The sequence below is a fragment of the Nakamurella antarctica genome (genome assembly GCF_003860405.1).
Classification (GTDB): Bacteria; Actinomycetota; Actinomycetes; order Mycobacteriales; family Nakamurellaceae; genus Nakamurella; species Nakamurella antarctica.
In genome coordinates, this window is record NZ_CP034170.1 from 1,495,987 (window position 1) to 1,611,329 (window position 115,343).

A 115,343-nucleotide genomic window follows, 5' to 3' on the forward strand; every position below is an offset into this window, starting at 1 on the left:
GGTGTCCGCGGTGTTGAGGTTCCGCACAGCTTGCTTGTGTGTGGGGCGTTGCTCGGCGGGGATAGCCACGTTGCGGTGTTGGCTTGTGAGTTGGGCTAGTTCCCTCGCGGCGTCAATGTAGATGAGCTTGGTTCCTGCGAGTTCAGCGGCTTCCTTCGCGGCTTTCACTGCTGGTTGCCTCCCCACAAAGTCGTTAAGTAACTGCTGGTGGTCACCTTTAGCTTCGGGGTCGCCTAAGGGCCCGAACTGGGTGACTGAAGCGCCCTGGGTCTGATGGAGACTCGCGCTATTTGATTCCCACCGGCTGAGGGCTGGTGGTTTGGCCAGCATAGAGTGTGCTCTCGAACTCGGCGGGCGGGACGTCGCCGAGGTAGCCGTGGGACTGCCCCGAGTTTGGTTGACCTTTTACGCTGCGAGGATCTGATCTTGGTGGAAGGTTGGTTGTTATGCCAAAGCCGCACCATGGAGAGTTTCGTGATGATGTTGTCGTGTTGGCCCGGAAGCGGGAGGTCCCGTGGACGCAGGTCGCGAAGGATTTCGGTATTTTTCGAGGCTTCGGTGCATAACTGGGTGAAGAAAGCTGAAATCGCCGACGGCTTGGCCGCACCGGCGGTGTCGGGGTCCGTTGAGCTGCGGGAAGCGCGTAAGCGGATTCGCTTGTTGGAGCAGGAAGCGGAGGTGATGCGCCGGGCTGTTGCCTATTTGTCCCGGGACACTCTCCCAAAATGATGTTCCCCGCGAGCGGGAGGTGCCCCCACCGCTGGTCCTTGACCTTGCCGCGAAGACCGCCCCGGTGCGGGTGCCAGTCGCGGTGACCCCGGGGTACCTCCCGTTGTAGCGAAGCGGCGGGGGAACGGGAGCTGGGAGTTTCTAAGCAGGCGTTCTATAAGTGGCGCAAAGATCCTGTTACGCAACGGGACTGGGATGATGCGGCGTTGATCAACGCTGCCTTGGATGTGCACCGGGATGATCCGGAGTTCGGGTACCGGCTTATCACCGACGAGCTTCGCAATTTGGGACATACGGCGAGTGAGAACCGCGTTGGCCGGCTGTGCAGCCAGCAACGGATCTTCTCTGTGTTCGCGAAGAAGAAGGGCCTACGGGGTAGGCCGGGGCCGGCGGTGCACGATGATCGGGTGAAACGGAAGTTCACCGCGCCGGCACCCCAAATACGTTGTGGCTGGGCGACATTACCGAGCACCGCACCGATGAAGGCAAGCTGTACCTCTGCGCGATCAAGGACGTATGGTCCAACCGCATCGTCGGGTACTCCATCGACTCGAACATGAAAGCCACCCTCGCCGTTCGGGCGTTACACGCAGCGATCGGCGCCCGGGACCACCAAGGTTGCGTGTTGCATTCCGACCGTGGGTCGCAATTTCGGTCGAAGAAATTCGTTCGCACACTGAAGAACAACGGCCTTCTCGGCTCAATGGGCAGGGTAGGTGCGTGCGCCGACAACGCCGCGATGGAGAGCTTCTTCGCCTTACCGCAGAAGAATGTGCTGGACCGGCAGCGGTGGCGGACACGGGCAGAACTACGCCTGGCGATCGTCACGTGGATCGAACGGACCTATCACCGTAAAAGACGCCAACGCAGGCTGGGAACACTGACACCCATCGAGTTTGAGACAATCAACAAGGCCGCAACCGCTGCCTGAAAAACCAGTCAACCAAACCCTGGGCAATCCCACGGATCTCAAGGGCGTTTCTGTAGGCGTGTGTGACCGAGGCCTTCCCGAGTGTGGGTCCGCGCCGCGAAATCGCAACCTCCCACGCCACAACCGCCCGGAGCCCTCGGTAGGCTTGATGGAGATCAACAGGGTGCGGCGGTTGCAGGTGCAGGGGCAGCGTGGGACAGAATGGAGGGGTGACTTCTATTTCACCGCCCGTAGCCGACATCCCCGTTCGCGCCACCTCCGGCGTTTCCGTTGTTCCGAGCCCGGATTCGGTGGTGCACCTGAACGAGGTGACCGTTCGGCGGGGCAGTACTGTGCTGCTCGACCGCGTGAGCGTTGATATCCGGTCCCGCGAACGCTGGGTAGTTCTCGGACCTAACGGTGCGGGCAAAACGACGCTGCTGCAGATCGCCGCGGCACAGATGCACCCGACATCCGGCCGTGCACATGTGCTCGGCGCGCGACTCGGCGCCGTCGACCTTTCCCAGGTGCGGCCGCTGATCGGAATTTCTTCTGCGGCGCTTGCCGCCCGGGTCCCCTCCGGCGAAACGGTACTGAATGTGGTGGTCTCGGCGGGGTATGGCGTCATAGGTAGGTGGCGTGAGGACTACGAAGAACTCGACTTCGCTCGGGCCCGAGAACTTCTTGCCGCGATGGGCATAGAGCGTTTCGCGGACCGCATGTACGGGACGTTGTCGGAAGGGGAGCGAAAGCGGACGCTGGCCGCCCGGGCGTTGATGACCGACCCAGAGCTGCTTTTGCTCGATGAGCCCGCTGCAGGGCTTGACCTCGGAGGCCGAGAGGATCTCTTGCGCCGACTGGACGTTCTGGCACTGGATCCGGCATCGCCTGCGACCATTTTGGTGACGCACCACGTCGAAGAAATTCCGATCGCTTTCACGCACCTCCTGCTACTTCGGGAGGGCAGGGTTGTTGCGGCGGGCCCACTTGCAAATGTGCTCAACCAGGGCAACCTCTCCACCACCTTCGGTATGGAGTTGCAGCTCGATACGCGGGATGGCAGGTATTTCGCTCACGCCCGCTAAGGCACGCCGAGTCAACGAGAACGCCCTGAAAAAGCGAACGCCCTGAAACAAGGAGAAACCATGACTGGATTTGTTCGCCTCGAGATCTTGGACGCTGTCGGCATCATTCGGTTGGATCGGCCCCCGGTTAACGCCATCAATTCCGCCATGCACGGCGAGCTATCCGCCGCCGTCAGAGCAGCCGCGCAGAATCCGGAAGTGCGGGCGGTGGTGGTGTACGGCGGTGAACGGGCGTTCGCGGCCGGCGCCGACATCAAGGAGATGGCGAGCAAGTCTGCCGCCGAGATGTCGCTGTACGGAGGCGATCTCACCGGCGCTGTTGACGCCCTGGCCAGGCTGGCCAAGCCCGTAATCGCGGCCGTTACCGGGTATGCGCTGGGCGGCGGGTGCGAGATTGCATTGGCCGCCGACTTCAGGGTTGTGGCGCAGGATTCGGTGCTGGGTCTGCCAGAAATTACTCTCGGTGTCATCCCTGGCGCCGGCGGGACCCAGCGCCTCCCGCGCATCGTGGGCGTTACCAAGGCGAAGGAGATGATCTTTGGCGGGCGGCCCGTCACAGGCGTGGAGGCTGTGGCAATTGGTCTTGCCTCCCGCGCGGTCCCTGCCGATCAGGTCTATTCCGAGGCGTTGTCGTGGGCGCAGCAGCTAGCTCGCGGCGCCACGGCAGCAATTGCTGCCGCAAAGCTGGCCATCGACAGCGGACTGGACGGCGATATTGCCACCGGTTTGCGGATCGAGGCCGCAGTATTTGCGGGCCTGTTTGCCACGGAGGATCAGAAAACGGGGATGCGGTCCTTCATCGAGAGCGGGCCCGGCAAAGCAACGTTCAGTGGTCGCTGACCGCACACGGTGAGCTATCGATTCACCCAGACAGATCTGGACTATCTTCGCAGCGACGTCGGGAAGCACGCCCTCGCCCAGTTCACGGGCCTTGCCATTGACGACCGCTCGATGCTCGCGGACCTGACGAAAGTGCGCAAACATACCGCCGATCACGGCACTGCGGTGGTGGAAACCATTCGGCTGCGACGGCGCGCGATAGCCAAGCTGGGAGCGCGGTCGGCGACATGGCTGCTGACGGACGAAGCACTGCAGCAGGCCTCCCCGGAACCGGTTGCGGCGCACCGAGCCCGCCGGCTAACCGGGTTGGCCATCCACGATGTGACCTGCTCGATCGGGGCAGACCTCGTGCACCTGAGCCGCACCGCTTCGGTGGCCATTGGTTCGGACTTGCACCCCATCCGGGCGCAGATGGCTGCATTCAATATGGCGACAACGGGGGAGCGCGCTGAGATTGTGGTGGCAGACGCGCTGGTACCCGTCTCACGTGGGCTGTTGCCCTATGCCGATCCAGCTCGGCGGGACGGAGCGGGCCGCAGAATCTTGTCGGCCGACACGGTTCCGCGGGTGGCAGATCTTGACGAGGTCTGGGCGCACCGCCCACCCGTGCTGCGAGTGCCGCCCGGCATCGACTACGAGGCGCTGGCTCGGCCCGGTGAAGTAGAAATTGTGTCCCTCGATGGCTCGGCGCGCGAGGCGGTGCTGTGGCCACAGGAGCTTGCGCGCGTGGCCCGACGGGCGACGGTGCTGCTTTCGGGAGGCGAAGGGTACGAGTTGACCTCCGACGACAGCGACGACATCCCCGTCGCACCCGTCGGAGCCTGGATTGTGGATCCGGATGCAGCCGTCGTCAGGTCGCATCTGGTGCGTCATTTTGCGGCCCGCCATGGCCTGTGGCAGCTTGACCCACACCTGGCCTACTTGACCGGTAACCTCCCGCCCAGGGTGGGAAGAGCATTTAAAGTGCTGGACAGTGCGCCGTACAGCGAGCGCACCGTCGGTGAATGGCTCCAAAAAGACGGGGCCGGGACTGTGGAAATCAAGGTGCGCGGTGTGGACATCGAGCCGGATGCGTTACGGGTTCGACTGCGCAAATATCTCACCGGCCCGAAATCCGTGGACAGAACGATTGTGTTGGCCAGGGTGGGGCGAAACTCGATGGCCTACCTGACGCTCGCAGCGCTAGCCCCCTGACTGCCTGACTCAGCTGCTATTCATCAGCGCCAGAGTCAGCACTGCGCTCCCTGCAGCCGCTGCCACGTTGCAGCATCCACCTGGCCGCTGGCGGGGAGGCCCTCATCCGTTTGGAACCTCGTCACAGCCTCCCGCGTACTGGCGCTGTAGGTGCCCCAGACGGCGTTGACATCGGGAATCTTATAGTTCAGTTTGTTCGCCAAGACCCGCTGCAGTTCCCCCACCCAGGCTCCGGTCGACCCGTCGGTGATGACCGGAAGCGTGTCAATGCCAGCGGGACAGAGGCACGAGACGTATTCCCTGGCTGTTTCCGGTGTCGTGCCCCTAATGAACGAGTCCGGTGCAGCCGCCAGTCGCGCCGCACACGCGGCGTACTTGTCCGGGAAAGGCCCCGCGTAGGCAACGATCGTGTTGGTCTGAGAGGAGAAGATCTGGCACGACCCCCCAGTGCTCGCGACCGAGATGTTGGCGGGCAGTTCGTTCGCCGCGCGGAGTTGGGCGACCAACGCCTCGAAGTCGGCATCGGAGACAGCCGACGCGACTTGGACGATATAGCCGCTGTTGCAAGCGATCTCGCGGTCTGGACCGCCCCGGCCGTAATTCAGCGGAGCATCCATGCTGATGGGCGCCGTTGTCTCTGCGCTCGAGGTGAGGCTCGCAGCGGAAGTGGCCGCGTCAGCGCTGGGCACGCTGGCCTGCGCTTCGACCGTGACGGTGATTTCGGTGGTGGCGATCGGAGCTGCGGACTGCGGCGGTGCGATCGCATTCGCCGACGTCGCCGAAGGAGCCGAACGCGAGGTCGGCGTGGTCTGAACTGTCGAGGTAGATGAGGTACGGGAGGGTGGCGCGTCAGGCAGCGCCACCGACTTGGCGCTCTTGTTATCGACGACGACGAAAACAATGGCAACAAGGACGGCGACTACCGCAAGAGCTGCGAGGGCGCCCACGATCCACCCCGCGGTGTTCGTTGGTGTGGTGCGTTCGGGCTCCCAGTTGGCTACATCCATGAACGCTTCGCCGTTCCCGGTTTCCATGCCTGCCGCTGTGGAGCCGGCCAGCAAATCTGGGGATTGAGCGGACTGGGCGGGGACCTCTGGCAGATTCGGCACGCCGCGGATACCTGGATCCGAGATCCAACTCGGCGATTCATAAGGGTGCCAGGCGACTTGTCCGGGAAGGGGTGCAGCGGCCGAAGCAGACGGTTGATCCTCAAGGATTCCGCTCGGGGATCCGCCCAGCGATTGATTAACGATCTGAGCGGCGCCGCAGTGGGAGCAGACGGAATCAGAGACGGGGTGAGCGCACATCATGCAGTGCCATGTCGCCATAAGGCTCCTGATCCGCCTTTCCTCAGTGAAGTGGTGTCCCGGCTTGTACCGTGCCTAGTCCATTGTCCCTGACGGATACCGAGGTTGGGGGATTTTCGCGTCGTGCAGAACGCGTTGTTGGCTGATGGCCTTCCCAAATCCCATTTGTGTCGATATTGTGACGATAGTCGAAAAATGACACCAACGCGGACGTACTCTGGTGCGGACCTGCGGGCCCGATTTTCTGCGCATGGGCGATACCGACACGATCGAGGGAGCGTCATGACCGCAGACAACACGAGGGCGATTGAAGAGGGCGTGGTGCAGGACTTCCGCCAAAACCTTTCCTACAGCCAGTATTTGCACTTGGACGAGCTTTTGGCATCCCAGCACCTGATCTCACGCCCTGAACACCACGACGAATTACTTTTCATCATCCAGCACCAGACGTCAGAGCTCTGGCTCAAACTGGTGCTTCACGAATTGAGATCGGTCCGCGACTGCCTCGCCGTCGACGAACTTCGTCCGGCGCTCAAACAGCTGGCTAGGGTGAAGCATATTCAGCGGACGCTCACAGAACAGTGGTCGGTTCTAGCGACGTTGACCCCCACGGAATATTCTCAATTTCGCGGTTTTCTGGGAACCTCATCCGGCTTTCAGTCGCATCAGTACCGCGCCGTGGAGTTCCTACTCGGTAACAAGAATGCACCGATGCTGAAGGTCTTCGAACACGACCCGGCAGTGCACCGGATGCTGGCGGAATTGTTGGAACAACCCAGTATTTACGACGAGTTTCTCCGCTACCTCCATCGGCACGGTCATGATATTCCCGAGTCCATTTTGACCAGGGACTTGACGACGGCGCACGTGTTCACCCCCGAGTTGGTCACGGTCTTCCGCAAGATTTATGAAAACGCCACGGACCAGTGGGAGGCGTACGAGGCCTGCGAAGAGTTGGTGGACTTGGAGGAGAATTTCCAGCTTTGGCGGTTCCGTCATATGAAGACGGTGGAACGAACAATCGGTTTCAAACGCGGCACCGGCGGCTCCAGTGGTGTTGATTTTTTGCGAAAAGCCCTGGATCTCACGTTCTTTCCGGAGCTGTACGCAGTCCGCACCGAAGTCGGTATGTAGGGGATGGTCGCCACGGCCGGTTCACTGCTGCGTACTTTCATCGGAGTACACCTACGGGATCTCGGTGGCTGGATAGCCGCGGCCGATCTGGGTGTCCTTTTGGCCCAGGTAGGCTCCACCGCTACCGCGACCCGGTCGGCAATTGCGCGCGCCAAAACCACAGGTCTGCTGGAATCGGCCAAACGGGATGACCGAGTGGGTTATCGGCTCACCGACGGCGCGGCTGTGATGCTGGCTCGGGGGATAGGCGTATTTACGGCTACCGGCAAATGGACTCGCGGGATCCGTGGATGTTGGTGGTGTTCTCGGTACCGGAGCAGCATCGGCAGCTGCGCCATCAAATCCGCACCGAGCTGACGTGGCTGGGTTGTGGCCTGCTCGCTCCGGGTGTGTGGGTGGGGCCGGGACATCTTGCGGGCGAAACCCGGGAGGTCCTGAAGGAGAAAGGACTTTCCGAGCACGTGACGATCATGCTCGGCGACGCCCCAGACCCTGCCATGCCACTGCGTGAGGCAGTTCTACAGTGGTGGGATTTCGAAGAATTGAGTCAGCGGTATGACGATTTCCTCAACGAATTTTCCCCGCTCTCCGTCCACTTCGGCCAGCGAGCTGACGAAGTCTTTGCCCAGCACCTGCTAGTCGTCCACGCCTGGCACGGGATTCCCTACCTCGACCCGGCGCTACCTTCGGAGCTGCTGCCAGCTTCCTACCGCGGGGCGGCTGGGGTCGCGTTGTTTGCCCGCTTACAAGAACTGCTCGGTGCCACCGCCCGAGAGCACGTCCACGCCGTCGTCGGTTCGGCGGCGCAGATCGAAACCCACCATGCAGCAACGACAATGGAGCCACAATGACGGCAGTAAGTGTGATGGACACGAGCGAGGCCTACGCCCGCAAGCTTGATGCAACTGACGAATTTCCGACTCGCCGCTCTGAGTTCACGATTCCAGCTGCAACCGGGGGGCTTACCCCGAAACCTCCTATATGGCAGGCAATTCGCTGGGTGTTCAGCCGTTACGGGCACGCGATCGGGTGCTCACAGAATTGGACGACTGGGCGCGGCTCGGAGTGGAGGGGCACCTCGAGGCAACTCGCCCGTGGATCCCTTCCCACCAGTTGATGCGTGGCCCTACCTCTCGCCTCGTGGGGGCGCGTGAATCGGAGGTCACCGTGATGAACACGCTCACCGTGAACCTGCACCTCATGATGATCAGCTTCTACCGGCCGACAGCGGAGCGGTACGCGATCGTCATTGAGGATTCGGCGTTTCCCTCCGATAGTTACGCGGCACGCAGCCAGGCGTCCTTCCACGGCTTCGATCCTGACGTGGCCGTCATCCGACTGAAGCCGCGGGCTGGCGAAGACTGCTTGCGTACCGATGACGTTCTCGACTTTCTTGCCCAGGAGGGGCACACGGTGGCGATGTTGATGTTTGGCGGTATCAACTACCTCTCCGGCGAACTGATGGAGATCGAAAAGATCACCGCGGCTGGCCACGCGGCAGGAGCGGTCGTCGGTTGGGATCTGGCGCATGCCGCCGGCAACGTCGAGCTTAAATTGCACGACTGGGACGTCGATTGGGCGGCTTGGTGCAACTACAAATACATCAACTCCGGGCCGGGCGCGATCGCCGCGTGCTTCGTGCACGAAAAGCATCTTGCAGATTCCTCGCTGCCGAAGTTGCAAGGGTGGTGGGGTAACCGAGATGAAACCCGCTTTGCCATGGAAGCAGAAATTGACGCCCCGGACACCGCCGATTCGTGGCAGCTTTCCTGTCAGCCGATTCTTGCTTTGGTGCCGGTGCTCGCATCGCTGGAGATGTTTGACGAAGCAGGCTTCGATCGGCTGCGCGCGAAAAGTGTTCGCCTGACCGCATATTTAGAATCGTTGCTGGACGCCATCGGTCAGGACGCTCCGATCAAGATCATCACTCCGCGGGACCCGGAGCGACGTGGCTCCCAGCTCTCAATCCGGGTGTCGGGGTTGGATGCGGGCGACGTATCCAGCTGGCTCCGGCATGAGCACGGCGTGATCGCGGATGCCCGAAAGCCCGACGTTATTCGTTTCGCACCTGCGCCGTTCTACTGCACTTTCCACGATGCGTGGCGCGCTGCTCAAGCCCTGCTGGCGGTGGTGCGGGACCACGGACAGGCCTGATTAGCAGAGCTTGCCAGGCCAGCTCCCGTCCGGGCCGCAATCGCGGCCCTGACGGGAGTTGGCTCGGACCGTGCCGGGGGCAAAGTAGTCTAAGGCGCGTGCGATTCGAACTCCTGCCCGCAGTTGACGTGGCCGATGCCCAAGCTGTTCGCCTGGTCCAAGGCCGAGCCGGAACGGAGACCTCCTACGGCTCGCCGCTGGAAGCTGCTCTGGCGTGGCAGCAGGACGGCGCCGAATGGGTCCACCTGGTTGATCTAGATGCCGCATTTGGCCGTGGTACCAACGCGGATCTGCTCGCCGAGGTCGTCGGCAGGCTCGATATTAAGGTCGAGATGAGCGGCGGCATCAGGGATGACGAGTCCTTGGCGGCGGCGTTGGCCACCGGCTGCACGCGCGTCAATATTGGCACCGCAGCCTTGGAAAACCCCGAATGGTGCGCCAAGATTATTAGCGAATTCGGGGACAAGATTGCAATTGGGCTCGACGTTCGGGGATCCACCCTGGCCGCGCGTGGTTGGACCCAGGACGGCGGCGACATCTGGGAAACCATTACCCGCCTGGAATCTCAGGGCTGTGCGCGCTATGTGGTCACTGATGTGACCAAGGACGGGACACTCCTCGGCCCCAATATTGAGCTGCTGCAAAAAGTGTGTGCGGTAACCAAGGCTCCGGTTGTAGCTTCTGGCGGAATCTCGAGCCTGGACGACCTTCGTGCCCTGGCAACGCTGCGGTCGCTGGGGATCGAGGGCAGCATCGTGGGGAAAGCGCTGTATGCGGGCAACTTCACCCTGCCCGAGGCGCTGCAAGCCGTCGCCGGGTACTGACTCTTGTCCCGGTCGCGCGCCTGCACCGCCCGCCTGGAGCTACGGGTGCAGGGTTGCGCGAATAGCGTCGAGTGCTGTCTGCGCCGCCTGCTGGGCCTGTACCTTTTTCTCCTCGTAGTCCTGCGCGGACGTAGCTTCCCCCGCGAGCTCGGCCGCTCCGAGCGCGCGAGAATATCGAGCCTGTATTCGTTCCTGAACCTCATCCAGCGTGGGAATACCGGTGACGGCTGACCCCACGAGCTCTACGGGGTCAAAACCTTGAGTGCGCGGCGCGGCCACCGGCGCAGCGGTGACCGGGGATGGCGGCGGGCTGAGCGGGGTTGGCGTCAGGTTCGGTGGTGAGGATTCACCAGGTGAATCTGGAGGTGGCGCAGGTACTTGAGGGATATCCGGGGTTACGGGCACCGAGTGAAGCAGGGCGCCGACGCGGACTGCCACACCGGAGTATGCAGGGCGAATCGTCAAGGCAGCGACAACAGCCTGGACGAATTCGGCGTCGGAGAGCTCCGCCAGGCCGAGGACGGCGGGACCCGAGAAGGGGGTGTTCATGATGAATGCACCTTCCATAACGTTGCACAGCAGCATTTTTTGGTGCTCGTCTCCCACAGGATGCTTCATCAGTAGGAGGGGGGCAAGAGTCGGCTGGCGGCCAAGACTGCGAAGACGCCGAATTCTGTTACCGGAAGCAGATAACCTAGACGGATGGCTGTGGCGATCCGCGTGATTCCGTGTCTTGACGTCGACAATGGACGGGTGGTCAAGGGCGTCAACTTCGTCGACCTCGTTGACGCGGGGGACCCGGTGGAAATGGCCCGGTTCTATGACGCCGAGGGCGCTGATGAGTTGACGTTTCTCGACATCACCGCCACCAGCGACAATCGCGACTCAGCTTACGAGATGATCCGGCGCACCGCCGAACAGGTATTTATCCCATTAACGGTCGGCGGCGGCGTGCGCGAGGTTGCCGATATCGACGCGTTGCTCCGCGCTGGCGCGGACAAAGTGTCCATTAACTCAGCCGCTGTGGCGCGTCCGGAATTTATCGCCGAGGCCGCGAGGCAATTCGGCTCGCAGTGCGTGGTCCTCGCCGTGGACGCACGTAGGGTGCCCGCCGATTCGCGCATCGATCTCGCCTCGGGTTTCGAGGTCACCACCCACGGCGGTCGCCGCGGCACCGGAATCGATGCCATTGAGTGGATGGCTCGCGCAGAAGAGGCCGGGGCGGGGGAGATCCTGTTGACGTCGATGGATGCGGACGGTACCAAGGCCGGCTTCGACACCGCCATGTTGGCAGCTGCCCGAGCTGCTGTGCGGGTTCCCCTGATCGCTTCCGGTGGCGCGGGGGAGCTGGATCATTTTTGCGGCGCGGTTGACGCCGGCGCGGATGCGGTGCTGGCCGCATCGGTGTTCCACTTCGGTAAATTCAGAATTCACCAGGTCAAGGACAGTCTCGATGCGCACGGCCTGACGGTGCGCCACACGCCGGTACCCGCACGATGATGCCCGTCCACGACCAGGCGGCGCCTACTGAAGAGCCCCTCGATATCAGTGAGATCTCCTTCAACGAAGCGGGTCTGGTGTGCGCTGTGGCCCAACAGTTCGACACCCTCGAGGTACTGATGGTGGCGTGGATGGACGAAACCGCACTACGGGCAACGCTGACAACCGGGACAGCCACCTACTTTTCACGCTCCCGTCAGCGGCAATGGGTCAAGGGAGAGACCTCCGGACATACCCAGCGAGTGCTGCAAGTTCGCTACGACTGCGACGGTGACACCGTGCTGATGCTGGTGGATCAGCAGGGCGCGGCCTGCCACACCGGCAGCCGAACGTGTTTCGACGGCAGGGTTCTCGCTGCGCCGAGCTACACGCTTGAGCCAGACTTTCGGTAGTACTCGTACTGGTGTTGCACGACGAATCCGGCGCCGCGGTAGAGGGCCAGCGCGGCGGCATTGCCTGCATCCACCTGTAAGTACACCGAGTGCGCGCCCCGCTGGCGCGCCCACCCGGCGAGTTCGGTCAGAACGTGACTGGCAATGCCGCGCCTTCGGTGCTGCGCCGCAACAGTAACGGCGGTGATACCAAGCCAGCCGTCAGTGACGATTCCGCGCGCTACAGCGAGCAGGCTGTCCGTGACGGTGTCTGTGAGGGTGAGGAACACGGGCGAATCTGCCCGGGTCAGTACGGCCAGTGCGCCCGGCGGCAATGGAGCACCGCGATAGAGGTATCCGCTGAGCCAGCGGTGGTTGGGCGCGGCGGCAAATTGGGCGGGGGGCAGTGGGCGACCGCTGACAGCGGGCAGACCCGCTATCGAGGTAGTCAGGACGTTCGTCAAATCCTCTGCGCGCCAGCCTCTTTCGATCAAAGAGGGAGCCAGCGGGTGGGGCGTTGCAGCGGTGAAAGGCAGCTGGAATTGCGGTGGTAGCTGAGCTCGCGAATAGAACTCATCAACAACCTCGAGGGCGTCATCGAGGGGTCTATCGGCCGCGCCGAGGGGGAGTACCGAGTTAGCGCGTCCGGTGAAGCCGGAACCTGCTCGAAGGAGCCACTTGCCAACATGCGCGGTGTGGGTTCCCTGCCAGCCACATGCAGCGATGGCCTCGAGGTCCAGCATCGAGATCTCGACAATTTTCACACCGAGATCGTACGGTCGCTGCGGATGGGTCAGCGGCCGCTGCGAGCAGGGGACAATAAAGCTATGCACGTAGAAGGAGCACCCGGACAGCCAGTGATCGAGAAAGACACCCCCCGCAAACACCCGGGTCAGACCCCGCGCACGCTAGGGGAAATTCGCCCCACCCGGGAGGAGTTTCGTCAGTTGGCCCGAGACCGGCGGGTGATCCCGGTAACGCGCGTTTTGCTCGCCGATTCGCTCACGCCGGTGGGCCTCTATGCAACACTGGCCCGCGAGCGCCCCGGTACCTTCCTGCTGGAGTCGGCTGAAACCGGTAAGTCATGGGCGCGTTTTTCCTTCGTGGGAGTTAACTCCGCTGCGGTACTGACTGAGAAAGACGGTCAGGCACAGTGGCTCGGCCGGATGCCCGCGGGTCTCCCCTCGGGAGGCGATCCTCTGACGGCTTTGGCCGAATCGTTGCGCCTGTTGCACACGGAACCGCTGGCTGGGCTGCCCCGCTGACAGGCGGGTTGGTGGGGTACCTCGGCTACGACATCGTGCGCAGACTCGAGAAGATCAACGGCGGCTCGGTAGACGAATTGCACATTCCCGAACTGGCGATGATGCTCACCACCGACCTCGCGGCGCTTGACCATCACGAGGGCACGGTCACTCTCATCAGTAACGCTATTAACTTTGACGCCAGCGACGCCCGCGTGGATGAGGCATACGACACCGCGATCTCTCGACTGGACGCAATGACGGAGCAACTTGGCGAGCAAGTCCCGCTCCCCGTCATGGTGTTTTCCCGCCCGGTGCCGGTCATCACCAAACGAACCACGTCTTCGGAGTATTTCGAGATGGTGGAAGCCGCCAAGGAACACATCAGGGCGGGCGACGCATTCCAGATCGTGCTATCGCAACGCTTCGATATGGATACGAGCGCGAGCCCGCTCGACATCTACCGGACGCTGCGCGCTACCAATCCGAGTCCTTACATGTACCTGCTGCAGGTACCGAGCGAGGATGAGAGCGCGCCGCCCGTGGCCATCGTGGGCTCGTCGCCAGAGGCTCTCGTGACAGTGCGGGATGGTCAGGTGACCATGCACCCCATCGCCGGTACCAGAGGGCGGGGCGCCACGGACGAGGATGACGCGCTGCTGGCCAAGGACCTGCTGTCCGATGCCAAGGAACGCAGCGAGCACGTCATGCTGGTGGATTTGGGGCGTAACGACCTCGGTCGGGTGTGCAGCCCCGGTAGCGTCCGGGTGGTGGACTTCTTCACGGTGGAGCGATACAGCCATGTCATGCACATCGTATCGACGGTGACGGGACGGCTCGCCGCTGGCCGAAATGCCTTTGACGCCTTGAAAGCCTGCTTCCCGGCCGGCACGTTGTCCGGCGCGCCCAAGCCGCGGGCCATGCAAATTATCGACCAGCTGGAGCCCGCAAGGCGTGGTAGCTACGGCGGCATCGTTGGCTACTTCGATTTTCACGGTGACGCAGACACCGCAATTACAATCCGCACCGCGTTGGTTCGGGGCAACAAAGTGCATGTCCAGGCGGGCGCGGGAATTGTGGCAGATTCAGTGGCGGCCAGCGAGGATGCCGAATGCCAGAACAAAGCCGCCGCGGTTACTTTCGCGGTGGCCGCTGCCAACACCTTGCGTCCAGCAGCGAGTATCACCGGGCAGCCGGAATGACGCCGCAGCTGCCGCATCCGGCCGACTCTGGCAAGCCTGCACCGGGCGAAGCCACCTCCGGCGCCCCGAAGCGTGCAAAGCCATCCTCTGTTGCTCTGGCAATCACAGCCCTCGTCGTAGGCGCTGCGCTGAGTGCCGGTTCTGCCGCTGTGAGCTGGGTGTCGGCCACGTTTGCCGACGAGCTGCAGGGCAAATTGGACGTCACCAGCAAAGGGCCTACGGCGTTGCTGCCCCTCTCGCTGGCAGCACTTGCGTCGTTGGGAGCGGTGTTGGCCAGCCGCGGCTGGCTTCGCCGGGTAATCGGTGGAGTCATCGTGGTGGCCGGATTGATTCTCCTCTGGCTCGGAGGGCGCGGCCTCATCGATCCCGCGTCCGCGCTGCGCACCGATTTTGCTCGGCCGGTGGAGGCGGTCGGCTCGCCAGTGTCTTTCATCCTCGGCCCCATGATGGCGGTCATCGGAGGGCTGCTGGTGGCGGTTGCAGGTTTACTGGTGGTGACCGGCCCGGCAAAGAAATCGGCGATTGGCTCGCGGTACGAACGCAGATCTGGCACTGCCAAGGATGTGACTATGGACCAAGATTTGGACGGAGTGGCAATCTGGAAGGCGCTCGATGCGCATCAAGATCCCACCGCCGATGTCGCAGGGCTACCTCAAGGTGACGGCGACATCCCATCCGGTGGTCGGTAGGCCGTACAGGGTGTGCGCAACGGTGCGAGCTCATCGTGTTGTTCGGTGGCGACCCTACTGATGGCGGTGGCAATGGCGCCCCCGCAGGCGCGCTAGCATGACGTGAAACGGGTGTCGCCCTGCGTCATCAACATGAATAACCGGTGGTACCGAGCAACGGATGACGCGGTCCTAAGCGTTGCCCAAGGATTTGTACAAGTTGCGCGAAAAACAACCTTTGATCTACCCAAGGAGACGAGCCCGTGAGCGTGCTGCAGTCAATCCTCGAGGGAGTGCGGGCCGATTTGGCGGTCCGAGAATCCGCACTCCCCCTGTCAGATGTCAAACTTGCTGCCGCTCGGATGGCCCCTCCCAGGGACGCAATTTCGGTGTTGCGTGAGCCGGGAGTCGGCGTCATTGCCGAGGTCAAGCGTGCCAGCCCGTCCAAGGGGTCGCTTGCCCAGATAGCTGACCCCGCAGCTCTTGCTGCGATTTACGAGGACGGCGGAGCGCGGGTGATATCGGTGCTCACCGAGCAACGCCGATTTGGCGGTTCGCTCGCGGACTTGGACGCTGTCCGCGCGGCCGTCACGATTCCGATCCTGCGCAAAGACTTTGTGGTCAGCCCCTACCAAGTGCATGAGGCGCGCGCCCATGGCGCCGATCTGGTGTTGCTGATTGTGGCCGCTCTGGACCAGAACGTGTTGCACGGTCTGCTCGATCGAGTGGAATCGTTGGGCATGACCGCGCTCGTGGAAGTGCACACCGAGTCCGAGGCCGACCGCGCGTTGGAGGCTGGTGCCAAAGTGATCGGTGTCAACGCCCGCAACTTGAAGACCCTGACGATCGACCGGGACGTCTTCGCCCGGATTGCACCGGGACTTCCGAATGACGTGATTAAGATCGCCGAGTCCGGAGTCCGTGGGCCCGCGGATCTTCTGGCCTACGCCGGAGTCGGCGCTGATGCCGTGTTGGTCGGTGAGGGTCTTGTGACCAGTGCAGATCCACGTGCGGCCGTCGCCGACCTGGTGACAGCGGGGTCACACCCTTCTTGCCCCCGACCCACTCGCTGACGCGAACACGGTAGTTTGAGGTATCAGTCCTGACCGCCCTGGCCCGGAATCATTTTCAGCAACCGCGGAGCGTATCTCGCATGAGCACAGCAGTGCCCACTTCCTCCCCGAACACCCCAGCACACAGACTGTGCCCGCACTCAACTTCAGTGCGCCGCGCGCTGATGGGTTGCCCAGACCCTCCGATGGGATAACCGGCACCAGCCACGACCCGGATAGCCGAGGGTATTTCGGAAGCTTTGGTGGCCGCTGGTTGCCGGAGGCCCTGGTCGACGTCATCGATGAGGTCGCCGAGTCCTACCGCAAGGCCAGACGCGACCCGGAGTTTTTGGCCGAACTGGATCGCCTCGCGGAGACGTACGCGGGACGCCCCAGTCCGATCACCGACGCGATCCGGTTGACGGAATTGGTGGGCGGGGCCCGGATTTTGCTGAAGCGCGAAGACCTGAACCACACCGGCTCCCACAAGATCAACAATGTCCTGGGCCAGGCTCTCCTTGCTAAGCGGATGGGCAAAACCCGGGTCATCGCCGAGACAGGTGCTGGTCAGCACGGGGTCGCGACCGCTACCGCCTGCGCGCTGTTTGGGCTGGAATGCGTGGTGTACATGGGCCGCGTCGACACCGAGCGGCAAGCGCTCAACGTTGCGCGAATGCGGCTGCTCGGGCGGAAGTTGTTGCAGTGGAGTCGGGTTCGGCCACGTTGAAGGACGCCATCAACGAAGCCTTCCGGGATTGGGTCGCGCACGCGGACAACACCTTCTATATTTTCGGCACCGTAGCCGGCCCGCACCCGTTCCCCGTGATGGTGCGCGACTTCCAGCGCATCATCGGCCTAGAGGCTCGCATGCAGGTTCAACAACTCACCGGTAGGTTGCCGGACGCGATTGCGGCCTGTGTCGGTGGCGGCTCCAACGCTATCGGGATCTTTCACGCATTCCTCGATGATCCGCAGGTGCGGCTAGTCGGCATGGAGGCCGGTGGTGACGGCGTCGAAACCGGTCGGCACGCGGCGACCATCACAGGCGGCCAGATCGGCGTACTGCATGGCGCCCGCTCCTATCTCATGCAGGACGATGAGGGTCAGATTATCGAGTCCCACTCAATTTCGGCCGGTCTTGACTACCCGGGCGTGGGGCCGGAGCATTCGCACCTGGCTGAGATTGGCCGCGCCGAATATCGGCCGGTAACCGACGCTCAAGCGATGGAGGCATTCAAGCTGCTCTCTCGCACCGAGGGCATCATTCCGGCAATCGAAACTGCCCATGCGGTGGCGGGCGCTCTTGATTTGGCGCGCGAAATCGGCCCGGATGGAATCGTGTTGATCAACGTGTCGGGCCGCGGCGATAAGGACATGGAGACAGCGATGAAGTATTTCGAACTGACCAAGGCGCAGGGGGCGAGCTGATGTCTGCTCCGGCTTCTTCGCTCGATCCAGCGCGCGATGCCGCGCCCGCCCGGGTGTCACGACTGCAAGAAATGTTCGACGCGACGAAGGCTGAGAACAGGGCGGCGCTGGTCGGATATCTCCCCGCGGGATATCCGAATCTGTCCACGTCCATCGATCACTTCGCGGCGCTGATCGACGGTGGTTGTGATCTTGTTGAGGTGGGGCTGCCGTTCTCTGACCCGGTGATGGACGGCGGGGTTATTCAAGCTGCCGCAGAAGCGTCGCGACGCAACGGTTTCCGGATTGCCGATATTTTCACGATCGTGGAAAGCGTGGCACGACGGGGAGGTCGCGCCGTGGTCATGACCTATTTCAACCCCGTCCTTGCCTACGGCGAACAGGCCTTCGCGCGCGATCTTGCTGCCGCTGGAGGGCTCGGCGTCATCACCCCCGACCTGATCGTTGACGAGGCTCCGCAGTGGCTTCGGGCATGCACCGAACACCAGATCGATCCGATTTTCCTCGTCGCACCGTCCTCGCCCAATGAGCGGATCGCGTTGACGGCCGAGGCGGCGCGCGGCTTTTTGTATGCGGCTTCCACCATGGGAGTTACCGGGGCAAGGGATACCGTGTCTTCCGCGGCTCCTGAACTCGTCAGCAGGTGCAGGGCCCTGACCAACATGCCCATCGGAGTGGGGCTGGGCGTTCGGACTCCCGACCAGGCAGCTGAGATTGGCGCCTTCGCAGATGCCGTCATCGTCGGGTCTGCGTTCACCAGCGCCGCCGAGCAGGGCTCCGCAGCGGTGGCGGTGTTGGCGTCCGAGCTCGCCGCGGGTGTGCGGCGGTCCCAGCGACCGACAGCTTCATGAACCACGTTCTGATGGCGACCGCCGATAGTTTCCACCTTGCTTCGTTTCCGAGCCCCAGCAGGGGCGTCATCCAGCTCGGCCCCGTCCCGCTGCGGGCCTACGCGGTGTTCATCATCATCGGTATTGTGGTGGCGATCCTGTGGGGTAACCGTCGGTTCGTTGCCCGCGGCGGTCGCCCAGGCACCATCACCGATGTATCGGTGTTCGCGGTGCCGTTCGGCATTGTGGGTGGACGGCTCTATCACGTCATCACCGATAACCAACTCTATTTTCGGCCCGGCCGAAATCCCTGGCGCGCCTTCGCAATTTGGGAGGGGGGACTTGGAATCTGGGGAGCCGTCGCACTGGGTGCGGTGGGTGCCTGGCTCGGTTGCCGCCGGTATGGAATACCGCTGGGTTCCTACGCTGACTCGATTGCGCCCGGCCTCGTACTCGCGCAGGCGATTGGGCGCGTCGGAAACTATTTCAACCAGGAACTCTTCGGCTCACCGACCACGATGCCCTGGGGACTCGACATCTTTGTTCGCACTCCCGGCGGAGTTGCAGGGGGTATCGGGGGCAATACTGGCTGTGAGTTCCCACCCGATTACGTCAAAGCGGTGCCTGAGGTGTTGTGTGGCACGTTTCAGCCAACATTCCTTTACGAATTGCTGTGGTGCCTCGGTGTTGCTGCGCTGGTGGTGTGGGCCGATCGCAAGTTCCAGCTCGGAGGAGGGCGGGCGTTCGCGCTCTATGTTGCGGGCTACACACTAGGGCGCGGCTGGATTGAAACGCTACGTTCAGACCCGGCGAACCATTTCCTTGGCTTACGCATCAACGTGGTGACGTCAATTGTGGTTTTCCTTGCCGCCGTAGTGTTCTTGGTCCTTCGCCGTACGCCGCGCGAGGACCCCGCGACTTTGCAGAAGGGCGAGGCCGGCCCATCCACTGCTCCAGCGGACGGGAAGAGCACTGCCGAGGATGCCGAGTTTGCCGCCGACTCAGCGCCAACTGAGTTCGCCGAACCCGCGTCCGTATCCCCCGGAGCGGTGAAAACTGCATCCTCTGGTGCAGTAAAAACCGTCCCCCCCGGTGCAGTAAAAACTGACGAAACGTCGGCTGCTACCACAGATCTTGCGGCTCCCCAGGGCGACGAAGTTGTGATCCTGTCGAAGACACCATCAGGCCGGGACACGGATAAGAGTTAGCCAGCGCGCCTTGCCGGCACTCCCTGTGGCCACGTCGTGTCATAGTGGGAAATCCCTGTGTATCTCGTGTTCTGAACATGTGTGTCTACTACCGGGGTGCTGGTAATCTTTGAGGGAGTGAGGCCACCGTCGTCCTGATTGATTTGCTGCATAAGAATTTACTGCTGCCCAAGGACGACGCACAGCTGATCCTGTCGCGCTCGACCTCGATGGTGTGCCAATGGCGTCGGCGAGAAACTCATCCTTGTCGTGGTCTTGGCCAATGCCGCCGTTGCTGAATTCTGCGGGTGACCTAGCGGTCAACGTATTTTTCAGTAGCGCCCACTGCACTGTGCGCTGTTGATGGCTCTTCCGGTTTCGACCGCCAGATCCTTGAGCGGAAGGCGAGTGCCGACGACGACGGGAGGTGCGCCGTGCTTTTCTCGGCAATCCCCGGCCCCCAGGGCCTGTACGACCCAACACTGGAACAAGACTCCTGCGGAGTCGCGGCGGTCGCGGATATCAAGGGTCGCCGCAGTCATCGCATAGTGGCTGACGGCATTACCGCTCTGATCAACTTGGACCACCGCGGCGCGGCGGGTGCCGATCCGGCGGTCGGCGACGGAGCCGGCATCCTCATTCAGATACCCGAAGAACTGTTCCGTGCGGTAGTCGACTTCGACCTTCCGGTCGCAGCCGCGGGGAGCCAGGGCTGTGCGTTCGCCGCCGGTATCGCCTTCCTGCCCCGCGAGACCGGGGCGAAAGCGGCGGCCAAGCAAATCGTCGCCGAGGTGCTTGCAGACGAAGGTTTGGATCTATTGGGCTGGCGCCTGGTCCCGACGGTTCCCAAATCGGCCGGCGTGGGGCAAATGGCGCTTGACGTCATGCCAGCGTTTGAGCAGTTATTTATCGCGGCGCCGCAGCGCGCGGACGGCACCCGCCCCACCGGTATTGACCTTGACCGATTGGTCTTTCCCGCCCGTAAGCGAATTGAGCACCTCAGCGAGGCCGCTGGTGCGGGCATCTATTTCCCGTCACTTTCCAGCCGCACCATCACCTATAAAGGCATGTTGACGACCGAGCAGTTGCCGGCGTTTTTCCCCGATATCACCGACGTACGGATGGAGAGCGCGATTGCCATTGTGCATTCGCGCTTCTCCACCAACACATTCCCGGCCTGGCCTCTGGCGCACCCGTTCCGCTACATCGCGCATAACGGTGAGATCAACACCGTCCGTGGAAACCGCAACTGGATGCGGGCCAGGGAGGCGCTGCTGGAAACCGACCTCATTCCCGGCGACCTCAGCCGTATCTACCCCATTTGTACCGACGGTGGTTCGGATTCGGCCTCCTTCGACGAGGTTCTGGAGTTACTGCACCTGGCTGGTCGCTCGCTGCCCCACGCGGTGCTGATGATGGTGCCCGAGGCGTGGGAGAACAACCCTTATCTGGATAGCGACGTCAAAGGTTTTGCGGAGTTTCACGCGTGCATGATGGAGCCGTGGGATGGCCCCGCCTGCGTCACGTTTACTGACGGCACCCTGCTCGGCGCCGTACTCGACCGTAACGGCCTTCGTCCGGGACGGTGGTGGCTCACCGATGACGACACGGTGGTGCTGGCTTCGGAAGCGGGCGTGCTGCCGATTGACCCGGAGCGGGTGATTGAGCGTGGGCGTTTGCAGCCCGGCCGGATGTTCTTAATCGACACTGTCGCAGGGCGAATCTTGGACGATGCCGAAGTTAAGGGCTCACTGGCTAAAGAACACCCGTATCGCGAATGGGTGCATGCGGGCATCATCGACCTTCACGATCTGCCGCAGCGCGAGCGTGATGCACCGGCCCACGAGGCGGTGCTGCGGCGCCAGCAAATATTTGGTTATACCGAAGAAGATCTTCGCGTACTGATCACGCCGATGGCAGCCAGCGGCGCCGAAGCTATCGGCTCGATGGGGACGGACACCCCCGAAGCGGTGCTGTCCACCCGGCACCGTTTAATTTTCGATTATTTCTCCCAGTTGTTTGCACAGGTCACCAACCCGCCTCTGGACGCGGTTCGGGAACAGGTGGTGACCTCGATGGGTGCCATGTTGGGGCCTGAGGGCAATTTGTTGGACCCCGGTCCAGCTTCCGCCCGGCAGGTCACCCTTCCGTATCCGGTGATTAGCAACGCCGAGCTTGGCAAAATTATCGGCATTAACTCCGAGGGGAACTTGCCCGGATTGGCCTCGAGCGTTATCTCCGGCCTGTACGCGGTAGATGGCGGTGGGCAGGCTCTGGCGGCTGCATTGGAGAATTGCCGCAACGATGCCGACGCCGCGGTGGCTAATGGAGCGCGAATCCTGGTGCTGTCCGACCGAGACGCTGACGCTTCGCACGCACCGATCCCTTCGTTGCTCCTGACCTCTGCAATCCATCAGCACCTCGTCCGCGGCAAGACCAGGACGAAGGTCGGGTTGGTCGTGGAGAGCGGAGACGCGCGCGAGGTACACCATGTGGCGCTGCTGATCGGTTTCGGCGCCGCCGCGGTCAACCCTTACCTGACGCTGGAAACAGCGGAAGATCTTGCGCGGCAGGGTCTTTTGGGCGGGGTCACGCCCTCGAAAGCGATTAAGAACACCGTGTATGCGCTTTCCAAAGGTGTCCTCAAAGTGATGTCCAAGATGGGGATTTCTACGGTCGCGTCCTACACGGGCGCTCAGGTATTTGCCGCATTCGGCCTGGACAAAGAGGTACTGGACGACTATTTCACCGGCACTTCGTCGCCGACCGGTGGGTCGGGACTTGCGGTGCTGGCCGAAGATGTAGCGTCCCGCCATCGCATCGCCTTCGAGGCCAACGAGGCCTCCAGGGAGCACCGCGGCCTGGCAGTGGGCGGCGACTACCAGTGGCGTCGCGAAGGCGAACTACACCTGTTCAACCCGGAGACGGTCTACCTGCTTCAGCACGCGACGCGGTCCAAGCAAGAATCGATCTTCCGTCGCTATACCGATGCTGTGGACAAACTCTCCGTCGAAGGCGGCACGCTTCGCGGAATGTTCTCGCTCAAAACCGAAGCGGTGCAGGCTGTTCCGCTGGAAGAGGTGGAGTCGGCCGCAGAAATCGTGAAACGGTTTGTCACCGGCGCCATGTCGTACGGTTCGATCTCAGCAGAAGCCCACGAGACCCTCGCTATTGCGATGAACCGCCTCGGCGGCAAGTCCAACACCGGCGAGGGCGGCGAGGATGTAGCCCGTCTGCTCGACCCCGAGAGGCGCTCTGCCATCAAGCAGGTGGCGTCCGGCAGATTCGGCGTGACGAGCGCCTACCTCGTCAACGCAGAGGAGATTCAACTCAAGATGGCTCAGGGCGCAAAGCCGGGGGAGGGCGGTCAGCTTCCGGGCCATAAGGTCTACCCCTGGATTGCCGCGACGAGGCACGCCACCACCGGTGTCGGACTAATCTCGCCGCCGCCGCACCACGATATTTATTCCATCGAGGATCTCAAGCAGCTCATCCACGATGTGCGCAATGCCAATCCTGCAGCCCGGGTGTCGGTCAAGCTTGTCTCCGAGCCAGGGGTTGGCACCGTGGCAGCGGGGGTCACCAAGGCACATGCCGACGCGGTGATCGTGGCTGGTTACGACGGGGGAACCGGCGCCGCACCGTTAACCTCGCTCAAACACACTGGTCAGCCGTGGGAGCTGGGCCTGGCCGAGACCCAACAGACCCTGCGGCTCAACAAGCTCCGGGCGCAGGTACGGGTGCAGGTGGACGGCGGTCTTAAAACAGGCCGCGATGTGGTCGTGGCAATGCTGTTGGGCGCCGAGGAGTTCGGATTCTCGACGGCGCCGCTTGTGGTGGCCGGCTGCGTGATGATGCGGGTCTGCCACCTCGACACGTGTCCTGTCGGTGTGGCAACCCAGAACCCGGTGCTGCGGCAGCGATACACGGGCACTCCTGAATTCGTCGAAACATTCTTCCTCTACCTCGCCGAACAGGTCCGAGAGTACCTGGCGGCCTTGGGTTTCCGCAGCATCGACGAAGCAGTGGGGCACGCTGAACTGCTCGATACCAGCACTGCTGTGGCGCATCATCGAGCCGGCGGCCTCGACCTCACGCCGTTGCTGCACATCCCGCAGGTCGATAGCCCACTGTCAGCGACGAACCCTGCGCAGCACGACCTGTCCCACTCCCTCGACGCCACGCTCATTGAACTGGCGGCGCAGGCATTGGAGGATGGAAGCCCGGTTCGCATCGACCTCCCGATCCGCAACATCAACAGAACCGCTGGCACCATGCTCGGATCGGAAGTGACGAAGCGTTGGATAGACGGCCTTCCTGACCACACGATCAACGTCAAGTTCACGGGCACCGCAGGGCAATCCCTGGGTGCGTTTTTGCCAGCCGGAATCACGATCACCCTGGTAGGTGATGCAAATGACTATGTGGGTAAAGGGCTTTCCGGGGGCCGCATCGTGGTCAGGCCCCACCCGAACGCGCCGCGGACCGGAACGGATGCCCGACATGTGATCGGCGGCAACACCATTGCCTACGGGGCGACCTCCGGCGAGCTGTACATGCGGGGTTTGGTCGGCGAGAGGTTTGGCGTTCGAAACTCCGGCGCTCTACTGGTGGTCGAAGGCACCGGCGATCATGCTTGCGAATACATGACGGGTGGTCGCGCGGTGATTTTGGGCCCAACCGGCAGAAATGTTGCTGCCGGAATGAGCGGTGGTATTGCCTATCTGTTGGATCCGGATATGCACAAGATCAACCGGGAACTGGTAGCAACGGAGCCGTTGGAGGCCGACGAAATAGTGTGGCTGGGTGACGTTCTCAGCACACATATCGCGCTGACCGGCTCCCGGGTCGCTGCTGAGATCCTGGATTTTTGGCCCGATTCCGCGGAGCGGTTCTGCCGGGTGATGCCTCGGGATTACCGTCGCGTGCTGGAACTGCGAGCCGAGGCCGCTGATAAAGGCGTTGATGCCGATAATTTGATCATGGAGGCTTCCCGTGGCTGATCCCAGCGGTTTCCTGAAGTTCGGCCGGACTACGCCGGTGCGTCGCCCAGTGCCGCTGCGCCTGCGCGATTGGAACGAGGTCTACGAACCATTCAGCTCTGACGGCACGAGGAAACAAGCAGCTCGTTGTATGGACTGCGGTGTCCCGTTCTGTCACTCGGGTTGCCCCCTGGGAAACTTGATCCCGGAATGGAATGAACTGGTGCGCTTGGGGCGTTGGGAGGACGCGGCAGATCGGTTACACGCGACCAACAACTTTCCCGAGGTCACCGGTCGGCTGTGCCCGGCGCCCTGCGAGGGCTCGTGCGTGCTGGGGATCGGCGACGATCCGGTGGCCATCAAATTGGTGGAACAGGAGATCGCAGACCGGGCGGTGGCCAACGGGGGACTGCGGCCGCGGCCTGCCCGGGTAAGTACCGACCACAAGGTGGCGGTCATCGGTTCTGGCCCCGCCGGACTCGCTGCCGCGCAACAGCTTGCTCGCGCTGGCCACCAAGTGACGGTTTTTGAACGTGATGGCCGCGTCGGCGGTTTGATGCGCTATGGCATTCCCGAGTTCAAGATGGAACGCGCGGTCTTGGACGCCCGGTTGGAGCAGATGAAGGCCGAGGGGGTTCGGTTTATCGCGCACTGCAACGTGGGGGTGGACCTTCCCACGGAAGAGCTGCTGGCGAACTTTGACGCTGTCATTCTGGCCAACGGTTGCACTGTTGCTCGCGAGCTCGAGGTCGATGGCCGCGGAATGCGCGGTATCTACCCGGCGATGGAGTACCTGGTGGAGGCGAACAAATTACTTGAAGGCAGCCTGCAGGAGCTGACCATCGATGCCAAGGGCAAAAACGTGGTGATCATTGGCGGCGGCGACACCGGAGCCGACTGCTACGGGACGGCGCTGCGCCAGGGCGCAGCCTCCGTTCGTCAGCTCGATATTCACGGCGAACCGCCTGCAACACGCGATCCGTCAACGCCGTGGCCTCAGTACCCGTTGATGCTGCGCACTTCTGCCGCGCACGAAGAGGGCGGGTCGCGAATCTTCGGGGTGAACTCCACGACGTTCCAAGGCACTGACGGCGCGGTCACCGGCATTCATTTGGTGGAAGGTCAGCGGATTCCGGGCGGGTTCATTCCGCTGGAAGGCAGTGACACCGTGCTCGAGGCAGACTTGGTGCTGATAGCTCTGGGTTTCACGGGCCCGGAAACTCCTGGCCTACTGGCCGAGCTCGGAGTCGCCCTGAATGCTCGCGGCGTTATTCACCGGGATGAGAGCTATATGACGAGCGTGCCCGGTGTTTTTGTGGCCGGCGACGCGGGTCGCGGCCAGTCTCTCATCGTCTGGGCCATTGCCGAAGGACGCAGCGCGGCCGCTGCCGTTGACGTCTATTTGACCGGAGGCTCGGCGCTGCCGGACCCGGTGGCGCCCACCGCGGCAGCCTTGCGCTGATCGGCACAAGAAGGCAGGTGGGACAGTGAGATATGTCAAATCGGGATGAGTGATTCTGGTGACAGAATCGGTTCAGTAACCCAGTACAGTGGACTGAATGGAACGTCGCGCAAAAATTGTTTGCACCCTTGGGCCCGCCACTTCTTCGGCTGAGGCCATTGCCAATCTCGTAGATGCGGGTATGAATGTCGCCCGAATGAACTTCAGTCACGGTGACTACGAAGATCATGAAAAGGTCTATCACCACGTCCGAGCAGCAGCAGAAGCGACCGGAAAGCCGGTCGGTATCCTCGCGGATCTGCAGGGCCCCAAAATCCGATTGGGTCGATTCGAGAATGGCCCCGTCATGTGGGCCAATGGCGAAAAGGTAGCCATCACGGTCGACGATGTTGTCGGAACCCACGACCGCGTCTCCACCACGTACAAAGGGCTGGCTAACGATGCCCGCCCCGGGGACAGGCTCCTCATTGACGACGGCAAAGTAGGCCTCGTTGTCGTCGACGTCGAGGGCAATGACGTGATCTGCACTGTGGTGGAAGGGGGCGAGGTCTCCAACAACAAGGGACTGTCCCTCCCAGGCATGAACGTATCCGTACCCGCCATGAGCGAGAAAGACATTGACGACCTGAAATTCGCCCTGAAGTTGGGCGTCGATTTCATTGCTCTGTCCTTCGTTCGCTCACCGGCTGACATAGATCTGGTTCATCAGGTGATGGACGAAGTGGGTGCGCCTCGCCTCCCCGTTATCGCAAAAATTGAAAAGCCCGAAGCTGTCGCCAACTTGGAAGCGATCGTTCTTGCCTTTGACGGTGTGATGGTCGCTCGCGGCGATTTGGGCGTGGAGTTGCCGCTGGAGCAGGTGCCGTTGGTGCAAAAGCGTGCGGTCCAGATTGCGCGCGAAAATGCCAAGCCGGTCATTGTCGCTACCCAGATGCTCGATTCGATGATTGACCACTCGCGCCCCACGCGCGCCGAGGCCTCGGATGTGGCCAACGCCGTACTCGATGGCGCCGACGCGTTGATGCTCTCCGGTGAGACATCGGTCGGAAAGTTCCCCTTCATCACTGTCCGCACCATGGCCCGAATTATCGAGGCCGTCGAGCAGGAGTCGGTCGTGGTGCCCGCGTTGACCCACGTGCCGCGGACCAAGCGGGGAATCCTCTCCTTCGCCGCCCGCGATATCGGCGAGCGGCTCAACGCGAAGGCACTGGTGACCTTCACGCAGAGCGGCGACACCGCGAAGCGGTTGGCCCGTTTGCACACTCGCCTTCCGTTGTTGGCTTTCACCCCGCTGGTTTCGACCCGCTCGCAGCTCTCCTTGGTGTGGGGCGTAGAGGCTTTCCTCGTCCCCGCAGTGGATAGCACCGATCTGATGGTTGATCTGGTGGATGAGGCCTTGGTCAAGATCCCAGGTTTCAACATCGGCGACCAAGTGGTGATCGTCGCTGGATCACCGCCCAACACCTCGGGGTCGACAAACCTGATCCGGGTTCATCGCATTGGCGAGAAGGATCACGCCTGATCAAGATGTACTCACGCCGCCCGTGTCTGACTCACCTCAGATGCGGGCGGTGCTGTTTGTAAGGCCATGGTGCTTCAAAGGCATGGTGCTTCTAAGGCCAGGGTGCTTGTCGAGAAGCATCATCACACTGACTGAACTAGGGTGAAAAACGTGACTAGCGCTCCTGAAATGGAATATGACACCGACGGAATCCCGCGTGGCCAGGCTGTGCTCAATGGCTTGGTAGCACTGCTGGATTTGGAGAAGATCGAGGAGAATATCTTTCGCGGTCATTCACCCAGGGGTGGTACTCGTGCCAGAGTGTTCGGTGGTCAGGTCGCCAGCCAAGCTCTGGTGGCAGCTGGGCGAACCGTGCCGGCTGATCGGCGGGTGCATTCACTCCACGCCTACTTCATGCGGGCGGGTGATACCGCATCGCCCATCCTGTACGAGGTCGAGCGGACCCGCGACGGACGTTCATTCAGCACCCGGCGCGTCGTAGCTATCCAGCATGGTCAGCCGATCTTCGCGATGTCGGCGTCGTTTCAGGTTGACGAAGGTGGCCTTGATCATGCGGCGCAAGCTCCCGCTGTGCCAGCACCGCTGACTCTCCCGACGCTTGCTCAGCGCGTCGCCGAGGCCGAGGGGATGGGGCCATGGGGAAAAGTGCCGCGCCCATTCGATCTGCGGTATGTCACCGAGCCGCCGTGGTCGGCCGCGTCGCGCGATGCGCGGCCAGGTGGTCACAGCCAAATGTGGTTTCGAGCAGACGGCGATCTTCCCGCCGATAGCCTTCTCCATGTCTGCCTGTTGGCCTACCTTTCTGACCTGACCCTGTTGGACGCTATTTTGGTCAACCATGGCATCGCCCCGAAAGACGAGCGGCTGCAGATGGCCTCGCTCGACCATGCGATGTGGTTCCACCGCCCGGTTACGGTCGATCAGTGGTTGCTCTACGACATCAACTCACCCAGCGCTTCCGGCTCCCGGGGGATGGGCGCTGGCCATTTCTTCGACGAGAGCGGCAACCTCCTTGCTACCGTCATGCAGGAAGGCCTTGTTCGGCTGCGGTGATGGGTGGTGAGTCAGGGCGTGGCGGGATAGTGGCGGTGCGATAGCTGCCTCTGTACCGCCCTCTATTTCGGCGTTGGCTCCATCATCGGGCTCGAGGCGTTGACCCTGCTGCCCGTCGGCGCCGCCATGTGGCCGGTTGGCACCCCGATCGTTTTTGCTGGGCTGGGGTGCGCCTACCTCATTCGCCGGGGCCGATCGCTCTGGCGCCGACGCCTCGGTTCGGGCGCCAGCCCCGCTGCGTGAAGTTCACCCAGCCCCGTCAAAACCCATTCATCCCAGTGGATCTCAGATCACACCGTCCGGCCCGGTGGCGACGTAAACCCAGCGCTGAGTTCGGCGTAGAGCTGATCCATGTGTGCCTCCGTTGTCGTCGGCGTACCAACAGACACCCTGATCAGCGCGCGATCCGCAATGACGGTGTGGGAGAGGTAGGCGAGACCGGACTGGTTGATGGCGTGCATCAACGCCAGGGTGTTGGCGCTGCCACGAACCGGGTCGGGGTCGGCGAGGTGGAAGCAGAGTAGCGAAAGCTGTTGGTGTGTCACAACAAATCGATCGTCAGCACGGAGACGATTCGCTAATCGGTCGGTGAGCGCGACGGTGTAGCGGATGTGCTCGGCGAGGCCAGCCGCTCCGTAGTGCCGCATGACGGACCACAGCTTCAGCGCCCGGAACCGACGCCCTAACTGAATATGCCAATCCCGATAGTCGATAACGCTGCCAGCATCGGACTCTCCTGTGCGCAAGTATTCGGGGTTTTCGGCAAGTGCGTCCGTGAGGGATCGCCTGTCGGCGACGTAAAACGTGTCGCAGTCGAAATTGGTAAGCAGCCACTTGTGCGGATTCGTTGCGTAGGAATCTGCGAACTCCAAGCCAGCGTTGAGTTCGGCGCGATACTCCGGGGCGACGGTGGCCACGCCAGCCCACGCCGCATCGACATGCAACCACGCGCCGCACTCCCGCGCGACCCTAGCGATCTCGACGGTCGGGTCGATGGCTCCGGTACCGGTGGTTCCAACGGCGCTTACGATGAATGCTGGCACGGCACCAGCCTCGACGTCGGCCCTGATGGCCGCTGCGAGAGCGTCGACATCCATCGGGCCGCCGGGCGAACTGGTCCGGATTTTGCGGAGGTTCGCTGCCCCGACCCCCGCGATGGTGACCGCTTTGGCAACGGAGGAATGGGCTTGCTCTGAGCTGTACACGGTATACCGGCGATCGAAGCCGGCCGCACGGATTTGGCCGTGACTCGCTCGGTGCAGCGCCGCGACGAGAGCGGTCAGGACTGCTGTCGATGCGGTGTCCTGGATGACGCCGCCGCCCGCGCTGCTTGAGTGAAAACATGTCGGCAGGTCAAGCATTTGGGCCAGCCAGTCGAGAACCCGGGTTTCCACCTCCGTTGCTGCCGGACTGGTCGCCCACACCATTCCCTGCACGCCGAGCCCGGAGGCGATGAGATCCCCAAGGATGGCCGGGCCGGAGGCGTTCGCCGGAAAGTAGGCAAAAAAAGACGGGTGCTGCCAGTGCGTGATTCCCGGCATCACGAACGCGTCAATATCCGAGAGCAACGCCCCAATATCTTGCCCGCCGGTGGGAATCTCGAGGGGCAAGGACCCAGCGATATCGCCGGGCCGTGCAGGCGAGCGGACGGGAAACGACTCCACCCGCTGTTGGTAGGAGGTGATCCAATCGATCACGGCGTAGCCCTGTTCGCGAAACTGTTCGGGCGTCATGTGGCCTGGTATTGCGCTCATAGAGCCACCGTACGGCCCCGCACAAATTTCTTAAGTCCGACCCCGCCGTGCGAAATAGATCACAGTGCGATAGCTTGCAGATGATGGCCACCTTCAATGCGGTACACGAGATATTCATCGACGAACTCAGTGTGCGGGTCTATTCCAACGGCACCGGTCCCTCGGTGCTGATGCTGCACGACCTGGGGTCCTCGGTGGGTTGGTTCGCCGAACTCTCCAGTCCACTGGTATCGGCCGGGCACGAATTTGTCGCCATTGACCTCCCCGGCTGCGGACATAGCGACGCCGTGCGAGATCAAGGACTAGCCTCGTGCGTCGACCATGTTGCCGCGGCGATGTGCAAGCTATTTGACGGACCAGTAGACATAGTGGGTCGCGGGTTTGGCGGCTACCTGGCCTTGAGTGTGGCCGCCCGTTACCCCGAGTTGGTCAGCCGATTGGTGCTTGACAGTCCCACGTTGCCGCCCGCGTCGGGGCCGCACGAGAAGTTGAAAATGGCGCCCGGGATGGCCATCAGCGGCGCCGGGGCCACGCTGCGACGCGGCCGGATTCGCCATAATATTTCCGGGTTGTCCCGGGCCCGGTCGTTTTTGGCGGAGCTTTGCCAGACAGACAAAAGATGGTGGGCCGCGGTGAGTGCCATCACGGCTCCCACGTTGATCGTCGATGACGGCGACCAGGCGGGAAGCTCAAAGATTGAGGCTCTCGTGGCGGCAATTCCGGGCGTCGTACGTGGGCGTTCCTTGCCGGCTCAACGTAAGTTCGTGCCCGCCTCAGCTTTGAGTGCGCAGACATTGCTGGACTTCCTAAAAGTCAGTTAGCGATCACGCATACTGCGGTCTTGTCCGCCCTTTACGCCCGCTCCGCGAGCGGCGTCTGCGGCGATAACGACGAGCATAACCACCCCGCTGGTGACCGCTGTGGCCGCAGCCGCCGGTTCCCCCCACACCCACCCAAGCGCCAACCCTACTGATCCGAGCACTCCCATCACGCCTCCGAGCAGCGTAAACATGGGGGTGTGGAAGGCTGCGGCAAAAGGAATGAAGTGCAATCCCACGGCTAGGACAATCAGGGCCGGACGCAGGTCGGACTTTCCCGCGTGGTCTAACGCGAGGGTTCCCAGTCGGATCACTACCAGCATTCCGGCGACGCTGGCCAAGTACACGAACCCCGCTGCGGCGCCGACCATTTCGATCGCCGCAAACGTGCGAGATACGGCGAAAACACACGCGACATAAGCCAGGGCGGCTGCGGCCCACGCCAGGATGGCAATCAGTGGCCACGGCTCGGCCAGTACGCCCCGGCTGGTGATCACAAACACTGTCGCCCCCGCGGCGCCGATGATGGTTCCCCACACCCTCGGATCAGCAATGCGTTGGATCCCGCGAGAGCGGAGTGCGCCGGATTCGTTCATCTGAGTGAGTATTCCTGAGCTGGCCCGCGATGCTCACGCCACCTTGTCTGATGTCCACCGCGCGCAGTCGAGAAGCTCACTTGCTGGCTCGACGCAGCACGGACTCCGCCTGCCGCAGGATCGGTGCGTCGATCATGGCACCCTCGAAGGTGAACACCCCGCGTTCTGTGGCAGCGGAGGCCAACACCCTGCGTGCCCAGCCCAGCTGTGCATCCGTCGGCGCGAATTGCTGACGAATGGTTTCTACCTGCCTCGGATGGATGGCGACTTTGCCGTCGAAGCCGGATGCCACCGCGTCCTCCGATTCTGCGGCCAAGGTTTCCAGATCGGCAATGTCTAACACGACTGAGTCAAGGGCAAAGTGGCCAAAGGCCTTGGCCGCCAACAACGATGCGCTGCGGACATTCTGGGCGACGTCGCGATAGCTGCCGCCTACACCTCTGCTGGAGGTGCCGCCCAGCGATACGATCAAGTCTTCTGCGCCCCACATCACGCCGATCACCGGGGCGGCTTGCACCGATTCGGTGACAGTGATGGCGCCCAGGGCGGATTCAATCAGAATCACCACCTCGTACTCGGCCAGTCTTGATAGCTGTTGGGGTGATTCGCATTTGGGCAACATGATGCGCCGATACCCCGTGCGCCGCAGTGCCTGGAGATCGAGGAGGTGTTCGGGGCCGGACGCGGGATTAACCCGAATCACCGTGCGTTCCGGGTCCTGCGGGTGGTCGATCAACATCTGCCGAGCGGCCGATTTGGCAGCGGAGGTTACCGCATCTTCGAGATCAAGGATCACGACATCTGCTGCCCGCGAGGCTTTGTCGTAGCGCTCTGGGCGGTCGGCTGGGCAAAACAGCCACGCCGGCCCAGGCGGTAGCCACGTCATTGCGGGCGCATCCTGACCAGCGTCTGGCGCGTCGCAGTAGCGACCACGTCGTGGTGTTGATTGCGCCCAGTGTGCACGAGGGTCACAATGCCTTCCCCGGGTCGCGACTGGGACTCCCGCCTCCCCGTGACAAGTGTTTCCGCGTACAACGTGTCGCCGATGAAGACCGGGGCGGGGAAGGTGATGTCAGTAAAGCCCAGGTTCGCCACCAAAGTTCCCTGCGTCAGCTGCGCCACCGAAAGGCCAATCAGCGTCGAGAGGGTCAGCATCGAGTTCACGAGCCGCTGATGGAAGGGTTCGGCATTCGCGCTGTACGCCGCATCGAGATGCAGTGCCTGCATGTTCATCGTCATCGTGGTGAAACTGACGTTGTCCGATTCCGTCAACGTGCGTCCGGGGCGGTGCTCATACACGGTGCCCAGTTCAAACTCGTCAAACCAGAGTCCGCGCTGCTGAACGACTTTGCTGGTCGGATTCTGGCCCGTCACAGTCCAAACCCTCTGGCAATCAGCATCAATTGCACCTCACTGGTTCCTTCGCCGATCTCCAGTATTTTGCTGTCTCGGTAGTGGCGGGCTACGGAGTACTCGTTCATGAAACCGTAGCCCCCGAAGATCTGAGTGGCATCCCGAGCGTTGTCCATAGCCGCTTCGCTGGCCACGAGCTTGGCGATGCTGGCCTGGGTTTTGAACGGTTTGCCAGCCAGCATGCGCGCCGCAGCGTCGTAGTACGCCGTTCTTGCCACGTGTGCTCGCACTTGCATTCGCGCGATTTTGAAGGATATTGCTTGGTTTTCGCCGATCGGTTTGCCAAAGGCAGAGCGCTGCTTCGCGTAGGTAACGCTCTCGTTGACGCAGCCTTGGGCTGCCCCGACCCCGATCGCCGCGATGGCAATGCGACCCTCGTCCAAGATGCGGAGGAACTGTGAGTAGCCCGAACCCTCTGTGCCCAGAAGGTTCTCTCGCGGGAGGTGGACGTCGACCAAGCTCAACGGGTGGGTATCCGACGCGTTCCACCCGACTTTGTTGTAGGCGCTCTCCACTGTCAAGCCCGCGGTGCCAGCTGGCACGAGGAAGCTCGAGATGGCTTTACGACCATTGTCTTTGATGCCGGTGACGGCAGTAACCGTGATGAGGCTGGTGATGAGAGTTCCAGAGTTGGTGATGAACTGTTTGCTGCCGTTGATCACCCACTCCTCGCCAGCGCGAACAGCCGTGGTGCGGGTGCCGCTGGCATCGGTGCCCGCGTCGGGTTCTGTCAACCCAAACGCTGCAAGCTTGCGGCCGGCTGTGAGATCCGGAAGCCACTGCTGCTTTTGCTCTTCGGTACCGAAATGGAACACCGGCATGGCGCCCAGGCTCACTGCCGCCTCCAGCGTGATGGCAACACTTTGGTCGACTTTGGCCAGTTCCTCCAATGCCAAGCACAAAGCGAAGTAGTTACCACCCATCCCGCCGTACTCCTCAGGAAAAGGTAAACCGAACAGACCCATGTCGGCCATACCCTCGACAAGCCCGTAGGGGAAGGTGTGGGCGGCATCGTGTGCGGCGGAAACGGGTGCGACGCTCTGGCGGGCAAAGTCTCGCACCGCGCTGATCAACTGGACGTATTCGTCAGGCAATGTGTCCTGGGTCTGCGTGCTGGTGACGTTCGCTTCGGCTGTGCTGTGCGCCATCATGTGATTTCCAGTCTTCGTTGACCCAGAGAAGCTACTCTAGCTATACCATTCTGTCATCCGATAGTAGGGCGTCCAAAGAAATGCGCCTGAGGTGCGAGGCTGAAAATCTTGCAGCCGCTCCCTCTCACCAAGCTTTTCCTCGACCGGGAAGATCCGTCATGACGAGAATGTTTGAACCCACCGCAGATCAACGTGCGCTGTCGGAGGTGGCACGACAGTTTGCTGACGACGTCATCGCCCCGCACGCGGTGGAATGGGACCGCACCAAGCATTTTCCCGTCGACGTCTTTGCGCAGGCGGGCGAGCTCGGGATGGGCGGCATGTACATCCGGGAGGACGTGGGTGGGTCCGGCTTGTCCAGGCTCGACGCGGCCATCATCATCGAAGCGTTAGCCACAGGCTGTCCCTCTATCGCCAGCTACGTCTCGATCCACAACATGACGGCCTGGATGATCGATGCCCACGGCTCGCCGGAACTTCGCCGCAAGTACCTGCCCCGGATGTGCACCATGGCATCCCTGGGTTCCTACTGCCTCACCGAACCCGGCGCCGGCTCGGATGCCGCGGCCGTGTCAAGCACGGCCAAGGTGGACGGTGACCACTACGTCCTCAACGGTGTGAAGCAATTCATCTCTGGCGCAGGAGCAAGCGATATTTACGTCATCATGGTCCGCACCGGTGGGCCAGGTGCCAAAAATCTGTCTGCCTTCGTTGTCGAGAAGGACACTCAGGGGCTTTCTTTTGGGCCCAATGAATCGAAGATGGGCTGGAACGCTCAACCCACGCGGCAAGTGATCATGCAGGACGTCCGGATCCCGGCCTCGCAGATGCTCGGATCTCCCGGGGACGGTTTCCGGATCGCGATGAGCGGACTCAACGGCGGCCGCATCAACATCGGGGCCTCCTCGCTGGGAGGTGCCCAGTCGGCGCTTGAAAAATCTCTGACGTACATGGCGGAGCGGTCGGTCTTTGGCGAGACGCTCAACCAAATCCAGGCTCTGCAGTTCTACGTCGCCGACATGGCCACCAAACTAGAGGCGGCGCGCTTGCTGTTGTGGCGCGCGGCCAGTGCGTTGGATGCGAAAGATGCTGCGGCCGTGCAGCTGTGCGCGATGGCCAAGAAGTTTGCCACCGACACCGGGTTCGAGGTGGCGAACACCGCACTTCAAATCCACGGGGGTTACGGCTATCTCGCCGAATATGGCATTGAGAAGATCGTTCGGGATCTGCGGGTGCACCAGATCCTTGAAGGCACCAATGAGATTATGCAAGTGATCATTTCGCGCTCACTCATTAAGAAGTAGCTGCGCCTACCAGCAAGTAGAAACGAGCGATGAGCACCATGAACGATGCCGCAGAAATGAATGACGCCGCCGGGGAAGTAATCGTTCGCGTTGACGGAACCGTCGGCAGGATCACCCTGAACCGGCCGCGGGCGATCAACGCGCTCAACTACTCGATGTCGGTCACCATCGCCGCTGCGCTCCAGGAGTGGGCGGACGACAACAGTGTCACGGCGGTCGTTCTGGATGGCGCGGGCGAGGGCGGGCTATGCGCCGGCGGGGATATCCGAGCCGTCTACGCCGACGCCACAGCCGGGGGCGGTGAAACAATCGCGTTCTGGCGCGAGGAGTATCGGCTGAACGCGGCGATCGCCCACTACCCCAAGCCATGTGTTGCCATCATGGATGGCCTGGTTTTGGGTGGTGGAGTGGGACTATCTGCCCATGCCAGCCACCGTGTTGTGACAGAGAGATCGATCGTCGGGATGCCCGAGGTGGGAATTGGTTTGATCCCGGATGTCGGCGGCACCTATTTGCTCTCGCGTTCGCCGGGATGGACCGGGATGTATGCGGCATTGACGGGGGATCGCGTCGACGGTGCCGATGCGATCTATCTGGGCCTCGCGGATGTACTCGTGGAGTCCTCGAACGTACAAAATTTGATCAGCGCGGTGGGCAGTCACTGCGCGGACCAAGCACTCCGAGACTACGCCGTCAAACCACCTGCGAGCAGGCTCGCCGGCGGCCGGGAGTGGATAGATCGCTGCTTCGAGAGCGATTGCGCAACAGAGATTCTCGCCAATCTGGACAGGGAAGTTACCGGAGGGTCTGGATCAGCAAAGATGGCTGCATCCGCAGCTGATGCGATCAGAGCCGCGTCCCCATCCGCGGTCAAAGTCACCCTGCGGGCGGTGCGCCAAGCGCGTTCGCTCTCCACGCTGGAAGCTGCGCTGAACGTCGAATTCGCGGTGGTCAGCGCCGCGCTCCGGTCCCACGACCTTCGAGAGGGCATTCGAGCGCAGGTGATCGACAAGGACCGGAGCCCGCAGTGGCGGCCTGCGGCCCTCTCCGATGTTTCAGCGGCCGACGTCGATGGCTACTTCGCTTCAGTACTCGACCTTCCGTTTCCAACTTCCTGAATTTGCCTGCTCCATCGTGGGCCAGATCACGGGCTTTCCGCGCATCGCACTGGCAACTCGTGCGTCCTACCCATGTCGGCCTACAAAGGCCGGAGAACCATCGGTGGATCGCACACGGAGCGGTCTGTCGAACGAACCAGCCACAGTGGCTGGTGTCGCGCGTGAGTGCCAGTAAAGGATCAACCCTGATGTCCCGCCTTAATAGCTCTATCCGCAGCCTTCGCTCCAACCGGGCAGTTGCCCGTGATCGCCGGAACATGTGGCGCATGATCAACGAACACACTTCCGGAAGCATGCGTGATGAACTGATCGTCATTCACGACCGGCAGATCGCAAGCGCACGCTGAACCGTAAGCATTCTGCACAGACCTGGTGGGCCCGCTTCGCCGGTACGGCGCAAGCGGGCCTTACTATATGCCGGTGTCGAAACTTGCCAGCGCCCTCATCGCCGCACCATGACAAGTCGGTCAATGCGCACAGTCGTCGGGATCGACTGGTCCGGGGCGGCTGTGGCGCAGGAGCGCCCGAGCCTCAAGATATGGGTCGCTGTGGTACAGGCTGGCATCCTTCTGCGATTGTTCCCAACCTCCCGAAACGGGGCTCGAGAAGCGTTGCAGGAGATGGCTTCTGAGACTTCCGACCTGATTATCGGATTCGATTTCGCCTTCGGATATCCGGCTTGGTACGCCCGAGAACACCTGTTGGTAAATTCCGCCCGCGAGCTGTGGCGACTGGCGCGCGCGGATCGCGCACTGCTTGCGGCGACGCCGGGGGACCCACGTCGCTCGATACCCGTTGGCAGCTGGCCGTTTTGGCGTGCTGGCACCCCTCGGCCGACGGGAAATCCTGAAATCTGGCGGGAATGCGACCGGCACCTGAGGGCTCAACATGACGTGCACTCGCTGTCATCGGTCTTCCAGTTTGTCGGGGCGAGCCAAGTAGGTCCGGCTACCCTCGCGGGGATGGCAACGCTTGCCGACCTCGCTGACGACGGATTCGCCATCTGGCCATTTGATGCCCCAGCGACGGGCCAGCCCCTCGTGGCTGAGGTGTGGCCGAGGCTGGCGGCACGCGACGTGGTGAAGTCAGACCCAGCAGCACGACTTCGATGGGTGGATTCAGCGCTGCACAAGCCGAACGCGGCGGCCGGCTCCGTGATCCCCAATCCGGATCATCGCGCCCTCATCTTGGCCAGCGATGATGCCTTTGATGCCGTGGCGGCGGCTTTATGGCTAGACAGTTTGCCTGCGGTTGCTAATCACAGTGTGTGGCCGCGGCTGGCGGAGCTGCCTGCCGCTGCGCAGCTGGAAGGTTGGGTACTGGGAGTGGATCGACCGGCCTAGCCGCGGTCTGCGAGAGTGGCTCGTACACTGGTGGGTCGCGCTGTCGTGGCAATGAGATCGATCACTGCCGGAGTCCGGCTAGGTAGCCTATTGTTGCTGTTCAGGCAGTTTCCGCCCGACATTACCGTGCGGGTTTGCTAGCTCGGAAGCAGCGGCTTGCTGCGGCGAGGTTGACCTATTCACTACTCTCGGGGGAGCGGGCTGTTAATAGCCCGACGCGGGCGTGACCCTGCGACCACAGAAGATCGTGCCACTGGTGGCGCTGATTTTTGTCCACCAGGAGGGCATCGGTATGGGCGGCAATGCCATCAACCGTTTTTTTCACACGTCTATCTTGGCGGTGTGTGCCATTGATGCGCCCGTGATTGTGACCTCTGCTGACATGGACGGCCGCCTAGCCGACGTGTACGAACGGGTGGGGCTGCGCCCGGGAATGTTGCAGCGCCTAGCTGGCATCGAAGAGCGCCGCTGGTGGAACGTCGGAACGACCTACGCGGACGGCGCGGCCTTGGCCGGGGCCAAAGCACTCGCCGATGCCGGCATCCAGCCCAAGCAAATCGGCTTGCTGATTAACACGTCCGTTAGCCGCGCGCACTTGGAACCGTCATCGGCCGTAGGGATTCATCACGCCATCGGTCTACCCAGCTCGTGCCAAAACTTCGACGTCACTAATGCATGCCTCGGATTTGTCAATGGAATGCAGATGGCGGCGGCCATGATCGACAGCGGACAGATCGACTACGCACTGGTTGTCAACGGGGAGGATGCCCGCGAGATCCACGAGTCGACCATTCGTCGCCTGCACGAGGACGACACCAACGAAGCGAAGGACGTGTTTGAGCAGTTCGCGTCCTTGACCCTTGGGTCGGGCGCGGCCGCGATGGTGCTGGGACGCAGCTCCGACCACCCGGAGGGCCACCGTTACCTCGGCGGTGCCACTCGGGCAGGGAGTGAGCACCACACGCTCTGCGTAGGGGATATGGATCATATGCGGACCGATAGCAGCGGGCTGATGACCGCGGGCTTGAAACTTTCCACGGACCTCTGGGCCGAGTCCGCAGCCGATTTCGGGTGGAACGAGGGCATTGACCGCTACATCATGCACCAGGTCAGCAACGTTCACACCAAAGCGATCTCGGAGGCTTTGGGCCTTGACCCCGCCAAAACTCCGCTGACATTCCCCAAGCGCGGCAACCTCGGACCCGCTGCAATCCCCTTCACGCTCGCCGGTGCCAGCGATGATCTGAGCGCAGGAGATCGGGTGCTGCTGTTGGGGATCGGGTCCGGGCTCAACGCCTCGTTCTCCGAAATCGTTTGGTGACAGGGCGTTCCGGTCAGCGTGCCGCCGGAGCCTGCCTCCCGCCTGCCGGCCTGCCCGGGCTGAACCCGTCGTGGTCTCGGCTGGTCGATGTGGTGGACGCCGAGGGGATCACGCGCACCTTCCACGTGCTGGACTCCGGCCACCCCAACGCTGCTGGTTCTGATGCTGCTGGTTCTGATGCTACTGGTTCTGATGCTGCTGGTTCTGATTCTGCTAGCGCGATCGGCACCCTGCTGTGCGTCCACGGCAATCCGACGTGGAGCTACCTGTGGCGACGCATGGTCGCGGCCGCCCCTCCCGGCTGGCGGGTTATTGCGCCCGACCATCTGGGGATGGGATATTCGGAGAAGCTCGATAAGCCAAGAACTCTCGCTGAGCGGGTGGAAGATCTCAGTCGTCTGACGGCAGCTCTGGGTGTGACGGGTCCGGTCGTGACGCTCGCCCATGACTGGGGCGGGATCCTTTCGCTCGGTTGGGCTCTGAGACATCGGAAGCAGCTGCGCGCGGTGGCGCTGACCAACACCGCAGTGCATCAGCCAGCGGATTCGCGCGGGCCGGTGCTGATCAGGCTGGCCCACGTGCCGTGGATTAACTCACTTGCGTGTCACTTAACGCCCTTGTTCGTTCGCGCGACCACCTCGCTCACCTGGCCACGGCCAGGGCGCGATGTCCGCGACGCCTTCGCCGCTCCCTATGGCACTGCTGCCGCAAGGTTGCCCGTTTCCGAGTTCGTAGCCGACATCCCCTTCGCGGCAGACCATCCCAGTAGGCGGGCGCTGGACGCTATCTCCGATCACATAGCAGAACTCGACGTTCCCGCTCTCTTAGTGTGGGGCCCGCGCGACCCGGTCTTTCAGGAGCAGCACCTGCGGGATCTCCGCGACCGCCTTCCGCAGGCGGTGATCCACCGGTTCGAGGCAGCAAGTCACCTGCTTCCCGAAGATGCGCCCGAGTACGTCGATGTCGTCTCGAGGTGGCTGGCTACTTTGGATTCGCCAACTGCCGACAAGCCCGAGATGCCCGGGTTATGGAAGCACCCATCGACGGAGCTTTTCGGCCCGCTGGCAGCACTAGAGGCGAGAGCGGACAGTCAGCTGATTGCCGTCTCGGAAGTGGGGGGTGGCAGCATTAGTTGGTCCGACCTGCACGCCCGGGTGCGCGACACGGGTGCGGGGATGACCGCCGCGGGAATGCGGCCGGGCGATAGGGTGGCGCTACTCATCCCGCCCTCCATTGACCTCACTGTGGCTCTCTACGCGGTCTGGAGCGCTGGGGCCGTCATCGTAGTGGCCGATAAAGGTCTGGGACTTGCTGGGATGGGGCGTGCCTTACGGAGTGCGTCTGTTGACTACGTGGTGGCAGATACTGCTGGCCTTCTAGCCTCCCGCCCGATGCGTCTGCCGGGGATACGGATTGCCGTCAGGCCACCCTCGCGTGCGGTGTCTCAGTTGGCGGGTGTCACGGAGTCTCTGATGGACCTAGCAGCGCGAGGCAAGGGACTGGCGGGCGCCGAACCCAGCAACGACAACGACGAAGCAGCAGTGCTTTTCACCTCGGGGGCTACCGGCCCGGCCAAAGGGGTGGTGTATCGACACCACCAGGTGCGCGCGCAACTGGCCATGATTAAAGCTGCCTATGGCTTGACCGGTGACGACAAGATTGTGGCTGCTTTCGCGCCGTTTGCGCTGTATGGACCAGCACTCGGGATCTCCTCCGTGGTACCTGACACGGATGTCACCAAGCCCGCCTCGTTGACTGCCGCAGCGTTGGCCGACGCAGCTGCAAATATTGGCGCCACAGTGGTTTTCGCCTCTCCGGCTGCCTTGCGCAACGTTCTGGCGACCAAAAACGAGCTCACCGCCGAGCAACGGAGCGCGTTGGGCCAGGTGCGATTGTTGATGAGCGCTGGCGCTCCTGTGCCCGCTGAGTTACTCGAGTCGCTGAGCGCGATGCTCCCAGCCGCGTCGTTGCACACCCCCTACGGAATGACAGAAGCCCTTCCTGTCACCGACATCTCACTTGAGCAGATCCGGCAAGCGGGGGCCGGTGATGGGGTCTGCGTTGGTCAGGCGCTGCCCGGTGTGCAGGTCGCGATTGCTCCGTTAGAAGCTGACCCAGACTCAGCCATGAAGTTTGCCGGTAGCGCAGAGGTTACTGGTGAGGTGTGGGTGCGGGCCGAGCATGTCAAGGATCGATACGACACCCGTTGGGGTGTCGAGGCTTTGGCGCTCCCACATCCTGGCTGGCATCGCACGGGCGACGTGGGGTTTCTTGATCATGATGAGAGGTTGTGGATTCAGGGCCGAATCGAGCACGTCATCAGTTCCCCACATGGCCTGATCACCCCGGTGGGAATTGAAGTCCGGGTCGAGGAAGCGTTGCGCTCCGGCGCGCCGACGGAGGTCTGCCTGCACGAGCTGAGCACCGATGTCCTGGTTGCTGTGGTCGGCGTGGGCCCGGCGGGTACTCAGGCTCTCGTTGTTGTTGTGGCGGGGAAGGGCGGGCCACTGGCGTCGATGGCGCTCACCGACGCTGTCCGCAAGGCAGCAGGCGTCACGGTTGACGCCGTTCTTGTCCGCAAGTCGTTGCCTGTGGATATTCGGCACAACTCAAAGATTGACCGTGTGGCAGTGGCCGCCTGGGCGACAAACGCGTTGGCCGGCGGATGAAGATACTTCTCACTGGCGCCAGCGGAATGATGGGCCGTGCGTGTGCGCTCGGGCTCGTCGACCGCGGCGACGACGTCACCGTGCTTCAACGTCGCAAGGCAGATGTCGACTGTCGGCAGGTACTGGGCGACATCACCGACCGCGAGGCGGTACGGCGGGCGATAGACGGGGCGGAGGTAGTGCTGCATATGGCGGCCAAGGTGGACGCCTTCGGCAGCTGGCCGGACTACGAACGCGTGAACATCGACGGCACCGCAACGGTTGTCGAGGCTTGCCTGCGCGCTGGAGTGCGGGCGTTGGTCAATGTTTCCTCGCCCTCGGTGGCGCACGCGGGTGCCGCATTGATGGGTGCTGGCGCAGGAGTAGCTGACCCGTCCCTGGCCCGGAGCCACTATTCGCGGTCCAAAGCAGCTGCGGAGCAGTGGGCGATGCGACATGACGGGCCGGACCTCGCGGTGCTGAGTATCCGGCCCCATCTGGTGTGGGGGCCAGGGGATACCCAGTTGGTAGCGCGGATCATTGCGCGTGCGCGCATCGGGCGGTTGGTCTTCATCGGTCACGGCACCCCGATGGTTGACACCACCTATGTGGACAATGCCGTAGACGCATTGATCGCGGCAGTGGACGTGGTAGGGGCTGTCCACGGCGAAGCGCTCGTGGTGTCCAACGGTGAGCCGCGCCCGGTGGGGGAGATCCTTTCCAGATTATGCCTAGCAGCCGGTGTTCCGCTGCCGCGCCGAAGTCTGTCCCTTTCAGCAGCAACCGTGGCAGGTTCTGTTGCCGAGACTGCCTGGCGCATCGGACATTTGCGAGGGGAACCGCCACTTACTCGGTTTTTGGCGGAGCAATTGGGTACTGCACACTGGTTTGATCAACGACGGAGTAGAGAACTTTTGAAATGGTCGCCCGCAGTGTCTCTCGATTCTGGTTTTGAGGCGTTGCGCCAGAGTTACCTCGCTGGCTAGGCAGTACACACCCGCGCCGACCTCGGTCCGTCGACCTGCTGCAATACTCCCCTGATGAATGCAACCCCCGCTGAGAAGCCATCCACACCGCAGAGGGCATATCAGGCTGCGGTGATTCTGGCCTCCCTCTTCATCCCCATCGCCCTGCTGACGGGAAAGCTCGTAGAGCTCATCATGGATTCCTCGAATCCAGACGGACTCACGGACTTGACCGCGGGTTTGGCCTACCTCACTCAGATCCTGGTGTGGTCGTTCACCGTGCTCGGCGTTGCCGTCATCGCCTTCGTAGTGGCCACCGTCATCCACTACACACGAACTCGGTCTTTCCGATCCGTGGCGCTTCCCGTCGGGATAGCACTGATCCAACTCGTCATAGGTGTTGCGCTGGTGGTGATTTCGCAGGCTATCACCGAAGTTGACGGATGAGATCATGTCCTGCGCAGTCCACAGCGTTGTGAACTATCGATGCGCAATTGGCTCGATAGCACTGGGTAGGAGCCGGCTAGTGGTCGGTCGACCGAGGTGTGGATGCACGAAGAACGCCGACCAGGCTCACGGCTGATACCAGTGCCCATACTCCCTCGAGCAGTAGGAATCCCCACTGTTCTCCGAGGAATGCTTGTACGGCGAGCACAGCTGACCCGACGATGTTGAGCGAAAGGTAGATCTGTGACTTCGTATCCATCCAGCCGCGCTGCGCGGCAGCGAATGCCGCGAGGACCATCAACGAACCAGCGACCTGGATTACTTGATCCATGACAGTGCACCTCCCGAGACGACAAGATCCATCACAGCGGCGTTCCTCGGCGCCGGGGAAGCAGACTAGATGATTCCTTGGGCGAGCATCGCGTCGGCGACTCTGGTGAAGCCAGCGATGTTGGCACCAATTACGTAGCTGCCGGGCGCGCCATATTCGTCGGCAGTCTCGAGGCAGCGGTCATGGATGCTCCGCATGATGTGTGCCAGGCGGTGTTCCGTGTCCTCAAACGACCAGGAGTCGCGTGACGCGTTCTGCTGCATCTCTAAAGCACTCGTGGCAACACCGCCCGCATTAGCGGCCTTTCCCGGGGCGAAAATTACGTCCGCGTCGGCAAACTTTCTGATTGCTTGGGGGGTGCAGGGCATGTTGGCGCCTTCGGCAACAATGGCGCAACCGTTCTTGATCAGCGTCAGCGCGTCGGCTTCGCCCAACTCATTCTGGGTGGCACACGGCAAAGCAATGTCGCACGGAACATCCCACACGGAGCCGCCAGCTACAAACTTCGCGGACGCCCCGCGCAGTTCGACGTATTCGCTGATCCGGCCACGTCGTGCCTGTTTCACCTCTGTAAGCACGTCGAAATCGATACCCTGATCATCGACCACGTAGCCAGTGGAGTCCGAGCAGGCGATAACTCGCCCGCCGAACTGGTGTACCTTTTCGATGGCGTACGTCGCCACGTTGCCGGACCCAGAGATCACAGCTCGTTTGCCGTCAAAAGAATCACCGCGGCTTTTGAGGATTTCAGCGGTGAAAAAGGCCGTTCCGTACCCGGTTGCCTCGGTGCGGACCTGAGATCCACCCCAGGTCAGGCCCTTGCCTGTCAAAACGCCGGACTCGTACCGGTTCGTGATGCGCTTGTACTGGCCGAAAAGGTAGCCGATCTCCCGGCCGCCAACTCCGATGTCACCCGCTGGCACATCGGTGTATTCGCCAATATGCCGGTAGAGCTCCGTCATGAATGACTGGCAAAAACGCATCACTTCCGCGTCGGATCGTCCCTTCGGATCGAAATCCGAACCGCCCTTACCGCCGCCAATGGGCATGCCGGTCAGGGAATTCTTGAAAATCTGCTCAAATCCTAAAAACTTGATGATTCCCAGGTACACCGAGGGATGAAAGCGAAGTCCGCCTTTGAAGGGACCCAACGCCGAGTTGAACTCCACTCGGAAGCCGCGGTTGAGTTGTACGGCTCCGTTGTCATCGACCCACGGAACGCGAAAGATGATCTGCCTTTCGGGTTCGCAGAGCCGGCGAATTACCGCTGCGTCGGCGTAGTCGGGATGCTTGGCGACCACGGGTCCCAAGCTATCCAGGATTTCGCGCACGGCTTGGTGAAACTCCACCTCGCCCGGGTTACGGCGTAATACCTCGTCATAAATATCGTGAAGCTTGGTGTCCATGCGGGTGGGGACTCCTTGAACTCACTGGCAGGCAGCATTCGGACAAGCTAGGAAAAAAATTCTGATGACGGAAGGCTCGCGGATCTGAAAGGCGGCACGCTCGCCGATAGTGGCGGTAGATCGGTGGATGGTCAGTGGGAAAGAGCGAGCAGCTTGCGCCCCACCACTGCAGGGAACGGGTCCTCTAGAAACCTCATAGATGGCGTTGACCTGCGAAAAGTGCCCCTGGTCAGACTCGAACTGACACTACACGGATTTTGAATCCGTTTCCTCTGCCAATTGGGATACAGGGGCTGATGCGTTGTCGTTTAGCTTAGCCAATGTATGTCACACCTATTACCGGGCGCCAACTGTGCAGGTCATCCCGCGCGGCAGATACCCTACTGCGTAGAGATCCTCGCCGGGCTGCGCGGGGTCGTGACCCAGGGGAGCAAGTCAATGGCGCCACCGAAGCGAGTCCTGATTGCAGAAGACGAGGCTCTGATTCGGCTCGACCTCAAAGAGATGCTTGCCGAAGAGGGCTACGACGTTGTGGGCGAAGCAGGCGACGGTGAGGAGGCACTGCGGTTGGCGGTGGAACTGAGGCCGGACCTGGTAATTCTCGACATCAAAATGCCGAAGAAGGACGGGCTCCAAGTCGCCGCCGAGTTGTCCGAGGGACAAATAGCGCCCGTGGTCATGTTGACTGCGTTTTCGCAGCCCGAGCTCATCTCCCGGGCTACCGAAGCCGGCGCCATGGCATATCTGGTGAAGCCGTTCACCAAGTCAGACCTGTTACCAGCTATCGAAGTGGCAATTGCCCGCTATAGCGAGTTAGTGCAGTTGCGCGCCGAGGTGGAGGACATCACCGAACGGTTGGAAGTTCGCAAGATCATCGACCGTGCCAAGGGTTTGTTGATGGAAAAACAAAAGATGTCCGAACCTGAAGCATTCCGTTGGATGCAGCGAGCAGCGATGGATCGGCGGGCATCCATGCGAGATATTGCGCAAGCGGTACTTGATGGGCTCGGGGCCTAGATCTCGCACTCGGTATTCTTTCGGTCGCCGAGCTCACGATCCATGAGACCTGTAGACCTACCTGATATAGCCTGCTGAAATACAGATTCGCCGGCGATTGTCCGGCGATTGCACCTATTTACCGCGTAGTCTGGTGTTGCGTATTACGCGACTGGCGGGTCGTTGGATGCGATTTGATCACGATCGCCCACGGGTCGCCTGCAGGGGTTGCTTACTCCGAAGATTCGTCTACTGTTCCGACGGCGGGCCACAAACGTTTGTGTCCAACAGATTGCGTTCCTCTCTCCGTGTTCTGACCATGTCAGAGCAGGTGAGGATCACGCTCCGACACGGCAACGTGAACCCGCACCGACTTACGGTGCCGTGCGAACTCGTCGTGGGCACCTCGAAACCTAAGGAGAACCTTCAGTGCGAAGCAGTTCTTTGGCGAAATTCGCCGCAATCGCAGCAGTGGGTGCACTCGCATTGGCTGCATGCTCCAACTCCACCTCGGATGCTAAGAGCAGCAGCAGTGCTGCCCCTGCCGCATCCAGCTCGTCGTCGTCTGCGGCTCCCGCAGCCAGCAGTGATGCTGCCACCTCGGAAACCTCCTCGGCAGCTGGCGGCGCATCCAACAGCGACACCGTCTACAAGATTGGTTTCCAGGGCCCGCTGTCCGGCGACAATCAGCAGCTCGGCATTAACGAGTCCAACGGAGTTGAACTTGCAGTCGAGCAGGCGAACGCCTCTGGCGACTTGGGCTTCACGCTCGAGCTGGTCAAGTCCGATGACGTCGGACTCCCGGACAAGTCCCCGGCCGCTGCCGCGACCCTGATCCAGGACACCGGCGTTGTCGGCGTTGTCGGCCCGGCCTTCTCCGGTTCGACCAAGGCTGTCGGCGCCACCTACAGTGCTGCCAATCTGGCTCTGATCAGCCCGTCGGCCACTAACGCCACACTCACCACCTCTGGTTTCACCGCATTCCACCGCATCGTCCCGACCGACGCTGTTGAGTCGGCAGGTACGGCGAAGTGGCTTGCAAAGACCGTCAAGAGCGTGTTCATCGTTGACGACCTGTCCGACTACGGCAAGGGTGCCGCAGACGAACTGGAAAAGGGTCTCAAGAGTGCAGGTATCAAGACGCAGCGTGAAGGTGTCGACGCCAAGACCACCGACTACAGCGCTATCGCTCAGAAGGTCGCGACCTCAGGCGACGAGGCTCTGTTCTACGGCGGTTACGACGCTCAGGTTTCCCTGTTCGCTCGCGCACTGAAGTCCGCTGGCTACAAGGGAGTCACAGTTACCGGTAACGGTGGCAAGTCCTCCGTCTTCACCGAAGGCGCCGGCGATGCCGGTGACGGTTGGTACTTCTCTTGCGGTTGCTTGGATGCCACCACGGCTCCTGCCGCCAAGGACTTCGAAGCTGCCTACGTGAAGAAGTACAACCAGCCCTCTTCGACCTACTCACCAGAGGCCTACGACGCTGCCAATGCCATGATTTCGGTCATCAAGGACCTGGCTGCCAAGGGCGAAGTTACCCGCGAAGATGTCATGGCGGGCGTCAAGGCACTCGACTACAAGGGCATCACCACCCAGGTGAAGTTCACCGAGTCGGGCGAAGTTGAAGCCGCAACCATCAACTTGTACCGCCAGGAAAAGGGTGTCATCAACCTGCTCGGTGACATGAAGGATCAGTAGCAAGTTGTCCGGTTCGCGCGGTCTCCTCCGCGTGAACCGGACAGACAGAAGCGTCGTCGATGTTCACAGTTCATCGACGACGCTTTCCGTCGTTCTATGCTCACTCCTCCGCCATGTGACGGCGCTGTTGGCGGACAACCTGGAAGGCCTTGTGCATGCAAGATTTCATGCTTAACCTATTTTCGGGACTCACCCGAGGATCTATGTATGCGCTAATCGCGCTCGGATACACCCTGGTGTACGGCGTGTTGCAGCTCATCAACTTTGCGCACAGCGAAGTTTTCATGTCCGGTGCCTTTGCCAGCTTTATTGTCGTCAATGCCTTGGTCGGTGAGAATCAGATACCGGGCTGGGTGGTCCCACTGATCTTCCTGGCGGGTCTTCTCTCCGGTGGACTTGCTGGAGCCAGCGTGGCGTGGGGGCTGGAACGAATCGCCTATCGTGCGTTGCGACGTCGGGGAGCGCCCAAACTCGCGTTCCTGATTAGCGCGATCGGCATGTCCTTTCTGCTTTCGGCACTCGCCGGCAAGCTCTTCAACCGTTACACCAACAATCAGTTCCCGGACTATTTCAACAAGGACGCGGTGGTGTTTACCGTCTTTGGTGCGGAAATCCGGCTGATTCAAGTCATCATCATCTTTGGCGCCATCATCATGATGGTGTTCCTGGACCGGTTGGTCTCGGGTACCAAGCTGGGCAAGAGTATTCGCGGCGTGGCTGAGGACGCGCCCACCGCGGCTCTGATGGGAATTAACATCGACAAAACGATTTCCAGGACCTTCGTTATCGGCGGCGCCCTCGGCGGTGCGGCCGGATTCCTGTACGGCACCGCGTTCGTGTTCTCCAACACGATGGGCTTCCTGCCCGGGGTTAAAGCATTTGCCGCCGCGGTCCTTGGTGGTATCGGCAACATTCGCGGCGCCATGATTGGCGGCTTGCTGCTTGGAATTATTGAAGTGTTGATTCCCGCTTTGCCGTTCATCGGGACTAAGTGGACTGACGTCGTTGCCTTCGTCGTACTGGTAATGGTCTTGGTACTGCGCCCGACAGGCATCCTCGGTGAGAAGCTCGGGAGGGCCGCATGAAAACCTCGTTCTATTCAACGCCTTGGTTCCAACGGCTTGCAGCCTGCCTGGCGTTAGGCTTCTTCCTCTCCATCATGATCGGCCCGCAGCAGGGCACCCAGCAGGATTATGGATTTGCCTTCCGCGCCGCAGTCTTCAACCCTCGTATCTTCGTTTTCTTGGGCATCGGAGTCCTTGTTTTCGTAATGGTCACATTCTGGCCGAAGATCACCCCGTACCTGCACCGGCCCGGGTTTGCTCCCATCGCAGCTGGCGGTATCGCAGTTCTTGCCTCCCAAACATTGCTGAAGTGGCATGACCCGACAGGAGACGGCAAGTTCAGCACCGTGTCCGAAGCGGCCGGAAAAATCAAGGGTCTTGCTCCCTTGGCATCGGTGTTTTTCAGTTGGCTTGCCTGGGCATTGCTGATCGTCACGGTCGTGGTGGCGGTTGCGGGCATCGTATTCACGAAACCCGTGCTGGGGTACGTAGCCGCTGCACTTGCAGTGTTCGGAGCTTTTGTTGCGCCCATTTCCCATGCGGCCATCGAATCCACCACGAAAAAAATTGACCACTCGTTGGGAGCAGGATCGGCCGTCATCGGCTACTTGGTACTCGTCGCCGCAGGCCTGACCGTGGCGATGTCGAAGGAAGATTCGGCGAACACGAAGGCCTTTGTCGCTCGGGTGTTGGGCTGGCGACCCGGACTGCCTCTCACCGTCGTTGGTGTTGTCGTAGGCGCTATCGGTGTGGCAAGCGCGACGTGGTTTTCGCCGAAGAAGACCAACGCCACGTTGGCGGATGCGGCATCATTCTTTGCCGACAAGGGCCTTGCCCCGATCGCGGAGGCGTATCTGAGCTGGCTCGCGCTCGTGCTGTTTGTTGTCTGTCTTGTCAGTTCTGCTGCTGCCGGATATTTGCGCAACATCATGTTGGGTTGGATCGCGCTCGGTTTAGGCCTCGTTGGCCTTTACCTGACGTTAAACTCGATGTACCTTTTCAGCTCACTCGCCGGTTCCCTGGGTATCTCGGCCAGCGGGACGTGGCAAAACCTTGGTTCCGGCGGCTGGATGACAGCAGCGGCATTCTTCCTCTTCGCGGGAACCGGATTCGTCGTGGCAACCGTGAAATTCACCAAGTCGAAGACCATCATCGCTGCAGGTCTGAAACTCGCAGCGCCGAAGTCCTCCGATGCAGGTGGGCTCTTCGGAAGCCCGGCGACCGCGAAGACGCTGCTGCTCCTCGTATTCGCCGCAGCGTTGTTCTACCCGCCCACTGCGACTAGTTTCTGGCAGTCGGTGTTGGTCACTCAGATTGGTATCTACGTCCTGCTCGCTATTGGCCTGAACGTGGTCGTCGGTTGGGCGGGGCTGCTCGACCTGGGATTCATCGCCTTCTACGCAATCGGCTCCTACGTCACGGCCTATCTCGTCGGCTCTCTTCCGCCCAAGCCGCCGTGGGGCACCATGTCCCCGCTGTTCGCGATCCCCTTTGCGATCGCGGTGTGTTTGGTCGCGGGCGTCATCCTGGGTGGGCCCACGTTGCGTCTGCGCGGCGACTACCTCGCGATCGTCACGCTGGGGTTCGGTGAGATTGTTCGTATCGTGGCGATCAACGCCGACGACGTCACCAACTCCACCCGCGGGCCATCCCCCCAGGTTCCGCACCCGGTGATCAACCTCGGGTTTACTCGCTTCGAGTTTGGCCTTGACCAGCTGCAGTACTGGTATCTGCTGCTCATAATTATCGTCATCGTGGTGGTCCTGTTCCGGGCGTTGGAGCACTCGCGTACCGGGCGGGCTTGGGCAGCCATTCGTGAGGACGAAGTGGCGGCGCAGGCATCCGGGGTGAATACCTTCAGGTTCAAGCTGCTCGCCTTCGCGATCGGCGCCTCCACCTCCGGCATTGCCGGCGTGTTCTTTGCCTCCGACGTGGGGTTCTTTACCCCGGACAACTTCATCCTGAATAACTCCATTCTGGTGGTGGCCTACGTCGTTTTCGGTGGCATGGGCTCGCTGCCAGGAGCGATGGCCGGAGCTGCGGTATTGACGTGGTTGCCGGAGTTCCTCAAAGACCAGGTTCCCGCAGAGGACCGTCAAATGTGGATCGGCGCAGTGGTGCTGCTCATGATGATCTTCCGCCCCGGCGGATTGATTCCGGCAAAGCGTCGTTCCGCAGAGCTCCATGACTACGACCATCACGAATCACTCGAAGTGTCGGCAGTTCCGGCTGGCGAAGGAATGGGAGCCAAGGCATGACAACCTCAATGGCGAAAACACCAGCGTCTGAGGATCCGCCCGTGGACACCCGCGACGTCATTTACGAAGTCGATGATGTGACACTGCGCTTCGGTGGTGTCACCAGCCTTAACCACGTCTCATTGAAGATGTACCGGGGTGAAATCCTCGCCATCATCGGGCCAAACGGGGCAGGCAAGACCTCCCTTTTCAACTCGTTGACCGGTGTTTACACGCCTCAAGAAGGCAGCATTATGCTGGCAGCGCGCGTCGGTGATCAGCCCGTTAGCGTCCTAGGCCAGAAAACACACATCATTAACCGGCTGGGTGTGGCGCGTACCTTCCAAAACATCCGGCTATTTCCAGCGCTCACCGCGTTGGAGAACATTCAAGTCGGTATCGAAACCCGCCAAAAGGCCGGTCCGGTGTCCAACATGCTCGGCCTTCCGTGGGCGCGGCGCGAACAGCGGGAGAGCGTCAAACGGGCATACGAACTTCTGCGCGAGGTGGGTCTTACGCAGCGTGCCAACGACTTGGCGGGTTCGCTCGCTTACGGGGAGCAGCGCCGCTTGGAAATTGCGCGTGCCCTGGGAACCAGTCCCGGCGTTATCCTGCTCGACGAACCAGCGGCTGGCACTAACCCGGTGGAGAAGCAGGAATTGGCCGACCTCATCCAGCGGATCAACCGTGAAGATGGTGTGTCCGTGCTGTTGATCGAGCACGACATGAAGCTCGTCATGTCAATCGCCCATCGTCTGGTGGTGCTGAACTTCGGCCAAAAAATCGCCGAAGGGTCACCGGAGAACATTCAGAAGAACCCGGACGTCATCGCCGCCTACTTGGGTAGTGAAGACGACGAAACTGCGGAAGGGGAGATCTGATGGCATTGCTCGAAGTTGACAACATCGAGGTCCGTTACGGGGCTATTAAGGCAATTAAGGGAATTTCCTTTGACGTGGCCGAAGGCGAGATTGTTGCTTTGCTCGGGGCCAATGGCGCCGGCAAGACCACTACTCAAAAGACTGTCTCAGGCATGCTTCGCCCCTCACTGGGCGAAATTCGTTTCGATGGCAAAAGGATCGATGGTATTCCCGCTCACGAGTTGATCCACTTGGGGATCTGCCACGTGCCCGAGGGCCGACGGGTTTTCCCCAGGATGAGCATTCTGGAAAACCTCGAGATGGGTGCTTTCCGGTTCAAGAAGCCGGATGAACAAATTCTGGAACACGTCTTCGAGATGTTCCCGAGGCTGCGCGAGCGGATTAAGCAGCAAGCAGGAACTTTGTCCGGCGGTGAGCAGCAGATGCTCGCGATCGGCCGCGCGTTGATGGGCAAGCCTCGGTTGCTGCTCCTCGATGAGCCGTCGATGGGCCTTGCACCGCTGATCGTTAACCAGATCTTCGACATTATTAAAGAGATCAACGTTGAGGGTGTGACGGTGCTGCTCGTGGAGCAGAACGCTTCTAAAGCGCTGGCATTGGCTAACCGCGGCTATGTTTTGGAAACCGGCGAGATCGTACTGTCCGGAACAGGCAAGGATCTGCTGGCAGACGACCGAGTCCGCGCTGCTTACCTCGGCGAGGAAATAGCGCACTAGTTCGTGGAATGGAGGATGGCCGGACCTGATGGTCCGGCCATCCTCCATTCCGAACGCTTCAGCAGGTGGATTGATCAGGAGCCATGTTTACGTCACTGACGCGTCTGCGACAAGCATCTCGTTCACGGTTGGGTCATCGGCTCGGGCTAGTCCAAATCAGCGCTACCGGTTTTCTTTTGGGGTACCACCGGTGTTGTGGTGCAGCTTGTCATTGCAGCGTCAGTGTTGGGACCCATCAGTATTGGTTTTTACCGGTTGGCCATCGCCGCAGTGGTGCTGTTGCTTTTCACCGCTAGACAACTTTCGGCGCTGATCCGAGCATTCCGTATCGCTCCTGGTGCCACGCTGGTATCTGGGGCAGGGCTCGGCGTTTATCAGGCGCTGTACTTTCTCGGAGTCGCATGGGCAGGTGTGGGTGTGGCCACAGTGGTGGCGCTGGGGATGGCGCCGATCCTCACTGCGACCTGGGAAAGTGTGCGCTCACGGACACGGCCCTCACCTCTCACCCTCAGCAGCGTGAGCGTGGCGCTGATAGGGCTCGCGATGGTGGCCACAGCGGGCACCGAGGTGACAGCTGCGGCTCCGAAGCCGGTACTGGGTCTTCTTGCTTCGGCCGGATCGGGGGTGCTGTATTCAATTACGGCATTAGTAAGTCGTCATGTTGCGCAGCGCATACCGGCTCTGATGTTGACCACCATGACGACAACCATCGGTGCATTGACCCTTCTGCCAATCGCTGTGGTCACGGGAATCGGCTTTAGCCCGAATCTTCGAACAATCAGTGGTTTGATTTTTCTCGGTGTCATGACAACGGCAGTGGCTTACGGGTTGTACTACGCCGGGCTGAAGACGGTTGCCGGTTCGACCGCGGCGGTGCTGACGCTGTTGGAGCCGGTCACGGCTGCTGTGCTGGCTGTGATTTTGCTGACCGAACCGATGTCCATGTGGACAGTCTTCGGATCCGTCTTACTGCTCAGTTCGATTGCTGCGCTGTACCTTTCGCCTATGCCTAGGCAAGGCGAGCCGTTATTGGCGGGTGGTCCACTCGAAATAGGGTATGTACTGGTCGACCACTTCCCGGATTCAACGCGGGGCGTCGATGTAATTGCACGTCAACCGAGCGGTGCAGATTCGCTTTCCGGCCTCGTTATGAATGACGACCTCCAGACTCGCGGTTGACCTTCCGGCGTGGGCAACGGAGCTGGTACCGGTCACCACGCCCTCGCGGGCGGAGCGGTGATGGGTGCAGTTGAGGTCGACGCCCACAGCAAGTTTTCCGGCCGGTGCCAGTGCCATCGCATGGATGGATCCCAAGCTTTCTGCCAACACCGCGCTCGCGCCCCCGTGCAGCAAACCGTACGGCTGAGTATTACCTGCGACGGGCATGGTGCCACTCACGCGGTCGGGGCCCATCTCGGTAATGACGATGCCGCACTTATTCGCCAGCGATCCGCCGTTATTGAGCGATTCGAGCGAGAACTTCAATGACGATGAGTCGGATGTGCTCACGGTGATGTCTCCCGGGAATATTTGGTGTGGGTCAGGGGGTGTGGGGCTGTCGGTCCCAAACCCTAGACTCAGCCAAGTGACGACAACGACTGTGCCCGCCCCGTCCCTGCTGTTGCTCGACGGGCATTCGCTGGCCTACCGCGCGTTTTTTGCGCTCCCAGCCGAAAAGTTTGCCGCAGCAAACGGTCAGCCGACAAACGCGGTGTATGGGTTTACGTCGATGCTCCTTAATCTGCTCAGGGACGAGAAGCCAACCCACGTCGCTGTGGCGTTTGATCTGTCTAGGGTGACGTGGCGCAGCGCGGAATTCCCGGAATATAAAGCGCAGCGGTCGGCGTCACCGGAAATGTTCAAGGGACAGGTCGAGCTGCTCAAAGAGGTGTTGGCCGCGCTGCGGATCCCGACCCTGACGGCGGAAAACTTCGAGGCCGACGATGTGATCGCCACGCTGACCGTGAAGGCGGTTGCCGAGGGGATGACCGTGCGGATCTGCACGGGAGATCGGGACTCCTTGCAGCTGGTGAACAAGGATGTGACCGTCCTCTATCCGATCAAGGGGGTCTCTGAGATGACGCGGTTCACCCCCGAGGCGGTCGAGGCGAAGTATGGGCTGACACCAAAGCAGTATCCGGATTTCGCAGCACTGCGCGGTGACCCGTCCGACAACTTGCCGGGCATCCCCGGAGTGGGGGAGAAGACCGCATCGAAATGGATCCGTGATTTCGGTTCCCTCACCGCACTGGTGGACAGGGTGGATGAGGTGGGCGGCAAAATTGGGACGTCCTTACGAGAGAACTTAAGCAACGTCCTGCTGAACCGGCGATTGACCGAGTTGGTGAAGGATGTGCCACTCGAGGTCAGCCCCATCGTTGACCTCCTCGCGCAGCCCTACGACCGTGAAGCGGTCCACGATATTTTCGACCAGCTTCAATTTCGGGTATTGCGGGAACGGTTGCTCGAGATGTTCCAGCAAACTGACGAGGCGAGTACTGCCGGATTCGAGGTTCGCACCCAAGAGCTCGCGACTGGGACGGTACGCGCTTGGCTGGACAAACATGCCCGCGGGACAACGGTGGGAATGTGGGTGCGGGGAAGCTGGCTGCTCGGAAGTGGTGATGCACAACAACTCTCACTGGCCGTTGCGAGTGGGCACGCTGGTGCCATCGACCTGGTGGGGATTTCCCCAGATGACGACGACGCCATCGCGCATTGGCTGGCCGATCCGACAGCGGCGAAGGTCGGCCACCAAATCAAAACTGCTACCAACATCTTGGCGGGGCGAGGCTGGACGCTCGCTGGCGTCGTGGGTGACACCGAACTAGAGGCTTACCTCGCACTGCCTGGGCAGCGCGCTTACGATCTCGGCGATCTGGCTCAGCGCTACCTGCACCGCAGTTTGGCGGCAGCGGATAACAACATTGCCGAAGTGCAACAGTCGCTATTCGACGCCAGTGGCATCGATAGCTCGGACATGCTCCGGGCGTTCGCGGTACTGGAGTTGGATACGGCGCTCAAGACCCAGCTCGCGGAGTCGGGCCAGTTGCGATTGCTCACAGACCTTGAATTGCCGTTGACAGAGGTACTGGGCCGTATCGAACGAACCGGCATTGCTGTGGACAGCGGCTACCTCCAAGAACTTCAGGCTGATTTTCTCGCCGAAGCGCATACCGCCGCACAGTCCGCCTACTCGGCGATTGGCAAGGAAGTGAACCTGGGATCACCTAAGCAACTCCAGGTCGTGCTCTTTGACGAGCTGGACATGCCAAAGACAAAGAAGACAAAGACCGGTTACACCACGGACGCCGACGCGCTCGTGTGGCTGCACGAGCAAACTCAGCACCCCTTCTTGACGCACTTGCTCCGACACCGAGATGTCACGAAGCTTCGCACCACGGTGGACGGGCTCCTGAAGTCGGTGGGCGACGATGGTCGCATTCACACCACCTTCCAGCAGACGATTTCCTCCACCGGGCGGCTTTCTTCCACCGAGCCGAACTTGCAGAACATTCCGGTGCGGACTGACGAAGGCCGACGCATTCGCAAGGTCTTTGTCGCAGACAAAGCGTATGAAAATTTGATCACCGCCGATTATTCGCAGATCGAAATGCGGATTATGGCCTCCCTTTCAGGTGACGAAGGTTTGATTGCCGCTTTCAACTCTGGAGAGGACCTGCATAGCTACGTGGGGTCGCAAGCTTTCGGCGTGCCCATTGGAGAAGTCAGCGCGGACATGCGACGGCGGGTCAAGGCAATGTCGTACGGCCTTGTTTACGGACTGTCAGCATTTGGATTGTCGGGGCAACTCAAGATCAGCCGTGAAGAAGCGCAAGGACAGATGGATGCCTACTTCAACCGGTTCGGTGCCGTTCGCGACTACTTGCGCGAGATTGTCGAAAAGGCGCGGCTGGTTGGCTATACCGAGACTGTGCTTGGCCGCAGGCGTTATCTTCCCGATCTGACGAGCGATAACCGGCAGCGTCGTGAATTGGCCGAACGTAATGCCCTTAATGCGCCGATCCAAGGTAGTGCGGCCGACATCATCAAGGTGGCAATGTTGAAGGTCGATGCCCGCATTGCTGCAGAGGGTATGACCTCGCGACTGTTGCTCCAGGTACACGACGAACTTCTCTGTGAGGTCGGTACAGGTGAGGAAGAAGCCCTGACGGCCGTGCTGAGGGAAGAAATGGCCGGGGCCTACGAACTATCGGTTCCCTTGGATGTTTCTGTGGGGGTGGGCGCTAGCTGGAATGCAGCGGCGCACTGACACCTGTGGTTTCGGCCTCACGTGATCCTTAAGCAGCACTGCACTGCACTGTGGGGAGATCACCCAGGGAGATCGCCCAGGGAGATCACCCTGGAAGATCACAGACAAAAATCGCAGTGCCGGGGAAGACCTCACCCCGCAGCCGTGACCACTGGCCCCACGTCGCTTCCAAATCGTCGGGCCACTCCGGTTCGATCAGGTCGGTGAGAGTGAACCCTGCCGCGACGATCTCGCGAATTCGATCGCCGAGCGTGCGGTGATGTTCGACGTAGGCGGGAACGCCGTCAGAGTCCACCTCTACGTAAGGGGAGCGGTCGAAATAGGAAGAGACCGCCTGCAGACCTTTCTCGCCGGGGTCATCCAGAAAGATCCAGCGCATGGGGTGCGTCACCGAGAACACCCACCTCCCACCCGGCCGCAGCACGCGCGCAACCTCCCGCATCACGAGCGCCGAGTCCGCGACGAAGGGCACAGCACCGAACGCACTGCAGGCAATATCGAACGACTGCGAGGCAAACGGCATCGCGCTGGCATCTGCCTGCACCAGCGGCGCGTGGAGGCCACTGCGAGTCGCAGCATCGGCGGCGTAGCTCAGCATCCCGGCAGACAGATCGAAGGCGGTGACCTGTGCGCCAGCGCCCGTCAGCCAGCGACCGCATGGCGCCGACCCGCAGCCCACTTCAAGAACGCGTAGACCCTCGACCTCTCCTAGAAGGTGAGCATCATCCTCACGCAGACCTTCAGGGCACCAAACAAAATCAGCATCTCCCAGAAAAGCCGCATGTTCTGCGTGATAGTCGCCGGCATCGGCATCCCACCAGCGGCGATTGGCCAGCCTCGAGTCTTGGGAACCGGCAGCGCGGTGCTGCGGGCGAGTCGGGCCCAGTATTTGTTCGGCGCTGAGGTGCTGTGTCGGCGCCTGTTCGGTCTGGGAGATAGCGGGAGTAAGTGGTCCAGTCACCTGTTCATCATGGCGTCTGGGAGGGGCGCTCCGCACCGCGATGTACCGGGCCGTCCTCAAGGTGCGACACGCAGTGGCACATGCGCTGGGAGTGCATTTGACCTGACCATGGGGAGCCAGGCTATTCTTAGCGTTGCGCTGTGGGTCCGTGCTGCCTCTGTCTGGAGCAGGCGGCCCTCGCCAAACCCTTCGAGCCGACCGGGGGAGCCCGAGAGGGCGCCTGCTTACGGCTTAGATGTGTGGACGCGAATCGGACATTGCAGCGTCCGCCAACGCTGGCATCCTGCCGGCAGATACACACACCCACCCCGGAGCACCCCACCACATGTCTGCACCCACCCGCACCGCCCCACAGGTCGCTATTAACGATATCGGGACGGCCGAGGATTTCCTCGCTGCAGTAGACCTCACCATCAAGTACTTCAATGACGGCGACATCGTCGAAGGAATCATCGTCAAGGTTGACCGTGACGAAGTTCTCCTCGACATCGGTTACAAGACCGAAGGTGTCATTCCCTCTCGCGAGCTGTCCATCAAGCACGACGTGGACCCCAGCGAAGTCGTCAAAGTTGGCGAGCACGTCGAAGCTCTCGTTCTCCAAAAAGAGGACAAAGAAGGCCGTCTGATCCTGTCCAAGAAGCGCGCTCAGTACGAGCGTGCATGGGGCACTATCGAGAAAATCAAGGAAGAAGACGGCGTCGTTTCCGGAACCGTCATCGAAGTTGTCAAGGGTGGACTCATCATTGACATCGGTCTGCGCGGCTTCCTGCCCGCGTCCTTGGTGGAAATGCGCCGCGTTCGCGACCTGCTGCCCTACGTCGGCAAGGTCCTCGACGCCAAGATCATCGAGCTTGACAAGAATCGCAACAACGTCGTGCTCTCCCGCCGTCAGTGGTTGGAGCAGACCCAGTCCGAGGTTCGCAGCGAATTCCTCAACCAGCTCGCAAAGGGCCAGGTTCGCAAGGGTGTCGTGTCCTCGATCGTCAACTTCGGTGCCTTCGTGGACCTGGGCGGCGTCGACGGACTCGTTCACGTTTCCGAGCTGTCCTGGAAGCACATTGACCACCCGTCCGAGGTCGTCGAGGTTGGCCAGGAAGTCACCGTCGAGGTTCTCGACGTCGACATGGACCGCGAGCGTGTGTCGCTGTCCCTCAAGGCCACCCAAGAAGATCCGTGGCGTCACTTCGCCCGTACCCATGCCATTGGCCAGGTTGTGCCGGGTCGCGTCACCAAGCTCGTTCCGTTCGGTGCGTTCGTTCGCGTCTACGACGGGATCGAAGGCCTCGTGCACATCTCCGAGTTGGCTGGACGCCACGTGGAGATCCCCGAGCAGGTTGTCACGGTCGAGGATGAAATCTTCGTTCGCGTCATCGATATCGACCTCGAGCGTCGCCGGATCTCGCTGTCGTTGAAGCAGGCCAACGAGGGCATCACCCCGGAGACCGAATTCGACGAGGTTCGCGCGCAGTACGGCGTTGTCGATCACTACGACGAGACCGGCAACTTCTTGCCGCCGGAAGGCTTCGACGTCTCCACCGGCGAATGGCTGGAAGGCTTCGACAGCCAGCGCGAGACCTGGGAGAAGGTCTACGCGGATGCGCAGGCTGTTTACGCCTCCCACCTCAAGCAGGTCGCAGCAGCGATTATCGCCGATGCTGAAGCTGCCGAGCCAGCGAACTACTCCTCCACCTCGGGTGATTCAGCCGAGGCATCGGATGAGGACATCGCTGCCGGAACATCGGGCTCAAGCAACGCGCCCACCGGTTCGCTGGTCAACGACGAGCAACTCGCAGCGTTGAAGGAAAGACTCGCGGGTAGCTGACCCTTCGCACCTCACCAGGAGCCCCACACCGTTAAAGGTGTGGGGCTCCTGGTTTTCGTCCCCACCGCAGTGCAGAGTTTTCTCACATTTCGTACTAGATCGGCGGGGCGAACGGGGAGTTCGACTTACCATCAGTACCGTCATCCACATGCTGAAAACCAAGCCCGTCATCGGTGCCGTTGTGTTGTGTCTCGCCCTCGCTGGGTGCGGTGCAAGCTCCACAGCACGAGGCACCACCACCGTGACCATGACAGCCTCGGCGACCCAGACTCCGGAAGCCCCCGTCACTGTCCCTGCCACAGCGGCGACAGTGAGTGCGCCGATGACAACAGGCTCCACCGATGCTCCTGCTGCGGAGGCTACTTCGGCCACTACGACGGGCTCCGCAGATGGCTCTGCGCCGGGGACCGCCGACTCTGCAAGTGCCAGTGGCTCGGTTCCGGCATCGGGCGAATCCACGACTCCGGCTGATGCCACATTCGCTGGTCCGTTTGTGGCTGTCGATCCGTTGAAGCAGGACTGCGACAAGATCCTCAATGCAACTGAAATCGCCACCGCCATGGGCGCGAGCGTTCCGGCTGCCACCAATGTGATCATGGATGTCGCGAACGCCGACCGGAAAACAACGGGACGCAAAAAGTGCCTTTACGGTGTGTCCGCGGACAGAGCCGGTGGCGTAGTGACAGTGGTTCTGACGCAATATGAGGATGCTGCCGCTGCAGCGTCGCAAATCGCCACGACCGTCAAATCTGAGAAGGGCCAAGGGGCGACCGCGTCGGTGGTAACCGTCAAGGGCTTGCCGGCGCAGGTTTTGTTGCGTGATGGCGGGCTCATCGTGGCCCAGTACGACACATGGACGCTGTCCGTCGTGGTCGCGGACAAGATCGTGGATGCAGCCAAACTCCCCGCGGCTCTTGCCGCTGTCGGGGATTACGCGCTGACACAGATTGTCGGCTGAAAACTTCATTGCCGCCGATGTCGGCGGGAGTGCACCCGACGACGTGGAACGCGGTATCTTCACACGGTCTGAGCGGGCAAAACCTGCCATGGCATGGCGGGACGTGCCCAGATGTGGCGGTGCCTACCGACGGTGAATAGCGATGCGAACAACCCTCGGCGCGGAACAACGGTGAGAGCCCCGACGAGAATGGCCCCGTGGCGACCGACGCGATGCCGTCCTGGCGGAACTTCGGTGTGCTGCAAGGTGTGCTCCCTGGTTGGCTCGAGGGCCTTCGTCATGGGACGATCGGCGAGTGCCTGCTGACCAGCGGATCCTGGTGATCAGAACCAGACCGTAGGTCACGCGGGAGTAAATGATAGGGATGTGACCGGTGTGTCGCACGGTACAGATCGTGCGTAGGTGACTCCAAAACCTCGGGGAGTGTGGACGCGTGCTAAAAGTGGCCGTGACCGGAGGTATCGGCTCCGGCAAATCCACGGTGTCTCGTCAATTCGCGGCACTGGGAGCTGTCGTCGTCGATTCCGACGCATTGGCTCGGCAAGTTGTCCAACCAGGCACACCGGGCCTGGCGGCGATTGTTGATATTTTTGGCCGACGGGTTCTTGCATCCGATGGCAGCCTGGACCGGGCTGCGCTTGCCAGCATCGTCTTCGCCGACCCCGATGCCCGTGTGGCGCTCGAGCAGATAACGCACCCGTTGGTGCGGAGCCAATTCGATGCCGCAGTGGCGACCTGTCCGGCGGACTCTGTTGTCGTAAACGACATCCCACTTCTTCGCACGCTCGAGGTAGCTGCGCGCTACGCGGTCGTGGTGGGTGTCGGAGCGCCGGTGGGTGTTCGAGTACGAAGACTGATTCAACGAGGCCTGACCGAAGATGATGCTCGCGCGCGAATTGCGGCGCAGATGCTTGATGAACAGCGAAAGGAGCTGGCGGACTGCTGGCTCGACAATTCGGGAACCGAGGCGGAGCTGAAGACCGCGGCGGCTGCCGTGTGGAGACAGATCGACGAGATGCACAGCAACATGAGGGCCGGTAGGCCAGCCCCGTTCTCGCCCGGGGCGTCTGCAAGGTGGGTGGGAGGCCGCGAAGCCGCCGTGCGTCGGGTGATCGCGCGGATAGCATTCGCGATAGGGGACGGTGTCGCCCACCTATCGGTGCTGCCCGCTGCCTGCGGCGAGGATGGACCGATTTCCGTGGAGATTAAGGTGGGGGTTGTATCTCGTGTTCAGGAATGGATCGGGCCATTGAGAGATAGTGGCTGGGTGAAAGATTCCCGCCTGGCACCTGTCACCTTTACCAATGCTGATGCGGCGCGTCCCGTCTCGCTCCGCTTCGTGCCGTGATGGGTCGGGACAAACAGCCAGAGCTAACGACGCATGCTCCAGGGCGGCGATAGGCCCTGGACTGCGTCGACCACCTTTGTCGGTGGGTCGGCGTAACCTCAAGTACCGTGGCATTCGCAACTGAACATCCCATCCTCGCAGTCTCCGAACACCGACCGGTCAGCGATATTCCCCGCTCCACGGGTCGGTTCGAAGTCGTATCCGAATTCTCGCCAGCCGGGGATCAACCCACCGCCATTGCGGACCTGGAACGCAGACTCTCTGCTGGCGAGAAAGATGTGGTGCTGCTGGGTGCGACGGGAACAGGTAAGTCGGCGACCACGGCGTGGTTGATTGAAAAAGTACAGCGCCCCACTCTGGTGATGGCGCCAAATAAGACGTTGGCGGCTCAACTCGCGAACGAGCTGAGAGAACTTTTCCCCAATAACGCTGTCGAGTACTTCGTCTCCTACTACGACTACTACCAGCCGGAGGCTTACGTTCCGCAGACCGATACCTTCATCGAAAAGGACTCGTCGGTCAACGCGGATGTGGAGCGGCTGCGTCACTCGGCCACCAAATCATTGCTATCGCGCCGCGACGTGATCGTCGTTGCCTCGGTGTCCTGTATCTACGGTCTCGGAACTCCCCAGTCTTATCTCGACCGATCTCTTCCCGTGGCCGTCGGTATGCAGATGGAGAGGGACAAGCTGTTACGAGCACTTGTCGACGTGCAGTACAGCCGCAATGATTTGGCCTTCACCCGTGGTTCGTTTCGGGTTCGCGGCGACACGGTTGAAATTATTCCGTCGTATGAGGAACTTGCAATCAGAATTGAATTCTTCGGCGACGAAATCGAGCGACTGTATTACCTGCACCCGCTGACCGGGGAAGTGCAGCGCGAAGTCCCCGAGCTACGCATCTTCCCCGCAACGCATTATGTAGCCGGGCCGGAGCGCATGGAAGCGGCGATCCGGGCAATCGAGGATGAACTTGAAGGCCGGCTGTCCGAATTTGACAAGCAGGGGAAACTGCTCGAAGCGCAACGGTTAAGAATGCGCACCACTTACGACTTAGAGATGATGCGACAGGTCGGATTTACCTCTGGTATCGAAAACTATTCTCGGCACATCGACGGTCGCCCGCAGGGAAGTGCTCCAGCCACCCTCATCGACTATTTCCCTGACGACTTTTTGATGGTGATCGACGAATCGCATGTGACTGTGCCTCAGATTGGCGCCATGCACGAAGGGGATGCGGCCCGAAAACGTACTTTGGTGGAGCACGGTTTCCGGTTACCCAGCGCCATGGACAACCGACCGTTGACCTGGGAGGAGTTTGCCGGGCGAGTAGGCCAGACGGTCTACTTGTCGGCCACCCCGGGCTCGTACGAGATGGGCCGTGCTGGCGGCGAATTCGTTGAACAGGTAATCCGGCCCACGGGTCTGGTCGACCCCGAGGTGATTATCAAACCCACTACCGGGCAAATTGACGATTTGGTGGGCGAAATCAGGCTGCGCGCGCAACGCGACGAGCGCGTCTTGGTGACCACTCTCACCAAAAAGATGTCTGAGGACCTGACTGACTACCTGCTTGAACTGGGAATCCGGGTGCGGTATCTCCACTCCGAAGTCGATACGTTGCGACGTGTCGAGTTACTCCGTGAGCTGCGACTCGGTGAATTCGACGTGCTGATCGGAATTAACCTGCTGCGTGAGGGCCTCGACTTGCCGGAGGTTTCGTTGGTCGCCATTCTCGATGCTGATAAAGAGGGCTTTCTCCGATCCGGCACCTCGTTGATCCAGACCATTGGGCGTGCTGCGCGCAACGTCAACGGCCAGGTCCACATGTATGCGGACCGGATCACCAAGTCGATGGCACTGGCAATTGACGAAACAAATCGTCGCCGCGAAAAACAGGTGGCGTACAACGTGGAAAAGGGTGTGGACCCGCAACCGCTGCGAAAGAAGATCAACGACATTTTGGCATCGGTCTACGCGGAAGCTGAAGATGCCGTTGCGGTGGGCGGTTCTGGGCGCAATGCCTCTAGAGGCAAGAAAGGAACTGGCGAAACAGGGGGCTCCGCAGGCATCTACGCTGGCCATCAGACGGTCGGAATGGCGCGCAATGAGCTCGCCAGCCTGGCGCAACAGCTCACTGACCAGATGATGGCAGCGGCCAAGGATCTACAGTTCGAACTAGCAGGCAGGCTGCGCGATGAGATTCATGAACTGAAGAAAGAACTGCGCGACATGGATCAAGGACTCACGTAAACCGCACGCGCTTGCGCCGTTACCCGATTCGACGGGCGAAGAGCATTCCTAGCTGGTGATGTCTTTCCGACGAAAGCGCATCACGCCGAAGCCAAAGAGGATCAGCGCGTAGCCGAGCCCAGCGAAACCGCCACGGATCATGTCGTCCCAGCGGATCGGGTCGGAAAGCGTGCCGGTCCACGCGAAGGCGTAGTGCGTGGGTAGCCAGTCTCGGATTCCACCGAGAGCATCAATCTGATCCAGAATCTGAGACAGGATCGTCAGGAGCACCGCACCTCCCACAGCGCCCAGAGGCGCGTCGGTCGACACGCTCAGGAGGAAGGCCAACCCAGCGACCCATGTCAGCTGGATCGCAAGAAAAGCGACAACGATAGCTAATCTGGCCACAGTTGCGCCCAGTGTCAACTGGTCGCCAACGGGGGTTTGCAGCGGCCCGAATCCATACAAGACGCCTCCCAGCAGGAGCGCTGTCACTGGAAGTAACAAAATTGCGGTGAGTGATAAAGCTCCCGCGACAAGAACCTTCTGCCGCACCAGCCGGATGCGCGGCACGGGCAGCGCCAGCAGATAACGAAGCGACGACCACGATGCCTCTGACGCGATGGTGTCTCCAAAGAAGAGGGAAATCACCACAATCAGAAGGAAACTGGCCGCGAATATCAACGTGACCATGGCGAAGTTGCCAGCGCCGTTTTGTGCCAAGTCAACGATGGACGCTCGAGCGCTATTGCTGCTGCGGTTCTTAGCGGGATCGCCGAAGGCAAACGCAATAGCAAGGATCACCGGAAGCAACACCATGAATCCCAGGGTGAATTGCGTGCGACGACGCTTAAGTTGCCGACGCAATTCCACCCCGAAGGGCAATGTCTTTCCCGGCCGGTAGCCAGCAGCGACCCCACTCTGATCGGCCGCCCCCGGGGCCGGCACGGACTCAAGAGCGGCTATCGCAGCGTCCGCACTGCGGTCGTGGTGAACTGGGCTCATCGTGTGCCTCCGCGGCTGGACTTACTCGTGCTGGAATCAGAGTATGGGGTGGCACTCGTGCTGGAACCTGATGGACTCGAACTGCTCGCGCCCACCAGATCGAGGAACACATCTTCCAGCCTGTTTCTGGGGGCCGCTGTGTTGACGCGCACTCCCGCATGGACCAGAGCGGCGATCGCATCGGCTGGCGGTGTACCAGCGAGATCGATCTGAACCTGGTGCTCTACCACCGACACCTCGGAAACACCGGGTAAAGAGCCAAGAATGCTCGCAGCTCTAGCTGGATCGTCGACGGCGAACGTCATCTCACCGGACGTGGCGATCAATTCGGCCACAGTGCCGGATGCGATGGTCTTGCCTTGGTTCACGACCACGACATGGGTGCAGGTCTGCTCTACCTCCGACAGCAGATGGGAGGAGACAAGTACGGTGCGCCCAGTGGCTGCATAGCGCCGCAACACCTCTCGCATGGCGTGGATCTGGGGTGGATCGAGGCCGTTCGTCGGTTCGTCGAGGATGAGGAGATCAGGAAGACCCAGCATCGCCTGGGCGATGGCCAGACGTTGTCGCATGCCCTGGGAGTAAGTGCGGACCTTGCGGGTAACAGCCTTGCCCAAGCCAGCGATCTCGAGCGTCTGTTCCATAAAGGCCGCGTCCAAGGGCCGCCCAGTGGCCTGCCAGTACAGGTCTAGGTTGTCTTTTCCTGACAGATGCGGGAGGAAGCCTGAACCTTCAACAAATGATCCGATGCGGGAAAGGACGGGGGCGCCCGCGGTGATCCGTTGGCCGAATACTCGAATTTCGCCAGCGGAGGGGGTGATCAAACCCATCACCATGCGCAGCGAAGTAGTCTTACCCGCTCCGTTTGGACCCAACAGTCCCAGCACTTGCCCGGCTTTCACCTCAAATCCGACGTCGGTTACCGCAAGCACGCCACCGGCATACTCCTTGCGCAAGCCGGTAATTCGGAGCGGAAGATCAACGAGGTTAGGGTCGATGTCAGCGCGGTGTTTTCGGACTCTGCCCCCACGATGAGGGCTCCCAGAGCTACGATGAGCAGCGCGATGAGCCCTATCAGGGCGGCGATGGGAATTTCACTGGTGGAGATATTGCTGCCACCCGCAACTGGGATGCTGATTGTCGCGGCCGTCCCCAACCCGATCAGGTAGCTCGCCGATTTGTTCGGCACCGCAAATGCTTGATCCGTGGTGGCAACGACAACCTCAATTGTTGAGCCCGCATCGATTTGCAGGGCCACGGGGGTGAGGTTCACCGTGATGTTTGTAGGCTGTCCCACGGCGAGGCCGGTGACTCGAATCGGCGAAGCTGCACCACCGGCAAGGGTCCGAATTCCACTGTTGCTGACCTTGTACAATTTCACGAAGAACGTTGCCTCGCTGGTACTTTCGGAGCTGGTGCTAGCTCCCCCAGCGCTACCGCCAGCCAATTGGTCAGCTGATGGGCCAGGTGTAATCGACAAATCAATTTTTGCGCTGCCGGTGAGAAGTAGTTGTTGGGCCAACGGTGTGGTGGTAAACCTCGCGGACTGTCCTGGAATATCAGCCCCCAGCGTTGCCAGTGCTGTGCTGGCTGTTGCTCCCAGGCCGGGAAGCGACGAAATCGCCGCTGGCGTGCCTCCGGGTGGGTTAATCACGGGCTGCGGATTACCACTGAGTTGCTCGCTGACAATTGACGCACCGGGGGCGCCCGCGAGGCCTGGGTAAGCCGGTGCGGAAAGGGTCCGACTGCGGACGTTGCCGGTGTCAGAGATTGAACCGTCGATGTTGTATCTGAAGCCTAGGTTCGGTGCGGGAGCATCACGGGCGAGGTAATGGTCAAACCACGCGTGCATGGAGGCACGCGTCCCGTCATCAATTCCGCCGCCGTCGTGCCCGCCGCTAAACCAGATCACGGAAACGTCAGTGCCGTTGGCTGCGATGGCGCGAGCGTTCGCGTCGGCGTGGTCCAGCCCGAACAGGGTGTCCCTTTCGCCTTGGATGATGAGGGTCGGAGCGGTGATGTTTCCTACCACCGCCGCCGGGCTCGAGTTGGCGAGCAACGTGGTCATCGCAGAGTCGAGCCTTCCCGATTCGGCGACTCTGTTGTAGCCCACGCATACGTCTACCGCCACCCTTCCGCAGCTGCCCTGCGCGAGCGCTTTCATCGCGTCAGGAGACGGCGGCCCGCCTGCAGGAGCAGGCGCCGCTGATGGCGATGACCCGGCAGTGCCGATGCCCAGACCCGCGCCGGTGCTGCCGCCGCTCAGCCCAGCCACCGCACCGCTCACCAAAGACCCACTGGTGATGGACGTCATAAACACTGCTGCCCAATAGCGTTTGAAAACTCCATCCGCAGCAGCGGGCACCTCGCCGACCGTGGCAGCGGGCCCGGAAGCAGGGGTTGCGTAATTGGGAAAGAGCGCGTCGGCGAGACTGTGCCATGTGATCAGGGGGACCGCGGCGTCCACCCGCGGGTCGATGCCAGCAAGCATGAGTGTGACAGCCCCGCCGTAGGAACCGCCCGTCACGCCGACTCTGGGGTCTCCCGGACCATCTTGGACGACGTCAGACCGGGTGCTGAGGTAGTCGACCAGTGCCTTTGCGTCCTGGGCCTCGTAGTCCAGGGAATCCAGATGGATGTGTCCACCGGACGCTCCAAAACCACGGGCCGAGTAAGCAAGCACCAGGTAACCGCTGCGGGCAAGATCTTCTGCATCTGCTGCGACTGAATTTTTTGAGCCGCCCAGGCCATGCGCCATGATGATCGCAGGCGCGGGCAATGAATCGGGAAGGTACACCGTAGCGTCGATGTTGATGGTGGCGTCCTCGCCGGCGCCACCTGCCACAGGGAGGACGACGTCCTGGGTCGCAACGGGTTTCGGGTCGGAGCTGGGCCACGCGATGAAGGCGATAGCCAACAGCACGACGAGTGCCACCGAGATGGAAATCCATCGCCGAGCACGGGATCGGGTGAAAGATCCCAGCAATGCGCTTCTCGCCACGAGTTGGCCTTTCCTACATCAGAGAGTGCGCTGGCCCGTTGAACGAACAGTGCGGTGAGCAAAGACAGACTTCGGAATCAATGACACACGCATTGCCTTAGCCCGAGGCTGAGCACTGCCCGTGCGGCTGCGGCGCCTTCGGTGTAACTGCGGTCGCACCCAATTCGTTCCTGGTCCTCTCTCAGAGTGCCAGATACCAGCATGTTGCCGCGGCGATGCACTGCCCGCCAGGATCGCCCAGGCAGTCAGAGAGTGGGCTACCAGCCACGCTCCCGCCACGTGGTCAGGTGGGGACGCTCAGCGCCCAAGGTCGTATCGTCGCCGTGCCCCGGATAGACCCATGTTGAATCGGGCAGGACATCAAACACCCTGACTTGGAGGTCGTCCATCAGCCTGGCGAATTGCGGTGGTCCAGCTGTCCTACCGGGGCCACCGGGGAAGAGCGAGTCGCCGGTAAATAGATGGTCCTCGCCATCTGGTTCGCGGTACAGCACGGCCAGCGACCCCGGAGTGTGGCCGCGTAGGTGCACGAATTCAATATCTGCATCGCCTATGGCGTAATGGCTGCCTTGCTCAGCAAAAATATCGGTGGGGAGGGGGAGTGCTGAGGCATCGTCGGGATGGGCGATGAGTTTCGCGCCCGAGGACTTCATGACCGCCTCCAGCGCTTGCCAATGATCAGCGTGCTGATGGGTGGTCACAATCGCGCCCAGGGGTGGGTGCTGGGGACCCAAGTGGAGCATGTCAGCAATTCGGCCGGGGTCATCGGCAGCGTCGATCAGCAGGCTTTCGCCCGTGCGCCTACACACCAGCAGATAGCAGTTGTTATCCATCGGACCTACCGAAAGCTTCGTGATCGTCAGATTTTTCAGTTCTCTGGTGGCTGGTTCGCTTGCGGGGGCGACGTGGCCGCTGTACTCAAAATTCGTCATTGCTGCACCTTAACTACCGAGCCCGACAGTGCCGACTGTCGAGCCGCATCCAAAACGCGCGCCGTGAGTATCGCTTCCGCACCCTGCACGGGAGCGGGTGCTTGATCGCGGACGGTGGCGGCAACGGCGGGGTAGAAGGAGTCCCAACGGCCGCGCTCGCTCGGAACCACGATCGTGGTCCCGTCGGTTCTCACCAGCCTGCCGTAAGCGCTTGGCGGTTCCACTCCCCAGGTTTCACCCAAATCGCGTGGGGAATATCCGGCTTTGAGCTGGCTTTCCTGCACATCGAAGCCATCAATGACGAACCCGGAAGTGGATCCGTTGACGAGAAAGCGTGGACCCTGGGCAGCGGAAGCCTTTCCTGCGGAAAGCGTGCTGAGCACCCCGCCGACGTGTCGAAGACTGAGCTGAAAATCGTCATCTGCGCCGCTGCCCGACCGGAAGGTGCTGAGCTCCGCGTAGACGGTGGCTACCGGGCCGAACAGTTGCAGAGCCTGATCGACCAAATGTGGCCCGAGATCATGCAGTGCGCCACCACCTTCTGCCGCTGAGCCGGTAGCGGACCATCCACTGGTGATCGGGCGAAAGCGATCAATGCGAGAGGCAAACCGGAAAACCCGACCCAATACACCCTGGTCGATCAGCTTCTCTATTGTGCGAAAATCACTGTCCCACCGGCGGTTCTGGAAGGGGATCAGGACGCCCCGCCGCAGCAGAGCAAGTTCCACCAAGCCCGCCGCTGATGCCTCATCGAGGGCAAACGGCTTGTCGACTACCACCGCAAGGCCGAGGTCAAGCGCGGTGGCTGCCAAGGCTGCATGCGTACCACTGGGGGTGCTGATGGTGACGCCCTGGACACCCATCGCGGCGAGCTCGGCCAGGTTTGCTACGACACTTGCGTCGGGATAGCTCTGCCGGACCAGTCGACGCCGTTCGCTGTTGCTGGTGACCACGGCGACCAGCTGCATGCTTGGCGCCGCGTCGACCAACGGCGCGTGGAAAATGCGGCCACCCGAGCCGAAGCCCGCCACTGCCCACCGGACCGGATTCGTTGATGTAATCACCTTCGCATCTTGCTCGGTTGTCCTCGTATTGTGTCAACCAGCGCAGTTGCGCACCGACGCATCTTTAGGTCAGGCCTGCAACCTGCGGATATAACCGGTGTCGGTGCTGCCGCCTAGCATGGGCAATCGTGATTGAACGCTTAATTGTCCGAGGTGCCCGCGAGCACAACCTGCGCAACGTCGACATCGACTTGCCACGGGATGCGCTTATCGTTTTCACCGGCCTCTCGGGGTCCGGAAAATCGTCTCTGGCGTTTGACACCATTTTCGCCGAGGGTCAGCGACGGTACGTCGAATCGCTGTCCTCCTACGCCCGCCAGTTCCTTGGTCAGATGGACAAGCCCGACGTCGATTTCATCGAAGGGCTCTCTCCTGCTGTTTCGATCGATCAGAAGTCAACGTCGCGTAATCCACGATCCACGGTGGGCACGATCACCGAAATTTACGACTACCTCCGACTGCTGTTTGCGCGTATCGGGCGGCCGCATTGCCCCACGTGTGGCGAGCTGGTCACGAAGCAAACCCCACAACAAATTGTCGACCGCATCCTAGAAATGCCCGAGGGCATTCGGTTTCAAGTGTTGGCGCCCGTCGTCCGGGAGCGTAAGGGCGAGTACGTCGACCTCCTGTCCTCACTCACCAGCCAGGGCTACTCACGAGTGCGCGTTGATGGCGTTGTTCAGCTCATCACGGAGGTGCCCAAGCTGAAGAAGCAGGAGAAGCACTCCATCGAAGTGGTCATCGACCGGCTAGCGGCGAAGGCGTCCTCACGGCAACGCATCACAGATTCGGTGGAAACAGCGCTGCGCCTCGCCGAGGGCATCGTGATCCTTGATTTCGTAGACCTTGAAGAGAACGACAAATTCCGGGAGCGTCGCTACTCGGAACGGATGGCCTGCCCTAACGACCATCCGCTGGCTCTGGACGATCTGGAGCCCCGATCCTTTTCATTTAATTCGCCCTTCGGCGCGTGCCCGGAATGTGCTGGGCTTGGCACAAAAAAGGAAGTCGATGCCGAACTCGTCATTCCTGACGAGGAACTGTCGTTAGCCGATGGCGCCGTGCATCCGTGGGGCACCGGTACCACCAGCGAGTACTTTTCTCGGTTACTTGAAGGGCTCGCCGATGTCATGGGGTTTTCGATGGCGGATCCGTGGGGTGCATTGCCCGCCAAAGTGCGATCGGCGGTCCTGAACGGAGTCGGTGAGCAGGTTCACGTTACGTACAAGAACAGATACGGACGCAAGCGTTCTTACTATGCGGAGTTCGAGGGCGTCATCCCGTTCTTGGAGCGCCGCGCAGCCCAAACGGATTCGGACTACGCACGCGAGAAGTACGAAGGCTATATGCGTGAGGTGCCATGTCGCGTGTGTAAGGGAACCAGGCTCCGTCCAGAGATCTTGGCCGTCACACTGGAGCACTCGGATACGTCCGGTTCTTCCGCGGAAGTAAATATTGCGCAGATCTCCGCAATGTCCATCGGCGAAGCAGCTGCCTTCTTTCCCGGTCTCATCCTGTCCGATCGGGACATGATGATTGCCGAGCCAGTGCTGAAAGAGGTCGGCGCACGGTTGGGATTCCTGCTCGACGTCGGATTGGAATATCTGTCTCTCGAAAGGCCCGCCGCCACGTTGTCCGGGGGAGAGGCACAACGCATCAGACTGGCCACCCAGATCGGTTCCGGTCTCGTCGGTGTGCTTTACGTTTTGGACGAACCCTCGATCGGTCTGCACCAGCGGGACAACCATCGGCTGATTCAAACGTTGACCAGACTGCGCGACCTCGGCAACACCCTCATCGTGGTCGAACACGACGAAGACACCATCCGGACGGCGGATTGGGTCGTCGATATCGGACCAGGTGCAGGCGAACACGGCGGCAAGGTGGTCGTGTCTGGTTCAGTCGCCGAGCTGGAGGCCAGTGCGGAATCCATTACGGGCGCCTACATTTCCGGGCGGCTGGAAATCCCGGTGCCCGCCGAGCGCCGAGCCGTTGACCGGGCACGCATGTTAACGGTGGTGGGTGCTCGCGAAAACAATCTGCAAAACGTCACGGTCGACTTCCCGCTCGGCACGCTGCTTGCGGTGACGGGGGTTTCGGGGTCCGGCAAGTCGACGTTGGTGAACGACATCCTGCACGCGGTCCTCGCCAACCGGATCAATGGCGCACGGCTCATCCCGGGGCGGCACACCCGGGTTACCGGGCTCGAGCTTGTCGACAAGGTGGTGGGTGTCGATCAATCACCTATTGGCCGCACCCCTCGCTCTAACCCAGCGACCTATACCGGCGTATTTGATCATGTCCGAAAGCTATTCGCCTCCACATCCGAGGCGAAGGTCCGGGGTTACCAACAGGGCAGGTTCTCTTTCAACGTCAAAGGTGGACGCTGCGAAGCGTGCGCGGGGGATGGAACCCTGAAAATTGAGATGAACTTCCTTCCCGACATTTACGTGCCCTGCGAAGTGTGCAAGGGTGCGCGATACAACCGGGAGACGTTAGAGGTTCACTACAAGGGCAAAACGATTTCCGATGTTCTGGACACCCCCATAGAAGAAGCTGCGGACTTCTTCGAGGCCATTGGCCCGATTCATCGCCACCTTAAGACGCTCGTCGACGTCGGTCTTGGGTACGTGCGTCTCGGTCAATCAGCGCCCACGTTGTCCGGTGGAGAGGCACAACGGGTGAAACTCGCGTCGGAATTGCAAAAACGGTCCACGGGTCGCACGGTGTATGTCTTGGACGAGCCTACGACCGGCTTGCATTTTGCAGACGTCGAAAAGTTGCTTCGAGTCATCAATGGTCTTGTCAATAAGGGCAACACGGTCGTCGTGATCGAGCACAACCTTGATGTGATCAAGACGGCCGATTGGGTGATCGACATGGGACCCGAGGGCGGTTCGGGTGGGGGCAGCGTGGTCGCGCAGGGCACTCCTGAGCAGATTGCAGCCAACCCGCAGTCGCACACTGGACGCTATCTAGCGCCAATACTCCGTGGTCGCAAGGTGAAGTCCAGCAACGATTCCGGTGCAGCTGGCGAGCTAGCGGGTAGGGCCGGCGCCGCGGCGAAACCGGTTCGGGCGCGCAAGGCCACGACACCCAGAGCATCAGCTGATGATCAGAGCGTGGCTACGGCCAAAGCAACTCTGGCTAAGGCCCGCCGCAAGGTGGCCAAACTTAGCTAGTGCGCTTGAGGAGACTTCGAGTGCAGGCGATGTGGTGCGAGTCTGGGAGAATAAGCAACCGTGAAAACCTTCGATTCTCTATTTGCCGAACTGCTCGACCGGTCGGTGAGCCGGCCAGCGGGTTCCGGAACAGTTGATGCCCTCGATGCTGGCGTTCACGCCCAGGGAAAAAAGCTGTTGGAAGAGGCGGGCGAGGTCTGGCTTGCTGCCGAGCACGAGAGTGATGACGCGGTGGCACTGGAGATCTCTCAGCTCATCTACCGGGCGCAGGTGATCATGATCGGTCGTGGGATCTCGCTGGAGCAGGTCTACAAGCACCTGTAGAGACGATTTTTTGCATGCCCGCGTTACGTCGTTCGCCCTCCGACATCATCTTTTAAAATAGACTGAGGAATTTACATGTTGCGCGTTGCCGTACCCAATAAAGGCACTTTGAGCGAGCCTGCCACCGAAATGCTGCGTGAGGCCGGCTACCGCCAGCGGACCGAGTCCAGGGACCTCACCATCATCGATGTTGCCAACGATATTGAGTTCTTTTTCCTGCGACCCAAAGACATTGCCATTTACGTCGGTTCCGGCGAGCTGGACCTTGGAATCACCGGGCGAGACTTAGCCGCGGAATCCGAAGCTGGTGTCCGGGAGGAGCTAGGACTCGGCTTTGGTTACTCCACGTTCCGATATGCAGCGCCCGCCGGTGACCCCTGGGATGTCTCGAAACTCCAAGGCATTCGGGTTGCCACTGCCTACCCGCGCCTCGTCCAGCAGGATTTGGCTGCCCAGGGTGTGACGGCAGAGGTGATTCGGTTGGACGGCGCGGTCGAAATCTCGATCCAGTTGGGTGTCGCTGACGCTATCGCGGATGTCGTGGGATCGGGACGCACGTTGCGCCAGCATGGATTAGTGGCCTTCGGACCGACCATCTGTGATTCTGAGGCCGTGGTGATTGCCCGAGCAGACACGGTCTTGTCCAAGGATTCGCAGCAGGTGGTGAATAGGCTGCAAGGGGTAGTTTTTGCGCAACAGTATTTGATGCTTGATTACGACTGCCCTCGTAGCTTGTTGGAGCAGGCGACCGCTATCACGCCCGGTTTGGAGTCCCCGACGGTGGCTCCGCTCGCTGACCCTGACTGGGTTGCTGTCCGTGCGATGGTCCTTCGTAAGGTTTCCAACCCGGTGATGGATAAGCTGCACGACTTGGGAGCAAAGGCAATTCTGGCTTCGGATATTCGCTCCTGCCGCCTGTAACCGTCCGGCTCCCCGATCACGGGACGTAACTGTGCCTGCTCAATGACCGTTGGCCATTGTCTGGTGCCAACCGCTGTGTGCCAGATAGGACGCGCTGCCGCTTAACGTTTTCGAACGGTAAGAATCTGCGCTGATCGACCGATGGGGCCGTGTTCGTCATGGAGCGCCGTGGCAGTAAGACCTACTCCGTCCGGCCCGAGGCTTACCTCGGTATCCATTCCCAACCATCGGCCCTGAGGTTGGCGGAAGAGGTGCACCGTCAGGTCAGTGTTTGGGAAGACGTAATCGCTCGGTGGCACTCTGGGCGACACGCCGTTTGCGGTATCGACGACCGCCAGCATCATTTCTAGATCTGAACTCTCCCGACCCTCCACCAGATCTACGGTGGATCTGAGCCATGTTTTCCCAGTGCCTGGACTGCGACCCGGCAGGGTGCGAAATTCGAGCGACCTGATGAAGCCACCGCCCCACAAATCTTCTCCTGCCCACGGGGATGCTCTCTCAGGTCCCGCTAGTGTGGAAAGCGGCGTCCCCGCAACGATCCCGGTGTCAGAAACAAGTAACCGCCAGCCTGTCGCGCGCGCGATAGTTCTTCCGCCGACAGACATCTCGGCCTCGACAAGTTCTATGGTCTTGCCAGGCCGCAAGATTCGGGCGCTCATGTCCACCTCGGTGGCTGGGAGGAACCCGAGAATGTCGAAAGATATCCGAGCCAGCGCCAAGTCGCGACGCGGGCTGCACGCTTGCATCACATGGACGAGCAAGCCTGCGACCGGCGACATGTGTTGCTCGTGTTCGCTCCAGGCGCCCTGCGCGTGGATCGTCGGCAGATACCGACCTGCCCCCAGCGGAATGTAATAAGCCGGGATATCGGTTCGTAAAGAGGCGGCCAGTCCAGTAGTCACACCCGCGAATCTAGTGTCGGTTGGCTTCACCGCTTGCTACGGGCACGCCGTCGGTTCAAGAAAACCCAGTGGCGGTCCTGGGTAGGGCGGGGGAGTGCCGCCAAACTCGGGGCACAAAGACTGGTGCGAACACCACGGGCACAACCCGGACTTACGGGGCTGGAAGTCCCCGGTCACAATCGCTGACGAGATGGCTGCCCACAGCGCGCGGATGCCCTGCTCAAACGCCACCATCTCGCTCTCGTCGGGAGAGTAGATCAGGGGCTGGGCGTTGCCGAGGTAGAGCAATTTCAACTGAGTGGGCAACGTGCCCCGTAACCGCCACAGCATAAGGGCGTAGAACTTCAGCTGATAGATCGCCTTGTTCTCGTAGGCTTCGCGAGGCGCGGAGCCTGTCTTGTAATCGACAATACGCACCTGTCCCGTTGGTGCGACGTCAATGCGATCGACATAGCCGCGTAGCGGGACGCCGGAGATCTCGATCTCCAGCAGCATCTCTGCCGATTCCGGGTCGAACCGGGTGGGATCTTCTAGGGTGAAATAGGTTTCGACAAGCGCGCGGGCCGAATCCAGCCATTCGCCGAGGTCCTGTTGATCAAACATCTGAAGCCAGTGGGTGTTCTCTGCGGAGAGTCGCTCCCATGTCGGTGCGATGTCGGCAGTCGCCATCTGCGGATTTCGGTGCTGCCGAGGTTTGCCAAACATCTGTTCAAGCACCGCATGGACCAAGGTTCCGCGCACGGCGGCCAAGCTCGGTGGTTCCGGCAAACGATCGATGGTGCGAAACCGGTAGAGCAAAGGGCATTGTTTAAAGTCGCCGGCCCGAGAGGGGGACAGCGCGATTCGTCGCCTCGCTGGTTGCTCTGCGTAGACACTGGGGCTCGGCGAGACTGAGCCCACCGCTTCCGGCTGCCTCGGGTGAGCGCCGAGTTGAGAAACTGCCGGGGGATCCAACGGAGGTTCACTCATTGACAAACCGTACGTCGGCGAGCCGACACTGCCGATGACCAGCACAGTGGTGTTGCTCGTTTCTGTCGATTTACTGATCTACGATCGGCTCATGTCCGCCCGGCGTCACGCCTCCCCGCATCGCGGCAACAGGCTTTCTGCTGGCATCAGGGTGGGACGAATCCTTGGAATCCCGATCACCGTTGCTCCCTCCACTCTGATTTCGGTGACGCTCATCATGGTGGCAGCAGCGCCGGTCATCCACTCCATCCTGCCTGCGTTAAGCACCTCTAGCACTTACCTCGTTGGGCTCGTACTAGCGATGGCGTTGCAGATCAGCGTGCTTATCCATGAACTCGGTCACTGCGTGGCAGCCACACGGCTCGGCGTCGAAGTCCGCGAAGTGCGACTCTTCATCCTGGGCGGGGTTTCGGAGATTGGCAGGTCATTGAGGACTGCCAGAGAAGAAGCGTTGATAGCGGTGGCTGGCCCAGTGGTGTCGGTGGCACTGGCTGGAATATTTTTTTCGATTCTCCCCCTCACCACGTCCTACACGATCTGGTGGCTGCTGGCGTTGGCCGTGGCTTGGTCGAACACGATCATCGCGGTATTCAACCTGCTTCCAGCCTTGCCGCTCGATGGTGGCCGGGTCCTCCGGGCCGGAATGTGGCAGCGTATGGGTACCAAATCTGCGGGTACCAGAGCGGCGGTCGGCGGCGGGTACGTCGTAGCCGCAGGTTTGGTGGCCTGGGGCGGCTATCAAATTGCCGGTGGCGGCAGAGAAGGGTTGCTTCAAGCAATCGTGGCCGTGGCGCTGGCCTACTTCGTTGCCTCGGGTGCCCGCGCCGAAGGCGCAGAGGCCGCAGGATCGGATGGGTCGATGTGGCCGCCGGGAACCACCGTCCAAACACTGGCGCGTCCTAGTATCAGCGTGGATGCCGAAGCCACGGTGACATCGGCGTTGGCGGCTGCGGCGGGCCGCGAAGTGGTGCTGGTGGACCGCGACGGGGTAGCCGTCTCGATTCTGGATCGAGCTGCCGCTGAGTCGGCGAAGGCGCACTCACCGTCACGTCCCGCCAAGGCCTGCGCGCAGCGCGTCACCGGCGATAACATTCTGCTCTCCAGCGACGGGCCGCCGGAGGTGATCGAGCAGGTCCGCTCCGCCGCCGCCACCCACTTCCTGCTGATTGGTGCCGACGGGCATCCGCAGGGTGTACTTCTTCGAGAAGATGTTCCCCGGGCGAAGGTCGCCGGGCGAAATAGGAGGTCTGAAAACAAGTGAGCCGTGAGTTTGTGGTCGGCGACCGAGTCCAGCTGACGGATGCGAAAGGCCGAAAATACACGGTGATCCTTGAGGCCGGCGCGACCTACCACACCCATCGCGGCGGCCTGTTGCATGACGACCTGATCGGTAAGCCGGAAGGCAGCCTCGTCCAGTCCGTCATCGGAACCTCATATTTGGCGCTTCGGCCGCTGCTCACCGACTATGTGCTGTCCATGCCTCGGGGCGCAGCGGTCATCTACCCGAAAGACTCAGCGCAGATTATCGCGTGGGGAGATATCTTTCCGGGCGCCCGAGTGCTGGAGGCTGGCGCCGGGTCGGGTGCCCTGACGTGCTCGCTCCTGAGGGCGGTGGGTCCGCACGGCTCAGTCATTTCCTATGAACTTCGCGAGGACCACGCCGAACATGCCGAACGCAATGTTCAGCGCTTCTTCGGCGAGCACCCGGCCAACTGGACTCTCACCTTGGCCGATTCTGCGGAGCACGTGGGCGAAGTTGATCGAATCGTGCTCGATATGGCGGAGCCGTGGACCATGATGCCGATGATTGCTGCCAACCTCGTATCAGGCGGTGTACTCACCGTTTACGTTGCCAGCACCACCCAGTTGTCTCGGATGGCGGAAGCAATCCGAGAGGACACCGGCTACACGGAGCCGGACGCGTGGGAGACGCTGCACCGGCCCTGGCATTTGGTGGGCGCTGCAGTCAGGCCAGAACATCGCATGGTGGGGCACACTGCCTTCCTGCTCACCGCGCGCCGCCTGGCGGCAGGAGTCATCGCCCCGCGCCCGCATCGCCGTCCGACAGCGACGGGACCTGTTCCGCCGCGCCTCACCTAAACAAGGCTCTTTGGTCTGCGACGTGAGGACACACAGCGCTGCCCACGGCCGCTGTCGGAGGCCACGGGTAGAGTTGAAATCAAGGCCCAGGAGTGAGTTATGGGTGTGTGCACGCTAATCGAGGGGGCCCCGAATGACCGGTTTCGGCAACGAAACTAGCTCGGCATCGGAATCAGTACCAGGCAGCGTGTCGGGGCAGGCACGCCCACAAAGCGCTGACGAACTACGGGCTCAAATTCGCGCACTCCATGACGAATTGTCGGTGTTGCGCCGGCGTGCAGCAACATCGAGTCCCGATTCGCGCCCCATGGAACGTCGGCTGGCCGAGGCTGGAAGCCAGATAAACGCGCTGAGCGAACGAAACGACAAGCTCGCCTCCACGTTGCGGGAGGCTCGTACTCAACTACTGCAGCTCAGGGAAGAGGTTGACCGCCTCGCTCAGCCGCCCAGTGGCTATGGCGTGTTTGTCGAACCAGGTCCGGACGGCACCGTGGAGGTCTACACGTCGGGGAGACGGATGCGGCTCTCGGTCTCACCAGCCGTGGATATCACCACGTTGGGCCCGGGGCAGCACGTAAGGCTGAACGAGGCGCTCACCATCGTTGAGGCTGGTCCCTTCGAACTGGTGGGCGAAGTTTCCAGCCTTCGCGAGCTTCTCGGTGCTGACCGTGCATTGGTGATCGGCCACGCGGACGAGGAGAGGGTAGTCCGACTGGCGGCGTCGCTGTCGGACGTCACGCTCAAGCCCGGGGATTCGCTCCTGGTAGACACCAAGGCCGGTTACGCCTACGAAAAGGTGCCGAAGGCGGAAGTCGAAGATTTGGTGCTGGAGGAGGTGCCGGATGTCGATTACAGCGATATCGGCGGTCTGCAACGCCAAATCGAGCAGATCCGGGACGCTGTTGAACTTCCGTTCCTTCATAAAGAGTTGTTCAGCGAATATCAGCTTCGCCCGCCGAAGGGCGTTTTGCTGTACGGGCCTCCCGGGTGCGGTAAGACGCTGATCGCTAAGGCAGTGGCAAATTCCCTGGCCAAAAAGGTTGCCGCCGCGCGCGGTCTAGAACACATGACGAGCTACTTTTTAAATATCAAGGGCCCAGAACTCCTGAACAAATACGTCGGCGAGACCGAGCGCACGATCAGGCTCATCTTCCAGCGCGCACGCGAGAAGGCATCTGACGGCACCCCCGTAATCGTATTTTTCGACGAGATGGACTCCATTTTCCGGACCCGCGGCTCCGGAGTCTCGAGCGATGTCGAAACGACCATTGTTCCGCAGCTGTTGAGTGAGATCGATGGCGTCGAGGGCCTCGAGAACGTCATCGTGATCGGTGCGTCAAACCGGGAGGACATGATCGATCCGGCCATTCTTCGACCCGGCCGCCTCGACGTCAAGATCAAGATTGAGCGGCCAGACGCGGAGTCTGCACGCGACATCTTTACCAAATACCTGACGACGCAGCTCCCGATCCACGAGGATGATCTGAGCGAGTTCGGCGGTGACCGCCAGGCCACCATCAACGCCATGATCCAGACCACGGTCGAGCGGATGTACACCGAAACCGAAGAGAACCGCTTCCTCGAGGTCACCTACGCAAACGGGGATAAAGAGGTTTTGTATTTTAAGGACTTCAATTCGGGTGCGATGATTCAAAACATCGTGGATCGCGCAAAGAAGTCGGCGATCAAAGCCCGAATTGAATCCGGGGCCAACGGCCTGCGAGTAGTGCACCTGATGGACGCCATCGTTGACGAGTTCGCTGAAAACGAAGACCTGCCCAACACCACCAACCCCGACGACTGGGCGCGGATATCAGGCAAAAAGGGCGAGCGCATCGTCTACATCCGAACCTTGGTCTCGGGAAAGAATTCCGAGGGTTCGAGGTCAATTGATACGGCCGCAAATACGGGTCAGTATTTGTAGCTACGTCCTGCTTGGGGGTAGTGGCGGAAATCGCCGCCGTGAATCGAGATGACCAGCGAGGTTGTCAAAACGCAACGATAGGTTGTCAGCATGACTGTGCGTCGCATTATGGGAACTGAAGTTGAGTATGGAATTTCGGTCCCAGGGGATCCGAACGTAAATCCGGTGGTCTCCTCCACCCACGTCGTCCTGGCCTACGCTGCGTCCGTGGCGGCTCCTCGGGCTCGTAAGCCCCGATGGGATTATGAGCCAGAGTCGCCCGCTCGGGATGCCCGCGGGTATGACATGTCGAGCGTGTTTGGCCGGGGCGCACCCGACCTGGACGATATTGGGGCCTCTAACGTTATTCTTTCCAACGGCGCGCGTCTTTACGTGGACCACGCGCACCCAGAATTCTCGGCACCCGAAGTAACCAATCCGCTCGACGCAGTGATTTTTGACAAAGCAGGCGAACGTGTCATGGAAGTCGCCGCCGAACTTGCCGGCAGTGTGCCGGGAGCATTGGCCGTCAATATGTATAAAAATAACGTTGACGGCAAAGGGGCATCCTACGGAACTCACGAGAACTATCTGTGCCTGCGGGAAACTCCCTTTCCGTCAATTGTTTCCGGGCTTCTGCCGTTTTTCGCAAGTCGTCAAGTCTTCGCCGGCAGCGGGCGGGTAGGAATTGGAGCGCAGGGCAAGCACGCAGGCTTCCAGCTCTCCCAACGCGCCGACTACATTGAAGTGGAAGTGGGCCTCGAAACAACGCTGAAGCGCGGGCTGATCAACACCAGAGATGAGCCGCACGCCGACGCCGAGAAATATCGGCGCCTGCACGTGATTATCGGTGACGCGAATCTCGCCGAAATCTCGACCTACTTGAAGGTGGGCACGACGGCGCTGGTGCTCTCGATGATCGAGCATGGTTGGCAGCTACCCGAAGTCGCGCTGGCCAACCCCGTGTCAGCGGTGCATCACATCTCCCACGATCCCTCGCTCACATCAACGGTGGAGCTTGCGGACGGCCGCCAGATGACGGGTGTCGACATCCAACGTTCCTATGCTGAAGCGGCCGCGGCATTTGTCGCCGACCGCTGGGGCGCTGACGCCGACGACCAAACCGTAGACGTGCTGAACAGATGGATCGATGTTCTTGATCGCCTCGCGCACGACCCGATGGATCTCGCCAACGAGCTCGACTGGCCCGCGAAGCTGCGCCTCCTGGAGGGGTTCCGGTCCAGAGACGGGCTTGGCTGGGCGGCGCCTCGGTTGGCCATGGTCGACCTGCAATATTCAGATGTCCGCCTCGGTAAAGGCCTGTACAACCGTCTCGTCTCACGTGGGTCCATGCAGCGGCTCGTGACGGAGGAGCAGGTACGTCGGGCAATGACAGAGCCACCGGAGGACACCCGGGCGTATTTCCGGGGGCGTTGCGTGGCCAAGTATCCGGACAGGTTGGCTGCAGCATCATGGGATTCGGTGATTTTCGACGTTGGCCGCGAGTCGCTGGTCAGGATTCCCACGCTGGAGCCGACCAGGGGGACGAAGGCTCATGTGGGAGCTCTGCTCGACAGTTGCGACGATGCGGTCGATCTCGTCGATGCGCTCACGCGCCGTTAGCAGGTGCCAGTGACCCATCATCGCTAGTCGGGACACCGTCTCGGCGACTGGGTAATGTCAGAGTTACGTCAAATCAGATTTCCAGCCCGATATCGCGGAGGCTCACATGGCACAGGAACAAACCACCAGGCAGGGCGGCGGCGGGGACGACGACGAGAGCCCGGCGCTCGAATCATCCGGTCAAGAACGGCGCGAGAAGCTGGCAGCCGAAACAGATGACATTTTGGATGAAATCGACGACGTGCTGGAAGTCAACGCCGAAGATTTTGTGCGTGCCTATGTCCAAAAGGGTGGACAGTGACATCTTCGTGGCCGGCCTCCGCCGTTCCCGCCGCGTACCTGACTCCGGGCACGGGCTCCTTCACGGAATTCCTGGCATTGGCTGAGCCACGCTTGCTTCCGGGCGGACAGCAGCACAAGGATGGAGTGACCGCCGGGACAGCGCACCTCACCGAGTCCGTTCACGGCACGACCATCGTTGCTGTGACTTTCGCTGACGGCGTTGTGATCGCCGGCGACCGGCGGGCCACCATGGGCTCGATGATCGCCCAGCGAGACATAGAAAAAGTATTTATCGCCGACAACTTCTCGGCCATTGGAATCGCCGGAACCGCCGGGATAGCGGTAGAAATGGTTCGTTTGTTCCAACTCGAGTTGGAACATTACGAGAAAATCGAGGGCGTTTCGTTGTCGTTGGACGGTAAAGCAAACCGTCTTGCAACCATGATTCGGGGCAATCTGGGCGCAGCTATGCAGGGCCTGGCGGTGGTGCCGCTTTTCGCTGGTTTTGACGTAGATCGGGCGGCAGCGACCATCTTGGATCCCGAAGAGGCGAAGAGCGCCGGCCGGATCTTCGCCTACGACGTCGTAGGCGGTAAATACGAGGAGCACGATTACCACGCTGTGGGGTCGGGTTCCGTTTTCGCGAAATCAGCACTGAAGAAGCGCCACCAACGCGATGCTGATCAGCGAACAGCGGTAAAAGCTGCGGTAGAAGCACTGTACGACGCAGCAGACGACGACTCGGCAACTGGCGGGCCAGACATCAACCGCCGCATCTATCCGATAGTTGTCGTCGTGGGTGCACGGGGCGCAGAAAAGTTACCCTCAGCCCAGGTTGCTCTCGTGGCTCAAGAGGTAGTGGCTGGTCGGCAACAGAATCCAGGCGGCTGAAGATGTTTTGCCGCTAGTCGACACACATCCGCGGCGAGAAATACGATCCGCAGTTCCTACTCCACCGAATGAAAGCGCACAGCCACCGTGTCAATGCCGATCTACGCCTCACCTGAGCAGCTCATGCGGGACAGGTCCGACTTTGCTCGCAAGGGCATTGCCCGCGGACGCAGCGTCGTCGTCACAACCTATGCGGGTGGCGTGCTGTTTGTCGCTGAAAACCATTCGCCTAGCTTGCATAAAGTGAGTGAGATTTACGATCGGCTCGGCTTCGCGGCTGTGGGCAGATACAACGAGTTCGAGAACCTACGCACCGCTGGAATTCGGCTGGCTGACGTGCGTGGGTATTCCTACGACAGGCGTGATGTGACGGGCAGGTGGCTTGCCAACGCGTACGCGCAAACGCTTGGATCCATCTTTTCCGAGCACCAGAAGCCCTACGAGGTAGGACTGTGCGTGGCGGAGGTGGGGCTCCCCGGAACGCCGCAGAAGGATCAGCTCTACTTGCTGAGCTACGACGGTTCAATCGCCGATGAAACGACTTTTGTGGTGATGGGAGGAGCCACCGAGCCTGTGACGGCTGCGCTCAAGGAGACATTCGTTGCTGGGTGGACTCTTCAGGTAGCGCTCCGGTCAGCCGTCGCCGCACTGGGCGCGGGCGGCGACGCTGCGCCCCGAAAGCTTTCAGCCGCGCAGTTGGAGGTCGCGATCCTGGATCGGAGTCGGAGCGGGCGCACCTTCCGGCGGGTAGTTGATGCCGAGCTCGAGGGGTTGATGCCCGCAGTCGACACCGATTCCGAAGCGGAACCGATGGCCACCGATGATGTTGAGTCGGTAGATTTACCTGCTGCCGAAAGCTGACTGATGCGATTGTTTGGTAACTTAGGACAGTGCACCAACCTTCAGCGGCGCTCAACTGAGCGTCGCGCCGTAATTTTTATGACCATTTTTGGAGTCTGAGCATGATCACCCAGTGGGTGTTGCTCGGCGTTGGTCTGGTGCTCATCCTATTGACCGCGTTGTATGTGGCCGCCGAATTCAGCTTGATTACTGTTGACCGCGCCACCGTCACCCGTGAGGCCGCGGCGGGAGATCCCCGGTCGAAATCCTTGCTTATCGGCCTGAAAACGCTATCCACTCAGCTCTCAACCGCGCAAGTCGGAATCAGCGCCACCACACTGGCGTTGGGTTTCATCATGCAGCCCTCGGTGGCGGCCCTGCTAGCGGGACCATTGACCGCCATTGGTTTGGGCGCCGCGACGGCCAACGGCGCAGGCGTCGTCATTGCCCTGATTCTCGCCAATATCTTGTCTATGGTGTTCGGCGAATTGGTGCCGAAGAACCTGGCGATTGCTACGCCCATGGCTATCGCTAAATCGGTGATCGGGCCGATCAGGTTCTCGACGATCATCTTTCGACCGTTCATTTGGGTGTTAAACGGAATCGCGAACGGTGTGCTGCGCGCCTTTGGGATCGAGCCTCAAGAAGAATTGCGATCGGCTCGATCCGCTGAGGAGCTCTCATCCTTGGTGATGCGTTCTGCTGCCCAGGGCACCCTGGAGGGTCCGACTGCAGGGTTGCTCGCCCGATCCATATCGTTTTCCAGTAAGACTGCCGATGAGGTGCTGACCCCGCGAGTTCGGGTGCGGTTCATCAAATCCACCGAGTCAGCTGCCGAGATCATCACCGCCGCTGCCGAGACCGGCCATTCCCGGTTCCCCGTCATCGGGGAGGATTCCGATGACGTGTTGGGCCTGGTTCATCTGAAAAAAGCGCTGTCGATTCCGCGGGAGCAGCGCAGCACAGTCCCGGTATCCGCGCTGCTGTCGGAAGTTCCGGTAATTCCTGGAACGATGCCGCTGGATGCGCTTTTGGATCTGCTGCGCGACCGCGGCCATCAAATGGCTGTCGTCGCCGACGAGTACGGCGGTACCGCCGGAGTTCTGACGCTCGAAGATGTTGTCGAGGAACTGGTGGGTGAAATCACCGACGAACACGATTCGCAGGCAAAGCGCGGGGAGCGTAGGCCGGACAAAACCTGGCTCCTACCTGGGACTTTGCGCCCGGATGAGGTTGCAGATATGACGGGGGTGGAATTACCGGAGGCTGGGGAATACGAGACCATTGCGGGCCTGGTGATGTCCAGGCTTGGGCGGATGGCCGGTGTCGGAGACTATGTGGTGGTGGAAGCGACCGTCCGGCACGGCGTGGCGTTAGGGATCCGAGCCAATGTTGCCGATGCCGAGGAAATCTTCCCCGATCTGGACAACGACATCCCGCGAGCCGGTCACGTCCGCTTGGACGTGATCCGCCACAGCCAACGTCGAATCGACGCCATTGCCCTCTCGGCCATCGGCGTGGAACCAGAGGAAGACTGATGACCACCCAATGGCTCCTCGTCGGGCTCGTTATTTTGCTGTTGTTTGCCAGTGCCTTCTTTGTTGCGGCCGAATTTTCGTTAATTTCAGCGCGTCGGTCCGTCATTGAACCGCTTGCCATCAGCAGCGCTCGCGCTCGATCGACGCTGAAGGCGATGGAGGACGTTTCTTTAATGATGGCCTGCGCCCAGCTGGGGATTACGTTGTGCGCGGTGCTGTTGGGCGCGCTGGGGGAGCCTGCCGTCGCAAAGTTACTCGAGCCATTGTTCGACTCCTTGGGAGTGCCCGCCGGTTGGTTGCACCCGGTGGCGCTCACCGTGGCATTAGTGCTGGTTGTGGGTGCACACGTGGCGCTGGGCGAGATGGTGCCAAAGAATATCGCAATCGCTAGTCCGGAATCGGTGGCAATGCTTTTGGCTCCACCGCTGCGGATGATCGTGAAAGTTCTCGGACCGGTTTTGCGGGTGCTCAATAAGGTGTCCAACTCCGTAGTTCGGAAATTCGGCGTCGAGCCGCGAGACGAAGTTGCCTCCGCCTTCACACGCGAGGAGGTAGCGGGGCTTGTCGCCGAATCCCGCGAGGAAGGGCTGCTGCGGGATGAAGAACACCTCCTGCTCACCAGTGCTTTGGATTTCGACGAAGCCAAAATCGCCGGAATTGTGGTCCCAGATTCGCAGGTGGTGTCGGTGCCCGAGGGAGCCAGCGCCGCTGACGTCGAATTGGCCTGCGCTCGGACGGGTTTTTCCCGGTTCCCGGTTCGCGCTGATGACGGCCGTTACACCGGATATTTGCATATTCGGGACGTCGTCAGCATTGACGACGCGGAGCGGGATTTGCCCATAGAACAAAGCCTCATTCGGCCGCTGCCGGTGCTTCCGCTGGACACCAACCTGCGGAAGGCATTGGACCAAATGCGGCGTGCGGGTGCGCACCTCGCGCAGGTTTCCATCGCTGGCACGGGTACACCTGTTGCCGCTGAACGCAGCGGCGTGGTGATGTTGGAAGATGCTATCGAACAGTTGATCGGTGAGGTCCGCGACGCCACACGGCGTCGGCCCGAAATTGGCCGTGCGACCCGACGCGTCGAGTTGAAGTGACGCATCCAACTATCGCCTGCCCACGATCACACGGCACACCGCCTAGGGTGTGACGTATGCAGCGGCGGATCATGGGAATCGAAACAGAGTTCGGCATCACGTGCACCTTTAAGGGCCAGCGGAGGCTGAGTCCCGACGAGGTGGCCAGGTACCTCTTCCGGCGTGTCGTGTCTTGGGGGCGATCATCAAATGTGTTCCTGCGCAACGGTTCGAGGCTGTATCTCGATGTTGGGTCGCACCCTGAGTACGCCACGGCCGAATGTGACGACCTTCTTACGTTGATCGCACACGACAAAGCGGGCGAGCGGATCCTTCACGACCTGGTTATCGATGCCGAGGAGCGGTTGGTCGAAGAGGGAGTTGGTGGTGACATCTACCTCTTCAAGAACAACACCGATTCGGCAGGGAACTCCTACGGTTGCCACGAGAACTTTTTGATCTCACGGCAGGGTGAGTTCTCGCGAATCTCCGACGGGATGATCCCATTCTTGGTGACGCGACAACTCGTGGCAGGCGCGGGCAAAGTGTTGCAGACCCCCCGTGGCGCAACGTACTGCTTATCCCAGCGCGCGGAGCACATCTGGGAGGGCGTATCCAGCGCCACTACCAGGTCGCGGCCGATCATTAATACGCGCGACGAACCCCACGCTGACGCCGAACGCTTCAGGCGCTTGCATGTCATCGTGGGTGATTCGAATATGAGTCAGACCACGACCTTGCTCAAGGTCGGGGCGGCAGCGTTGGTGCTGGAAATGATCGAGGCGGGAGTGCCACTGCGCGACTTCACGTTCGAAAACCCGATCAGGGCCATTAGGGAGATCTCTAACGACTTGACCGGTCGGCGACTCGTCAAACTTGCCCGCGGCGGGGAGATCAACGCTTTCGACGCGCAGAGCGACTATTACAACCGCGCCGTTGCCTTTGTCGCGAAGCGTGGTAGCGATCCGATCAGCGAGAGAGTTCTGGATCTGTGGGGCCGCACCCTGCGTGCCATCGAGAGCAATAACTTTTCTGCGGTCGATACCGAAATCGATTGGATTATCAAAAAGAAGCTGATTGATCGGTACATGGCCAAGAATAACCTGGACCTGACCAGCCCTCGGGTTGCGCAAATTGACCTCACCTACCACGACGTTCGCCCGGGTCGAGGGTTGTATTCGCTGCTGGAGGCCAGGGGACAGGCCGCAACAGTGGTCACCGAGGCGCAAATCCTCGAAGCGACAACCGTGGCGCCACAAACAACACGGGCAAAGCTACGCGGTGAATTTGTCGCGGCGGCTCAGGACGCCGGGCGCGACTACACGGTCGACTGGGTGCACCTCAAACTCAACGATCAGGCACAACGTACGGTGCTTTTGAAAGACCCCTTTAAGTGTGTCGACGAGCGTGTGGACAAGCTCATTGAGTCCATTTAATGGCAAAAACCAAAGCTGAGCGACTCCTTAATCTCGTGATTGCACTCCTCAACGGCGACAAGTATCGAGATGTCTCCTGGATCCGTGCGCATGTCGACGGGTACGACCGGGTCGACTCGGCGGCTGCGGAAGAGGCATTCTTCCGGATGTTTGAGCGGGACAAAGGCGAACTGCGCGATTTAGGGATACCGCTGCAGACCAACGATGCGGGGGCTTATCGCATCCCGCCCGGTGAGTTCGCGCTCCCCGAGGTGTCGTTTACTCCAGCAGAGATGGCAGCTTTGGGCCTGGCCGGACGGCTGTGGGAAACGACTGTCCTGGCTGAGGCTGGTTCGGGCGCGCTGCGAAAACTTGTGGACGCGGGCGCGGGAGATGCGGCCGGAGATTTGGCAGTCGCCGATTCCATCACGCTCCTGCAGCCCAGAGTGAGAACATCCGACCCGGCGTTTGCGCCACTGTATGCGGCGGTCCAAGCCCGGCGCGCCGTTGAGTTCGAGTATCGGAAGGGCAGCACTGACGCTCCCGTGATAAGACACCTTCGACCATGGGGGCTGGTCAGCTGGAAGGGTCGGTGGTACGTGGTCGGGTTCGACCCTGAGCGCGGGGGGCAACGCACCTTCCGGCTGTCCCGAATCGCCGGTCCGGTGAAGGCCGTCGGCGCTGCGGGCACGGTCACGGTCCCGCCAAACCTTGACCTCCTCGCTATCGTGATGAACTCGACGACACCGGAGCCGGTTCGAATGGCCACCGTTCGGTTAGCAACAGATGCGGCGGCAGGTCTGCGTCGCAAGGCACAGTTGCTTCCTGCAGATCCGGACTACCCAGATTTCGACCGCGTGCACATTCACATGGACCACCTGTGGGACACCGCTCGTTCCCTCGCTGGTCTGGGGCCACACGCGGTGGTGGAGTCTCCACCGGAATTGATTGACGCGGTGGTCACGCTGCTCCGAGGCGCCAGAGGCGGGGTGCCGGCGTGAGCGAAACTGCGACTGACCGCCTCGCAAGGGTCTTGGCGATGGTCCCTTACATCAGCCGGCGACCCGGCGTGAGCATCAGCGACCTTGCCGCCGAATTCGGGGTCAACGATGCACAAATCACGAAGGACCTGGACCTGTTGATGGTCTGCGGCTTGCCGGGCTACTACCCGGACGACCTGATTGACGTCGTCTTGGATGAGGACGGCGGAACAGTGTCCATTGCATTCGACGCGGGGTTGGAACGGCCGGTGCGGCTCACTCGGGACGAAGCGGTCGCGTTGACGGTGGCGCTCCGCTCGTTTGCGTCGCTACCCGGTTTAGTTGACGCCGACTCGGTGTATTCGGCGCTGGCAAAGCTGGAGCTTATCGGGGCGGGTGCGCAGGCGTCTCTGCAGGTCGAAGCAGCTTCTCCCGCAGCAGCTCTCGGTACGGTGCGGGAGGCGCTTGACTCGGGGCGCCAGCTCTGGATCAAGTACTACACCGCCTCGCGCGATGCGGTGACGGAACGGACGGTCGACCCGTTTCGTGTCCTGGTTACCGATGGTCATTCCTACCTCGAGGCATACTGCCATCGGGTCAATGCGGTGCGGCATTTCCGTGTTGATCGGATCGAGGAAGCGAAGGTCCTCGCCGAACCCAGCCAGGAGCCGCTCTGGATGGATGCCGAGGTGCCACCACAAATGTTTCATCCGGATCTGTCCGTCGCACCGATCACCTTGGTGTTGTACCCGCGTGCGCACTGGGTAGCTGAGTACTACCAAGTCGAACTGGTGAGCCAAGATTCGGGCGCCGGCGCGCTACGGGTTCGAATGCGCCCGGCGGGCGATGCGTGGTTGGTGCGGTTGGTGCTCTCGTTGGGCGGCGCCGCTGTGATCGTGGATCGTCCCGACTTGGCCGAACGGGTGGAAGAGCTGGCTGCCCAAGCATTAACTGCCTATCACCACTCTCACGTCGCCACCGAATCCGAACTTCCCACAGATTGATGACCGCTCAGTGGGCGTCCGTACTCCCAGTGCCCGCGTAAAGTTTTAAATATCCCCACCAACACAGGAGTGCGCGTGCCCCTTTTTCGCCGGAAGTCCGCTGAGCGAGCGGCCGACGGCAGCATGTCGCTAATGGAGCACCTCTACGAGCTGCGCCGTCGAATGTTTTGGGCGGCACTGGCTATTTTTCTGGGAGTAGTGGTCGGATTTATCTGGTTCAACAACGGTGTACCCGCATGGGGGATCTCATCATTGGGCCGTCTACTGATCGAACCGTACTGCGCCGCCGACGTCCCCAAAGCCTATGGATCCACTGGGGGCTGTGACCTGTTGGCCCTGGGGCCGTTTTCCGGCTTGCAGCTTCAGTTGAAGGCCGCGCTGATGGCCGGGCTGGTGTTTTCAAGCCCTGGGTGGCTTTATCAGATTTGGGCGTTCGTGACGCCCGCGCTGTATAGCAAGGAACGCAAGTACGCGTTGACTTTTGTGAGCGCAGCTGTGGTGTTGTTCTCGGTGGGGGCGGTGATGGCCTACCTCGTCATCCCGCAGGCATTGAAGGTGCTCCTAGGATTCGGTGGCGACGCAGTTATCTCCGCCTTGGAAGCCGATCAGTACTACTCCTTCCTCATGACGTTGCTGATAGTTTTCGGGCTTTCGTTTGAGCTTCCGTTGTTTTTGATCGCGCTCAATCTGGTGGGTGTGATCTCCGGTGCGCAGCTGGCGAAGTGGCGCCGGTATGCGATCTTTGGGCTCTTCGTCCTCGCCGCGCTGGTGGTCCCCGGAAACGATCCGATCACCATGTTGGCGCTGGCTCTCTCGCTCACGTTGTTGTACGAAGTGAGCCTCCAATTCGCCAAGTTCTCCGACAAACGCAAACGACGAAAAGTCGGTTCCGGGGGCTTCGAAGGACTGGGCGATGACGAGGCTTCGCCGGACCCGGTCGCCGAAGAGTAGTCCGGCGGCGCGGGTACCGCTGGGCAGTATGGGACGCTGGTAATTGTGAGTAACGGATCTGAAGACAACTCGTCGCCGGCAGAGCGCTATCTGGCCTCGCGGGAGCGGGCCAAGTATCCAGATCTGGCTTCGTTCGTCGCTGAACTGCCGTTCGAGCTGGATGCATTTCAAGATCAGGGATGCCGCGCACTCGAGGACGGACGAGGCGTTTTAGTGTGTGCGCCCACTGGTGCGGGTAAGACCGTTGTCGGCGAATTTGCAGTACACCGAGCTCTAACTCGAGGGGGGAAGTGTTTCTACACCACCCCGATAAAGGCCCTGTCCAACCAGAAGTACGCGGATCTGGTGGCGCGGTACGGTGCGTCGTCGGTGGGGTTGCTGACCGGGGACTCGTCGATCAACCCGCACGCACCTGTCGTCGTGATGACCACCGAGGTGTTGCGCAACATGCTGTACGCGGACTCGGTGGATCTGGACGATTTGACGTCGGTGGTGATGGACGAAATTCATTACCTCGCCGATAAGTTCCGCGGGGCCGTGTGGGAAGAAGTGATCCTGCACCTGGACGCCAGTGTGCAATTGGTGGGCCTGTCCGCCACCGTTAGCAACGCGGAAGAATTTGGGGCCTGGTTACAGGAAGTCCGCGGGCACACGACCGTTGTCGTTGACGAGCACCGGCCCGTGCCGCTGTGGCAACACATGATGGTGGGCCGCCGAATGTTCGACCTCTTCGGTAAGGCCATCTCTAGCGAGGACGGCCGGGACGAGGGACGCCCACAGGCATATGCCCGCATCGACCCGGCCCTGGCAAAGGCCGCGGCGGACGCCGAGGCTCGGTTTAGTCGCTGGGGCGGGGACTCCCGTAGCCAACGGGGAACCGCTCGCGGATCGGTGAGCGGAAATCGCGGCACCCACTTCCGCCCGCCAGCCCGCGTTGACGTCATCGAAAAGCTTGACGGTGCTGGTCTTTTGCCCGCCATCACCTTTATTTTTTCACGTGCGGGCTGCGAGGCCGCGGTGGAGCAATGTGTGAAATCCGGAATGCGGCTCACTACCCAGGCTCAGCGAGAGCGGATACGTGCGGTCATCGACCGTCGCAGTGTTGACCTTCCCGAGGCAGACCTCGCGGTGTTGGGTTACTGGGAATGGCGGGAAGCGCTGGAACGCGGAATCGCCGCCCACCATGCCGGGATGCTGCCGGTGTTTAAAGAAACAGTCGAAGAACTCTTCGTGGCGGGCCTGATCAAAACTGTCTTTGCCACCGAAACCCTGGCCCTCGGGATCAACATGCCTGCGCGCACCGTCGTGTTAGAAAAGTTGACCAAGTACAACGGCGAGGGCCACGTCGATTTGACTGCGGGGGAATACACGCAACTCACCGGCCGCGCGGGCAGGCGCGGTATCGACGTGGAAGGCCACGCCGTGGTGCTCTGGGCTCCGGGGATGGATCCGCGCGCCGTGGCAGGTCTGGCCTCCAAACGGCTCTATCCGTTGCGGTCGTCATTCCGACCCAGTTACAACATGGCGGTTAATCTAACTGACCGTCTCGGCCAGCAACGAGCGCGTCAACTGCTTGAGCTCTCGTTCGCGCAGTTCCAGTCCAATGCAACCGTGGTCGGCATGGCCCGACAAGTGACGCGCAATGTCGAAAACATTGCGGCGCACGCGGTGTCGATGGAATGTCACCTGGGCAACACTGAGGAATATTTCTCTCTCATCAACGACCTCGCCGCGCGGGAGAAGGAGCTAGCCAAGGGCGGTGGCGCTCGGCGACGCGAACAGACACAGACCGACCTCGCCGCACTTCGGCGCGGCGACATCATCGCAATTAGGGGCGGCAAGCGCTCCGGCCTAGCGGTCATCCTCGACCCCATGGTGGCTGCTGACGGTAGCTCGAGGCCACTGGTTCTTACGGAGGGCACATGGGCGGGCCGGCTGGCCAGTGCGGATTTTAGCGGACCGGTTCCTATCCTGGGCAGGCTGCGTCTGCCGAAACATGTGGAGCACGCCTCTCCTGGTGTCCGACGGGAGTTGGCAGCGGCGCTTCTGGCCCAGGGAATTGCGGCGCCGCGACGTGAACCTCGCCGCAGCGCCGGAGAGGACGCGGAGCTGGTCGTACTTCGCCGGGCCGTGCGGGCGCACCCGGTACATGGATGCGCAGACAGGGATAGCCATCTGCAGTGGGCGCGACGCAGGGCCAATCTCTTCTCGGAGAATGCGGGGCTATCGGCAAAAGTTGACAGCGCACGCGACTCGCTAGGGGAGGCGCTTGCCCGGATCCTCGGCTTGCTCCGAAGCCGCGGCTACCTGGCGGGGGATCGGCTTACGGATGCTGGCCGTGTTCTTTCTCGGATCTGGTCCGAGAGCGATCTGGTGGTGGCTGAATGCCTTCGGGAGCAGCTGTGGGATCACCTGGGTGCCCCTGATCTAGCTGCCGTGGTTTCGGCACTAGTCTTCGAGGCGCGACGTGACCTCACCACGCCATCGCACCTGCCCACGGCAGCTTCGGCGGAGGCGCTCGCGGCCACGTCGAAGTTGTGGGCAAGCATCACGGGCGAGGAATCGGCCCGCGGGCTGGCAACCAGCCGCGAGTTGGACTTCGGGTTTGCTGGCGCCATCTACACGTGGGCTGATGGCGGTACTCTCACCGAGGCACTGGCGGTCGCCGCATATGGTGGCGCCGAGTTGCCCGCCGGCGACTTCGTTCGATGGTGTCGGCAAGTGATAGATCTTCTGGATCAAATCCACACAGTTGCCTCGGAACCCCTGGCCAGCACGTGCAAACATGCCGTCGGAGCCTTGCGGCGTGGTGTCGTGGCGCTAGTCGCGGGCTGACAATTTTAGATTCCGGGTTCGAATTGTGGGGGTTTGTCCACCCCAAGGCGCGCGGCCATGATTGGATCACTGGAGCGTCGTTGACTCCGGGACTGACCGCGTCAACATAATGTGAGGGAGGCGCTGATGAGTACGCCTAATGATTCGGGTCAATCCAACGGCAATCAGGATCCAGCCGGGGCGCAATGGCCCGGCTCAGGGCAGCCGCAGTATGGCCAGAACCCAGCAGGGCCACCGTCGGGTGCGCAGCCAGTGCCCGGGTATGGCCACGTTGCTCCCGATCAACAAGGGTGGGGCCAGCAGCCACCCTCCTACGACCCGGCTCAGTACCCGCAAACGGCAGTCCAGCCCACTGGTCCCCAGGCGGCCCAGCAGTACGGACAACCCGTCCACGATCCGAATCAGCAAGGCTATGGCCAGCAGTCCGGCTATGGCCAGCCTGCCGCGCCGATCGACTATGGCCAGGGCGGATACGGACAAGCCGGCTATGGGCAAGGCGGCGCAAGCCAAGCTGGGTACGGTGCCTCCGCAGCGCCGACCGATTACGGCCAAGCCGGCTACAGCCAAGGCGCTCCGGGGCAGGCCGCCTATGGCCAGGCCGGCTACGCACAACCAGGCGCACCCAGCGCTTTCGGCCAGCCAAACGCCTACGGACAGCAGAGTGCTTACGGTCAGAACCAGGCGCCTGCCTATGGTCAAGCTGGCCAGCCCTACGCGCAAGCCACGCCCTACGGGCAGCCCGCCTACGGGCAGCCAGCGGGCGCTCCCGCAAGTCAGCAGCCAAAGAAGAGCAACACGGGTCTGATCGTGGGAATTTTGGTTGCGGTCCTGGTGCTTGCAGGAGCGGCTTTTATCCTGTTCGTCAAGCCGGGGGTGTTGAACAAGACCGTATTTGACGCCAACGCTGTCGCCAAGGACTCGCTTGCCATCATCACCAAGCCGGTGACCAGTGGCGGCTATGGAGAAGAGGGCGTCAGCGAAATCAATTGCCCCGCAGGGAAGTCCATCGACAAGGGGACGACCTTTGACTGCGATGTCAAATACGCAGATGGATCCAAAAAACTGATCACCATCACCGTAACCGGCGACCCGAAGGTGGATGCCGAAAAGGGCAACTACACCGTCGGTTTGCCGCGCTGACCCGCGCCAAACACCAGCTCCCGCCGCGCATCCGAAACCTCGGATGCGCGGCGTTTGTTGTAGGAGCCCACAGTCAACTCCGAGTCGCCAGATAGGCAACAAGCCGGTTGACCGGAGCCGAAATCCCATACTGGGCAACAAGTTCGCGTAGGCGAGTTGCGTCAACCGGTTCGGTCGGCAACGTCGGATCCCCCTCCGGATCAAAGATGATGGATGCGCCAGTGGCGACCCGCACCACAGTCCCCGCTACCGCCAAGTAGTCTCGCGCAGCTATGAGCTTTCGGCGCTGGGCAGGCGGCATCGCCGATGTCGGATCCTCGGCCGCCTGTGCCAGATCCTCGAGAGACCCGAATTGCGACACCAACGCGGCGGCGGTCTTGTCGCCAATCCCGGGGACACCCGGCAGCCCGTCTGACGGGTCGCCGCGAAGCGCTGCGAAGTCAGCGTAGCGGCCCACCGGAATACCGTGCTTACTTGCGACTTCCCCGGCGCCGAGCAACTGCACTTTACTCATACCCGCTCCGATATACCTTACTCGGCAACGGTTCTCGCCGTCGACCGCGACTTGGTAGAGGTCCCTGTCGCCAGTGACGACTTCAACTTCCTCGGTGCGTTGGTGGACCAGGGTGCCAATTACGTCGTCGGCCTCAAACCCCGGAGCGCCAGCGACGGTGATGCCGATCGCCGCAAGTACCTCAAGCAGGACGGGCACCTGGGGGCTCAAATCATCCGGCACCTCTTCGGGGCCATCGGGAGCTACCTCTTCGGGTCCACCGTCGGTGGGGGGCGCAGCGGGTAACACCCGATGCGCCTTGTAGGAGGGGATGGCGGCGACGCGAAAAGCGGGCCGCCAGTCCAGGTCCAGGCAGGCCACCAACTTGTCTGCTTTGGCGTCAGCTAACACTCGCGTCATGATGTCCAGTGATCCCCGGATGGCATTGATCGACATTCCGCCGGGCGACTTCAGTGAAGCGGGAAGGGCGTAGTACGCGCGATAGTAAATCCCGGCCAAATCCAATAGCTGCAACATCACTGCACCGTAGCTGATACTGCTGGGGCGGGTGGGTAAGGTCGGCGCATGGATCATCATCATGACGCCGACCATTTCAGCCGGCGATTGACCACATTGGCCCGCCTGCTTGCTGCTGCGGGCGCTGACGTGGCTCTCATCTCGCCGGGTGCGGACCTGGAGTACCTGATCGGGCACTCGGTGGCTTCGCACGAGCGGCTGAGCTGCTTGATTGTGCCCGCTGCCGGACCAGCCCAGCTATTTCTACCTACGTTAGAGCGGCTTGGGTGGGCGGGGACGAGTGCGGAACAACTTGATCTGGCGATCACCACATGGACAGACGGGGTCAACCCCTATGGCGCGCTGATGGCGCTGTTACCGCAGCAGCCCGCCGTTATTGCCGTAGGTGACCATATGCCAGCACTGCACGCACTGAATCTACGTGCGGCAGCTGGCGGATCCGAGCTCGTGCTCGCGGGGCCGATGATCGCGGAGCTCAGAATGCGCAAGGACCACACGGAAGTAGCCGCGCTCTCCGAAGCAGGAGCGGCGATTGACCGGGTGCACCGGCGGATTGGCGAATGGCTAAGGCCTGGCCGCACGGAGAACCAGGTCGCCGCCGATATCGCGGCGGCCATCGTCGCAGAAGGCCACGACCGGCCTGATTTCGTCATCGTCGGATCGGGACCGAATGGTGCCAGCCCACACCATGATGCCTCGGATCGCGTGGTGCAACCCGGGGACGCTGTGGTGATCGATATCGGTGGCCCGATGACGACTGGCTATTTTTCCGACTGCACCCGCACGTATCAAGTAGCGGGTGACCCGGATCCAGACTTTGCCGCTGTGTACGAGATCGTCAAGCAGGCGCAGGCTGCGGGTGTTGCTGCCGCCAGGGTGGGCGTCACCGCGGAGTCGATCGACGAAGCCTCGCGCTCGGTGATTGAAAAGGCGGGCTACGGCGAATTCTTTATCACCAGGACGGGTCACGGTATCGGCCTCGAGGTACATGAGGAGCCGTACATGGTCGCTGGCAACAAGCGAGAACTGGAGGTGGGTATGGCCTTTTCGATAGAGCCGGGAATCTATCTGCCCGGCAGGTTCGGCGTCCGCATTGAAGACATTGTGGTGATTACCGAGAACGGAGTCCAGTTGATGAATAACTGCCCCACTGCCCTGACGGTGGTGGGCTGACATGCTCGAAGAGCTCGATGCACGCATCACCGCGGAGCTAGCCGAAGACGGTCGCTGCTCGTATACCGATCTCGCGGAGCGCGTGGGATTGTCTGTATCTGCTGTGCACCAACGGGTTCGACGACTCGAACAGCGCGGCGTCATTCGTGGGTATGCCGCGCGGATCGGCGGGGAACAGGTGGGGCTTGCGCTGACCGCGTTCGTTTCACTCACTCCGATCGACCCCGCGGCCCCGGATGATTACCCCAGCAGACTCCTGCATCTCAAGCAGATTGAGGCATGCCACTCGGTGGCTGGGGTCGAGTCCTACATCCTGAAGGTTCGGGTGGTATCGCCGTCTGCACTCGAAGCGTTGTTAGCCGAGATCCGAGCTACCGCAAACGTTTCCACTCGGACCACGGTTGTGCTGTCGACACCGTTCGAGGACCGCCCGCCGATTGTTGCCTTCACCAAGATCACCTGATGACCTGGGAATATCCGGCCGCGCGGCGTAGCGACGTCAGCGACATCCTGCACGGTGTGAGAGTCGAAGATCCCTATCGGTATCTGGAGAACACCCAGGATGCTGAGACTCTCGCGTTCGTAGACGCGCAGAACGCGCTCTCCGCACCGTATCTCGCTGCTCTACCGGTTCGAGGCAGATTCCTTGCGTCGGCAACGGCGGCCTTGACGGCCCCACGTTTCGGTGTTCCCTTCAAACGCGGCGAAAACTACTTCGTGACAGCCAATCCCGGTGATCTGGAGCAGGACCGCGTGCTCACGGCGAAATCCCTGCCAGAACTGTTGGCGGGCGGCCGAGTGCTGCTGGACCCCAACACTCTCGCCGCCGACGGCACGATTGCCCTTGCAGGCATGCAGGTCTCGCCGAACGGGGGACTTTTGGGGTATGCGCTGGCCGAAGCGGGCAGCGATTGGGTGTCACTGCACGTACAGCGGGTGAGCACGGGCGAAATGCTCCCCGACGTCATTCGATGGTGCAAATGGACGGTTCCCGAATGGCTACCCGACAGCTCTGGCTTTGTGTACTGGAGCTACAGGGCCCCGATTCCTGGCGCCGAGTTGACGGCTGCCATGGGTGCTGGAGTCTTGAAGATGCATAGGCTGGGAACTGCGGTCGAAATCGATCCGGTGATCTGGTCGCCGCCGGAGCAGGAGTGGATGGTGGCTCCCCATGTCAGTTCCGACGGACGCTGGTTACTGCTGACCCAGGCGCCCGGTACTGACTCTCGGACTTTAATCAGCGCGTTACGGATCGGGCCCGACAAAGCGGGCATGCTCAGGCCCACCGGTGAATTGGTCTGCGTCATTGACGAACTGGCCGATGCCCACACGATCGTCGAAGCAGAAGGCGACATCTTGTTGCTGCGCACAGAAGCGGGCGCCGAACGCGGACGGCTCGTGAAACTTGATTTGCAGGAGCCAGAGGACCTCTTCGAATTAATCCCCGAACACGAGAGGGACGTGTTGGTCTCCGCGCACCGGGTCGCAGACGGCATCCTGGTGGTGTGGTCTCATGATGCCGCGCACCGGCTGGAACTCTTTGACCTGCACGGTTTCTCGCACGGCTGCATCCCCATCGACGAGCCGGTAAGCATAGCGGCAGTGACTGGCCAGCCTGGGCAAGCGGAATGCTTTGTCACCAGCACGAGCTTCACCCGCTCTTTGCGGAGCCACCGATTGGTAATCGGGGGCGGATGTGCGGAGTTAACCCACCTCCCGGCGCCCGCCGGAGCACCCGTGCTCGATGCAGTCGCAAGCCGAGTGCACGCTGTCTCCAGCGATGGCACCGAGGTACCGATGACGGTGTTGAGGCGCTCGGATCTTCCGCCCGGCCCTCGGCCCACCTTGCTCTACGGCTATGGCGGGTTCGATATTCCGGTGCTGCCCGCGTACTCAGCGATGTTTGCGTCTTGGGTGCAGGCCGGGGGCGTGCTCGCGGTAGCAAACCTGCGCGGTGGCGGCGAATTCGGCGCCGCGTGGCATCAGGACGGGATGAAGGAACATAAGCAGCGGGTCTTCGACGACGCGATCGCATGCGCGGAGTTCCTCATCGCCGAGGGCGTCACCGGCGCGCACCAGCTGGCGGTGCACGGCAGGTCCAACGGCGGTCTCCTGGTAGGCGCGATGATCGTGCAACGACCGGACCTCTTCGCCGCGGCCCTACCCACCGTGGGGGTGCTGGACATGCTGCGATTCCATCTCTTCACCATCGGTTGGGCGTGGACCTCCGACTACGGAGACCCCGAGGTAGCTGAAGAGTTCGCATATTTACACGCCTATTCGCCCTTGCATCAACTCCGGACTGGGAGGCACTACCCGGCAACGCTGATTTGCACGGGCGACCATGACGACAGGGTGGTACCGGCGCACTCGTTGAAATTCGGCGCCCAGCTCCAGTTCTGCCAGTCCGGGGATAGCCCGGTGTTACTGCGCATTGACACTCGCGCTGGCCATGGCGCGGGCAAGCCAGCGCATGCGCTGGCGGCGGAGTACGCCGATCAGCTAGCCTTCGCCGCCGAGCACACGGGACTAGAGCCCCACCTCTAGGCGTTGCGGTGGTCTTTGGAGGTCCGGTAGATCAACTCGATAAGGGCCGCTCCCGCTGCTCCCACCACGACGGCCCACATCAGCTGCGAGCTCGTCATGTCGAAGTCAAAAACACTTCGCCCCAGAGGCAGGGCGAATGCACCAACAGCGATCAGAGCCATCACCGAAATCAACGCGGCCTTCCACAGTGCGAACGGCCTCGCTAACACCACCAGAATCCAGAAGAACACGATCATCAGAGCCAGTGTTGCGACGGTGCCGGGCTGTTGGCAGATTTGAGCCACCGTGTCGCCTTTTCCAACCACGGCGTTGCATTGCGCGTCGTAGCTGGCGCCGACAGAGTTGTGGGTGATCAGGTAGGACACAATGACGGCCAGACCAGCCACCACGCCCGCGGGAACGGCAAAGCGGAGCACCCGCTTGAGAAAACCAGGGACGTAGCGGCTCCGGTTCGGACCCAGCGCCAGGAAGAAAGCGGGAACCCCGATGGTGACAGTGGAAACCAGCGTCAGGTGGCGGGGGAGGAACGGGAAGGGCAGGAAGAGGATGGCCGCGGAAACAATGGCGATCAGGCTCATCACGTTCTTGGCGACGAATAAGTTGGCTACCCGCTCTACGTTGCCGATCACCCGGCGTCCCTCGGCGAGCACATTTGGTAGGTGAGAAAACTTGCCGTCCAAAAGCACCAGCTGCGCTACGGCTTTCGTCGCTTGCGCGCCGTTCCCCATGGCAACACCGATATCGGCATCCTTTAAAGCAAGTGCGTCGTTGACCCCGTCGCCCGTCATGGCGACGACGTGCCCGTTGAGTTGCAGGGCTTGAACGAGGGCCCGCTTCTGCTGCGGGGAGACCCTTCCGAAAACGACTGTCTTCTCGGCAATCTCGCGCAACTCCTCCGCTGTCTCGCCGATCGTGCGGGCGTCCACCGGTTCGTCAACCGTGAGACCCACGCGGCGCGCGATAGCTGCCACGGTGGTGGGGTTGTCGCCCGAGATCACCTTGATGAGCACCCCCTGGTCGGCGAAGAACTTGAGCGTTTCGGCGGCGTCGGGACGAACCTGTTCGCCAAGAACCACGAGAGCCATCCAGCGAAGATTCTGCGGGAGTTCCTGTCCGTTGAGGGGATTCTCGCTGTGCGCCAAGATCAGCACACGCCGGCCGGTGGCGGCAATCTCTTGGACCTTCTGGCGATTCTCCTCGTCGTCGGAGGTAAGAAGCATGTCTGGGGCACCGATCACCCAGCTTCCCTTGCCCTCGAAGGATGCCGCCGACCACTTGCGGGCCGAGTTGAAGGCGATCGTTTCAGTGCGCACCCAGCCCTTGGGAGGGTCAAGCTTTGCCGCAATGGCCGACAGTGTGGCGTTGGCATTGGGATCGTCGGATATCGCGCCGAGGGCCTGGAAAGTGAATTCGTCATCTTCGGGCGGAGCCAGGTGCACGATGTCCTCGTAGACGATGTCGCCAACGGTCAGCGTTCCCGTCTTATCCAGGCAGACCACGTCGACTCGGGCCAAGCCCTCCACAGCTGGCAGCTCCTGAACCAGCACCTGCTGTTTGGTCAACGTCACCGCAGCAAGAAGGAACGCTACGGAGGTCAACAGAACGAGGCCCTCCGGCACCAAACCCACGAGCCCGGCCGCGGACCGGATCATCACTTCTTGCCACACATCGCCGAACGGGCGCCCCTGGCCGAGAGTTCGCCACTGCGACCAGATCTGCAGCGGTAGTGCGATCACGATCACCCAGGTGATGTATTTCAGAAGTGTGTTGATGGACTCCTGGATTTCGGACCGGGTCTTTTTGAACTTGCGGGCCTCGGAGGCAATTTTGTTCGCGTAGGCATCGGCGCCCACTGCGGCTGCGTGGAACCGGCCGGCCCCCGCCACCACGGTGGTGCCGGAGAGCACCTCGTCGCCGATAGCCTTGGGCACCGCGTCGGATTCACCGGTGAGATTCGATTCGTCGATCTCAAGACCGGACGTGTAAATCAAGGTGCCGTCGGAGGGAACTTGGTCGCCCGTCCGCAGCTCAATGAGGTCATCGCGAACCACATCGCCTGTGGCGATGGTAGACAGCTCGCCCTCGCGGATTACTCTCGTCGTCGGTGAGTTCAGCAAGGCCAATCGGTCAAGTTTTCGCTTGGCAGAGACCTCTTGGACGATCCCGATAGCCGAGTTAAAGATGAGTGCCACGCCAAAAAGGCCGTCGACCGGGCTTCCCGCTGCAAGTACGAGAACGAAGAGCGCGCCGAGGATGGCATTGAAACGGGTGAGAACGTTGACTTTGATGATCTGCCACACGCTGCGGGTGGAGGTCCGGTCAGTCGCATTGACGAAGCCGCGTTCCACCCGTTGTTGAACTTGGGCGCTAGTGAGTCCGTCCTCGGTGCGAGGTTTGTCGAGTTCGTCGTGGCTGGCAGCAAGTGTTGTCACTGGCTTATCGTGCCAGATCGACGTGATGGGCGTTGCGCAACACACAGATTCGTTTCACCGCTGTGTGTGCTCAACTAGAAGGGTGACCACCACACTGCTCCGCGGCGGACGTATCCACACCGCCTACGACCCTGCCGCTACCGCCATCGCCATTACCGACGGGGTGATCAGCTGGATCGGCGCCGAACACGGCATCGAACAAGCCGGCCACATAGATCGGACCGTCGACCTCGGCGGGCTGTTCGTCGCCCCGGCCTTCATTGATTCGCATGTCCACAGCGCTGACGCGGGCCTGGCGTTGACCGGGCTTGACCTATCGGCTGCGCAGTCTCTGCCCCAGTGCCTGGACCACATCCGCGGGTACGCCAAAGCGCACCCCGCAGCCGTCATTTGGGGGCATGGCTGGGACGAAAGCGGCTGGCCAGAGAAACGTTGGCCGACGTTGGCCGAAATCGACGCCGTCGTGGGTGACCGGGTCGCCTATTTCGCGAGGGTGGATGTGCACTCGGCGCTGGTGTCCTCGCGGGTACACCGCCAACTGGATCCGAGCGCCGTCGGCTTTAGCGGCGACGGTCCGTTGACGCAGATCAGTAACTTAGCGGCCAGGGACCTCGCTCGGGCCGCGATGCCCGTCGAACAATGCGGCGATGCGCAACGCGCGTTCTTGGACCACTGCGCGCGGCACGGAATTGTCGAGGTGCACGAATGCGGCTTTCCGGATCCGCGGTCACTCTCGGAACTGCGCGGCCTGCTCTCCATGGCGAATGTCCCCGTGGCCGTTCGCGGCTACCTTGCGGCCGCTGTCACAGATCCGCAGGAGGCGCGCGAGCTGCTGCTGCAATCGGGAGCGCACGCGCTGGCCGGCGACCTTTCTGTAGACGGGGCGATCGGTTCCACGACGGCTTCTTTGTGTGCCCCCTACTTGGATGCCGCCAGCCGCGGCAACCGGTATCTGGGCGATGACGCTATTACCGAACACTTGGTGGCGTGCGCTTTGGCCGGGATCCAGCCGGGTTTCCACGCGATCGGCGACGATGCTGTTGACGCTGTGGCCGCTGGATTGCGCCGCGCCGCAGAGCGGTTGGGCCCCAACGGGTCCGTCGCTTTGGCCGCCGTAACACCGCGTATTGAGCACGCGGAGATGGTCGGCCCTGAGGCGATCGCTACATTTGCCGCCACCGGGACCGTCGCCAGTGTGCAGCCGCTCTTCGACGCTCTGTGGGGCGGCGAAGCGGGCATGTACTCGCAGCGGCTGGGAGGCGAGCGGGCCGGAAGGATGAACCCATTCGCGGCGCTGGCCTCGGCCGGCGTGACCTTGGCTCTTGGCTCGGATGCTCCGGTGACGCCCGCGGATCCATGGGCCGCGGTGCAGGCCGCGGTGCACCACCGCACCCCGGGCTTCGGCTTATCCTCCCGAGGCGCATTCACCGCGCATACCCGCGGCGCCCACCGCGCCGCTGGCCGGGTCGAGAGGGGAGTAGGAACCATCAGCGTCGGCGCGCCCGCAGACATTGCGATCTGGCAAGCAGGGGAGTTGGTGCGACCTGTTTCTGCGGAAAAACTATCGCGTTGGTCTACCGACCCGAAGTCAAGGGTTCCACTCCTTCCCGATCTGATGCCCGGAAATGATCTGCCCTCCTGTGTTGCCACTATTTCAGCCGGCAAGGTCACGTTCGACGGCTCGGGTTTGCTCGAATCTGGGGCTGCCGAATCGCAGTTACTCTAAACGCCGTGGCTTCTGAAACAACTGACCTGCACGTTGCCGATCCGAAAGCCCAGCGTCGGCAAGAAGCTGGTCGCCGTAGCTATCTCCGCTGGCGTTCGCTGCGCGGACTAGGCGGACTGCGGATCCTCGGCTCAATCGTTGGGGGCGCTGGTTTGTATTTCGGCAGCGCACCACACGACCTGTGGTGGTTACCCATCCTGGGTTTCGCAGTCATCGGCGCGTGCCTCTACGGGCGCAGGATCAGGCCCGCTCTTGGCCTCTCGTTCCTGGCGGGTGCGGCTTTCTACCTGCCGTTGCTGACCTGGGCCGGCACGTACGTCGGTGATGTGCCCTGGTTGGGGTTGGCCCTCATGGAGGCGCTGCTGGTGATACCTGCTGGCGCACTGATCGCCGTCACCAGCCGTCGTTTACCGTTCTGGCCGGTCTGGGGGGCTACTGCATGGATGGCGGGGGAGTTTCTGCGTGGGCACTTTCCTTTTGGTGGTTTCCCCTGGGGCGCAATCGCTTTCACTCAAGTGGACGGGCCGCTTCTGCCCGCGGCGTCGCTTATTGGATCGGCCGGGATGGGTTTCCTCGTCCCGCTGGCAGGTTTTTCAGTAGCCGAGCTCGGACGTCGATTAATCGTGCACCGCATCTGGCAACGATGGAATGAGCTCCAGCCGAAGACCCTTCTTGCCCCCGTTTCTTCGGTCATCCTCGCGTTCGGCGTCGGCGTTCTCGGACTTGTCACGGTCCATAATCCTGTTGCCGACCCCCACGAGAGGATCGCAATTATCCAGGGCAATGTGCCGCGTGCCGGGTTGGATTTCAATTCACAGCGTCGGGCGGTCCTGGACAATCATGCGCTGCAAACCCACCAGCTTGCTGATGCGGTAAGAGCCGGGACGTCGCCGAAACCTACATTGGTGATTTGGCCAGAAAATTCCTCTGATATTGATCCATTCGTCAATCCGGATGCTTCGAAGGTCATCTCCGATGCCGCCGCCGACATTGGGGTCCCCATTCTGGTGGGCGCCGTGGTCGGGTCTACCGAACCCAGACGCAACTACAACATGGGGATCGTCTGGGATCCGGTCACCGGGCCGGGCCAGACGTACACCAAAAGACATCCGGTCCCTTTCGGCGAGTACATGCCGTACCGGTCGTTTTTCCGCATCTTCTCCGACAAAGTCGACCTGCTGCAGAACGAGTTCCTACCGGGGGAGACCGTAGGTAATTTGATGATGGCGGGGGTCAACGTCGGGGATGTGATTTGCTTCGAAGTCGTCTACGACAGCTTGGTACGCGACGTCGTGAATGGCGGGGCGCAGGTACTCGTGGTCCAAACTAACAACGCAACCTTCGGGTACACCGACGAAACCTGGCAGCAGATGGCGATGAGCCGTGTTCGCGCAGTCGAACACGGGAGGGCAGCCCTGGTGGTGTCCACGAGCGGAATTTCAGCCGTCATTGCGCCGAACGGCACCGTAGAAGCCAGCATCGGGCTCTTCACCCCGGGGTATCTCACTCCGTCGGTTCCGCTGAGCACTGACACCACACCGGGTACGGTTATCGGCGGAGAGGTTGAATGGCTGCTGATGTTGGCATCACCACTGGCCCTGATAGGTGCCTGGGTGGTGCGTAGAAACACCAGGGCACACCGAGCAACCGCCACAGACTAGAAAGCTGGAAAATTCGCTGTGAGCAGCCGACAGACACCGCAGGAACCGCCCGAGAGGGTGCTGGTGATCATCCCGACCTACAACGAGCTGGAAAATTTGCCGCTCATACTCGATCGGTTGCTCGCGAGTGTTCCCTCGGTGGACGTGCTCGTGGTGGACGACTCCAGTCCCGACGGGACCGGCGACATCGCCGACCAGCGGGCAGCGGCCGATGACCGAATCAATGTGCTGCATCGCAGGGCTAAGAATGGACTCGGCGCCGCCTATATCGAGGGGTTTCGGTGGGGGCTGGCAGCTGGATACGACGTGCTGGTCGAGATGGACGCGGATGGGTCCCACGCACCCGAGCAACTCCCTCGGCTGCTCGGCGCCATCGCCCACGCGGACCTGGTGATCGGATCCCGCTATGTCCCCGGCGGACAAGTCGTGAACTGGCCGAAACGTCGGGAAATTCTCTCCAAGGGGGGGAACCTCTACTGCCGCCTCGCGTTGGGGATCGCAGTCCGAGACATCACCGCCGGCTACCGTGCCTACCGTGCGGCGGTATTGCAGAAGCTGGACTTGGACGCGATCGAATCGCACGGGTATTGCTTCCAGGTGGACCTGGGTTGGCGCACGATTCAGGCGGGTTTCACCGTCGCGGAGGTTCCGATCACGTTCACGGAACGGCTGATCGGGGTTTCTAAAATGAGCGGCAACATCGTGCAGGAGGCGTTGCTCAAGGTGACGGTCTGGGGAATGCGTCGCCGCGTCCAACAGGTCAGCAAGCTTTTCAAGCGATAATGTTTGCCAGGCACCACAAAGGCCGGCCCCTCACTCCCGAAATCTTGGAGTAAGGGGCCGGCCCTCTTCGTGAGGTAAAGGTTAGGAAGCCGTGCGCCGGCTCTTCAAATCAGCCAGTCTCTCGTTCAGGATCTCTTCGAGCTGCTCGACGGTGCGGCGCTCCAGAAGCATGTCCCAATGGGTACGCGGTGGCTTGACGCTCTTGACTTCGGGGGCCGAGCCATCAACAAGCTTCGATTCCTGACCATGCATCCGGCAGTCCCAGACGCCGGGCACTTCCGCGTCATCTGCCATCGGCACGGTGAAATCGTGGTCGCGAGGGCACCTGTAGGTTGCGGAGCGGCGCGGTGCCAAGTCATGATTCCGGTCTGCCTCGTAGCTGGTAGCTCCAAGACGACTTCCACGCAGGACGCGGTCGGCCATAGTGTTTCCTTTCGGTACTGAGTTTCAGGCGCAAAGTAAGAACGCTGAGCAGTGCGAAAACGTCACCCAACCTAGCGATCCTACCTGCTCACGCCAGTGGGAGGGTTCCTTCGCCGGATGACGGCCCTAGGTCCCCGCTGCGGTGGTGGGTGCGACACAGCACTTGGTAATGCACCGATGGCGTGACGGCGTCCGATGGCTGATCTGGATCGGAGCTGAGAACGTCTGCCACGACAACGGTTTCGCCGTCCCGAACCACGACGCCATCGACGATGCGGGCGTTGAACCTGCCGGGGCGACCGCACCAGCACAGCACCTCAACCTGGAGGGGTAGCACTTCGTCAGCGAGTTCAAACCAGCGGGCGGAGGCGGGAAATAGCTTGCCGCGAAAATCGGTCGCGATACCGAACGCGTAGATGTCGACCTGGACATCGTCGGCGAGCTGCGCCAATTGTTCCACCTGTTCGGGAGTAAAGAACTGGGCTTCGTCGATGATCAGGTAGTCCACCCGACGACCGCTGGCCCAGGACTGCCGCACGAGATCAGCCAGGTCCATATCGTCATCGACCTCGACGGCGTCACGGGTGATCCCCATCCGGGAGGAGATTTGTGCCTTGCGGGATCTGTCCATCTTTGTGAGGAGCAGTCCTCGCCGGCCCTGCCGGGAATGGTTGTGATCCATCTGTAAAGCAAGTGTCGACTTCCCGCAATCCATGGGGCCGTAGTAGTACTTCACCTGCCCGGTGGTGATGGCCCCACGCCGCGAGCCCGCTGCGGGGACCGTCAGACCGTCGTTATCTAAGAAGGCATCAGCGGGACGGTCTGCGTACGGCTGGTCGGCGTACGGACTAGTTGCGGGCACCGGCAGAACTTTAGCTGTCCCAGACCCCGCGGTCTTGCAATTCCTGTTTCAGCAGATCGGGGCGGTCGGTCATGATGGCGTCGACGCCGAGGTCGAGCAGGCGGCGCATCTGTGCCGGGTCGTCGATCGTCCAGACATGAACTTCGAGGCCCCGGCGGTGGGCTTGCGAAACAAAGGCGTCATTCACGACTGTGATCCGACCTTGCCCCACGGGTACCTGGGCTGCGACCGCGCCGAATGTCCGAAAAGGGATAGGAAGATGACGTGCCCGGCCGACCAACGCTGCAACCTGGCGGGGACCGAGCGACGTAGCGACGCGTGGCCCCAACGCAGCTCTCACACTCTGCAGTCTTCGGTCGGAGAAGGCGCCGATGCAGACCCTGTCTGAAGAGTTGGTCCGTCGCAGTACATCCACCAGCGGGCCAACACTGCGATCGGACTTGGGGTCGATGTTGAAACGAGCTTGCGGGAACTCGCCAAGCAGATCTTCCAACAGCGGGATCGGCTCCCGACCGCCGATCTTCGCCTTCCGTACCTGTTCCCAAGGCAGCGCCGCTATCTGGCCGCTGGCGTCTGTGACGCGATCCAGAAAGTGGTCGTGAAACGCCAGCAGCTTGCCGTCTGCGGTGACGTGCACGTCAGTTTCGAGATACCGATAGCCCTGAGCCACCGCCTCGGCGAACGCGGGAGTGGTGTTCTCAAGACCGGCGAAAGTGCCCGTGTGCCAACCGCGGTGAGCAAATGCCCGCGGCGTCGAGCCCTCGAGGTAGCGCGTCATGTCCTCGAGTCTGCCGCATCGTCGTTACGGTAAAGGCATGCGGATGTCAGCGCCAATGCGGTGCGAGTGGTGCGGACGGGAACTGCCGTTGCAGGAAGGTCTCGGAAGGCGACGAAGGTACTGCGGTCAATCATGTCGCCAGCGGTCGTACGAAAACCGACATGCACTGCAGCGCGGCGAATTACCCGCCGATGCAGTTGTGCTGACAGCAGACGAAGCGTCCAGCCTCGCCGATCGGTTGTATCAAGTGCGTTGCGCTGCAGAGGATGTCGGCACCGCAGTAGCGGAAAACGCGGACGCAGCAGAACTTGCAGAGTTGGTTCGTCTCATGATGGAAGCGGCGCGGGCCGCCGAGCGCCTCCGATAAAGATTCTTCGATTTTTTTGGCGCCATGTCTGGTGCGGGGGAGTAGCGTCGGACGTGGTCGGGCGCCTGCATCCCCCAGGCTCCACAGCAATATTGCCGGATGTGAATACCGTGGCTTTCGGGCCAGCTGGAGCCATTCCGTGCCCTCGCCTTGAGGCGAAGCGACGCCCGGCCGCCCTTACTGTGCGGCCCCGGAACGCAGCGTCAAGACGGAAATTTCATTGGGCGCAAACACCCGGAACGGCGGCCCCCAAAATCCAGCGCCACGGCTGACATACATCTGGGTACGAGAGTTGTGCCGAGAGAGCCCGTGCAAAAATTTCTGATCCAACCGCACGAGATAGTGGAACGGCCATAGCTGCCCGCCGTGCGTATGCCCCGAGATCTGCAGGTCCACGCCCGAGGCAATGGCTTCGCGTACCTGCTTCGGTTGGTGCGCTAACAGCAGGACCGGGGTTTCGTCGCCAGCTCCCAGGAGTGCGGAATCTAAATCTGCCCCTTGACCAGGCTGGCCGGATCCGGCTGCCGTCAGGTCGTCGACGCCAGCGATGATCAGGTCGTGACCGCCACGACTGACCACGATATGGCGGTTGTGGAGAGCTTCCCAGCCCAGCTGCGTCATGTGATCGATCCAGGGCGCTGCGCCCGTGATGTATTCGTGATTGCCGGTGATGTACACACGGGCCAGGGTGGCTTCGGCGAGTGATAGGGGAGCGGCCTGCTCGCGGCGCATCTCTACCGTCCCATCGGCGATATCCCCGACGTGGGCAAGGATCTCGGGCTTCAGCGCATTCACCGCAGCAACCAAGCCGCGAGACCACGTCGTTCGATTGATGGGTCCGAAATGGGTGTCTGCAACGATCACCAACCGCACGCCGTCCAGACCCGTCCCCAGTCTGTCGATGAACACATCAGTGTGTTTGGCGGGAGGGACACGCATTGCGCGTTGGAATCCGATAAGAAGAACGCCGCTCGTCCAGACCAAGGCAGCGATAGCCGCGATCCGGCCCCGTAGGGGTGCATCCAGACCCGCGGCGGCCAGCACTCCGTACAGAGCCCAACCCGCAATCGACCACACGAAGTACTGCCAGATGACGCCGAGCCACGCGTCGCCGATGAGCGCACATCGGTCCTGGTGTCGCTTCCCGTGCCCCCGGATCATCAGCAGGGGGAATGCAGCCATAGCCAGGACGAAGAACGCCGTCAGGGCGATCGTGACGCCAGCCGGCCATGCCGGTGCCAGCACCAGGAGCGAGTACGGCAGCGCGTGCAGAAGGAGGATGACCGCACACAGAAGAAGGACAAAACGGAGACCGCGCGGCACCTGTGCACCCTTTCAGCAATCGGCCGGGGAACCGGCACCGTCACGTTACCTGCAGGTAGCCTGAGAAGCCGGTCGCTTGAGTAATTCGCACACGTGCATATTCATTTCCGCATGATTGAACTGAGGACTCTTCGGACGGCGTTTCTTCAGTTCGAGCAGCCGGCGTGTCGCGTGCTAGTGCCGGAGCCTTACTGGCCCGGACAACGCTCACGCCCGTTGCGCGGTCATGCCTGGCCGGCCACCAGCTTGTTAAGCGCAAGCTTCGCCAATGGTGCGTAACCCACGACGTACGGCGCGCACCCGTTGATGGTGAGGCTTGTTGATGTCGCGCCGTTGTCGTCCCCAACGAAGTGGTCCAGGCGGAGGGTGCTGCCGACCACCGGAACCTTCACGTCCCACACCCAACTGAGATTGGTCTCGTCGAAATTAACGATGACGAAGTCGATTCCGATATTTGCCGGTCCGCGAACAGTCCCTGTCGAACCGGTCTGCAATCGGCGATGGGAGCATTGCACGGATTGAATAAGCGGCGACCACTCGGGCCACAGGGCTGGTTGGGCGTAGCGCTCCCAAACCACCGCTGAGCTTGCCGTACCCCGGGCAGTAATCGTGAGTCGCACAGCATCCAGGCTAGTCTCCCTCACCCGATGTTAATACGTCACTGTGACGTATTACCATCGGGTGGCGGGATGGAAGAAATTCCAGAGATGGTTGAAGTCCGTTGCCCTGCAAATCATTTCACGCAGTGGACCCGTATGTTGGTTACCGCAGAGCACTCTGGCTGCAGGGTCATGGCGGTTCGAGACCTGGCCAATCTGCCGTCGTGACAAGGTGGTGATTATTGGCCGCTAGCGATGAGTATCCGCGGCCAGCGTTGCCGGGAACGCGGCACTGCAAACGGCGAATTGCCAGAACCCGAGCGGTGCGTCGGCCGGCATCGGTTGGTTGACGGCCACGAGACTGGGTGCCACGAGGCTGGGTGCTATGGGACTGGATGCCATGCAGCAACGCAGGTAGCCGCCCAGCCCCGGACATATCAATTATGCCGATAATGGGCATTATGTAAAGCTGATGTCCGCGTATTGCGCCTTAAGGGATCGCCAGCGCCTTGGTTTTGCTGCTGGACCAACCCGTCGTCCGGATCGCGGCGCTGCGCGTCGACGACCTGGATGACACCCCTGCAGGGCTCACGATCCGCCTCGGCGCTAAACCCCCGGTGTCGTGTTAGGTCCAGCCAGCGGCGAAGGACATAGGCCGTGTATTCTCCATCGCGACTGAGCTCCCGACGATGACCGCGTGACCGATAGCCGGTGCGCCAGCACAGATGGGTAGTCACCCCTGCGCCAGCAGGTGCCCATACCAAACTTCTCATTGGCTCGGCCGGTCACCGCCGCCCTTCGACCGATGGCTATCACGCTGATCTCGGCTTGCGTATTCCCTGCAGGCAGGGAATACGACCAAACCTGATACGCAGAGGTGCCAGTAGGCCATGAGTATTGCATCTCCGAATTACTCGCGCATTGACTTTGCCTAGCGCACCCAGAGAACTTCCGACATGGTCAGAAGCAACCAAGGGTCTACCGCGAGGTCTCACACCAGAAATATCTTTAAACACAATCGTTGCGCAGTCTCCGGGCCTCCTGGTCGCACGTGAGCTTGCGGTGAGTGTCCACAATGGGATCGGCGACCGGTCGCTGAGCTGTTGGTCCGGCAACGGTCTCATTGTTGCTTGGGCGATCGGTGTCAGGGGGCTCGTTTCGTCAAGCCCAGCCGGAAGCCGACAGCGCCCGCCAGCATGATCAAGCCGAGCACGGCAAGGACAGCGCCAATGAGGTGTTGGTCGGTGAAATATGTCGGTTGGGAATAGTCAGGGTTCGACGACAGTGGCGCGTAGGCGGTCCAAACGAACGTAGGCAAAGGCGTGGGTGCGAGCAGGTAAACCACGGACCCGACAACGACAGTGATTGAGGCTGCTACGACCAGGCCGTTCCTTTTCCACCACGACCGCATGCTCTTGGACCGGTCCTGGAATGCCATACGGTCAGTATGGCTGCAGCTGAGGCGGTGCGATAGGTTCCAGCGGCAGACCGATGACCGGTCTCCGGTACCAATCGAACCGCAACCCAAATTCTGCTGGCGCAACCTTTACTGCAGTTGGCAGACGTCGACTGGCACCCTCGCCGACCAGCTGCGGCGCGATCGTTTCGCACTCACGGGCGGGTCAGACAACGACATGCACGCATTCTCCGATCGTCAACAACCGGTCTTCGGCCTTGTCCACGACAGCGTCCTGATGATCGCTGCCCCCAGCGGTGGCACCGCAACCGGGGGCCAGGGGACCTACGAGAGTGAAACAACATTCGAGTTCCCCCGACCCGCAGACCACCGACCACTTCAACTCGCAGTGGGTTGGCCCATGGCTGGCCTGGACATCGTCGAGATCGTCCTGGTCCCTGACATTCTTGACTCCTTGTGATGACAATCCGCGACTGATCAGGAATCATCTTCCGGACCACAAAACCACTTGACGTGGTCGCTTCCTTGGCCCGTCTCTCGCGTCACCGCACACCGCTTTGGATGAGTTGCGCCCCAACACTTTGCGAAACGGATGGACCAAGGCGACCATCAAGATGCAAGTTTCGCAGGCGAGTCGGCATACAGCTGGAGTCAAGTCCGACCAAGTGAAGCCATGAGCCGGCAGCAGAGCTGTATTCGCGGCGACTGCCCCGAATCAGAGCAGGACGTGGAAGCAAGCCGCTAGTTCCTGGCCGGCCTGAGTAACGGCGTGATCTCGGCCAACTACAACAGCCTGGATAGAGCCGTTCACCGGATCACCCCGCGCACTGTCGACTACCTACGAGCCGTGCCCGCCTGCGCACACTCTGAACCGACGTGTGTGGCATCATTTCGATTCTTGATATGTTGCGAGCCAATGCAGATCGTGGCAAGCTGGAAATGTATTGAAAATCTCTGCTGCCGGTAAGCCGAGCTATTTTGGCATTTCTGGGCGAGGCCGTCGCGGCGGCAGCCTCAGTGCATAGGCGAAAGGATAAATATTCAGATGGAGCCCCGCGGTGACGTCACACTCACTCCCCCTCATCTGAATGCGCTGCCTGGTCTGATTGGCGGCCGTGTGGTTTTGCTGAACAGCCCCACTGTGGCTGCGTGGATCGAGTCGTTCAGAGCGTGGCCAGAAGGTTTTGAATTCGAGCTCTGCGTCGCGACGGCAGCGGGCGTGGTCTCCAACAACAAGCTTGGGGAAATGGACATTGACTTCTGGGGACATCAGGAAAACACCGATGCCCTCTTCGAGTTGGGTGTGCGTGCGGCGGGACAGGAAGCAAGCAACACCTCGTCACTAGGGTTGCCACGGCACCACGCAGAAGCCCCAGAGCTTTCGCTGCGGCCGAACGGCGGAGGTGGTGGTGGCGACCACGAAATCGGCACATTCTGGCGGACCTCCTGGTGGCTGACTCCCCTGCCTACGACCGGAGAAGTGGAATTCTGGTGCTCTTGGAAGAGCGGCGGGGTACCACGCAGTGCGCAGTCCATCGATGCAAGTCGACTTGCGCGCGCGGCAGACAGGTCTGTGTCACTGTGGAGAGAGTCCCCCGAAGCCTGAAAAAGGTTGCAGCCGAAAGCTATTGGCCGCTAGTTGCCAGAACGTCCTAGACGGACACACACGCCTACAATGCTCCCCTACCGCACCGCCAAGGCTCGGGCCGGATAGTCCGGGGCGCGTTCCGGCCTGGCTCTCACATAACAGACCTACACTGCAGGATGACCGAAATTCAGCCGTACGAAGTTGAGCAGCGCTACCCCGACTTCGAGGTGCGTCGCTACCCCGCGCATGTACTCGTTCAAGTAGATGTGGATGCAGATTTCTTCAAGGCCGGCAACATGGGTTTTCGTCCGCTCATCAACTACATCAGCGGGAATAATGCCGATCAGTCGAAGATCGCGATGACTTCGCCGGTCACACAGCATCCCGGTGATGGCGGGGTGGAAGCTGGCTCCCACACGGTGAGTTTTGTGATGCCCGCAGATATGGACGCGGCATCAGCTCCTGCCCCCAGTGATCCAAAGGTTCGAACCCTTGCAGTGCCGGCTGGGCTTGTTGCCGCCCGTCGATTCAGCGGTGGAGCGGACGAATCGCGGTTTGCCGAGAACGCCCACACGCTTTTACAAAAAGTGGCCGCGTCAGGGTTCGAGACCATCGACGACCCGTGGTTCGCGCGGTACGACCCGCCGTGGATGCCAGGGTTCTTGCGCCGCAACGAAGCGTTGGTGCGAGTGCAGGGTTAACACATTTACCGCGCAGCATGGCTGAAGTGCGCGGCCCGACGGCGGAGGAAGGGACGCCCAGATTTGCCGTGACGCTGAATGTCTGTGCGATCGACTCGGTAAAAGATCCTCTTCCCCGCTTCGATCAATGCCACATAGGCAAGCACCATCGCTGCAAGAGCTGCGTAAAAAGCCAGTGGCAGCGGAGAAAAACCCAGGGTGTTGGCCAGAGAGGTCGCGGGGAGAATGCTGCCCACTGCCACCACCCCGAACGCGGCAAGAACGAGTGGCAAGCTCGGATGGCTTCGGAAAAATGGGACACGTCTGGTGCGAATGACGAAGATCACCAAGGTTTGAGTAGCAAGTGATTCGACAAACCATCCCGACCGGAACTCGCCCGGACCAGCATTGAACACCCACAGCATCACGCCAAAGGTGATGAAGTCGAACACGGAACTGAGCGGCCCGAAAAAGATCATAAATCGGCGGATAAAGCCGATGTCCCAATGTGCGGGGCGGCGCAACTGTTCCTCATCGACGTGGTCGGTGGGGATGGCGAGTTGGCTGGTGTCGTAGAGAAGGTTGTTCAGCAGGA

At 61.3% G+C, this 115,343-nt stretch carries 95 protein-coding genes, 1 tRNA gene and 5 pseudogenes (2 of these 101 only partly in view); 69 read left to right on the forward strand and 32 right to left on the reverse strand.

Annotated elements, in window-relative coordinates; genetic code table 11:
* Positions 1-168, reverse strand: partial view of a hypothetical protein gene (locus tag EH165_RS06570; protein ID WP_124798665.1) — the beginning only. It extends 222 nt beyond the left edge of the window; 168 of the gene's 390 nt are visible here — the first part of the coding sequence; its start codon is at positions 166-168; the stop codon falls past the left edge of the window.
* 278 nt (positions 169-446) lie between these two features.
* Between EH165_RS06570 and EH165_RS06575 the strand changes: the two are divergent.
* The 4 genes and pseudogenes from EH165_RS06575 to EH165_RS06590 all read left to right on the forward strand — a co-directional run bounded on the left by EH165_RS06575 (position 447) and on the right by EH165_RS06590 (position 4,758).
* A pseudogene (locus EH165_RS06575) lies at positions 447-1,660 on the forward strand (IS3 family transposase).
* 239 nt (positions 1,661-1,899) lie between these two features.
* A complete protein-coding gene (locus tag EH165_RS06580; protein ID WP_164479283.1) occupies positions 1,900-2,724 on the forward strand; it encodes an ABC transporter ATP-binding protein in 825 nt (274 codons plus the stop codon).
* Between the two features lie 60 nt (positions 2,725-2,784).
* Complete coding sequence (locus tag EH165_RS06585) at positions 2,785-3,564, forward strand: enoyl-CoA hydratase/isomerase family protein (protein ID WP_124798669.1); 780 nt, start codon at positions 2,785-2,787, stop codon at positions 3,562-3,564.
* Between the two features lie 9 nt (positions 3,565-3,573).
* Positions 3,574-4,758 (forward strand): THUMP-like domain-containing protein, encoded by a 1,185-nt coding sequence (locus EH165_RS06590; RefSeq protein WP_124798671.1) that lies wholly within the window; start codon positions 3,574-3,576, stop codon positions 4,756-4,758.
* A 35-nt stretch (positions 4,759-4,793) separates the two neighbouring features.
* On the opposite strand, the gene EH165_RS06595 is transcribed toward EH165_RS06590, so the two are convergent.
* On the reverse strand, positions 4,794-5,867 hold the full coding sequence (locus EH165_RS06595; RefSeq protein ID WP_164479139.1) for a peptidoglycan-binding domain-containing protein: 1,074 nt from the start codon (positions 5,865-5,867) through the stop codon (positions 4,794-4,796).
* A gap of 480 nt (positions 5,868-6,347) precedes the next feature.
* On the opposite strand from EH165_RS06595, the gene kynA reads away from it, so the two are divergent.
* The 5 genes and pseudogenes from kynA to priA all read left to right on the forward strand — a co-directional run bounded on the left by kynA (position 6,348) and on the right by priA (position 10,177).
* Positions 6,348-7,199 carry a tryptophan 2,3-dioxygenase gene (gene kynA, locus EH165_RS06600; RefSeq protein WP_124798675.1) on the forward strand — a complete coding sequence of 284 codons (852 nt, stop codon included), beginning with the start codon at positions 6,348-6,350 and terminating at the stop codon, positions 7,197-7,199.
* A gap of 3 nt (positions 7,200-7,202) precedes the next feature.
* A complete protein-coding gene (locus tag EH165_RS16815) occupies positions 7,203-7,556 on the forward strand; it encodes a hypothetical protein (protein WP_124798677.1) in 354 nt (117 codons plus the stop codon).
* Complete coding sequence (locus EH165_RS06610; protein ID WP_124798679.1) at positions 7,469-8,050, forward strand: PaaX family transcriptional regulator; 582 nt, start codon at positions 7,469-7,471, stop codon at positions 8,048-8,050. The genes EH165_RS16815 and EH165_RS06610 overlap by 88 nt, the downstream gene beginning before the upstream one ends.
* A 14-nt stretch (positions 8,051-8,064) precedes the next feature.
* Positions 8,065-9,353: pseudogene (kynU, locus tag EH165_RS06615) on the forward strand (kynureninase).
* 98 nt (positions 9,354-9,451) lie between these two features.
* Entirely contained in the window at positions 9,452-10,177 is a 726-nt protein-coding gene (gene priA, locus EH165_RS06620) for a bifunctional 1-(5-phosphoribosyl)-5-((5-phosphoribosylamino)methylideneamino)imidazole-4-carboxamide isomerase/phosphoribosylanthranilate isomerase PriA (protein WP_124798680.1), read from the forward strand.
* A gap of 39 nt (positions 10,178-10,216) precedes the next feature.
* Here priA and EH165_RS06625 read toward each other — a convergent pair whose 3' ends face one another.
* On the reverse strand, positions 10,217-10,726 hold the full coding sequence (locus tag EH165_RS06625; RefSeq protein ID WP_124798682.1) for a hypothetical protein: 510 nt from the start codon (positions 10,724-10,726) through the stop codon (positions 10,217-10,219).
* A 153-nt stretch (positions 10,727-10,879) separates the two neighbouring features.
* On the opposite strand from EH165_RS06625, the gene hisF reads away from it, so the two are divergent.
* A complete protein-coding gene (gene hisF / locus EH165_RS06630) occupies positions 10,880-11,677 on the forward strand; it encodes an imidazole glycerol phosphate synthase subunit HisF (RefSeq protein WP_124798684.1) in 798 nt (265 codons plus the stop codon).
* Complete coding sequence (hisI, locus tag EH165_RS06635; RefSeq protein ID WP_124800354.1) at positions 11,677-12,069, forward strand: phosphoribosyl-AMP cyclohydrolase; 393 nt, start codon at positions 11,677-11,679, stop codon at positions 12,067-12,069. The genes hisF and hisI overlap by 1 nt, the downstream gene beginning before the upstream one ends.
* On the opposite strand, the gene EH165_RS06640 is transcribed toward hisI, so the two are convergent.
* A complete protein-coding gene (locus EH165_RS06640) occupies positions 12,042-12,812 on the reverse strand; it encodes a GNAT family N-acetyltransferase (RefSeq protein ID WP_124798686.1) in 771 nt (256 codons plus the stop codon). The two genes, hisI and EH165_RS06640, sit on opposite strands and share 28 nt — an antisense overlap.
* Before the next feature lie 63 nt (positions 12,813-12,875).
* On the opposite strand from EH165_RS06640, the pseudogene EH165_RS16135 reads away from it, so the two are divergent.
* From EH165_RS16135 to EH165_RS06690, 10 genes and pseudogenes are all read left to right on the forward strand, one after another.
* Positions 12,876-14,494 (forward strand): annotated as a pseudogene (locus EH165_RS16135) (anthranilate synthase component I).
* Positions 14,491-15,183, forward strand: a complete 693-nt coding sequence (locus tag EH165_RS06650) for a Trp biosynthesis-associated membrane protein (protein ID WP_164479141.1) — start codon at positions 14,491-14,493, stop codon at positions 15,181-15,183. Before EH165_RS16135 ends, EH165_RS06650 begins: the two are co-directional and overlap by 4 nt.
* Before the next feature lie 242 nt (positions 15,184-15,425).
* Entirely contained in the window at positions 15,426-16,235 is an 810-nt protein-coding gene (gene trpC / locus EH165_RS06655; RefSeq protein ID WP_206426141.1) for an indole-3-glycerol phosphate synthase TrpC, read from the forward strand.
* Positions 16,236-16,404: 169 nt separating this feature from the next.
* Positions 16,405-17,642: pseudogene (trpB, locus tag EH165_RS06660) on the forward strand (tryptophan synthase subunit beta).
* Positions 17,642-18,493: a tryptophan synthase subunit alpha gene (gene trpA, locus EH165_RS06665; RefSeq protein ID WP_124798690.1), complete on the forward strand. Its 852-nt coding sequence runs from the start codon at positions 17,642-17,644 to the stop codon at positions 18,491-18,493. The pseudogene trpB and the gene trpA overlap by 1 nt, the downstream one beginning before the upstream one ends.
* A complete protein-coding gene (gene lgt, locus EH165_RS06670) occupies positions 18,490-19,680 on the forward strand; it encodes a prolipoprotein diacylglyceryl transferase (RefSeq protein WP_239020742.1) in 1,191 nt (396 codons plus the stop codon). The genes trpA and lgt overlap by 4 nt, the downstream gene beginning before the upstream one ends.
* Before the next feature lie 413 nt (positions 19,681-20,093).
* The gene (gene gltB, locus EH165_RS06675) at positions 20,094-24,662 is read left to right on the forward strand and encodes a glutamate synthase large subunit (protein WP_124798692.1); all 4,569 of its coding nucleotides are present in this window, start codon (positions 20,094-20,096) and stop codon (positions 24,660-24,662) included.
* A complete protein-coding gene (locus EH165_RS06680) occupies positions 24,655-26,103 on the forward strand; it encodes a glutamate synthase subunit beta (protein WP_124798694.1) in 1,449 nt (482 codons plus the stop codon). The genes gltB and EH165_RS06680 overlap by 8 nt, the downstream gene beginning before the upstream one ends.
* Positions 26,104-26,200: 97 nt before the next feature.
* On the forward strand, positions 26,201-27,625 hold the full coding sequence (gene pyk / locus EH165_RS06685; protein WP_124798696.1) for a pyruvate kinase: 1,425 nt from the start codon (positions 26,201-26,203) through the stop codon (positions 27,623-27,625).
* Positions 27,626-27,793: 168 nt separating this feature from the next.
* Positions 27,794-28,678 carry an acyl-CoA thioesterase gene (locus EH165_RS06690; RefSeq protein ID WP_124800357.1) on the forward strand — a complete coding sequence of 295 codons (885 nt, stop codon included), beginning with the start codon at positions 27,794-27,796 and terminating at the stop codon, positions 28,676-28,678.
* Between the two features lie 290 nt (positions 28,679-28,968).
* Here EH165_RS06690 and EH165_RS06695 read toward each other — a convergent pair whose 3' ends face one another.
* Positions 28,969-30,432: a pyridoxal-dependent decarboxylase gene (locus EH165_RS06695; RefSeq protein ID WP_206426142.1), complete on the reverse strand. Its 1,464-nt coding sequence runs from the start codon at positions 30,430-30,432 to the stop codon at positions 28,969-28,971.
* An 83-nt stretch (positions 30,433-30,515) separates the two neighbouring features.
* Here EH165_RS06695 and EH165_RS06700 point away from each other — a divergent pair, with 83 nt between their 5' ends.
* A complete protein-coding gene (locus EH165_RS06700; RefSeq protein WP_164479142.1) occupies positions 30,516-31,253 on the forward strand; it encodes an alpha/beta fold hydrolase in 738 nt (245 codons plus the stop codon).
* On the opposite strand, the gene EH165_RS06705 is transcribed toward EH165_RS06700, so the two are convergent.
* From EH165_RS06705 to EH165_RS06720, 4 genes are all read right to left on the reverse strand, one after another.
* Positions 31,250-31,846 (reverse strand): hypothetical protein, encoded by a 597-nt coding sequence (locus EH165_RS06705; protein WP_124798700.1) that lies wholly within the window; start codon positions 31,844-31,846, stop codon positions 31,250-31,252. The genes EH165_RS06700 and EH165_RS06705 overlap by 4 nt on opposite strands.
* Positions 31,847-31,922: 76 nt before the next feature.
* A complete protein-coding gene (locus EH165_RS06710; RefSeq protein WP_124798702.1) occupies positions 31,923-32,732 on the reverse strand; it encodes an HpcH/HpaI aldolase/citrate lyase family protein in 810 nt (269 codons plus the stop codon).
* The gene (locus EH165_RS06715; protein ID WP_124798704.1) at positions 32,729-33,220 is read right to left on the reverse strand and encodes a MaoC family dehydratase; all 492 of its coding nucleotides are present in this window, start codon (positions 33,218-33,220) and stop codon (positions 32,729-32,731) included. Before EH165_RS06715 ends, EH165_RS06710 begins: the two co-directional genes overlap by 4 nt.
* Positions 33,217-34,407, reverse strand: coding sequence for an acyl-CoA dehydrogenase family protein (locus tag EH165_RS06720; RefSeq protein ID WP_124800359.1), 1,191 nt, complete (start codon positions 34,405-34,407; stop codon positions 33,217-33,219). Before EH165_RS06720 ends, EH165_RS06715 begins: the two co-directional genes overlap by 4 nt.
* A gap of 170 nt (positions 34,408-34,577) precedes the next feature.
* On the opposite strand from EH165_RS06720, the gene EH165_RS06725 reads away from it, so the two are divergent.
* The 7 genes from EH165_RS06725 (at position 34,578) to EH165_RS06755 (ending at position 43,556) form a co-directional block, all read left to right on the forward strand.
* Positions 34,578-35,714: an acyl-CoA dehydrogenase family protein gene (locus tag EH165_RS06725; RefSeq protein ID WP_124800360.1), complete on the forward strand. Its 1,137-nt coding sequence runs from the start codon at positions 34,578-34,580 to the stop codon at positions 35,712-35,714.
* Positions 35,715-35,770: 56 nt separating this feature from the next.
* Entirely contained in the window at positions 35,771-36,832 is a 1,062-nt protein-coding gene (locus EH165_RS06730) for an enoyl-CoA hydratase/isomerase family protein (RefSeq protein WP_124800361.1), read from the forward strand.
* Between the two features lie 470 nt (positions 36,833-37,302).
* On the forward strand, positions 37,303-38,175 hold the full coding sequence (locus EH165_RS06735; RefSeq protein ID WP_164479143.1) for a DUF429 domain-containing protein: 873 nt from the start codon (positions 37,303-37,305) through the stop codon (positions 38,173-38,175).
* A gap of 292 nt (positions 38,176-38,467) precedes the next feature.
* Complete coding sequence (locus EH165_RS06740; RefSeq protein ID WP_124800362.1) at positions 38,468-39,496, forward strand: 3-oxoacyl-ACP synthase III; 1,029 nt, start codon at positions 38,468-38,470, stop codon at positions 39,494-39,496.
* Positions 39,493-42,165 (forward strand): alpha/beta fold hydrolase, encoded by a 2,673-nt coding sequence (locus EH165_RS06745; RefSeq protein WP_124798708.1) that lies wholly within the window; start codon positions 39,493-39,495, stop codon positions 42,163-42,165. Before EH165_RS06740 ends, EH165_RS06745 begins: the two co-directional genes overlap by 4 nt.
* Positions 42,162-43,130, forward strand: coding sequence for an NAD-dependent epimerase/dehydratase family protein (locus EH165_RS06750; protein ID WP_124798710.1), 969 nt, complete (start codon positions 42,162-42,164; stop codon positions 43,128-43,130). Before EH165_RS06745 ends, EH165_RS06750 begins: the two co-directional genes overlap by 4 nt.
* Positions 43,131-43,184: 54 nt before the next feature.
* Entirely contained in the window at positions 43,185-43,556 is a 372-nt protein-coding gene (locus EH165_RS06755; protein ID WP_124798712.1) for a hypothetical protein, read from the forward strand.
* A 76-nt stretch (positions 43,557-43,632) separates the two neighbouring features.
* Here the strand turns inward: EH165_RS06755 and EH165_RS06760 are convergent, their stop codons facing one another.
* The 3 genes from EH165_RS06760 to EH165_RS06770 form a co-directional block, all read right to left on the reverse strand.
* Positions 43,633-43,887: a CBU_0592 family membrane protein gene (locus EH165_RS06760; RefSeq protein ID WP_124798714.1), complete on the reverse strand. Its 255-nt coding sequence runs from the start codon at positions 43,885-43,887 to the stop codon at positions 43,633-43,635.
* 65 nt (positions 43,888-43,952) lie between these two features.
* The gene (gene gdhA / locus EH165_RS06765) at positions 43,953-45,293 is read right to left on the reverse strand and encodes an NADP-specific glutamate dehydrogenase (RefSeq protein ID WP_124798716.1); all 1,341 of its coding nucleotides are present in this window, start codon (positions 45,291-45,293) and stop codon (positions 43,953-43,955) included.
* Between the two features lie 220 nt (positions 45,294-45,513).
* Positions 45,514-45,587: transfer RNA gene (locus EH165_RS06770), tRNA-Leu, on the reverse strand.
* Between the two features lie 144 nt (positions 45,588-45,731).
* Between EH165_RS06770 and EH165_RS06775 the strand changes: the two genes are divergently transcribed.
* The 7 genes and pseudogenes from EH165_RS06775 to EH165_RS16650 form a co-directional block, all read left to right on the forward strand.
* Positions 45,732-46,310: an ANTAR domain-containing response regulator gene (locus EH165_RS06775; RefSeq protein ID WP_124798718.1), complete on the forward strand. Its 579-nt coding sequence runs from the start codon at positions 45,732-45,734 to the stop codon at positions 46,308-46,310.
* Positions 46,311-46,718: 408 nt separating this feature from the next.
* Positions 46,719-47,987 (forward strand): branched-chain amino acid ABC transporter substrate-binding protein, encoded by a 1,269-nt coding sequence (locus tag EH165_RS06780; protein WP_124798720.1) that lies wholly within the window; start codon positions 46,719-46,721, stop codon positions 47,985-47,987.
* A gap of 167 nt (positions 47,988-48,154) precedes the next feature.
* Complete coding sequence (locus EH165_RS06785) at positions 48,155-49,072, forward strand: branched-chain amino acid ABC transporter permease (protein ID WP_206426143.1); 918 nt, start codon at positions 48,155-48,157, stop codon at positions 49,070-49,072.
* A complete protein-coding gene (locus EH165_RS15720) occupies positions 49,069-51,309 on the forward strand; it encodes a branched-chain amino acid ABC transporter permease (protein WP_206426144.1) in 2,241 nt (746 codons plus the stop codon). Before EH165_RS06785 ends, EH165_RS15720 begins: the two co-directional genes overlap by 4 nt.
* A complete protein-coding gene (locus EH165_RS06795) occupies positions 51,306-52,169 on the forward strand; it encodes an ABC transporter ATP-binding protein (protein ID WP_124798724.1) in 864 nt (287 codons plus the stop codon). Before EH165_RS15720 ends, EH165_RS06795 begins: the two co-directional genes overlap by 4 nt.
* Positions 52,169-52,885 (forward strand): ABC transporter ATP-binding protein, encoded by a 717-nt coding sequence (locus EH165_RS06800; protein ID WP_124798726.1) that lies wholly within the window; start codon positions 52,169-52,171, stop codon positions 52,883-52,885. The genes EH165_RS06795 and EH165_RS06800 overlap by 1 nt, the downstream gene beginning before the upstream one ends.
* 174 nt (positions 52,886-53,059) lie before the next feature.
* Positions 53,060-54,064, forward strand: a pseudogene (locus EH165_RS16650) (DMT family transporter); the annotation flags it as partial.
* Here the strand turns inward: EH165_RS16650 and EH165_RS06810 are convergent.
* A complete protein-coding gene (locus tag EH165_RS06810; protein WP_239020748.1) occupies positions 53,969-54,394 on the reverse strand; it encodes a PaaI family thioesterase in 426 nt (141 codons plus the stop codon). The pseudogene EH165_RS16650 and the gene EH165_RS06810 overlap by 96 nt on opposite strands.
* Positions 54,395-54,398: 4 nt before the next feature.
* Here EH165_RS06810 and polA point away from each other — a divergent pair, with 4 nt between their 5' ends.
* Positions 54,399-57,158 (forward strand): DNA polymerase I, encoded by a 2,760-nt coding sequence (polA, locus tag EH165_RS06815; protein ID WP_124800365.1) that lies wholly within the window; start codon positions 54,399-54,401, stop codon positions 57,156-57,158.
* An 85-nt stretch (positions 57,159-57,243) separates the two neighbouring features.
* On the opposite strand, the gene EH165_RS06820 is transcribed toward polA, so the two are convergent.
* Positions 57,244-58,119 carry a class I SAM-dependent methyltransferase gene (locus EH165_RS06820; RefSeq protein ID WP_239020750.1) on the reverse strand — a complete coding sequence of 292 codons (876 nt, stop codon included), beginning with the start codon at positions 58,117-58,119 and terminating at the stop codon, positions 57,244-57,246.
* A gap of 325 nt (positions 58,120-58,444) precedes the next feature.
* Between EH165_RS06820 and rpsA the strand changes: the two genes are divergently transcribed.
* On the forward strand, positions 58,445-59,941 hold the full coding sequence (gene rpsA, locus EH165_RS06825) for a 30S ribosomal protein S1 (RefSeq protein WP_124798730.1): 1,497 nt from the start codon (positions 58,445-58,447) through the stop codon (positions 59,939-59,941).
* Between the two features lie 148 nt (positions 59,942-60,089).
* Positions 60,090-60,899, forward strand: a complete 810-nt coding sequence (locus EH165_RS06830; RefSeq protein ID WP_124798732.1) for a hypothetical protein — start codon at positions 60,090-60,092, stop codon at positions 60,897-60,899.
* Between the two features lie 59 nt (positions 60,900-60,958).
* Here the strand turns inward: EH165_RS06830 and EH165_RS06835 are convergent, their stop codons facing one another.
* Complete coding sequence (locus tag EH165_RS06835) at positions 60,959-61,180, reverse strand: hypothetical protein (RefSeq protein ID WP_124798734.1); 222 nt, start codon at positions 61,178-61,180, stop codon at positions 60,959-60,961.
* 152 nt (positions 61,181-61,332) lie between these two features.
* On the opposite strand from EH165_RS06835, the gene coaE reads away from it, so the two are divergent.
* Positions 61,333-62,247 carry a dephospho-CoA kinase gene (coaE, locus tag EH165_RS06840; protein ID WP_124798736.1) on the forward strand — a complete coding sequence of 305 codons (915 nt, stop codon included), beginning with the start codon at positions 61,333-61,335 and terminating at the stop codon, positions 62,245-62,247.
* A 107-nt stretch (positions 62,248-62,354) separates the two neighbouring features.
* Positions 62,355-64,499 (forward strand): excinuclease ABC subunit UvrB, encoded by a 2,145-nt coding sequence (gene uvrB / locus EH165_RS06845; protein ID WP_124798738.1) that lies wholly within the window; start codon positions 62,355-62,357, stop codon positions 64,497-64,499.
* Positions 64,500-64,547: 48 nt separating this feature from the next.
* Here the strand turns inward: uvrB and EH165_RS06850 are convergent, their stop codons facing one another.
* The 5 genes from EH165_RS06850 to EH165_RS06865 form a co-directional block, all read right to left on the reverse strand.
* A complete protein-coding gene (locus tag EH165_RS06850) occupies positions 64,548-65,483 on the reverse strand; it encodes an ABC transporter permease (protein WP_124798740.1) in 936 nt (311 codons plus the stop codon).
* On the reverse strand, positions 65,480-66,415 hold the full coding sequence (locus EH165_RS15725; protein WP_206426145.1) for an ABC transporter ATP-binding protein: 936 nt from the start codon (positions 66,413-66,415) through the stop codon (positions 65,480-65,482). Before EH165_RS15725 ends, EH165_RS06850 begins: the two co-directional genes overlap by 4 nt.
* Positions 66,403-68,484 carry an alpha/beta fold hydrolase gene (locus EH165_RS06855; RefSeq protein WP_206426146.1) on the reverse strand — a complete coding sequence of 694 codons (2,082 nt, stop codon included), beginning with the start codon at positions 68,482-68,484 and terminating at the stop codon, positions 66,403-66,405. The genes EH165_RS15725 and EH165_RS06855 overlap by 13 nt, the downstream gene beginning before the upstream one ends.
* A 257-nt stretch (positions 68,485-68,741) precedes the next feature.
* Entirely contained in the window at positions 68,742-69,416 is a 675-nt protein-coding gene (locus tag EH165_RS06860; RefSeq protein ID WP_124798742.1) for an MBL fold metallo-hydrolase, read from the reverse strand.
* Complete coding sequence (locus EH165_RS06865) at positions 69,413-70,480, reverse strand: Gfo/Idh/MocA family protein (protein ID WP_206426147.1); 1,068 nt, start codon at positions 70,478-70,480, stop codon at positions 69,413-69,415. Before EH165_RS06865 ends, EH165_RS06860 begins: the two co-directional genes overlap by 4 nt.
* Before the next feature lie 128 nt (positions 70,481-70,608).
* Between EH165_RS06865 and uvrA the strand changes: the two genes are divergently transcribed.
* The 3 genes from uvrA to hisG all read left to right on the forward strand — a co-directional run bounded on the left by uvrA (position 70,609) and on the right by hisG (position 74,907).
* Positions 70,609-73,662, forward strand: coding sequence for an excinuclease ABC subunit UvrA (uvrA, locus tag EH165_RS06870; protein ID WP_124798744.1), 3,054 nt, complete (start codon positions 70,609-70,611; stop codon positions 73,660-73,662).
* A gap of 60 nt (positions 73,663-73,722) precedes the next feature.
* The gene (locus EH165_RS06875; RefSeq protein ID WP_124798746.1) at positions 73,723-73,986 is read left to right on the forward strand and encodes a phosphoribosyl-ATP diphosphatase; all 264 of its coding nucleotides are present in this window, start codon (positions 73,723-73,725) and stop codon (positions 73,984-73,986) included.
* Between the two features lie 75 nt (positions 73,987-74,061).
* Complete coding sequence (gene hisG, locus EH165_RS06880; RefSeq protein ID WP_124798748.1) at positions 74,062-74,907, forward strand: ATP phosphoribosyltransferase; 846 nt, start codon at positions 74,062-74,064, stop codon at positions 74,905-74,907.
* A 101-nt stretch (positions 74,908-75,008) separates the two neighbouring features.
* Here the strand turns inward: hisG and EH165_RS06885 are convergent, their stop codons facing one another.
* Positions 75,009-75,812: a thioesterase family protein gene (locus tag EH165_RS06885; RefSeq protein WP_206426148.1), complete on the reverse strand. Its 804-nt coding sequence runs from the start codon at positions 75,810-75,812 to the stop codon at positions 75,009-75,011.
* A 36-nt stretch (positions 75,813-75,848) separates the two neighbouring features.
* Complete coding sequence (locus EH165_RS06890; protein ID WP_124798750.1) at positions 75,849-76,781, reverse strand: RecB family exonuclease; 933 nt, start codon at positions 76,779-76,781, stop codon at positions 75,849-75,851.
* Between the two features lie 34 nt (positions 76,782-76,815).
* Between EH165_RS06890 and EH165_RS06895 the strand changes: the two genes are divergently transcribed.
* The 15 genes from EH165_RS06895 to EH165_RS06965 all read left to right on the forward strand — a co-directional run bounded on the left by EH165_RS06895 (position 76,816) and on the right by EH165_RS06965 (position 95,359).
* On the forward strand, positions 76,816-78,042 hold the full coding sequence (locus EH165_RS06895; RefSeq protein ID WP_124798752.1) for a site-2 protease family protein: 1,227 nt from the start codon (positions 76,816-76,818) through the stop codon (positions 78,040-78,042).
* Entirely contained in the window at positions 78,039-78,881 is an 843-nt protein-coding gene (locus EH165_RS06900; RefSeq protein WP_124798754.1) for a tRNA (adenine-N1)-methyltransferase, read from the forward strand. The genes EH165_RS06895 and EH165_RS06900 overlap by 4 nt, the downstream gene beginning before the upstream one ends.
* Positions 78,882-79,014: 133 nt before the next feature.
* Positions 79,015-80,805, forward strand: coding sequence for a proteasome ATPase (arc, locus tag EH165_RS06905; protein WP_124798756.1), 1,791 nt, complete (start codon positions 79,015-79,017; stop codon positions 80,803-80,805).
* Positions 80,806-80,901: 96 nt separating this feature from the next.
* Positions 80,902-82,407, forward strand: a complete 1,506-nt coding sequence (gene dop, locus EH165_RS06910; RefSeq protein ID WP_124800369.1) for a depupylase/deamidase Dop — start codon at positions 80,902-80,904, stop codon at positions 82,405-82,407.
* 106 nt (positions 82,408-82,513) lie between these two features.
* A complete protein-coding gene (locus EH165_RS06915; protein ID WP_124798758.1) occupies positions 82,514-82,708 on the forward strand; it encodes a ubiquitin-like protein Pup in 195 nt (64 codons plus the stop codon).
* Positions 82,705-83,580, forward strand: a complete 876-nt coding sequence (gene prcB / locus EH165_RS06920; RefSeq protein WP_124798760.1) for a proteasome subunit beta — start codon at positions 82,705-82,707, stop codon at positions 83,578-83,580. Before EH165_RS06915 ends, prcB begins: the two co-directional genes overlap by 4 nt.
* A gap of 87 nt (positions 83,581-83,667) precedes the next feature.
* A complete protein-coding gene (gene prcA / locus EH165_RS06925; RefSeq protein ID WP_124798762.1) occupies positions 83,668-84,441 on the forward strand; it encodes a proteasome subunit alpha in 774 nt (257 codons plus the stop codon).
* 101 nt (positions 84,442-84,542) lie between these two features.
* Positions 84,543-85,958 carry a hemolysin family protein gene (locus EH165_RS06930; RefSeq protein WP_124798764.1) on the forward strand — a complete coding sequence of 472 codons (1,416 nt, stop codon included), beginning with the start codon at positions 84,543-84,545 and terminating at the stop codon, positions 85,956-85,958.
* Complete coding sequence (locus EH165_RS06935) at positions 85,958-87,055, forward strand: hemolysin family protein (RefSeq protein WP_124798766.1); 1,098 nt, start codon at positions 85,958-85,960, stop codon at positions 87,053-87,055. Before EH165_RS06930 ends, EH165_RS06935 begins: the two co-directional genes overlap by 1 nt.
* A 56-nt stretch (positions 87,056-87,111) precedes the next feature.
* A complete protein-coding gene (gene pafA, locus EH165_RS06940; RefSeq protein ID WP_124798768.1) occupies positions 87,112-88,470 on the forward strand; it encodes a Pup--protein ligase in 1,359 nt (452 codons plus the stop codon).
* Positions 88,470-89,450 carry a helix-turn-helix transcriptional regulator gene (locus EH165_RS06945; RefSeq protein ID WP_124798770.1) on the forward strand — a complete coding sequence of 327 codons (981 nt, stop codon included), beginning with the start codon at positions 88,470-88,472 and terminating at the stop codon, positions 89,448-89,450. Before pafA ends, EH165_RS06945 begins: the two co-directional genes overlap by 1 nt.
* Complete coding sequence (locus EH165_RS06950; protein WP_206426149.1) at positions 89,447-90,433, forward strand: helix-turn-helix transcriptional regulator; 987 nt, start codon at positions 89,447-89,449, stop codon at positions 90,431-90,433. Before EH165_RS06945 ends, EH165_RS06950 begins: the two co-directional genes overlap by 4 nt.
* A 75-nt stretch (positions 90,434-90,508) precedes the next feature.
* Positions 90,509-91,384, forward strand: coding sequence for a twin-arginine translocase subunit TatC (tatC, locus tag EH165_RS06955; protein WP_239020751.1), 876 nt, complete (start codon positions 90,509-90,511; stop codon positions 91,382-91,384).
* A gap of 45 nt (positions 91,385-91,429) precedes the next feature.
* Positions 91,430-94,219 carry a DEAD/DEAH box helicase gene (locus EH165_RS06960; RefSeq protein WP_124798772.1) on the forward strand — a complete coding sequence of 930 codons (2,790 nt, stop codon included), beginning with the start codon at positions 91,430-91,432 and terminating at the stop codon, positions 94,217-94,219.
* A 126-nt stretch (positions 94,220-94,345) separates the two neighbouring features.
* On the forward strand, positions 94,346-95,359 hold the full coding sequence (locus tag EH165_RS06965) for a DUF4333 domain-containing protein (RefSeq protein ID WP_124798774.1): 1,014 nt from the start codon (positions 94,346-94,348) through the stop codon (positions 95,357-95,359).
* Positions 95,360-95,432: 73 nt separating this feature from the next.
* Here the strand turns inward: EH165_RS06965 and EH165_RS06970 are convergent, their stop codons facing one another.
* A complete protein-coding gene (locus EH165_RS06970) occupies positions 95,433-96,389 on the reverse strand; it encodes a 5'-3' exonuclease (protein WP_124798775.1) in 957 nt (318 codons plus the stop codon).
* A gap of 48 nt (positions 96,390-96,437) precedes the next feature.
* Between EH165_RS06970 and EH165_RS06975 the strand changes: the two genes are divergently transcribed.
* From EH165_RS06975 to EH165_RS06985, 3 genes are read left to right on the forward strand one after another with little or no spacing between them, the layout of a single operon-like run.
* On the forward strand, positions 96,438-97,562 hold the full coding sequence (locus tag EH165_RS06975; RefSeq protein WP_124798777.1) for a M24 family metallopeptidase: 1,125 nt from the start codon (positions 96,438-96,440) through the stop codon (positions 97,560-97,562).
* Between the two features lies 1 nt (position 97,563).
* Positions 97,564-98,025, forward strand: a complete 462-nt coding sequence (locus EH165_RS06980; protein WP_124798779.1) for an Lrp/AsnC family transcriptional regulator — start codon at positions 97,564-97,566, stop codon at positions 98,023-98,025.
* Positions 98,025-100,109, forward strand: coding sequence for a prolyl oligopeptidase family serine peptidase (locus EH165_RS06985; RefSeq protein ID WP_124798781.1), 2,085 nt, complete (start codon positions 98,025-98,027; stop codon positions 100,107-100,109). Before EH165_RS06980 ends, EH165_RS06985 begins: the two co-directional genes overlap by 1 nt.
* Here the strand turns inward: EH165_RS06985 and EH165_RS06990 are convergent.
* Positions 100,106-102,541, reverse strand: a complete 2,436-nt coding sequence (locus tag EH165_RS06990) for an HAD-IC family P-type ATPase (RefSeq protein WP_239020752.1) — start codon at positions 102,539-102,541, stop codon at positions 100,106-100,108. The genes EH165_RS06985 and EH165_RS06990 overlap by 4 nt on opposite strands.
* Positions 102,542-102,623: 82 nt before the next feature.
* On the opposite strand from EH165_RS06990, the gene EH165_RS06995 reads away from it, so the two are divergent.
* The 3 genes from EH165_RS06995 to EH165_RS07005 are packed head-to-tail and all read left to right on the forward strand — an operon-like array spanning position 102,624 to position 106,711.
* Entirely contained in the window at positions 102,624-104,267 is a 1,644-nt protein-coding gene (locus EH165_RS06995; protein WP_206426150.1) for an amidohydrolase, read from the forward strand.
* Positions 104,268-104,272: 5 nt separating this feature from the next.
* Complete coding sequence (lnt, locus tag EH165_RS07000) at positions 104,273-105,928, forward strand: apolipoprotein N-acyltransferase (protein WP_164479144.1); 1,656 nt, start codon at positions 104,273-104,275, stop codon at positions 105,926-105,928.
* Positions 105,929-105,946: 18 nt separating this feature from the next.
* Entirely contained in the window at positions 105,947-106,711 is a 765-nt protein-coding gene (locus EH165_RS07005) for a polyprenol monophosphomannose synthase (protein WP_124798787.1), read from the forward strand.
* Positions 106,712-106,792: 81 nt separating this feature from the next.
* Here the strand turns inward: EH165_RS07005 and EH165_RS07010 are convergent, their stop codons facing one another.
* The 4 genes from EH165_RS07010 to EH165_RS15730 all read right to left on the reverse strand — a co-directional run bounded on the left by EH165_RS07010 (position 106,793) and on the right by EH165_RS15730 (position 108,908).
* Positions 106,793-107,134, reverse strand: a complete 342-nt coding sequence (locus EH165_RS07010; protein ID WP_124798789.1) for an RNA polymerase-binding protein RbpA — start codon at positions 107,132-107,134, stop codon at positions 106,793-106,795.
* Between the two features lie 88 nt (positions 107,135-107,222).
* Entirely contained in the window at positions 107,223-107,921 is a 699-nt protein-coding gene (locus EH165_RS07015; RefSeq protein ID WP_422392140.1) for a thymidine kinase, read from the reverse strand.
* Between the two features lie 85 nt (positions 107,922-108,006).
* On the reverse strand, positions 108,007-108,774 hold the full coding sequence (locus EH165_RS07020; RefSeq protein ID WP_124798793.1) for a glycerophosphodiester phosphodiesterase family protein: 768 nt from the start codon (positions 108,772-108,774) through the stop codon (positions 108,007-108,009).
* On the reverse strand, positions 108,771-108,908 hold the full coding sequence (locus tag EH165_RS15730; protein ID WP_206426151.1) for a hypothetical protein: 138 nt from the start codon (positions 108,906-108,908) through the stop codon (positions 108,771-108,773). Before EH165_RS15730 ends, EH165_RS07020 begins: the two co-directional genes overlap by 4 nt.
* Between EH165_RS15730 and EH165_RS16820 the strand changes: the two genes are divergently transcribed.
* The gene (locus tag EH165_RS16820) at positions 108,863-109,141 is read left to right on the forward strand and encodes a hypothetical protein (protein WP_422392141.1); all 279 of its coding nucleotides are present in this window, start codon (positions 108,863-108,865) and stop codon (positions 109,139-109,141) included. The two genes, EH165_RS15730 and EH165_RS16820, sit on opposite strands and share 46 nt — an antisense overlap.
* A gap of 177 nt (positions 109,142-109,318) precedes the next feature.
* Here EH165_RS16820 and EH165_RS07030 read toward each other — a convergent pair whose 3' ends face one another.
* The 3 genes from EH165_RS07030 to EH165_RS07040 all read right to left on the reverse strand — a co-directional run bounded on the left by EH165_RS07030 (position 109,319) and on the right by EH165_RS07040 (position 112,501).
* Positions 109,319-110,464 (reverse strand): metallophosphoesterase, encoded by a 1,146-nt coding sequence (locus EH165_RS07030; RefSeq protein WP_124798795.1) that lies wholly within the window; start codon positions 110,462-110,464, stop codon positions 109,319-109,321.
* A 224-nt stretch (positions 110,465-110,688) separates the two neighbouring features.
* Positions 110,689-111,108 carry an SRPBCC family protein gene (locus EH165_RS07035; RefSeq protein WP_206426153.1) on the reverse strand — a complete coding sequence of 140 codons (420 nt, stop codon included), beginning with the start codon at positions 111,106-111,108 and terminating at the stop codon, positions 110,689-110,691.
* Between the two features lie 1,099 nt (positions 111,109-112,207).
* Positions 112,208-112,501, reverse strand: coding sequence for a hypothetical protein (locus EH165_RS07040; protein WP_124798797.1), 294 nt, complete (start codon positions 112,499-112,501; stop codon positions 112,208-112,210).
* A 196-nt stretch (positions 112,502-112,697) separates the two neighbouring features.
* Here EH165_RS07040 and EH165_RS07045 point away from each other — a divergent pair, with 196 nt between their 5' ends.
* The 3 genes from EH165_RS07045 (at position 112,698) to EH165_RS07055 (ending at position 114,769) form a co-directional block, all read left to right on the forward strand.
* Positions 112,698-112,940: a hypothetical protein gene (locus EH165_RS07045; RefSeq protein WP_124798799.1), complete on the forward strand. Its 243-nt coding sequence runs from the start codon at positions 112,698-112,700 to the stop codon at positions 112,938-112,940.
* Positions 112,941-113,525: 585 nt separating this feature from the next.
* Entirely contained in the window at positions 113,526-114,086 is a 561-nt protein-coding gene (locus EH165_RS07050) for a hypothetical protein (protein WP_124798801.1), read from the forward strand.
* A 158-nt stretch (positions 114,087-114,244) separates the two neighbouring features.
* On the forward strand, positions 114,245-114,769 hold the full coding sequence (locus EH165_RS07055; RefSeq protein ID WP_124798803.1) for an SOUL family heme-binding protein: 525 nt from the start codon (positions 114,245-114,247) through the stop codon (positions 114,767-114,769).
* A 5-nt stretch (positions 114,770-114,774) separates the two neighbouring features.
* Here EH165_RS07055 and mgtA read toward each other — a convergent pair whose 3' ends face one another.
* On the reverse strand, positions 114,775-115,343 hold the final stretch of the coding sequence (gene mgtA / locus EH165_RS07060; RefSeq protein ID WP_124798805.1) for a magnesium-translocating P-type ATPase. It continues 2,056 nt past the right edge of the window; the window shows 569 of its 2,625 coding nt (coding positions 2,057-2,625); its start codon lies beyond the right edge, outside the window; it ends in the stop codon at positions 114,775-114,777.

What these genes read in the sequence shown, in the direction of transcription:
- EH165_RS06835 (WP_124798734.1), bottom strand. Translation starts at nt 61,180, where the DNA reads ATGACGAAGGCCCTCGAGCCAACCAGGGAGCACACCTTGCAGCACACC.
- EH165_RS07050 (WP_124798801.1), top strand. Translation starts at nt 113,526, where the DNA reads ATGGAGCCCCGCGGTGACGTCACACTCACTCCCCCTCATCTGAATGCG.
- EH165_RS06775 (WP_124798718.1), top strand. Translation starts at nt 45,732, where the DNA reads ATGGCGCCACCGAAGCGAGTCCTGATTGCAGAAGACGAGGCTCTGATT.
- EH165_RS06985 (WP_124798781.1), top strand. Translation starts at nt 98,025, where the DNA reads ATGACCTGGGAATATCCGGCCGCGCGGCGTAGCGACGTCAGCGACATC.
- gdhA (WP_124798716.1), bottom strand. Translation starts at nt 45,293, where the DNA reads ATGGACACCAAGCTTCACGATATTTATGACGAGGTATTACGCCGTAAC.
- EH165_RS15730 (WP_206426151.1), bottom strand. Translation starts at nt 108,908, where the DNA reads ATGATTGACCGCAGTACCTTCGTCGCCTTCCGAGACCTTCCTGCAACG.
- EH165_RS06730 (WP_124800361.1), top strand. Translation starts at nt 35,771, where the DNA reads ATGAATGACGCCGCCGGGGAAGTAATCGTTCGCGTTGACGGAACCGTC.
- EH165_RS06585 (WP_124798669.1), top strand. Translation starts at nt 2,785, where the DNA reads ATGACTGGATTTGTTCGCCTCGAGATCTTGGACGCTGTCGGCATCATT.
- EH165_RS06625 (WP_124798682.1), bottom strand. Translation starts at nt 10,726, where the DNA reads ATGAACACCCCCTTCTCGGGTCCCGCCGTCCTCGGCCTGGCGGAGCTC.
- EH165_RS06970 (WP_124798775.1), bottom strand. Translation starts at nt 96,389, where the DNA reads ATGTTGCAGCTATTGGATTTGGCCGGGATTTACTATCGCGCGTACTAC.
- hisI (WP_124800354.1), top strand. Translation starts at nt 11,677, where the DNA reads ATGCCCGTCCACGACCAGGCGGCGCCTACTGAAGAGCCCCTCGATATC.
- EH165_RS06695 (WP_206426142.1), bottom strand. Translation starts at nt 30,432, where the DNA reads ATGAGCGCAATACCAGGCCACATGACGCCCGAACAGTTTCGCGAACAG.
- pyk (WP_124798696.1), top strand. Translation starts at nt 26,201, where the DNA reads ATGGAACGTCGCGCAAAAATTGTTTGCACCCTTGGGCCCGCCACTTCT.
- EH165_RS06720 (WP_124800359.1), bottom strand. Translation starts at nt 34,407, where the DNA reads ATGGCGCACAGCACAGCCGAAGCGAACGTCACCAGCACGCAGACCCAG.
- EH165_RS07010 (WP_124798789.1), bottom strand. Translation starts at nt 107,134, where the DNA reads ATGGCCGACCGCGTCCTGCGTGGAAGTCGTCTTGGAGCTACCAGCTAC.
- EH165_RS06690 (WP_124800357.1), top strand. Translation starts at nt 27,794, where the DNA reads ATGGAATATGACACCGACGGAATCCCGCGTGGCCAGGCTGTGCTCAAT.
- EH165_RS06700 (WP_164479142.1), top strand. Translation starts at nt 30,516, where the DNA reads ATGGCCACCTTCAATGCGGTACACGAGATATTCATCGACGAACTCAGT.
- pafA (WP_124798768.1), top strand. Translation starts at nt 87,112, where the DNA reads ATGCAGCGGCGGATCATGGGAATCGAAACAGAGTTCGGCATCACGTGC.
- EH165_RS07055 (WP_124798803.1), top strand. Translation starts at nt 114,245, where the DNA reads ATGACCGAAATTCAGCCGTACGAAGTTGAGCAGCGCTACCCCGACTTC.
- EH165_RS06795 (WP_124798724.1), top strand. Translation starts at nt 51,306, where the DNA reads ATGACAACCTCAATGGCGAAAACACCAGCGTCTGAGGATCCGCCCGTG.
- EH165_RS06785 (WP_206426143.1), top strand. Translation starts at nt 48,155, where the DNA reads ATGCTTAACCTATTTTCGGGACTCACCCGAGGATCTATGTATGCGCTA.
- EH165_RS06610 (WP_124798679.1), top strand. Translation starts at nt 7,469, where the DNA reads ATGGACTCGCGGGATCCGTGGATGTTGGTGGTGTTCTCGGTACCGGAG.
- EH165_RS06750 (WP_124798710.1), top strand. Translation starts at nt 42,162, where the DNA reads ATGAAGATACTTCTCACTGGCGCCAGCGGAATGATGGGCCGTGCGTGT.
- EH165_RS06710 (WP_124798702.1), bottom strand. Translation starts at nt 32,732, where the DNA reads ATGACGTGGCTACCGCCTGGGCCGGCGTGGCTGTTTTGCCCAGCCGAC.
- EH165_RS16815 (WP_124798677.1), top strand. Translation starts at nt 7,203, where the DNA reads ATGGTCGCCACGGCCGGTTCACTGCTGCGTACTTTCATCGGAGTACAC.
- polA (WP_124800365.1), top strand. Translation starts at nt 54,399, where the DNA reads ATGTCTCCCGGGAATATTTGGTGTGGGTCAGGGGGTGTGGGGCTGTCG.
- EH165_RS06930 (WP_124798764.1), top strand. Translation starts at nt 84,543, where the DNA reads ATGATCACCCAGTGGGTGTTGCTCGGCGTTGGTCTGGTGCTCATCCTA.
- EH165_RS06705 (WP_124798700.1), bottom strand. Translation starts at nt 31,846, where the DNA reads ATGAACGAATCCGGCGCACTCCGCTCTCGCGGGATCCAACGCATTGCT.
- EH165_RS06935 (WP_124798766.1), top strand. Translation starts at nt 85,958, where the DNA reads ATGACCACCCAATGGCTCCTCGTCGGGCTCGTTATTTTGCTGTTGTTT.
- EH165_RS06650 (WP_164479141.1), top strand. Translation starts at nt 14,491, where the DNA reads ATGACGCCGCAGCTGCCGCATCCGGCCGACTCTGGCAAGCCTGCACCG.
- kynA (WP_124798675.1), top strand. Translation starts at nt 6,348, where the DNA reads ATGACCGCAGACAACACGAGGGCGATTGAAGAGGGCGTGGTGCAGGAC.
- EH165_RS07040 (WP_124798797.1), bottom strand. Translation starts at nt 112,501, where the DNA reads ATGGCATTCCAGGACCGGTCCAAGAGCATGCGGTCGTGGTGGAAAAGG.
- EH165_RS06980 (WP_124798779.1), top strand. Translation starts at nt 97,564, where the DNA reads ATGCTCGAAGAGCTCGATGCACGCATCACCGCGGAGCTAGCCGAAGAC.
- EH165_RS06740 (WP_124800362.1), top strand. Translation starts at nt 38,468, where the DNA reads ATGGGCGGCAATGCCATCAACCGTTTTTTTCACACGTCTATCTTGGCG.
- EH165_RS06915 (WP_124798758.1), top strand. Translation starts at nt 82,514, where the DNA reads ATGGCACAGGAACAAACCACCAGGCAGGGCGGCGGCGGGGACGACGAC.
- EH165_RS06760 (WP_124798714.1), bottom strand. Translation starts at nt 43,887, where the DNA reads ATGGATCAAGTAATCCAGGTCGCTGGTTCGTTGATGGTCCTCGCGGCA.
- EH165_RS06890 (WP_124798750.1), bottom strand. Translation starts at nt 76,781, where the DNA reads ATGAGTGAACCTCCGTTGGATCCCCCGGCAGTTTCTCAACTCGGCGCT.
- EH165_RS06725 (WP_124800360.1), top strand. Translation starts at nt 34,578, where the DNA reads ATGTTTGAACCCACCGCAGATCAACGTGCGCTGTCGGAGGTGGCACGA.
- lgt (WP_239020742.1), top strand. Translation starts at nt 18,490, where the DNA reads ATGAACCACGTTCTGATGGCGACCGCCGATAGTTTCCACCTTGCTTCG.
- EH165_RS06850 (WP_124798740.1), bottom strand. Translation starts at nt 65,483, where the DNA reads ATGAGCCCAGTTCACCACGACCGCAGTGCGGACGCTGCGATAGCCGCT.
- EH165_RS06800 (WP_124798726.1), top strand. Translation starts at nt 52,169, where the DNA reads ATGGCATTGCTCGAAGTTGACAACATCGAGGTCCGTTACGGGGCTATT.
- EH165_RS06945 (WP_124798770.1), top strand. Translation starts at nt 88,470, where the DNA reads ATGGCAAAAACCAAAGCTGAGCGACTCCTTAATCTCGTGATTGCACTC.
- EH165_RS06965 (WP_124798774.1), top strand. Translation starts at nt 94,346, where the DNA reads ATGAGTACGCCTAATGATTCGGGTCAATCCAACGGCAATCAGGATCCA.
- EH165_RS06830 (WP_124798732.1), top strand. Translation starts at nt 60,090, where the DNA reads ATGCTGAAAACCAAGCCCGTCATCGGTGCCGTTGTGTTGTGTCTCGCC.
- trpA (WP_124798690.1), top strand. Translation starts at nt 17,642, where the DNA reads ATGTCTGCTCCGGCTTCTTCGCTCGATCCAGCGCGCGATGCCGCGCCC.
- EH165_RS07020 (WP_124798793.1), bottom strand. Translation starts at nt 108,774, where the DNA reads ATGACGCGCTACCTCGAGGGCTCGACGCCGCGGGCATTTGCTCACCGC.
- hisG (WP_124798748.1), top strand. Translation starts at nt 74,062, where the DNA reads ATGTTGCGCGTTGCCGTACCCAATAAAGGCACTTTGAGCGAGCCTGCC.
- EH165_RS06860 (WP_124798742.1), bottom strand. Translation starts at nt 69,416, where the DNA reads ATGACGAATTTTGAGTACAGCGGCCACGTCGCCCCCGCAAGCGAACCA.
- arc (WP_124798756.1), top strand. Translation starts at nt 79,015, where the DNA reads ATGACCGGTTTCGGCAACGAAACTAGCTCGGCATCGGAATCAGTACCA.
- EH165_RS15720 (WP_206426144.1), top strand. Translation starts at nt 49,069, where the DNA reads ATGAAAACCTCGTTCTATTCAACGCCTTGGTTCCAACGGCTTGCAGCC.
- hisF (WP_124798684.1), top strand. Translation starts at nt 10,880, where the DNA reads ATGGCTGTGGCGATCCGCGTGATTCCGTGTCTTGACGTCGACAATGGA.
- rpsA (WP_124798730.1), top strand. Translation starts at nt 58,445, where the DNA reads ATGTCTGCACCCACCCGCACCGCCCCACAGGTCGCTATTAACGATATC.
- EH165_RS06975 (WP_124798777.1), top strand. Translation starts at nt 96,438, where the DNA reads ATGGATCATCATCATGACGCCGACCATTTCAGCCGGCGATTGACCACA.
- EH165_RS06895 (WP_124798752.1), top strand. Translation starts at nt 76,816, where the DNA reads ATGACCAGCACAGTGGTGTTGCTCGTTTCTGTCGATTTACTGATCTAC.
- EH165_RS06755 (WP_124798712.1), top strand. Translation starts at nt 43,185, where the DNA reads ATGAATGCAACCCCCGCTGAGAAGCCATCCACACCGCAGAGGGCATAT.
- EH165_RS06735 (WP_164479143.1), top strand. Translation starts at nt 37,303, where the DNA reads ATGCGCACAGTCGTCGGGATCGACTGGTCCGGGGCGGCTGTGGCGCAG.
- EH165_RS07045 (WP_124798799.1), top strand. Translation starts at nt 112,698, where the DNA reads ATGCACGCATTCTCCGATCGTCAACAACCGGTCTTCGGCCTTGTCCAC.